This is a genomic window from Haemophilus sp. HMSC71H05, assembly GCF_001838635.1.
In the GTDB taxonomy this organism is placed as follows: Bacteria; Pseudomonadota; Gammaproteobacteria; order Enterobacterales; family Pasteurellaceae; genus Haemophilus_D; species Haemophilus_D parainfluenzae_R.
On record NZ_KV838023.1, the window covers coordinates 1 to 115,343 of the forward strand.

99 protein-coding genes, 1 tRNA gene and 2 riboswitches (1 of these 102 running past the window's edge) are annotated in these 115,343 nt (G+C 39.5%); of the genes, 59 read left to right on the forward strand and 41 right to left on the reverse strand.

Going from position 1 to position 115,343, the window contains the following annotated elements; translation table 11 throughout:
* Positions 1 to 93: 93 nt before the first annotated feature.
* The 4 genes from HMPREF3279_RS00705 to mfd all read left to right on the forward strand — a co-directional run bounded on the left by HMPREF3279_RS00705 (position 94) and on the right by mfd (position 7,440).
* Positions 94 to 1,860 (forward strand): ATP-binding protein, encoded by a 1,767-nt coding sequence (locus tag HMPREF3279_RS00705; protein WP_070867750.1) that lies wholly within the window; start codon positions 94 to 96, stop codon positions 1,858 to 1,860.
* Positions 1,861 to 1,863: 3 nt separating this feature from the next.
* A complete protein-coding gene (locus HMPREF3279_RS00710; protein ID WP_070867751.1) occupies positions 1,864 to 3,708 on the forward strand; it encodes a tRNA(Met) cytidine acetyltransferase TmcA in 1,845 nt (614 codons plus the stop codon).
* On the forward strand, positions 3,705 to 3,878 hold the full coding sequence (locus HMPREF3279_RS10115) for a DUF5363 family protein (protein WP_014065161.1): 174 nt from the start codon (positions 3,705 to 3,707) through the stop codon (positions 3,876 to 3,878). Before HMPREF3279_RS00710 ends, HMPREF3279_RS10115 begins: the two co-directional genes overlap by 4 nt.
* Positions 3,879 to 3,996: 118 nt before the next feature.
* Positions 3,997 to 7,440 carry a transcription-repair coupling factor gene (mfd, locus tag HMPREF3279_RS00715; protein WP_070867826.1) on the forward strand — a complete coding sequence of 1,148 codons (3,444 nt, stop codon included), beginning with the start codon at positions 3,997 to 3,999 and terminating at the stop codon, positions 7,438 to 7,440.
* Positions 7,441 to 7,483: 43 nt separating this feature from the next.
* Here the strand turns inward: mfd and gltS are convergent, their stop codons facing one another.
* From gltS to queC, 5 genes are all read right to left on the reverse strand, one after another.
* The gene (gene gltS, locus HMPREF3279_RS00720; RefSeq protein ID WP_065244011.1) at positions 7,484 to 8,698 is read right to left on the reverse strand and encodes a sodium/glutamate symporter; all 1,215 of its coding nucleotides are present in this window, start codon (positions 8,696 to 8,698) and stop codon (positions 7,484 to 7,486) included.
* A gap of 36 nt (positions 8,699 to 8,734) precedes the next feature.
* Positions 8,735 to 10,990 carry a DNA topoisomerase IV subunit A gene (gene parC / locus HMPREF3279_RS00725; protein WP_070867752.1) on the reverse strand — a complete coding sequence of 752 codons (2,256 nt, stop codon included), beginning with the start codon at positions 10,988 to 10,990 and terminating at the stop codon, positions 8,735 to 8,737.
* A gap of 11 nt (positions 10,991 to 11,001) precedes the next feature.
* Complete coding sequence (nirK, locus tag HMPREF3279_RS00730) at positions 11,002 to 12,195, reverse strand: copper-containing nitrite reductase (RefSeq protein ID WP_070867753.1); 1,194 nt, start codon at positions 12,193 to 12,195, stop codon at positions 11,002 to 11,004.
* A 16-nt stretch (positions 12,196 to 12,211) separates the two neighbouring features.
* The gene (parE, locus tag HMPREF3279_RS00735; RefSeq protein ID WP_049365783.1) at positions 12,212 to 14,110 is read right to left on the reverse strand and encodes a DNA topoisomerase IV subunit B; all 1,899 of its coding nucleotides are present in this window, start codon (positions 14,108 to 14,110) and stop codon (positions 12,212 to 12,214) included.
* A gap of 195 nt (positions 14,111 to 14,305) precedes the next feature.
* Entirely contained in the window at positions 14,306 to 14,983 is a 678-nt protein-coding gene (gene queC, locus HMPREF3279_RS00740; RefSeq protein ID WP_070867754.1) for a 7-cyano-7-deazaguanine synthase QueC, read from the reverse strand.
* A gap of 1 nt (position 14,984) precedes the next feature.
* A riboswitch (PreQ1 riboswitch) is annotated at positions 14,985 to 15,029 on the reverse strand.
* A 124-nt stretch (positions 15,030 to 15,153) separates the two neighbouring features.
* On the opposite strand from queC, the gene HMPREF3279_RS00745 reads away from it, so the two are divergent.
* The gene (locus HMPREF3279_RS00745) at positions 15,154 to 15,297 is read left to right on the forward strand and encodes a hypothetical protein (protein WP_070590871.1); all 144 of its coding nucleotides are present in this window, start codon (positions 15,154 to 15,156) and stop codon (positions 15,295 to 15,297) included.
* A 44-nt stretch (positions 15,298 to 15,341) separates the two neighbouring features.
* On the opposite strand, the gene ribA is transcribed toward HMPREF3279_RS00745, so the two are convergent.
* Positions 15,342 to 15,989 (reverse strand): GTP cyclohydrolase II, encoded by a 648-nt coding sequence (gene ribA / locus HMPREF3279_RS00750; RefSeq protein ID WP_049365785.1) that lies wholly within the window; start codon positions 15,987 to 15,989, stop codon positions 15,342 to 15,344.
* Positions 15,990 to 16,056: 67 nt separating this feature from the next.
* Between ribA and HMPREF3279_RS00755 the strand changes: the two genes are divergently transcribed.
* From HMPREF3279_RS00755 to HMPREF3279_RS00765, 3 genes are all read left to right on the forward strand, one after another.
* Positions 16,057 to 16,782 (forward strand): phosphatase PAP2 family protein, encoded by a 726-nt coding sequence (locus HMPREF3279_RS00755; RefSeq protein WP_049365786.1) that lies wholly within the window; start codon positions 16,057 to 16,059, stop codon positions 16,780 to 16,782.
* A gap of 143 nt (positions 16,783 to 16,925) precedes the next feature.
* Positions 16,926 to 17,843, forward strand: a complete 918-nt coding sequence (gene nagK, locus HMPREF3279_RS00760; protein ID WP_070867755.1) for an N-acetylglucosamine kinase — start codon at positions 16,926 to 16,928, stop codon at positions 17,841 to 17,843.
* 136 nt (positions 17,844 to 17,979) lie between these two features.
* Positions 17,980 to 19,419, forward strand: coding sequence for an alanine/glycine:cation symporter family protein (locus tag HMPREF3279_RS00765; protein ID WP_070867756.1), 1,440 nt, complete (start codon positions 17,980 to 17,982; stop codon positions 19,417 to 19,419).
* 75 nt (positions 19,420 to 19,494) lie between these two features.
* Here HMPREF3279_RS00765 and HMPREF3279_RS00770 read toward each other — a convergent pair whose 3' ends face one another.
* The 3 genes from HMPREF3279_RS00770 to HMPREF3279_RS00780 are packed head-to-tail and all read right to left on the reverse strand — an operon-like array spanning position 19,495 to position 22,024.
* On the reverse strand, positions 19,495 to 20,685 hold the full coding sequence (locus HMPREF3279_RS00770) for a Bcr/CflA family multidrug efflux MFS transporter (protein ID WP_070867757.1): 1,191 nt from the start codon (positions 20,683 to 20,685) through the stop codon (positions 19,495 to 19,497).
* Between the two features lies 1 nt (position 20,686).
* A complete protein-coding gene (gene rsuA / locus HMPREF3279_RS00775; RefSeq protein WP_070867758.1) occupies positions 20,687 to 21,385 on the reverse strand; it encodes a 16S rRNA pseudouridine(516) synthase RsuA in 699 nt (232 codons plus the stop codon).
* Between the two features lie 9 nt (positions 21,386 to 21,394).
* Positions 21,395 to 22,024: a DUF1919 domain-containing protein gene (locus tag HMPREF3279_RS00780; RefSeq protein ID WP_049383987.1), complete on the reverse strand. Its 630-nt coding sequence runs from the start codon at positions 22,022 to 22,024 to the stop codon at positions 21,395 to 21,397.
* Positions 22,025 to 22,225: 201 nt separating this feature from the next.
* Between HMPREF3279_RS00780 and HMPREF3279_RS00785 the strand changes: the two genes are divergently transcribed.
* Together HMPREF3279_RS00785 and HMPREF3279_RS00790 are read left to right on the forward strand one after the other, a co-directional pair.
* On the forward strand, positions 22,226 to 23,500 hold the full coding sequence (locus tag HMPREF3279_RS00785; protein ID WP_049383988.1) for a malic enzyme-like NAD(P)-binding protein: 1,275 nt from the start codon (positions 22,226 to 22,228) through the stop codon (positions 23,498 to 23,500).
* 146 nt (positions 23,501 to 23,646) lie between these two features.
* Complete coding sequence (locus HMPREF3279_RS00790; RefSeq protein WP_070867759.1) at positions 23,647 to 25,572, forward strand: LTA synthase family protein; 1,926 nt, start codon at positions 23,647 to 23,649, stop codon at positions 25,570 to 25,572.
* A 69-nt stretch (positions 25,573 to 25,641) separates the two neighbouring features.
* Here HMPREF3279_RS00790 and ytfE read toward each other — a convergent pair whose 3' ends face one another.
* Positions 25,642 to 26,316 (reverse strand): iron-sulfur cluster repair protein YtfE, encoded by a 675-nt coding sequence (gene ytfE / locus HMPREF3279_RS00795; RefSeq protein WP_070867760.1) that lies wholly within the window; start codon positions 26,314 to 26,316, stop codon positions 25,642 to 25,644.
* A gap of 214 nt (positions 26,317 to 26,530) precedes the next feature.
* On the opposite strand from ytfE, the gene HMPREF3279_RS00800 reads away from it, so the two are divergent.
* Positions 26,531 to 27,382, forward strand: coding sequence for an endonuclease/exonuclease/phosphatase family protein (locus HMPREF3279_RS00800; protein ID WP_070867761.1), 852 nt, complete (start codon positions 26,531 to 26,533; stop codon positions 27,380 to 27,382).
* A 59-nt stretch (positions 27,383 to 27,441) separates the two neighbouring features.
* Here HMPREF3279_RS00800 and HMPREF3279_RS00805 read toward each other — a convergent pair whose 3' ends face one another.
* Positions 27,442 to 28,917 carry a leucyl aminopeptidase gene (locus tag HMPREF3279_RS00805; RefSeq protein WP_049367724.1) on the reverse strand — a complete coding sequence of 492 codons (1,476 nt, stop codon included), beginning with the start codon at positions 28,915 to 28,917 and terminating at the stop codon, positions 27,442 to 27,444.
* Between the two features lie 105 nt (positions 28,918 to 29,022).
* On the opposite strand from HMPREF3279_RS00805, the gene lptF reads away from it, so the two are divergent.
* Together lptF and lptG are read left to right on the forward strand one after the other, a co-directional pair.
* Positions 29,023 to 30,114 carry an LPS export ABC transporter permease LptF gene (gene lptF / locus HMPREF3279_RS00810; protein ID WP_049367725.1) on the forward strand — a complete coding sequence of 364 codons (1,092 nt, stop codon included), beginning with the start codon at positions 29,023 to 29,025 and terminating at the stop codon, positions 30,112 to 30,114.
* An 11-nt stretch (positions 30,115 to 30,125) separates the two neighbouring features.
* The gene (gene lptG / locus HMPREF3279_RS00815; RefSeq protein WP_180365017.1) at positions 30,126 to 31,199 is read left to right on the forward strand and encodes an LPS export ABC transporter permease LptG; all 1,074 of its coding nucleotides are present in this window, start codon (positions 30,126 to 30,128) and stop codon (positions 31,197 to 31,199) included.
* 90 nt (positions 31,200 to 31,289) lie between these two features.
* Here lptG and fbp read toward each other — a convergent pair whose 3' ends face one another.
* Positions 31,290 to 32,294, reverse strand: a complete 1,005-nt coding sequence (gene fbp, locus HMPREF3279_RS00820; RefSeq protein WP_049367726.1) for a class 1 fructose-bisphosphatase — start codon at positions 32,292 to 32,294, stop codon at positions 31,290 to 31,292.
* A 198-nt stretch (positions 32,295 to 32,492) separates the two neighbouring features.
* Here fbp and HMPREF3279_RS00825 point away from each other — a divergent pair, with 198 nt between their 5' ends.
* The 5 genes from HMPREF3279_RS00825 (at position 32,493) to HMPREF3279_RS00845 (ending at position 38,993) form a co-directional block, all read left to right on the forward strand.
* Positions 32,493 to 33,857, forward strand: coding sequence for a patatin-like phospholipase family protein (locus HMPREF3279_RS00825; RefSeq protein WP_049368856.1), 1,365 nt, complete (start codon positions 32,493 to 32,495; stop codon positions 33,855 to 33,857).
* Positions 33,858 to 34,103: 246 nt separating this feature from the next.
* Positions 34,104 to 34,496: an Hg(II)-responsive transcriptional regulator gene (gene merR, locus HMPREF3279_RS00830; RefSeq protein WP_001863748.1), complete on the forward strand. Its 393-nt coding sequence runs from the start codon at positions 34,104 to 34,106 to the stop codon at positions 34,494 to 34,496.
* A 28-nt stretch (positions 34,497 to 34,524) separates the two neighbouring features.
* Entirely contained in the window at positions 34,525 to 36,165 is a 1,641-nt protein-coding gene (merA, locus tag HMPREF3279_RS00835) for a mercury(II) reductase (protein WP_001031935.1), read from the forward strand.
* A gap of 159 nt (positions 36,166 to 36,324) precedes the next feature.
* Complete coding sequence (locus HMPREF3279_RS00840) at positions 36,325 to 37,647, forward strand: ISL3 family transposase (protein ID WP_070867762.1); 1,323 nt, start codon at positions 36,325 to 36,327, stop codon at positions 37,645 to 37,647.
* 200 nt (positions 37,648 to 37,847) lie between these two features.
* A complete protein-coding gene (locus HMPREF3279_RS00845; RefSeq protein WP_070867763.1) occupies positions 37,848 to 38,993 on the forward strand; it encodes a 5-methyltetrahydropteroyltriglutamate--homocysteine S-methyltransferase in 1,146 nt (381 codons plus the stop codon).
* Positions 38,994 to 39,129: 136 nt separating this feature from the next.
* Here HMPREF3279_RS00845 and lysS read toward each other — a convergent pair whose 3' ends face one another.
* From lysS to HMPREF3279_RS00880, 7 genes are all read right to left on the reverse strand, one after another.
* Positions 39,130 to 40,638, reverse strand: a complete 1,509-nt coding sequence (lysS, locus tag HMPREF3279_RS00850; protein WP_049370475.1) for a lysine--tRNA ligase — start codon at positions 40,636 to 40,638, stop codon at positions 39,130 to 39,132.
* Positions 40,639 to 40,921: 283 nt separating this feature from the next.
* Positions 40,922 to 42,052: a class Ia ribonucleoside-diphosphate reductase subunit beta gene (gene nrdB / locus HMPREF3279_RS00855; RefSeq protein WP_005637108.1), complete on the reverse strand. Its 1,131-nt coding sequence runs from the start codon at positions 42,050 to 42,052 to the stop codon at positions 40,922 to 40,924.
* A 95-nt stretch (positions 42,053 to 42,147) separates the two neighbouring features.
* Positions 42,148 to 44,418 carry a class 1a ribonucleoside-diphosphate reductase subunit alpha gene (nrdA, locus tag HMPREF3279_RS00860; protein ID WP_049368852.1) on the reverse strand — a complete coding sequence of 757 codons (2,271 nt, stop codon included), beginning with the start codon at positions 44,416 to 44,418 and terminating at the stop codon, positions 42,148 to 42,150.
* A gap of 274 nt (positions 44,419 to 44,692) precedes the next feature.
* Positions 44,693 to 45,274, reverse strand: coding sequence for a division/outer membrane stress-associated lipid-binding lipoprotein (gene dolP / locus HMPREF3279_RS00865; protein ID WP_070583150.1), 582 nt, complete (start codon positions 45,272 to 45,274; stop codon positions 44,693 to 44,695).
* Between the two features lie 85 nt (positions 45,275 to 45,359).
* Positions 45,360 to 45,944, reverse strand: a complete 585-nt coding sequence (locus HMPREF3279_RS00870; RefSeq protein ID WP_070867764.1) for a D-sedoheptulose-7-phosphate isomerase — start codon at positions 45,942 to 45,944, stop codon at positions 45,360 to 45,362.
* A 12-nt stretch (positions 45,945 to 45,956) separates the two neighbouring features.
* Entirely contained in the window at positions 45,957 to 46,316 is a 360-nt protein-coding gene (locus HMPREF3279_RS00875; RefSeq protein WP_070867765.1) for a YraN family protein, read from the reverse strand.
* Positions 46,317 to 46,319: 3 nt separating this feature from the next.
* Positions 46,320 to 48,041, reverse strand: coding sequence for a penicillin-binding protein activator (locus tag HMPREF3279_RS00880; RefSeq protein WP_070867766.1), 1,722 nt, complete (start codon positions 48,039 to 48,041; stop codon positions 46,320 to 46,322).
* Between the two features lie 69 nt (positions 48,042 to 48,110).
* Between HMPREF3279_RS00880 and rsmI the strand changes: the two genes are divergently transcribed.
* From rsmI to HMPREF3279_RS10205, 6 genes are all read left to right on the forward strand, one after another.
* Complete coding sequence (gene rsmI, locus HMPREF3279_RS00885; RefSeq protein WP_070867767.1) at positions 48,111 to 48,959, forward strand: 16S rRNA (cytidine(1402)-2'-O)-methyltransferase; 849 nt, start codon at positions 48,111 to 48,113, stop codon at positions 48,957 to 48,959.
* A 66-nt stretch (positions 48,960 to 49,025) separates the two neighbouring features.
* On the forward strand, positions 49,026 to 50,474 hold the full coding sequence (tldD, locus tag HMPREF3279_RS00890) for a metalloprotease TldD (protein WP_070867768.1): 1,449 nt from the start codon (positions 49,026 to 49,028) through the stop codon (positions 50,472 to 50,474).
* 307 nt (positions 50,475 to 50,781) lie between these two features.
* On the forward strand, positions 50,782 to 52,323 hold the full coding sequence (gene pntA, locus HMPREF3279_RS00895) for a Re/Si-specific NAD(P)(+) transhydrogenase subunit alpha (RefSeq protein ID WP_070867769.1): 1,542 nt from the start codon (positions 50,782 to 50,784) through the stop codon (positions 52,321 to 52,323).
* Positions 52,324 to 52,333: 10 nt separating this feature from the next.
* Positions 52,334 to 53,713 (forward strand): Re/Si-specific NAD(P)(+) transhydrogenase subunit beta, encoded by a 1,380-nt coding sequence (pntB, locus tag HMPREF3279_RS00900; RefSeq protein ID WP_014065528.1) that lies wholly within the window; start codon positions 52,334 to 52,336, stop codon positions 53,711 to 53,713.
* A 148-nt stretch (positions 53,714 to 53,861) separates the two neighbouring features.
* Positions 53,862 to 54,221 carry a hypothetical protein gene (locus tag HMPREF3279_RS00905; protein ID WP_070867770.1) on the forward strand — a complete coding sequence of 120 codons (360 nt, stop codon included), beginning with the start codon at positions 53,862 to 53,864 and terminating at the stop codon, positions 54,219 to 54,221.
* Positions 54,222 to 54,385: 164 nt separating this feature from the next.
* Entirely contained in the window at positions 54,386 to 54,745 is a 360-nt protein-coding gene (locus tag HMPREF3279_RS10205; RefSeq protein WP_070867771.1) for a hypothetical protein, read from the forward strand.
* An 89-nt stretch (positions 54,746 to 54,834) separates the two neighbouring features.
* Here the strand turns inward: HMPREF3279_RS10205 and yedF are convergent, their stop codons facing one another.
* From yedF to moeA, 4 genes are all read right to left on the reverse strand, one after another.
* Entirely contained in the window at positions 54,835 to 55,104 is a 270-nt protein-coding gene (gene yedF / locus HMPREF3279_RS00915) for a sulfurtransferase-like selenium metabolism protein YedF (RefSeq protein WP_005696304.1), read from the reverse strand.
* A gap of 41 nt (positions 55,105 to 55,145) precedes the next feature.
* Positions 55,146 to 56,369, reverse strand: coding sequence for a selenium metabolism membrane protein YedE/FdhT (gene yedE, locus HMPREF3279_RS00920; RefSeq protein ID WP_070867772.1), 1,224 nt, complete (start codon positions 56,367 to 56,369; stop codon positions 55,146 to 55,148).
* 224 nt (positions 56,370 to 56,593) lie between these two features.
* The gene (gene moeB / locus HMPREF3279_RS00925) at positions 56,594 to 57,316 is read right to left on the reverse strand and encodes a molybdopterin-synthase adenylyltransferase MoeB (RefSeq protein WP_070867773.1); all 723 of its coding nucleotides are present in this window, start codon (positions 57,314 to 57,316) and stop codon (positions 56,594 to 56,596) included.
* Entirely contained in the window at positions 57,316 to 58,533 is a 1,218-nt protein-coding gene (gene moeA, locus HMPREF3279_RS00930) for a molybdopterin molybdotransferase MoeA (RefSeq protein WP_070867774.1), read from the reverse strand. Before moeA ends, moeB begins: the two co-directional genes overlap by 1 nt.
* 155 nt (positions 58,534 to 58,688) lie before the next feature.
* Here moeA and folE point away from each other — a divergent pair, with 155 nt between their 5' ends.
* Positions 58,689 to 59,345 carry a GTP cyclohydrolase I FolE gene (gene folE / locus HMPREF3279_RS00935; RefSeq protein ID WP_070867775.1) on the forward strand — a complete coding sequence of 219 codons (657 nt, stop codon included), beginning with the start codon at positions 58,689 to 58,691 and terminating at the stop codon, positions 59,343 to 59,345.
* 111 nt (positions 59,346 to 59,456) lie between these two features.
* Positions 59,457 to 60,632, forward strand: a complete 1,176-nt coding sequence (locus HMPREF3279_RS00940; protein ID WP_070867776.1) for a multidrug effflux MFS transporter — start codon at positions 59,457 to 59,459, stop codon at positions 60,630 to 60,632.
* Positions 60,633 to 60,714: 82 nt separating this feature from the next.
* Here HMPREF3279_RS00940 and aroA read toward each other — a convergent pair whose 3' ends face one another.
* From aroA to HMPREF3279_RS00955, 3 genes are all read right to left on the reverse strand, one after another.
* Positions 60,715 to 62,013 carry a 3-phosphoshikimate 1-carboxyvinyltransferase gene (aroA, locus tag HMPREF3279_RS00945; RefSeq protein WP_070867777.1) on the reverse strand — a complete coding sequence of 433 codons (1,299 nt, stop codon included), beginning with the start codon at positions 62,011 to 62,013 and terminating at the stop codon, positions 60,715 to 60,717.
* Positions 62,013 to 62,849, reverse strand: coding sequence for a formyltetrahydrofolate deformylase (gene purU / locus HMPREF3279_RS00950; RefSeq protein WP_049365819.1), 837 nt, complete (start codon positions 62,847 to 62,849; stop codon positions 62,013 to 62,015). Before purU ends, aroA begins: the two co-directional genes overlap by 1 nt.
* Positions 62,850 to 62,919: 70 nt before the next feature.
* Positions 62,920 to 63,324: an H-NS family histone-like protein gene (locus HMPREF3279_RS00955; RefSeq protein ID WP_070867778.1), complete on the reverse strand. Its 405-nt coding sequence runs from the start codon at positions 63,322 to 63,324 to the stop codon at positions 62,920 to 62,922.
* A gap of 301 nt (positions 63,325 to 63,625) precedes the next feature.
* A riboswitch (Lysine riboswitch) is annotated at positions 63,626 to 63,803 on the forward strand.
* A 60-nt stretch (positions 63,804 to 63,863) separates the two neighbouring features.
* Here HMPREF3279_RS00955 and HMPREF3279_RS00960 point away from each other — a divergent pair.
* A complete protein-coding gene (locus HMPREF3279_RS00960) occupies positions 63,864 to 65,384 on the forward strand; it encodes a Na+/H+ antiporter NhaC family protein (protein ID WP_049368836.1) in 1,521 nt (506 codons plus the stop codon).
* 65 nt (positions 65,385 to 65,449) lie between these two features.
* Here the strand turns inward: HMPREF3279_RS00960 and cls are convergent, their stop codons facing one another.
* Positions 65,450 to 66,910, reverse strand: coding sequence for a cardiolipin synthase (gene cls, locus HMPREF3279_RS00965; protein ID WP_070867779.1), 1,461 nt, complete (start codon positions 66,908 to 66,910; stop codon positions 65,450 to 65,452).
* An 18-nt stretch (positions 66,911 to 66,928) separates the two neighbouring features.
* Here cls and HMPREF3279_RS00970 point away from each other — a divergent pair, with 18 nt between their 5' ends.
* Positions 66,929 to 67,606 (forward strand): TIGR01621 family pseudouridine synthase, encoded by a 678-nt coding sequence (locus tag HMPREF3279_RS00970; protein ID WP_070867780.1) that lies wholly within the window; start codon positions 66,929 to 66,931, stop codon positions 67,604 to 67,606.
* A gap of 10 nt (positions 67,607 to 67,616) precedes the next feature.
* Here HMPREF3279_RS00970 and HMPREF3279_RS00975 read toward each other — a convergent pair whose 3' ends face one another.
* Complete coding sequence (locus HMPREF3279_RS00975; RefSeq protein WP_070867781.1) at positions 67,617 to 68,927, reverse strand: cation:proton antiporter; 1,311 nt, start codon at positions 68,925 to 68,927, stop codon at positions 67,617 to 67,619.
* A 232-nt stretch (positions 68,928 to 69,159) separates the two neighbouring features.
* Here HMPREF3279_RS00975 and xthA point away from each other — a divergent pair, with 232 nt between their 5' ends.
* Positions 69,160 to 69,963 (forward strand): exodeoxyribonuclease III, encoded by an 804-nt coding sequence (gene xthA, locus HMPREF3279_RS00980; protein WP_070867782.1) that lies wholly within the window; start codon positions 69,160 to 69,162, stop codon positions 69,961 to 69,963.
* A 9-nt stretch (positions 69,964 to 69,972) separates the two neighbouring features.
* Positions 69,973 to 70,746 (forward strand): TIGR01619 family protein, encoded by a 774-nt coding sequence (locus tag HMPREF3279_RS00985; RefSeq protein ID WP_049365825.1) that lies wholly within the window; start codon positions 69,973 to 69,975, stop codon positions 70,744 to 70,746.
* Positions 70,747 to 70,878: 132 nt separating this feature from the next.
* On the opposite strand, the gene HMPREF3279_RS00990 is transcribed toward HMPREF3279_RS00985, so the two are convergent.
* A tRNA-Asn gene (locus HMPREF3279_RS00990) sits at positions 70,879 to 70,954 on the reverse strand.
* 400 nt (positions 70,955 to 71,354) lie between these two features.
* On the opposite strand from HMPREF3279_RS00990, the gene uvrB reads away from it, so the two are divergent.
* Positions 71,355 to 73,391 carry an excinuclease ABC subunit UvrB gene (gene uvrB / locus HMPREF3279_RS00995; protein ID WP_070867783.1) on the forward strand — a complete coding sequence of 679 codons (2,037 nt, stop codon included), beginning with the start codon at positions 71,355 to 71,357 and terminating at the stop codon, positions 73,389 to 73,391.
* 37 nt (positions 73,392 to 73,428) lie between these two features.
* On the opposite strand, the gene HMPREF3279_RS01000 is transcribed toward uvrB, so the two are convergent.
* Positions 73,429 to 74,820, reverse strand: coding sequence for a DegQ family serine endoprotease (locus HMPREF3279_RS01000; protein ID WP_070867784.1), 1,392 nt, complete (start codon positions 74,818 to 74,820; stop codon positions 73,429 to 73,431).
* A 414-nt stretch (positions 74,821 to 75,234) separates the two neighbouring features.
* On the opposite strand from HMPREF3279_RS01000, the gene aroG reads away from it, so the two are divergent.
* Complete coding sequence (gene aroG, locus HMPREF3279_RS01005; protein WP_070867785.1) at positions 75,235 to 76,326, forward strand: 3-deoxy-7-phosphoheptulonate synthase AroG; 1,092 nt, start codon at positions 75,235 to 75,237, stop codon at positions 76,324 to 76,326.
* Positions 76,327 to 76,447: 121 nt separating this feature from the next.
* Positions 76,448 to 77,365 carry a LysO family transporter gene (locus HMPREF3279_RS10075; RefSeq protein ID WP_180365019.1) on the forward strand — a complete coding sequence of 306 codons (918 nt, stop codon included), beginning with the start codon at positions 76,448 to 76,450 and terminating at the stop codon, positions 77,363 to 77,365.
* A gap of 78 nt (positions 77,366 to 77,443) precedes the next feature.
* Here the strand turns inward: HMPREF3279_RS10075 and hypF are convergent, their stop codons facing one another.
* Both hypF and hybG read right to left on the reverse strand, forming a co-directional pair.
* Entirely contained in the window at positions 77,444 to 79,711 is a 2,268-nt protein-coding gene (gene hypF / locus HMPREF3279_RS01015; protein ID WP_070867786.1) for a carbamoyltransferase HypF, read from the reverse strand.
* A 13-nt stretch (positions 79,712 to 79,724) separates the two neighbouring features.
* On the reverse strand, positions 79,725 to 80,000 hold the full coding sequence (hybG, locus tag HMPREF3279_RS01020; RefSeq protein WP_005696275.1) for a hydrogenase maturation factor HybG: 276 nt from the start codon (positions 79,998 to 80,000) through the stop codon (positions 79,725 to 79,727).
* A gap of 344 nt (positions 80,001 to 80,344) precedes the next feature.
* Between hybG and HMPREF3279_RS01025 the strand changes: the two genes are divergently transcribed.
* From HMPREF3279_RS01025 to fdhF, 12 genes are all read left to right on the forward strand, one after another.
* Positions 80,345 to 80,944 carry a 4Fe-4S dicluster domain-containing protein gene (locus tag HMPREF3279_RS01025; RefSeq protein ID WP_049357467.1) on the forward strand — a complete coding sequence of 200 codons (600 nt, stop codon included), beginning with the start codon at positions 80,345 to 80,347 and terminating at the stop codon, positions 80,942 to 80,944.
* 37 nt (positions 80,945 to 80,981) lie between these two features.
* On the forward strand, positions 80,982 to 83,003 hold the full coding sequence (gene hyfB / locus HMPREF3279_RS01030; protein WP_070867787.1) for a hydrogenase 4 subunit B: 2,022 nt from the start codon (positions 80,982 to 80,984) through the stop codon (positions 83,001 to 83,003).
* Positions 83,004 to 83,013: 10 nt separating this feature from the next.
* The gene (locus HMPREF3279_RS01035; RefSeq protein ID WP_070867788.1) at positions 83,014 to 83,976 is read left to right on the forward strand and encodes a respiratory chain complex I subunit 1 family protein; all 963 of its coding nucleotides are present in this window, start codon (positions 83,014 to 83,016) and stop codon (positions 83,974 to 83,976) included.
* Between the two features lie 11 nt (positions 83,977 to 83,987).
* The gene (locus HMPREF3279_RS01040) at positions 83,988 to 85,433 is read left to right on the forward strand and encodes a hydrogenase 4 subunit D (RefSeq protein ID WP_070867789.1); all 1,446 of its coding nucleotides are present in this window, start codon (positions 83,988 to 83,990) and stop codon (positions 85,431 to 85,433) included.
* Between the two features lie 15 nt (positions 85,434 to 85,448).
* Positions 85,449 to 86,087 carry a hydrogenase 4 membrane subunit gene (gene hyfE / locus HMPREF3279_RS01045; RefSeq protein WP_005697594.1) on the forward strand — a complete coding sequence of 213 codons (639 nt, stop codon included), beginning with the start codon at positions 85,449 to 85,451 and terminating at the stop codon, positions 86,085 to 86,087.
* A 4-nt stretch (positions 86,088 to 86,091) separates the two neighbouring features.
* The gene (locus tag HMPREF3279_RS01050; RefSeq protein ID WP_070867790.1) at positions 86,092 to 87,630 is read left to right on the forward strand and encodes a hydrogenase 4 subunit F; all 1,539 of its coding nucleotides are present in this window, start codon (positions 86,092 to 86,094) and stop codon (positions 87,628 to 87,630) included.
* 19 nt (positions 87,631 to 87,649) lie between these two features.
* On the forward strand, positions 87,650 to 89,380 hold the full coding sequence (locus HMPREF3279_RS01055) for a hydrogenase large subunit (RefSeq protein WP_049365604.1): 1,731 nt from the start codon (positions 87,650 to 87,652) through the stop codon (positions 89,378 to 89,380).
* A gap of 15 nt (positions 89,381 to 89,395) precedes the next feature.
* On the forward strand, positions 89,396 to 90,043 hold the full coding sequence (locus tag HMPREF3279_RS01060) for a formate hydrogenlyase complex iron-sulfur subunit (protein ID WP_070867791.1): 648 nt from the start codon (positions 89,396 to 89,398) through the stop codon (positions 90,041 to 90,043).
* Positions 90,040 to 90,816: an NADH-quinone oxidoreductase subunit B family protein gene (locus HMPREF3279_RS01065; protein WP_070590791.1), complete on the forward strand. Its 777-nt coding sequence runs from the start codon at positions 90,040 to 90,042 to the stop codon at positions 90,814 to 90,816. The genes HMPREF3279_RS01060 and HMPREF3279_RS01065 overlap by 4 nt, the downstream gene beginning before the upstream one ends.
* A gap of 44 nt (positions 90,817 to 90,860) precedes the next feature.
* Positions 90,861 to 91,268 carry a formate hydrogenlyase maturation HycH family protein gene (locus HMPREF3279_RS01070; RefSeq protein WP_070867792.1) on the forward strand — a complete coding sequence of 136 codons (408 nt, stop codon included), beginning with the start codon at positions 90,861 to 90,863 and terminating at the stop codon, positions 91,266 to 91,268.
* Positions 91,258 to 91,716 carry a hydrogenase maturation peptidase HycI gene (gene hycI, locus HMPREF3279_RS01075; protein ID WP_005696264.1) on the forward strand — a complete coding sequence of 153 codons (459 nt, stop codon included), beginning with the start codon at positions 91,258 to 91,260 and terminating at the stop codon, positions 91,714 to 91,716. The genes HMPREF3279_RS01070 and hycI overlap by 11 nt, the downstream gene beginning before the upstream one ends.
* A 182-nt stretch (positions 91,717 to 91,898) precedes the next feature.
* The gene (gene fdhF / locus HMPREF3279_RS01085; RefSeq protein WP_083327142.1) at positions 91,899 to 94,052 is read left to right on the forward strand and encodes a formate dehydrogenase subunit alpha; all 2,154 of its coding nucleotides are present in this window, start codon (positions 91,899 to 91,901) and stop codon (positions 94,050 to 94,052) included.
* Between the two features lie 83 nt (positions 94,053 to 94,135).
* On the opposite strand, the gene HMPREF3279_RS01090 is transcribed toward fdhF, so the two are convergent.
* From HMPREF3279_RS01090 to HMPREF3279_RS01110, 5 genes are read right to left on the reverse strand one after another with little or no spacing between them, the layout of a single operon-like run.
* Positions 94,136 to 94,777, reverse strand: coding sequence for an energy-coupling factor ABC transporter ATP-binding protein (locus tag HMPREF3279_RS01090; protein ID WP_070867794.1), 642 nt, complete (start codon positions 94,775 to 94,777; stop codon positions 94,136 to 94,138).
* Entirely contained in the window at positions 94,777 to 95,421 is a 645-nt protein-coding gene (locus HMPREF3279_RS01095; protein ID WP_070867795.1) for an energy-coupling factor transporter transmembrane component T family protein, read from the reverse strand. Before HMPREF3279_RS01095 ends, HMPREF3279_RS01090 begins: the two co-directional genes overlap by 1 nt.
* Positions 95,418 to 96,029, reverse strand: a complete 612-nt coding sequence (gene cbiM, locus HMPREF3279_RS01100; protein WP_049385149.1) for a cobalt transporter CbiM — start codon at positions 96,027 to 96,029, stop codon at positions 95,418 to 95,420. Before cbiM ends, HMPREF3279_RS01095 begins: the two co-directional genes overlap by 4 nt.
* Position 96,030: 1 nt before the next feature.
* Positions 96,031 to 96,534: a hypothetical protein gene (locus HMPREF3279_RS01105; protein ID WP_070867796.1), complete on the reverse strand. Its 504-nt coding sequence runs from the start codon at positions 96,532 to 96,534 to the stop codon at positions 96,031 to 96,033.
* The gene (locus tag HMPREF3279_RS01110; RefSeq protein ID WP_070867797.1) at positions 96,534 to 97,217 is read right to left on the reverse strand and encodes a DUF4198 domain-containing protein; all 684 of its coding nucleotides are present in this window, start codon (positions 97,215 to 97,217) and stop codon (positions 96,534 to 96,536) included. The genes HMPREF3279_RS01105 and HMPREF3279_RS01110 overlap by 1 nt, the downstream gene beginning before the upstream one ends.
* A gap of 85 nt (positions 97,218 to 97,302) precedes the next feature.
* Between HMPREF3279_RS01110 and HMPREF3279_RS01115 the strand changes: the two genes are divergently transcribed.
* From HMPREF3279_RS01115 to hypE, 5 genes are all read left to right on the forward strand, one after another.
* Positions 97,303 to 97,716, forward strand: a complete 414-nt coding sequence (locus HMPREF3279_RS01115; protein ID WP_070867798.1) for a MerR family transcriptional regulator — start codon at positions 97,303 to 97,305, stop codon at positions 97,714 to 97,716.
* A gap of 136 nt (positions 97,717 to 97,852) precedes the next feature.
* The gene (gene hypA, locus HMPREF3279_RS01120; protein ID WP_070867799.1) at positions 97,853 to 98,194 is read left to right on the forward strand and encodes a hydrogenase maturation nickel metallochaperone HypA; all 342 of its coding nucleotides are present in this window, start codon (positions 97,853 to 97,855) and stop codon (positions 98,192 to 98,194) included.
* Between the two features lie 186 nt (positions 98,195 to 98,380).
* Positions 98,381 to 99,187, forward strand: coding sequence for a hydrogenase nickel incorporation protein HypB (gene hypB / locus HMPREF3279_RS01125; protein ID WP_049367968.1), 807 nt, complete (start codon positions 98,381 to 98,383; stop codon positions 99,185 to 99,187).
* A gap of 9 nt (positions 99,188 to 99,196) precedes the next feature.
* Entirely contained in the window at positions 99,197 to 100,309 is a 1,113-nt protein-coding gene (gene hypD / locus HMPREF3279_RS01130; protein WP_070867800.1) for a hydrogenase formation protein HypD, read from the forward strand.
* Positions 100,310 to 100,313: 4 nt separating this feature from the next.
* Positions 100,314 to 101,327 carry a hydrogenase expression/formation protein HypE gene (gene hypE / locus HMPREF3279_RS01135; RefSeq protein ID WP_070867801.1) on the forward strand — a complete coding sequence of 338 codons (1,014 nt, stop codon included), beginning with the start codon at positions 100,314 to 100,316 and terminating at the stop codon, positions 101,325 to 101,327.
* Positions 101,328 to 101,394: 67 nt separating this feature from the next.
* Here the strand turns inward: hypE and HMPREF3279_RS01140 are convergent, their stop codons facing one another.
* Entirely contained in the window at positions 101,395 to 101,718 is a 324-nt protein-coding gene (locus tag HMPREF3279_RS01140) for an HI1450 family dsDNA-mimic protein (RefSeq protein WP_049357433.1), read from the reverse strand.
* 96 nt (positions 101,719 to 101,814) lie between these two features.
* Positions 101,815 to 102,675 (reverse strand): ABC transporter six-transmembrane domain-containing protein, encoded by an 861-nt coding sequence (locus HMPREF3279_RS01145; RefSeq protein WP_070867802.1) that lies wholly within the window; start codon positions 102,673 to 102,675, stop codon positions 101,815 to 101,817.
* Positions 102,676 to 102,811: 136 nt separating this feature from the next.
* Between HMPREF3279_RS01145 and HMPREF3279_RS01150 the strand changes: the two genes are divergently transcribed.
* On the forward strand, positions 102,812 to 103,243 hold the full coding sequence (locus tag HMPREF3279_RS01150) for a MarR family winged helix-turn-helix transcriptional regulator (protein WP_070867803.1): 432 nt from the start codon (positions 102,812 to 102,814) through the stop codon (positions 103,241 to 103,243).
* 56 nt (positions 103,244 to 103,299) lie between these two features.
* Here HMPREF3279_RS01150 and ppc read toward each other — a convergent pair whose 3' ends face one another.
* Together ppc and purR are read right to left on the reverse strand one after the other, a co-directional pair.
* A complete protein-coding gene (gene ppc, locus HMPREF3279_RS01155; RefSeq protein WP_070867804.1) occupies positions 103,300 to 105,939 on the reverse strand; it encodes a phosphoenolpyruvate carboxylase in 2,640 nt (879 codons plus the stop codon).
* 173 nt (positions 105,940 to 106,112) lie between these two features.
* Entirely contained in the window at positions 106,113 to 107,123 is a 1,011-nt protein-coding gene (gene purR / locus HMPREF3279_RS01160; protein WP_070867805.1) for an HTH-type transcriptional repressor PurR, read from the reverse strand.
* Positions 107,124 to 107,527: 404 nt separating this feature from the next.
* On the opposite strand from purR, the gene HMPREF3279_RS01165 reads away from it, so the two are divergent.
* The 8 genes from HMPREF3279_RS01165 to HMPREF3279_RS01200 all read left to right on the forward strand — a co-directional run.
* Positions 107,528 to 108,298: a glycosyltransferase family 25 protein gene (locus HMPREF3279_RS01165; RefSeq protein WP_070867806.1), complete on the forward strand. Its 771-nt coding sequence runs from the start codon at positions 107,528 to 107,530 to the stop codon at positions 108,296 to 108,298.
* Positions 108,299 to 108,305: 7 nt separating this feature from the next.
* Entirely contained in the window at positions 108,306 to 109,505 is a 1,200-nt protein-coding gene (locus tag HMPREF3279_RS01170; RefSeq protein ID WP_049373291.1) for a hypothetical protein, read from the forward strand.
* Positions 109,498 to 110,379, forward strand: a complete 882-nt coding sequence (locus HMPREF3279_RS01175) for a glycosyltransferase family 2 protein (RefSeq protein WP_049385159.1) — start codon at positions 109,498 to 109,500, stop codon at positions 110,377 to 110,379. The genes HMPREF3279_RS01170 and HMPREF3279_RS01175 overlap by 8 nt, the downstream gene beginning before the upstream one ends.
* 22 nt (positions 110,380 to 110,401) lie before the next feature.
* Positions 110,402 to 111,205 carry a glycosyltransferase family 2 protein gene (locus HMPREF3279_RS01180; RefSeq protein WP_070867807.1) on the forward strand — a complete coding sequence of 268 codons (804 nt, stop codon included), beginning with the start codon at positions 110,402 to 110,404 and terminating at the stop codon, positions 111,203 to 111,205.
* A 33-nt stretch (positions 111,206 to 111,238) separates the two neighbouring features.
* A complete protein-coding gene (locus HMPREF3279_RS01185) occupies positions 111,239 to 112,357 on the forward strand; it encodes a lytic murein transglycosylase (RefSeq protein WP_070867808.1) in 1,119 nt (372 codons plus the stop codon).
* 79 nt (positions 112,358 to 112,436) lie between these two features.
* On the forward strand, positions 112,437 to 113,576 hold the full coding sequence (locus tag HMPREF3279_RS01190; RefSeq protein ID WP_070867809.1) for a cytochrome-c peroxidase: 1,140 nt from the start codon (positions 112,437 to 112,439) through the stop codon (positions 113,574 to 113,576).
* Positions 113,577 to 113,674: 98 nt separating this feature from the next.
* Positions 113,675 to 114,790: an ABC transporter substrate-binding protein gene (locus tag HMPREF3279_RS01195; RefSeq protein ID WP_049369299.1), complete on the forward strand. Its 1,116-nt coding sequence runs from the start codon at positions 113,675 to 113,677 to the stop codon at positions 114,788 to 114,790.
* 15 nt (positions 114,791 to 114,805) lie between these two features.
* Positions 114,806 to 115,343, forward strand: partial view of a FecCD family ABC transporter permease gene (locus tag HMPREF3279_RS01200; RefSeq protein WP_070867810.1) — the 5' portion only. Its footprint extends 512 nt past the window's final position; 538 of the gene's 1,050 nt are visible here — the first part of the coding sequence; the start codon lies at positions 114,806 to 114,808; the stop codon falls past the right edge of the window.

The window sequence follows — 115,343 nt, forward strand, 5'->3', positions numbered from 1 at the left end:
GAACCCCGAGCTGAATGGCTTGGGGTTTTTGTTTATGGATTTTTATTAAAAATTATATAGAATGATCTCAATTTTTATTTCTCAATATAAACCATGAAAAACTTTAGATATTTTGCGCAACGTTATGTTGATTGGGTTATTCGATTAGGTCGAGTTCGTTTCTCTTTACTTGGTATCGCTATTCTTGCGATTTTAGCTATCTGTATACAAATCTTATTAAGTACGCTTCTTAGTGATGGTATTCACTGGAGTGACATTGCTCGCTCAATCACTTTTGGTTTATTTACTGCGCCTTTTGTTATTTATTTCTTTACGCTACTTGTTGAACGACTAGAACGTTCCCGTTTAGAGCTCTCTAAAACGCTTGCTCGATTAGAAAAAAATAGTCGTGATAAAAGTACCTTACTGGCAACAATTAGCCATGAGTTACGTACACCTTTAAATGGGATCATTGGCCTTAGTCGAATTCTATTGGATGATAAATTAACAGAACAACAACAAAATTACCTCAATACAATTAATCTAAGTGCGGTCAGTTTAGGTCATATTTTTAGTGATATTATTGATTTAGATAAGATCGACTCTAAACGTATTGAATTAAATATTCAGCCTTGCGATTTCCATTCACTACTTAATGATTTCTATAATTTTGGCACCTTGATGGCTGAACAAAAGGGGCTAAAATTTTCTTTAAAACTGGATGATAATTTACCTAATTGGCTTTACCTCGATCGTGCTCGCCTTAGTCAAATTCTTTGGAATTTAATTAGTAATGCCGTCAAATTCACTGACAAAGGTGAAGTTATTCTAAGGGTGCAGAAAATGCAAGATAATCAGTATCAATTTAGTGTTACTGATACGGGGGCAGGTATTGCACCTTGCGAATTAGATAAGATTTTTACCATGTACTATCAGGTTAAAGATAATATTCATCGTTCTGCGGGAAGTGGCATCGGTCTTGCAATTTCTAAGAATTTAGCTCAATTAATGCAAGGGGATTTAACAGTTGAAAGTGAATTGAACAAAGGTTCAACCTTTTACTTAACGATCATTGCAGAAAAAGCTCAGGCTCATGATGGTAATGCTGAAAAAGCCATGCAGCATCTGTCTATTTTATTAGTAGAAGACGTTGAATTGAATGTTGTTGTGGCCAAAAGTATTCTTGAAAAGCAAGGGCATTATGTTGATGTAGCGATGAATGGTGAACAGGCTATCCAATTATTTGAGAAAAATACTTATGATATTGTTTTTCTTGATATTAAGTTACCAGATATGTCAGGCTTTGATATTGCATACTATTTACGTAAAAACTATGAAGAAGGGATTTATGATTTTCTTCCACCTTTAATTGCTTTTACGGCAAACGTTATGCACAGCGAAGAGGAATATCAAAATCAGGGTATGGATGGCGTGTTGCGTAAGCCTCTTTCTCTAACGGAATTACGTCAGTGTTTTAAAACATTCTTAGGAGATGATATCGAGACTACCTCTGATGAAGAAGAGCTCCCTCAAGTTCAAGAAGGTATTAATATTTCACTTATTGAGTTAATTGGAAAATCACAAGCTAAAGCTAATGTGGAGTTATTCAAACAGTGGATGCCAATTTATTTAGATGAATTAGAAACGGCGTATGAAGATTATCTTGCAAACGCAGATATGCAACAAATGGTGTCAGATGTGGCACATAAAATAAAAGGTGCTGCAGCATCAGTGGGGCTTGTTAATGTTCAGAATATCGCCAAATTGGCTCAAGACACGTCATTACCCAATTGGACATCTGATATTGCTTTATGGATAGAACAACTCAGTAATGAATGGTCTCAAAATGTAGCTGAATTAGAAGCATATTTAGAAAAATAATTCATGACACGTCATTTTCAAATTTTGATCAGTGAGAATATGCCGTCTAATTTGCCGGCAAATACCTTGATCATTAATGAGTTTTCTAAAATTCAAAATCTTCTTGGGCAAGAGTTTGAGACGATCTTGTTTGATGCACGAAAAGGTATCCATTTAGAGGCGCTCGCTATTGCGGTCGGTACATTGAAAATGAATGGTGCCTTAATTGTCTTGCTATCAAATTGGGAGAAACTTCATTCCCAAATAGACGAAGATAGTCTTCGTTGGTCAGGTTCGCTTGAGGCAATTACGACGCCAAGATTTATTGCATATTTTAAGAATTGTATTCATAAATATGGTTTTCCCGTCCTTTATCATCAAAATGATTTAAAGTTTGGCCGCACTTTTCACCAGTTATTTGTAAATCACAATGTGACCTTAGATCAGCAGAAAATTATTGAACAAATTTTACAAAAAGAATCAGATCTCTACTTTCTTACGGCTAAACGAGGAAGAGGGAAATCAGCCCTCGCAGGCTTATTAGCGAATCAACTGGATACTAAAATTTACCTTACAGCTCCAAATAAAAGTGCGGTCAATATTTTGGCTGAATTTTCACAAAAAGAGATTATCTTTATTGCACCAGATGCGCTTTTCCTTGTTTTGCAAAATGATCCTTCTTTTTCTGAAAATGCTTGGCTTTTTGTTGATGAGGCAGCAATGTTGCCGATTGCTCAACTTACTGCTTTTTCCCTCCATTTTAAGCATATTTTATTTACGACAACTATTCATAGTTATGAGGGAACAGGACGAGGCTTTGAGCTTAAATTTAAGCAAAAAATTAACCGCACTTTTTCTGATTTTGAGCTTATTGAACCGCTACGTTGGTCTAAAGATGATGTTTTAGAGACATTTATTGATGAGCTTTTATTATTGAATGTAGAGGATGACTTTAAACAAACACCATACGATAAAAGCAAAATATGCCAAATTACTGAGCGCTCACAAGAGAAAATACTTTCTTCATTGTCTAAATTCTATGGCTTGATGACATTAGCCCATTATCGTACATCACCATTAGATCTCCGGCGATTATTTGATGCCAATTCACAGTGTTTTTTTACCGCTGAAAGTGAGCGAAATTTACTAGGTGCAGTTTGGGCATTAAAAGAAGGCAGGATTGAAGATTCATCGCTTATAGAAGCCATTCAGCTAGGTACTAGACGTCCTAAAGGCAATCTCGTCCCGCAAGCACTTTGTTTTCATTCTCAGCTACAAAAGGCTTGTACATTACATTCTTTACGCATTTCGAGAATTGCTATTCAGCCTATGTGGCAGCAGCATGGTATTGGTACAAAGCTTATTGAATACATCACGCAAAATGCCAATGTGGATTATTTATCAGTGAGTTTCGGTTATACAAAAGAACTGGCTCAATTTTGGCTGGAATGTGGTTTTTCTCTTGTTCATTTAGGCGAGCATTTAGAGGCGAGTAGTGGTTGTTATTCAGCTATTGCTCTAAGAGGGCTTTCTGCACAAGGGATTGAATTAGAAAGAGAAGCAAAGCAATCTTTTCAACGGAATATGCCTTTGTCTTTCCATCCACTTGCTCAGGAATTTAATACTACATCAGTAGATTGGGAATTGCTTGATGAAGATTGGTTAAGCCTAAAAAACTTCGCTTATTTTCACCGCACTTTAGCTTCCGCTTTGCCGGCAATTCGTCGATTTTTAATGAATTTAGATGAAAAAGATTGCCCTTTAATGAGAGATTATTTCATCACAAAACAGATACCCTATAATAAAAAAAATGGGTTAAAATTATTACGTTCGGAAATTACACAAAAATTAAAAAAGGAGGCAAGATGAGCGAACAAGAAAAAAAAGGTTGGTTCCGTAAAGCGGTAGATGAGTACAATAAATTTTGCAGTGAACTAGGTTTAGATAAAGGCAGTTGTCGAGGTTGTATGCCACGCATTGAATTTGATGATGATGGTAAGGTAAAAAAAGAGAAACCACTAGAACCACTCAAAAAATAAAAGAAAACAGGGTTAACTAAACCCTGTTTTTTTATACAGACAAATATTGAAAAGTAGAGTGAATTTGCTAAACTAATCAGCTATTCACGCAAAAATGAGATAAAAATTGACCGCACTTATGAAAACAACCTATTTTAATGTTGATATTCCAACTCAGCCAAATGACCATAAAATTCTTGGCAACGTATTAACAGGTGTTGATGCGCTTGCTGTCAGTGAAATTGCAGAACAATACGATGGATTGACTGTGGTTGTGACACCGGATACCAAAAGTGCGGTTCGTTTATCACAAGTTTTACCGGATTTAACTTCTCAGCCCGTTCAGTTTTTTCCTGATTGGGAAACGTTGCCCTATGATTCTTTTTCTCCTCATCAAGAAATTATTTCTTCTCGTTTAAGTGCACTATTTCATTTGCAAAATACTAAAAAAGGTATCTTTGTTTTACCGATTAGCACATTAATGCAACGTGTTTGCCCGCCGAAATATCTACAGCACAATGTCCTTCTGATTAAAAAAGGTGACCGTCTTGTCATTGAAAAATTGCGATTACAATTAGAGTCAGCAGGATATCGTTCCGTAGAGCAAGTACTAGAACATGGTGAATATGCTGTGCGCGGATCACTTTTAGATCTTTTCCCAATGGGAAGTGCGGTTCCATTTCGCTTAGATTTTTTTGATGATGAAATTGATTCGATTCGTACTTTTGATGTCGATACGCAGCGAACGTTAGATGAAATTCAATCTATTAATTTATTACCTGCACACGAATTTCCAACTGATGAGAAAGGTATTGAGTTTTTCCGCACACAATTTAGAGAAACTTTTGGCGAAATTCGTCGCGATCCAGAACATATTTATCAGCAAATCAGTAAAGGTACACTAATCTCAGGAATTGAATATTGGCAGCCGTTATTCTTTGATGAAATGGCAACATTGTTCGATTACTTACCCGAAAAAACGTTGTTTGTGGATATGGAAACAAATCAAGCACAAGGAGAACGTTTTTATCTTGATGCTAAACAGCGTTATGAGCATCGCAAAGTTGATCCAATGCGCCCTCTTTTGCCGCCAGAACGTTTGTGGCTAAGCATTGATGCGGTAAATTATGCATTAAAAAATTATCCTAAAATTAATTTTAAAGCAGAAAAAGTGCGCTCATCTGTCCGTCAGAAAAATTTAGCGGTGTCTGCATTACCAGCCGTGACCATTCAATCACAGCAAAAAGAACCATTATCGCAACTTCGTCAGTTTATTGAGAATTTTAAAGGAAATGTTTTATTTTCAGTTGAAACCGAAGGACGACGCGAAACTTTACTGGATTTACTTTCACCATTAAAAATTAAGCCTAAACAGATTAAAACCTTATCTGAAGCCAATCAAGACAAGTTTAATCTGTGGGTAAGTCGTCTTGAGCAAGGTTTTATTCTTGATGAGGCTAAACTCGCCGTTATTACTGAACATGAAATTTTAGGCGAGCGAGTACAGCAACGTCAGCGTGATAAGCGTAAAGCGGTGAATCCAGATACCTTAGTGCGTAATCTAGCTGAGTTAAAAATTGGGCAGCCTGTTGTACATTTAGATCATGGTGTTGGACGTTATGGTGGCTTAGTAACACTCGATACTGGGGGCTTAAAAGCAGAATATTTGCTGATTAATTATGCGAATGAATCCAAACTTTATGTGCCTGTTGGTTCTCTTCATTTAATTAGTCGCTATGTAGGTGGCTCAGATGAAACCGCACCATTACATAAATTAGGTAATGAATCGTGGGCGAAAACGCGTCAAAAAGCCGCAGAAAAAATTCGTGATGTGGCCGCTGAATTACTTGATGTATATGCCCAACGAGAAGTGAAAAAAGGCTTTGAATTTAAATATGATCGTGAGGAATTCCAACAATTCGCTGCAACTTTCTCTTTTGAGGAAACGCACGATCAAGCTATGGCGATTAATGCCGTCATTTCGGATATGTGCCAACCCAAGGCGATGGATCGTTTGGTTTGTGGTGATGTGGGCTTTGGGAAGACTGAAGTGGCGATGCGCGCCGCATTTTTGGCGGTCATGAACCATAAACAAGTCGCCGTATTGGTTCCAACAACTTTGTTAGCTCAACAGCATTACGAGAATTTTAAAGATCGTTTTGCTAATCTTCCGATTAATGTGGAAGTGCTTTCTCGCTTTAAAACAGTCAAAGAACAAAAACAAATCTTAGAAAATTTAGCTGAAGGAAAAGTCGATATTCTGATTGGAACCCATAAATTGATTCAATCTGATGTGAAGTTTTCTGATCTTGGCTTACTCATCATTGATGAAGAACATCGCTTTGGAGTGGGACAAAAAGAGAAAATTAAACAACTTCGAGCGAATATTGATATTTTAACGCTTACTGCAACACCAATTCCTCGTACTTTGAATATGGCGATGAATGGTATTCGTGATCTTTCTATTATTGCGACGCCACCGGCTCGCCGAGTGAGTATCAAAACATTTGTTCGCCAGAAAGATGATTTAATTATTCGTGAAGCCATCCTGCGTGAGATTTTACGTGGTGGACAAGTTTATTATTTGCATAATGATGTGGCAAGTATTGAAAATACGGCCGAAAAACTGACCGCACTTGTACCGGAAGCTCGTGTCGTGATTGGTCATGGTCAAATGCGAGAGCGTGAGCTTGAACGCGTGATGAGTGATTTTTATCATCAACGTTATAACGTATTAGTTTGTTCCACCATCATTGAAACAGGAATTGACGTACCAACGGCAAATACGATTATTATTGAACGTGCAGATAATTTTGGTTTAGCTCAGCTTCACCAGTTGCGTGGTCGAGTAGGGCGTTCCCATCATCAAGCTTATGCGTATTTGCTTACACCTCCGCCGAAATTAATGACGAAAGATGCGAAACGTCGTTTAGAGGCATTAGAAAGTTTAGATAACTTAGGTGCAGGTTTCATCCTTGCGACGCACGATTTAGAAATTCGCGGTGCAGGTGAATTATTAGGGAATGAACAAAGTGGGCAAATTGAGAGCATCGGTTTTTCACTTTATATGGAATTGCTTGATGCAGCAGTTAAAGCCTTAAAAGAGGGCAGAGAACCTTCATTAGAAGAGATTACACATCAACAAGCTGAAATTGAGTTACGTGTTCCAGCTTTATTGCCAGATGACTATCTTGGTGATGTGAATATGCGTTTATCGTTCTATAAACGCATTGCTGCAGCAGAAAGTAAGCAAGAGTTAGATGAATTAAAAGTTGAATTAATCGATCGCTTTGGCCTATTACCTGAAGCAACTAAAAATCTTTTACAAATTGCAGAGATGCGTTTAATGGTGAAACCATTAAAAGTACTGAAAATCGATGCTGGGGCTCAAGGGGGCTTTATTGAATTCTCACCTTCAGCAAAAGTTGATCCAGAAAAATTCATCAAATTAATTCAACAAAATCCAATTGTTTATCGCTTTGATGGTCCACTAAAATTTAAGTTTGTAAAAGCACTTCCAGAAAACAAAGCGCGGCTAGAATTTGTAATGGATTTAGTGAAGACGCTACTGAGTAGAGAGTAAATAAAAAGGCTGACAAAATGTCAGCCTTTTTTTCTACGTTTGATTAGTGAAGCGCTTCAACAACGCTTAAGAACATTTTTAAGATACCGGCGTTTAATAAGTCGATAAAGAATGCCCCTACCATTGGTACGATTAAGAACGCTTTGTGAGATGGTCCGAAACGACTGGTAATCGCTTGCATGTTAGCTACGGCTGTTGGTGTTGCACCGAGACCGAAACCACAGTGACCCGCACTTAATACAATAGCATCATAATCTTTACCCATCATACGGTATGTGACGTAGATAGCGAAGAAAGCCATGAAGACAACTTGAACTGCTAAGATAACTAATACATCTGTTGCAAGACCTGCTAATTCCCAAAGTTTGAGAGACATCAAAGCAATCGCTAAGAAGATAGATAAACCTACGCTACCTAATACGTCAATCGCTGAATCAGCCACTTGGAATTTGAATAAGTGGGTTAAGCTGTTACGAATGATTACACCTGTAAATAAACACCATACGAATGTTGGTAATTGAATGTGTGTACCTTTTGTTAAGCCATCTAAGTATTGACCGATGAGTAAACATAAAGAAAGCATTGCGATGGTTTCAATGATTGAGCGCGCATTAATTTTACGTTTGTAAGTTGGGTGCTCAAATGCTTCTTGTACGTCATCTACTTCATCATTCTCCGGGTTTTCACCTTGTTTTTGATGATTTAATAAATAACGAGATACTGGACCACCTAAGATACCACCAAAGACTAAACCGAATGTGGCACATGCCATGGCGATTTCTGTTGCAGCCGGTAGATTAAATTCTTTAGTGAAAGTTTCTGCCCATGCCGCACCTGTACCATGACCACCGGTTAGGGTAACTGAACCGGCCAGTAGACCATAAGCAGGATCAATACCTAATAATTGAGTACCTAAAATACCGATGACATTTTGGCAAACAATGAGTATTCCCGCTGCCAATAGGAAGATAACTAATGGTTTTCCGCCTTTAATTAAGCGAGCAAAGTTTGCACTTAAACCGATAGAGGAGAAGAATACCAACATCATCGATGTTTGTAAGCTTTTCTCAAAAGTGAATGAAGTGCCATTTACTTTATATAAAACCGTTAATGCAATAGCCACAATAAAGCCGCCAACGACAGGCTCTGGGATATTGAATGTTTGTAAAACCCGAATGCGTTTTACTAGAAAAAAACCGAGTAATAATACAAAACTTGCTAAAGCAAGTGTTTGATAGGTATCAAAAACAATATTCACGAAATATCCTCCTATTTAGTTTGGTTTCGAGAATTCTTATGAGTTGTGTTCAGGTTCAACCACCACAATGTCAACATTACTATGTAATCCTCGTGGTAACTGGGAGCCTTTTCTGCCGCGTTCCGCACGGAATTTTTGCAGATCTTCCGGTTTTAATGTGATTTTTCGTTTACCGGAATGGAACTCAAGGCTGGCTTGCTCTGAAATTAAGAACAATTTCACCAATAATTCTGACCGCGCTTTTGCATTCGCTGCTGGAATACTGATGATTTTGTTGCCTTTCCCTTTTGATAATGCCGGTAAATCCCGTACCGGAAAAATCAGCATTCGACCCGCTGAAGTGAGGGACACAAGAAGTGAGGCCGACTCGGAAAGTGTCTCAGGTTTCAAGACTTTCGCATTTTCTGGCAAAGAAATCAAGGCTTTTCCCGCTTTATTACGTGCAATTAAATCTTCAAATTTGCAAATAAAACCGTATCCTGCATCTGATGCCATCAATAATTCTTGTTTTTCAGGTTCCATAATAACCTTTTCAATCGTCGCACCTGCCGGTAATGTAAGTTTACCGGTGAGTGGTTCACCTTGGGAACGCGCAGAAGGCAAGCTTAATGGATCTAAAGCATAGCTACGACCAGTACTATCAATAAAGATTACGGGTTGATTGCTTTTACCACAAGCGTGCGCCAGATATTTATCGCCTGCTTTGTAGCTTAATCCTGCTGGATCAATGTCATGACCCTTCGCACAACGAACCCAGCCCATTTCAGATAAGATGACAGTAACCGGTTCAGCTGGAGTCATTTCACTTTCAGAAATCGCTTTCGCTTCTTCACGTTCAACTAATTGAGACATTCTAGGACTGGCGTATTTTTTCGCGTCTTCTTGAATTTCTTTTTTGATCAAGGTATTTAAGCGACGCTCAGATCCTAAAATTAACTCTAAATTTGCCCGCTCTTCTTCGAGTTTATCTTTTTCAGCTTGTAATTGATGTTCTTCTAATTTGGCTAAATGGCGCAAACGTAAGTTTAAAATGGCTTCAGCCTGTTCATCACTTAAGTTAAAACGAGCCATTAAAACTTGTTTTGGTTCATCTTCAGTACGAATAATCTCAATCACTTCATCAATATTGAGGAAGGCAATCATCAAACCATCTAAAATGTGCAAACGAGCGAGTACTTTATCTAAACGATGCTGTAAACGACGTGTTACGGTAGTACGACGAAATGTCAGCCATTCAGTGAGGATTTGAAGTAAGCCTTTCACGGCTGGTTTATGATCAAGCCCGATCATATTCATATTCACACGATAGCTTTTTTCGAGATCTGTCGTTGCAAATAAATGCGCCATCAAGGCATCCGTGTCAACACGATTTGAACGTGGCACAAGCACGATACGCACAGGATTTTCATAATCCGCTTCATCACGAATATCTTCCACCATTGGCAATTTTTTTGCTGTCATTTGCTCAGCAATTTGCGCAATGATTTTTGATGGTGAAGATTGATGAGGAAGTGCACTAATGATGATTTCACCGTCTTCTTTATGCCATGTTGCCCGCATTTTGATAGAACCACGACCGGTTTCATACATTTTGCGAATATCATCTTTAGGGGAAATAATTTCCGCTTCAGTTGGGAAATCCGGGCCTTGAATGATATTGAGTACATCATCTAATCCTGCTTTTGGATTATCTAATAACAGGACAGCGGCATCTGCCACTTCATTAATATTGTGTGGTGGAATATCGGTTGCCATACCAACGGCAATCCCGGTGGTGCCATTCAACAGAATATGAGGCAAACGTGCAGGCAAATATTGTGGTTCTTCTAAGGTGCCATCAAAGTTTGGTTGGAAATCAACAGTGCCTTGCCCTAATTCAGATAATAGAATTTCAGAGATTTTGGACAAGCGAGATTCTGTATAACGCATTGCCGCGAATGATTTAGGATCATCTGGCGCCCCCCAGTTTCCTTGGCCATCAACCAAAGGATAGCGGTAAGAAAAGGGCTGAGCCATTAATACCATGGCTTCATAACAGGCTGAGTCACCATGCGGATGGAATTTACCTAATACATCACCGACGGTACGTGCGGATTTTTTAAATTTTGCTGCAGCATTTAAACCCAGTTCAGACATCGCATAGACAATGCGACGTTGAACGGGCTTTAAGCCATCTCCAATAAAAGGCAATGCACGATCCATGATGACGTACATTGAATAATTAAGATAAGCCTTTTCTGTAAAGGTGCGAAGTGGCATCTGCTCGATGCCTTCGTAGTTAATATTGCTCATATTCTTCTAATCTATTTTCTTGTTGCACCGGAATTCCCATCGGAATGTTCGTGAGGAGAATGTCCCATATCCATTCCTTTATGACTGTCAATTTCGTAAGGAACAGGTTGCGGTTTTTGTGGATTGGCTTCTTTAAAGGCTTCATCTTTTAATTTGCCGGAATAAATATTCGGATTTTTTTCGCCTTCAACCACAATATGTCCCATTGTACCTTTGTTTACTGCGCGGAAAATGGAATGATCCATAAAGACATAAGTACCCGGCACATCAATTCGAGTTTCTACCATAGTGGCACTGCCAGATGGAATCAAGGTTGTTTGAACATTGTGATTAACAAGTGTGCCGCCTTCTACATATACATTGTCAAATACTGCACCAATTAAGTGGAAAGAAGAACATAAATTAGGCCCTGCATTTCCTACGAATAGACGAATGGTTTCACCGGTTTTCGCTTTTAAGGCATTACCATCCATAGTTGCGCCGACTTTACCGTTAAAGAGCACATATTCAGGGCGCTCATCAATGGCTTTTTGCATACTGAATGGTTGCAAGCCAGGATCGCCAAACTCGCCTTTGGTATAGAATTCACTTTGCATAATGTAAAATTCGCGATCCACTTTTGGTAAACCTTCTTTCGGCTCAACCAAAACTAAACCATACATCCCCTTGGCAAGGTGAATGTCCACAGGTTGACTGCCGCAGTGGTACAAATAAATGCCAGAACGTAACGCTCTAAATTGGAAGGTTGATGTACGTGTTGGTGGGGTTTCACTTGCGATAGCGCCGCCCATTGGCACAGCGGCAGCATGGAAATCGATACTGTGCGGCATCATTGAACTCGCTGAATTGGAAAGTTGGACTTCTACCATATCGCCTTCGCGTACACGAATGAATGGGGCAGGCACGCTACCGTTTAATGTCCAGAATTTAAATTGCACACCATCCATCAAATCCATAATTTGCTCAAGTGCGGTCAGTTTTACCACGACTTTTGCTGGATAGTTACGTTCAATCGGTTTTGGTACATTTGGCGCAAGCGTCAGTTCAGCTTCAATTTCAGGTAATTTTTCAACCGCAGTGGTTGCCGTATTAGAGGGCTTTTCCTCTGCTTTAGCAGAAGGAATCAGGCTTAAACCTGCACCTAATGTAATTGTTGCTAGGCCTAGTGCACTATTCTTAAAAAAATCTCGACGTTGTTCGTTCATGATTAACCTCAAATAATTAAACAGCTAAATCCACTTGATCTCCATTGGTTTGCAACCAATTTTTGCGATCTTCCGCTCGTTTTTTGGCGAGTAACATATCCATTAATTCTAATGTTTCTGCCCCTTGATCTTCACCTAGCTCATAGGTTAATTGAACTAAACGGCGTGTATTAGGATCCATGGTGGTTTCACGTAATTGTGACGGATCCATTTCACCCAAACCTTTGAAGCGTTGTACGTTTAAGGTGCCTTTTTTACCTTTTAAGCGTTCTAAAATCGCTTCTTTTTCGTTTTCATCTAAGGCATAAAAGACTTCTTTACCTAAGTCGATACGATAGAGTGGTGGCATTGCCACATAAACGTGCCCATCTTGAACCAATTTCGGGAAATGACGTAAAAAGAGTGCACAGAGTAGGGTGGCAATATGCAAACCATCAGAGTCCGCATCGGCTAAAATACAGACTTTACCGTAACGAAGTTGAGATAAGTCTTCATTATCAGGATCGATACCAAGCGCCACAGCAATATCATGAATTTCCGTTGAGCCAAGCACTTGATCACTGGCTACTTCCCAAGTATTTAAGATTTTTCCGCGTAAAGGTAGGATCGCTTGATATTCACGATCTCGCGCCTGTTTGGCCGATCCGCCCGCAGAGTCACCTTCTACCAAGAATAATTCGGTTTTTTCTAAATTTTGTGATGCACAATCGGCTAATTTACCCGGTAGAGCAGGACCACTCACTAATTTTTTACGTACAACTTTTTTGGCTGCATTCAGACGACGTTGTGCAGAACTGATCGCCATTTCAGCTAAGCGATCTGCATCCTGTACGTTTTGATTCAACCATAAACTGAAGGCATCTTTTAAAACACCCGCAACAAAGACCGCACTTTGACGGGAAGATAAACGTTCTTTGGTTTGGCCGGCAAATTGAGCATCTTGCATTTTCAGTGAAAGAATATAAGCACAGCGATCCCAAATATCGTCTGCCGTTAATTTCACGCCACGTGGTAATTTATTGCGGAATTCGCAATATTCAGTCATGGCATTGAGCAAACCTTGGCGAAGACCATTTACGTGTGTTCCGCCTTGTACTGTTGGAATCAAGTTTACATAGCTTTCTGCAATAAGCTCACCACCTTCCGGCAACCATAATAATGCCCAGCTTACCGCTTCGGTGGAGCCTTTAAATTCACCGACAAAAGGTTTTTCAGGCAAGGTTTCAAAACCATTCACTGCTTCGGTTAAGTAATCGGATAAACCATCTTGATAACACCATACATCTTCGGTGTTATTCACTTTATCGACAAATTTAATCTCTAAGCCTGAACAAAGCACGGCTTTCGCACGCAATAAGTGGCGTAAACGGCTGACAGAAAAATTCTTGCTATCAAAATATTTTGGGTTTGGTTTGAAGTGGACGGTGGTACCGGTTGTACGTCTGCCACAAGTCCCGATGACTTCTAATTCTTCTACTTTTACGCCATTTTCAAAGGCAATTTTATATACTTCGCCGTTACGTTTAACTTGAATATCAACGCGTTCAGAAAGGGCATTGACGACAGAAATCCCTACCCCGTGTAAACCACCGGCAAATTCATAGTTTTTATTTGAGAACTTACCGCCAGCATGAAGTTTGGTTAAGATTACTTCGACACCTGAAACCCCTTCAGTTGGGTGAATATCCACAGGCATCCCGCGTCCATTATCAATGACTTCAAGCGATTGATCCGCATGTAAAATCACTTCAACTTTGGTGGCAAAACCCGCAAGGGCTTCGTCCACACTGTTATCAATAACTTCTTGTGCAAGATGATTTGGACGAGTCGTGTCCGTGTACATGCCGGGGCGAATTTGCACCGGTTCGAGATCTTTTAGAACCGTAATTTCTTGAGCAGAATAATTTGTAGTCATTTTTAAAATTAGTTACTTATTTATAAAAAATTAGCGTGATTTTATCAAAAAATGACGCGTTTATAAAATCAAAGATGAGAAAAGAGAAGGATACTATATCAAGTAAAAATGCGGTCAAAATTTGATGTGAATTTTGACCGCACTTTGGATTCATTTGAACCTATTAAATCTGTTATGGGTTAAATTATCTCGATACTAAGCTTTTGCTTTTGTGGCTAAATATTCCTGTAAGCCTTTATCTCTCAATTTACAGCTTGGACATTCTCGACATCCTCCCTCAACACCTTCGTAGCAAGTATGAGTGTGCTGACGAATATAATCTAACGCACCTAATTCATCGGCTAATGCCCACGTTTGTGCTTTGGTAAGATACATTAACGGTGTTTTTAAATTGAACGGATAATCCATGGCTAAATTAAGGGTGACATTCATGGATTTGATAAACACATCACGACAATCCGGATAGCCACTGAAATCTGTTTCACATACACCCGTGATAATGTCATTGATACCTTGTCTTTTAGCATAGATCGCGGCATACAATAAGAAGAGTGCGTTGCGGCCATCCACAAAAGTATTCGGTAATTCACCATCTTTTTGCTCAATATCCGCATTGGCATCCATTAAGGCATTATGGGTAATGGATTTGATGACGGATGTATCAATCAACGTTTGTTTCACACCGAGATCCTGAGCGATCCAACAGGCTTTTTCTAATTCGATAGCGTGACGTTGACCGTATTGAAAGGTGACCGTTTCCACATTTTCCACGCCATATTCAGCAATGGCTTGAATTAAACAGGTTGTGGAATCTTGTCCACCTGAGAAGATCACAAGGGCTTTACGATTGTGATTAGGATTTGAAATATTCATAGGATACCTAGTTTTTTTATGTAGGAGGTTTGCGAACTACAAGTTAAAAATGAGGCGGTATTGTAGAAGTCAAAGATAAATTTTGCAAGAAAAGGACTAATTTAAGCAGGAAAATACGGAGAGAATTATGATACAATTTTGGCAACTTAGTTTTAAAAAAGGTAAACACAATGAAAAAATTAATTCTTATTGTTCTTGGTGCATTAGTAATTTCAGCTTGCGCAAATAAAGACGTTTATTTTAATGGTTCGGAAGGATCCCATTCGGGCATGAAATTTGATAAAGACACTCGTCATTGGGGCGTTAATCAATAATTGTTTTGATAAAAGAAAAGCCATACAGTTGTATGGCTTTTTTGTTAAATCACTTCTTCTTGGCAATGTGGGCAAGTCATTAAATGTTCTTCATTATTATGCACAATATAATGGCCCATTTTTTTCGCTTTAGTATCAAGATATTTCGTATTGTAACGGTTTTCACCTACATTTAATGGTACGCGTTCTACAATATTAATGCCCGCTTTTTTCATCGTTTCTACTTTTTGCGGGTTGTTTGTCATCAAGCGAACTTGCTTCACACCTAATAATTCAAACATATCGGCACACACATTAAAGTTACGTTCATCGGCTTTAAAACCTAATGCAAGGTTGGCTTCAATAGTATCCATGCCTTGATCTTGTAATGAATAAGCACGAATTTTATTAATTAGACCAATGCCACGGCCTTCTTCACGATGATAGATCAACACACCTCGACCCGCTTCGCTAATTTGACGTAATGCGGCGGCAAGCTGGAAACCACAATCGCATTTTAAACTGTGTAATGCATCACCCGTTAAGCATTCAGAATGAATGCGGGCGAGCACTGGCTCATCTGGGTTTGAAATATCACCCATCACTAACGCGACATGTTCTTTTTTGGTATCGGGAAATTCAAATCCGACCATTTTAAATATGCCATATTCGGTAGGCAAATTGGCTTGGGCAACCAATTGGATTTTTGACATAACTTATCCTTTTTTCAACTTTATTCTGCTAAAATATGCACTTTATTTTTATTATCAAGAGGCAACAATGTTTAAAAGGCTGTCATTATATACGTTATTCCTTTGTCTTGTACCATTTTTTGTTTGGGGTTTTGCTTATCATTGGCATGGAAACAACCAATTAATGGAATGGGATTATTGGCTTTATCTTTTAACCGAAACTGGTAGCGTACCTTACGCTTTAATTACCTGTGGTGTATTTGCTTTACTTTTCCGTTTTCTTTTTGAAAATCGTAAACAATGGATTATGGGCGTGATTGTAATGGGGCTGTCGGTATTATCCACACAAGTAATTAAAACAGGTTTAAAAACGGTTTTTGCCGAGCCACGTCCTTTTACCGTCTATTTAGCGGAAAAAACAGAAAGTACTACGGATGCCTTTTATCATCAAGATCGTTCAGAACGTGCGAAATTAGTGGATAAATTTTATTCGACCCAAGCCGATACGCCAGCATGGCTAAAAGCCCATTATGAAGATGAAACCGGTTATTCTTTCCCATCTGGTCATTCTATTTTTGCCGCTACTTGGCTTATGTTAGCCGTTGGATTTAGCCAATTATTAGGGAAGCGTTCTTTTAAAGCAGAATTGCTTATTGGTGCGATGACCATTTGGGGCGTATTAATGTTGATTAGCCGCGTACGCCTTGGAATGCATTATCCAATCGATTTATTTGTGGCGATAATTTCGGCGTGGATTGTTCATTTGATTATTTTTGGTTTCTTGCAGAAGAAAGGCTTGTTTAACAATAAATAGCATCAAAGACCGGTTTGAGTGATAAAGCCGGTCTTTTTATTGCTTGTAGAAAATATGATTTTTATCATGGATTTTCATTTTGATTTCAAGGAAAATACAGTCCAGACATTCCAACAATTTTGACCGCTCTTTGAGGAGACAATATGTATTACGGTATTGATATCGGTGGCACAAAGATTGAATTGGCTGCTTTTAATGAAAAATTAGAAAAACTTTATACCGAGCGCGTGCCAACGCCACAAACAGATTATCAAGATTGGTTACAGGCGATCAAAACGCTAGTAGAACGTGCTGATGCCCACTTTGGTGAAAAAGGCACAGTAGGTTTAGGTTTGCCTGGATTTGTTAATTTAACAACTGGGCTTGCTGAAGTGACGAATATTCGTGTTGCAGATAATAAGCCCATTTTAGCCGATCTTGAACGCGTTTTAGATCGTGAAGTGCGGGCAGAAAATGATGCAAATTGTTTTGCTCTCTCTGAAGCCTGTGATGAAGAAAATACCCAATATCCTTCTGTATTAGGGCTTATTTTGGGGACGGGCTTCGGTGGTGGTTTTGTAATTAATGGCAAAATTCACTCAGGACAAGTCGGGATGGCTGGGGAGTTAGGCCACCTTCAATTAAATTATCATGCCTTAAAGCTATTAGGCTGGGATAAAGCGCCAATTTACCAATGTGGTTGTGGCAATCAGGCCTGTTTAGATACGTATATTTCCGGTCGCGGCTTTGAAATGTTGTACCGTGATTTAAAAGGGGAAGAGTTATCAGCCAAAGAGATTATCGATCGCTTTTATGCGAAAGAGGAAAGTGCGGTTGATTTTGTTCGTATTTTTGTTGAATTAGCGGCTATTTCTATCGGCAATATTATCACTGCATTTGATCCGCATATGATTGTGCTCGGTGGTGGTTTATCGAATTTTGATTATCTCTATGAAGCGTTACCAAAAGCATTGCCTGCTCATTTAATGCGTAGTGCAAAAGTGCCTCCAATCAAAAAAGCAAAACATGGTGATTCCGGTGGTGTTCGTGGTGCTGCCGCATTATTTTTAAACTGTGAATAGATTTAATCTAAAAATACAGTGAAAATTTGAATAAATTTTATGTTATAGGATAAGAATCCAGTTTTCCTCTAAGAAAACTGGATTTTTTCTTTTGTCTATTTACAATCAGAATATGGATTTTTTAAGTGAGGTTTTTATGCTGACAGAATTTGGGAACTGGATTGAACAGGGATTAACATGGGTTATCGAACATTTTGATGAGCCATTATGGAATATCACCATTGTTATTTTATTAGGTGTAGGTCTATTTTTTACCATTACTACTGGGTTAGTGCAGTTACGTCTTTTCCCTACAAGTATTCGTGAAATGTGGTTTGGACGTGCAGCAGAGGGAAATTCTTTAACGCCATTCCAAGCGTTTGCAACTGGGCTCGCTAGTCGAGTTGGCGTAGGTAATATCAGTGGTGTGGCGACAGCTATTGCACTTGGTGGTGAGGGTGCGGTGTTCTGGATGTGGGTAACGGCATTTATTGGGATGTCGAGTGCTTTTGCGGAATCGACTTTAGCACAGGTATTCAAAATTCAAGATAAAGATGGTTCTTTCCGTGGTGGCCCCGCTTACTATATTACACAAGGTTTAAAATCACGTTGCTTAGCGGTAGCGTTTGCGGTATCACTTATTTTTACTTTTGGTTTTGCATTTAATTCAGTTCAAGCAAACTCAATCGTAGAAGCAACTAAAAATGCTTGGGATTGGCAAGGTGAATATGTAGGTCTGGTTTTAGTGGTATTAACTGCTGCAATTATTTTCGGTGGTGTAAAACGTATTGCGACCATTTCTAGTAGCGTAGTACCGATGATGGCACTCTTTTATTTAATCATGGCGGTAATTATCTTAGGTATGCATATTGATATGATTCCGACGGTAATCGCCAATATTTATAAAAGTGCTTTTACTTTCCAATCAGCCGCTGGTGGTATGTTTGGTGCTTTAGTCTCCAAAGCCATGATGATGGGGATTAAACGTGGATTATTCTCTAATGAAGCGGGGATGGGCTCTGCCCCAAATGCCGCAGCAGCTGCTCATGTAAAACATCCGGTTAGCCAAGGCTTAGTGCAAATGCTTGGTGTGTTTGTGGATACCATGATCGTTTGTACTTGTACGGCAGTAATTATTCTGCTTTCTGATAACTATGGCAGTGAAACACTGAAAAGTATTTCCTTAACGCAAAACGCATTGCGTTATCATGTTGGGGAGTTTGGCGTACACTTCTTAGCTTTTATTTTATTGCTTTTCGCTTATTCCTCTATTATCGGTAACTATGCTTACGCAGAAAGTAACATTCGCTTTATTAAAAATAAACCGTGGTTTGTATGGACATTCCGTTTATCGGTATTATTCTTCGTTTATTTCGGCTCGGTAAAATCAGGTAATGTTGTGTGGAATTTTGCAGACACTGTGATGGCTGTGATGGCAATTATTAACTTAGTCGCGATTGTTTTACTTTCCCCAATTGTGTGGAAGTTAATGAAAGACTATCAGCGTCAATTAAAAGAAGGAAAAGAGCCCGAATTTAAAATTGACCTCTATCCTGAAATTAAAAAACGAGTATTAGATCATCGAATTTGGAAATAAATTTTGATGGAATATGACAAAGGCGGGGGAGTCCCGCCTTTATTGTTTTAAATTGATCTGAAAATTGGCCGCACTTTATCGTTCATTTCGATAAGTCAGGAAGTAATAAGCAAGGGCTGAAATGACCACGCAAGCTGTCATTGTATAGAGCATTGGTGCAGCGGTTTCCATTTTAAAGCTAGCTACCAAGGAACCCATCACCGCACCTACACCAAAACGTACACTTCCCATTAATGAATTTGCTGTACCCGCCATCGTTGGAAATTTTTCTAGAATAGAGGCTGTGGCATTTGAGGAGATTAATGGATTTTGTCCAACAAAAAAGGCTACGCCAATAGCCATTGGCCAAAAACCGAAATCAAAAAGTGCGGTTAAAAATAGCCAGATTCCTGAAATGAATTGTACAGCAATACCAATACGTAACATGGTTTCAGCACCTAATTTCAATACAAATTTCCCATTGAGATAGGAGGCTGTTGTCATGATGGCAATATTGATCATAAAGAAATAACCGAATTCATCGACTGGAATGCCATAAATACCGATATAGACAATAGACCCTGCAGTGACGAAAGCAAATAAACCGCCAAATCCAAAAGAGGCGGCCGCCATATAACCTAACACTTCTTTTTGTTTTGAAAGCATCATAAAGTTACGAGCAATGATATTTAGGCGTAGTGGAATACGGTTTTCTTGTTTATGGGTTTCAGGAATAATGAAAAAGACGAGTAATGCCGCAAGAAATCCCATCGTACCAATCACATAAAAAATCATGTGCCAGTGGAAATACTTCACAATATATCCGCCAATTATTGGCGCAACAAGCGGTGCGATCATAAAGACAAGCGTGATGGTGGACATGACTCGAGAGAGCTGATCTTTGCTAAATAAATCTCGTAATAAAGCTCCTGAAAGCACAACAGGGGCTGCTCCAAAGAAACCTTGAATGAAACGCAGAACAGTGAAACTGCCAATAGAATGAATGCCCGTTAAAATAATGGCAGTGATAGCACCAATAATAACCCCTAATAAAATAATCGGTTTACGACCAAAGCTATCACCAAAGGGTCCCCAAAATAATTGTCCAGCCGCCATGCCATAAGCAAAGAATGTCAGTGTGTACTGCACTTGCTCGGAGTCGATATTTAAGTCTTCGGCAATATTTAAAAAGGACGGAATATACATATCCACGCCCAAAGGCGGTAGCATCGAGAGGATGCCGAGCGTGGCGATAAAAATAAAGGTAGGTTTAATATTTTGGCTCATATTATTTCACTAAATTGTCGATTTCTTCCTGAGTGAGTGGACGAAATTCGCCTTCTTCTAAGCTTTCATCTAATTCAACGTTACCGATTCTCCAACGATGGAGTGCCACGACTTTATTACCAAGCGCGGCAAACATTCGTTTCACCTGGTGATAGCGTCCTTCAGAGATAGTCAGATTCACGTTGTAATCATCTAACACTTCAAGTTTTGCTGGCTTAGTGGGTTCTTTTTCGCCACGTAATAGAATGCCTTCTTCACAGGCTGAGGTATAATGGTTCTCAACCGGGTCAGCTAAAGTGACTAAATAGGTTTTCTCACATTGATGCTTTGGTGAGGTAATACGATGTGACCATTGGCCATCATCCGTTAATAGCACGAGGCCAGTGGTATCCACATCTAATCGTCCAGCGCTGTGTAACTTGCCTGAAAGAGGCGGTTCAAAGAATTGATAAATAGTTGGATAGTCACCGTCATCATGAGAGCAAACGTAGCCCTGAGGCTTATGCAACATAAAATATTGACCTTCTTCCACCCAAGGCAATAATTCATCTTCAAAATAAATTTCATCTTCTTGGCTTACTTTGGTCGCCCCATTTTTCACAATTTCACCGTTAATTTTGACCGCACTTTGGCGAATGGCCCTGGTGGCTTGTGAACGGGTTAAACCAGTATTCTCGGCAATAAATTTATCTAATCGCATCGTAAACTCTTATTTTTGATTGAACCAGCTGACGTAATCAAACTGATCGTAATATTTTTCGCCATTCCAACCGGAAAAGGTAAATAAATCCCCCACTTCGTTTTCATTTTCAAAGCCTTTAATGTAGAAAGCGGATTTAAACTCGGGATAAGGCTTATGGGTAAAGACCACTTTGTTTGGATAAGGCAAGTTATCGAAGGCTTGCAGGTCTTCATATTTAGCACCTTTTCCACCATCTTTATCTGTCATCATAATAAACAAGTTATCTAGGTCTAAACGCTGTGAGCGAGCTTCCCACTTTTCCCGAGCCTCTTGTTCGGAGTGATAGTGCATAAAGTGTACTTTAAGATCACCTAATAGACCAACGGGATACGGTTTTTCTGTTTGTATAAATTGAAGCGGTTGTGCTTGATAGAATGTAATGTTCTGCAGATAGCGAACAAAATCGCTTGGGTCTAAATAAAGGTTAACAAATGGAGAATTAAAAGGCTGATTAAGGTCGTGCAAAATAAATGCACCAACACAGTTTGCCGAAATCACTGACATACCTTGGTTGGTTAACCGTTGTTGAAAGGTTTTGTTAATCGCTTTCCGTTGTAATTTATTGATGGCACTTCTAAATTTAGAAAACAAACTCATTATTTACATCCTGCATGTTTTTTGCGACATAGTAACGTTTTTGGTTCGAAATGTGAAGAAAAGACAAAAAGTGCGGTCGATTTCACTCATATTTTTGTAATAAATTTGTAAAATTTTTGCGGTATGTCACAAAATTCTCTTAAAAAGAGAGTATAATGGCGCAAATTTTATTTAACCTAAGTGAAAATGGAGTATATTTATATGAGCGAACAATTGCGCCAAGCTGCATTAGATTTTCATGAATTCCCAATTCCAGGAAAAATTGCGGTCACCCCAACCAAATCATTAGAAACTCAACATGATTTAGCCCTTGCGTATACCCCAGGTGTTGCAGAGCCTTGTTTAGAAATTGAAAAAGATCCTTCAGCAGCAAGTCGTTATACTGCGCGTGCTAATTTAGTGGCCGTTATTTCAAATGGTACAGCCGTGTTAGGTCTAGGAAATATTGGTGCGCTTGCATCAAAACCTGTTATGGAAGGGAAAGGTGTATTGTTTAAAAAATTTGCTGGCATCAATGTATTCGATATTGAAATCAATGAACATGATCCAGATAAATTAATCGATATTATTGCTTCGTTAGAACCAACGTTTGGTGGTATTAACCTTGAAGATATCAAAGCACCGGAATGTTTCCACATTGAAAAAGCATTGCGTGAACGTATGGGAATTCCGGTATTCCATGATGACCAACACGGTACAGCTATCATCGTCGGCGCAGCAGCATTAAATGGTTTAGAAATTATTGGTAAAAATATTTCTGATGTACGCTTAGTGGTTAATGGTGCAGGTGCTTCTGCTATTGCTTGTACTAACTTGCTTCGTGCATTAGGTTTCAAAAAAGAAAATATCACCATGTGTGACTCTAAAGGCGTGATTTACAAAGGCCGTGGCGATAACATGGATGAAACCAAACAATTCTACGCGATTGAAGATAATGGTTGGCGCACATTAGCGGATGCTGTTAAGGGAGCTGATGTGTTCTTAGGTTGCTCTAAAGCAGGTGCATTAAAACCTGAAATGGTGAAAACCATGGCAGAAAATCCATTAATCTTGGCATTGGCAAACCCAACACCTGAAATTATGCCAGATGAAGCCAAAGCAGTTCGTCCAGATGCGATTGTTTGTACTGGTCGCTCAGACTTTCCAAATCAAGTAAATAACGTACTTTGTTTCCCATTCTTATTCCGTGGTGCATTAGACGTAGGTGCAACAGCGATTAATGAAGAAATGAAATTAGCGGCTTCTCATGCGATTGCAGGTTTGGCGAAAGAACCGGTGCCGTTAGAAATTATTGCAAGTTATGGTGCGCTATCCTTCGGACCAGATTATGTCATTCCAACTCCGTTTGATCCTCGTTTATTGTTTACTGTCTCTTCTGCAGTAGCGAAAAAAGCGATGGAAACCGGTGTTGCAACGCGTCCAATCACAGATTGGGCCGCTTATGAAAAACAATTAAAAGCGTTAGTTGCAGCGTAATTTTACTTTCTCAAAGTGCGGTCAAAAATGATGATGTTTTTAACCGCACTTTGTGTTTTTTTATCTGTCTATGAAAGGAATGGCACATTAGCGTGCTTTAAATTAATCGAAGGGTAGCGATTCCCTTAGGACTTATGAGTGTCAAAATGAAACAAACACGTTCTCCTTTATATCCAATTTTCCTCTTTGTCATCATTAATCTGATTATTTTCACCTTATCTCGTCTTGGGCTTGCGATTTGGCAGGCAGACCGTGTGTCTGCGGTAGAGGGATGGGGACAACTATTTTTACAAGGCTTGCGCATGGATATCGTGGCTTTGTGCTATTTATTTGGTGTGCCAGCATTATTTACAGTGCTATTTCATCATAGCCGAATTTGGAAAATGATTTTACGCATTTGGCTTACCTTCGGTAGTGTGTTTATCCTATTCATGGAATTGGCTACGCCCGCATTTATCGAAACCTATGATTTCCGTCCAAACCGTCTATTTATCGAATATTTAATTTATCCGAAAGAAGTCTTTTCAATGTTGATGGAAGGGCATTTAACTGCGGTCATTTTTAGCCTTATTTTCACTGTTACGGCTTTCTTCTGTTATTGGAAACTATCTGGTTATGCGGTCAAAAATTTACGCCCAATGAGCTGGAAATTACGCCCTGTTGTAGCATTGCTCGTGATTGCTGTTGCTTTTTTAGGTGCGCGTTCGAGTTTCCAACACCGTGGTGTTAACCCTGCAATGGTCGCCTTTTCTTCCGATGGTTTAGTGAATTCTCTCGTGTTGAACTCTGGCTATTCTGTCCTTTATGCGGCACAGCAATTTAAAGATGAAGGAGCATCTTCTGAAGCCTATGGCAAAATGGATACTGATGAAATGTTGCGTATTGTCAAAGCAAGCCGTGGGCGCCCTGAAAGTGATTATATTTCAGAGAAGATTCCAACCTTAACGAAAAACCAAGCGACTTACCAAGGTAAACCGAAAAATATCGTCATTATTTTGGAAGAAAGTTTTGGGGCGCAATTTATCGGTACATTAGGCGGAAAACCACTTTCACCTGAATTTGATAAATTAGCCAAAGAAGGTTGGTTATTTGAAAATCTTTATGCTACGGGGACGCGTTCTGTACGCGGTATTGAAGCTACAACTGCAGGTTTTACACCAACTCCAGCACGTGCAGTGGTGAAATTGAATAACAGTCAAAGTGGTTTCTTTACTATTGCAGATTTACTTGCCAAACAAGGTTATAACACTTCCTTTATTTATGGCGGAGAAAAGCACTTTGATAACATGGCAAGCTTCTTCTATGGTAATGGTTTCCAAAATATTATCGATCAAAAGGATTATCAAAATCCTAAATTTACTGCGACTTGGGGCGTGAGTGATGAGGATCTATTTGATAAAGCGAACGAAACTTTTACCCAATTACACAATGAAGGCAAACCGTTCTTTAGCCTCGTGTTTAGTTCGAGTAATCACGATCCTTTCGAGTTCCCGGATGGTAAAATTGAGCTTTATGAACAACCAAAAGCCACACGTAATAACAGTGCGAAATATGCAGATTATGCGATTGGTTATTTCTTCAACTTAGCGAAACAATCTAATTATTGGAAAGATACCGTGTTCTTGGTGATTGCCGACCATGATTCCCGTGCAGCGGGGGCAAGCTTGGTACCAATTAAGCATTTCCATATTCCTGCGTTAATTTTAGGTGATCATGTTGAGCCACGCCGAGACAGTCGTTTAGTGAGTCAAATTGATATGCCGACAACCTTACTTTCTATTGCGGGCGTAAGCGGTAATTATCCAATGATTGGTTTTGATTTAACGCAAGATGTGAATCCAGATCGTGCCTTTATGCAGTTTGATCAGACCCAAGCTTTAATGAAAGGCAATCATGATGTCGTTATCCAAACACCAAATAGCAAAGCAAAAGGCTATGTTTACGATAAGGAAAAAGACACATTAACCGAAAAAGATGTGCCGGAAGAAATGAAAAAAGAAGCGTTGGCACATGCCTTACTTGGCAGCTATTTGTATAAAAACCGTTTATATAAAGGTAGTGAAGAGAAGTAAAGTGCAGTCAGTTTTAGGCTAATTTTAAAGGGCGAATAATTTCGCCCTTTTTCTTTATATGATTTGTTCTTAGTGATTTTCAGCAATCACACGAGGGAATAAAATATTATTTTCACGATGAATATGCATCATTAAATCATCTGCAAATTCTTGGATGCCACTATAAAGCGCACGCCATGTGTTACAAGCATCTGCTGGAGGCGTCATATTGTTTGTTAATGATTTCAATACGTCTAAATGTTCGCCATGTTCTGCGTGTTCCATTTCCATCATACGAATCGGCATTTGTGCCATCATATAATTGCCTGCTTTGATCATCGGGAAAAGCACGTGCTCTTCTTTCATCATATGGTTGCTTAAATCATCATAGACATTGCGTAATTCAGCTGCAACACCCATTGGACAATCTTCACGATCGCCATGAACACTTTCTACGCGATCCGCTAATACGATTAATTCTTGAAGTTGTTCACGATGGCGTTGATGGTAGCGAACTAAGATATGATCGATAATTTCAGGATAAGTTGCATTAACCCAATATTCTTCTGGGTTTTCTGTTTTGCTGTTTTGAAGCTCCGTTAAACGCGTTTCGATTTCAGCTAAATTTAACCCTTTTTCTGCGGCAGCGTTGGAAAGTGTATCTGACCCACCACAGCAGAAATCCAAATCGTATTCACGAAGTAGAGAAGTTGAGCCGGGTACGCTGACAGCGATTTCACTTAATTTTTTATCTCCAAAAGACATAATGAATCTCCTTATTGATTAGGTAGAGTTAAAAAGTTGAGTGAAATACTAAGATAATGAAAGAAAAATGCAACGGATTTTTTAGCAAAGTATGATTTAAATCAAAGCTAAAAGTTAAAGTTACCGTGTTGTAGGTAGGTATTGATGCGTATTAAAGTGAAAGTTGCATTGCTTTGATGAGGTGTTATTATTCGAGCATAGAGAGGGGATAATAATGAAGAGAATCTATCGATTTTTGGCTATTGGCTTAGTGTTAGTGGTTTTAGGTGCTGGATATTTTTTTACGAATTTAACGATTTTTGACCGTACATTTATTCAACTAAAAACGTCACAAAAAGTGAGTTATATTCCTTTTGAAAACAAGTTAAATATGCAATGTGACAAGGCTGATTATTCGGTGCCTAAATTAGCCAGTTCTAGTTTTAATTTGATAACTTGGAATGTACATAAAGGGCAAGATAAAGGTTGGCAAGAAGATTTAACTCGACTCTCTAAACAAGCGGATTTTGTGTTATTACAAGAGGCGACGCAGCATCAAAATTTAAGTACATTTTCGACCGCACTTTTTGTGTCCTCTTTTTCTTTTAAAGATCTCTTATCAGGTGTAAAAACATTCGCCAACACGCAACCAGAATGGTATTGCGGTGGTGGCGTAGCTGAACCATTAATACAAATTCCAAAAGTAGCAAGCGTAATGAATTTTCCATTAGAAAAAGGCGATAGTTTGCTACTTATTAATGTGCATTTAATTAATTTTGAATGGGGTATTTCCACTTATCAAACCCAGTTAGAGCAGCTATTTTCCTTTGTTGAAAATCATCAAGGTCCTATCATCATGTCTGGTGATTTTAATGCGTGGAATGAACGTCGTCTGAATTTAGTCAATAATTTGATACAAAAATATGGCTTAGATTCTGTGGTGCTCTCTCAAGATGAGCGGGTTAGATTTTTAGGGTATCCACTGGATTATATTTTTACGCGAGGCGTAAAAGTGGTAAGTGCGGCATCAGAAGTGGTTACTTCATCAGATCATAATCCATTACTGATGGAATTCGAATTGGAATAAAGTGCGGTCAGATTTTTAGAAAAATTTAGGGCTAACGTAATGTTAGCCCTATATATTAATTATTTAGTTTGGTTAATTAAGAATTGTGTTAATAAAGATACTGGACGACCTGTTGCACCTTTATTGGCGCCTTGAAGCCAAGCTGTCCCCGCAATATCTAAATGCGCCCAAGTATATTTTTTCGTAAAGTTAGAGAGGAATGCCCCCGCAGTAATTGCACCGCCCCAACGACCGCCAATATTAGCCAAATCGGCAAATGGGGATTTTAATTGCTCTTGATATTCTTCACTTAATGGTAAACGCCAAGCTTTGTCAGTAGTTTGCTGTGCGGCTTGTAATAACTGTTCGGCTAAGGCATCGTTAGTTGAAACTAAGCCGCTGTTATGTTGACCTAAAGCTACCACGCAAGCGCCTGTTAGGGTCGCAACATCAATCACATATTGCGGTTCAAAACGCTCTACATAAGTTAATGTATCACAAAGCACTAAACGTCCTTCAGCATCAGTATTTAACACTTCTACGGTTAAACCATTCATCGTGGTGAGAATATCACCTGGACGATAAGCATTCCCATCAGGCAAGTTTTCACAACCCGCTAATACACCGATAACATTGAGTGGTAGATTTAATTCAGCAATGGCTTTCATTGTACCGAATACTGAAGCAGCACCGCACATATCGTATTTCATCTCATCCATATCTGCGGCTGGTTTTAAAGAAATACCGCCCGCATCAAAGGTCAATCCTTTGCCCACTAATACGATAGGTTTCGCATTTTTATCAGGTGCATTGTTGAAATGTAAAATAGACATATAAGCCGGATTTTGCGAACCTCGAGATACGGCTAAATACGCATTCATGCCAAGCTTTGTCATGTCTTCTTCATCAATCACATCGAGGGAAAGTGCGGCTGATGTTTCGGCTAAATTTTTAGCTTGTTCAGCTAAATAAGCCGGTGTACAAATATTAGGTGGCATATTCGCGATATTACGCGCAGCTTTTACACCATTTGCAATGGCTTGCGCTTCTGTGATGGCTTGTTGAGCTTGCGAATCATCGGTATTAAAAACGATTTCTTGAAGTGAGATAGCATCCGCTTTTTTACTTTTAAATTCATCGAATTGATAAAGGCCCTGTTCGATGGTTTCAACAGTAAAACGTACATTCCAAAATAGATCGCGATCTTTAATTCCCACATCCGTTAAATTATTCACCGCTTGTTGAATATTTAATTCTTTTAATGTTTGGGTTACGCGTTGGATGATTTGTTTAAATTGGCGTTCAGTCGTTTCGCCTTTTTTACCACAACCTGCGACTAACACGCGTTTAGTCGCAAGATTAGGTAATGAATGAAGCAGAGTAGCTTGCCCAATTTTGCCTGAAAGATCTTGGCTTTGAGCTAATTGGCTGAGGTAACCTTGTGTGATTTGATCGATTTCATTGAAACTTTTTGTCAATTCATTGTTCTCATAAATGCCGATAATAAGGCAATCGGTTGATTGAGAAAGTGCGGTTGAGTTTGCTTGATATTTCATGTTATTTCCTTATGTTGCTAATTTGCTATTTAAATCAGTCAAAATAAGGTATCATACGCCATCTAATTTAGCCAGTTTCCCGTGTTTTTTAGTTAGAAAAAAAGAATGATATTAACCCGATATTTAACAAAGGAAGTCTTTAAAAGCCAGATTGCGATTTTGTTTATTTTGCTTTTAATTTTCTTCAGCCAACAACTTGTTCGCGTACTTGGTTCAGCGGCAAATGGTAAAGTGCCCGCCGATCTTGTGTTCTCTTTACTCGGTTTAGGGATGCCGACAATGGCGCAATTAATGTTGCCATTATGTTTGTTTATCGCCATTTTACTGACTTTCGGTCGTCTCTATGCAGAAAGTGAAATTACGGTAATGCGAGCCTGTGGTGTGGGCCAACGTATTCTTGTTCGCGTGGCGTTAATTCTTTCTTTACTCACAGCGGGATTGGCTGCTTACAATGCTTTATGGCTTTCCCCATGGGCCATTCAAAAACAAGCAGCTATTGTTGAAGATGCTAAAGCGAATCCTACCATGGGCGCATTGACTTCTGGTCAATTCATGTCCACAAGCAACAATAATTTCGTCTTATTCATTGATAAGATTAACGGTAATCAAATCAGTGATGTCTATCTTTTCCAAATGAAAGCCAAAGGTCAAACGAAACCATCAGTAGTTACCGCTGAAAAAGGTGAGTTAAAAGCTTTACCAAATGGCGACCAAGTACTGAATTTACAAAATACTTTGCGTGTAGAAGGTACATCGGTACTTCCTGATTTCCGTATTACGCATTTTGATGATTACCAAGCGTATTTAGGTCATCAAGAGACAAATACAGAAAGTGATGAAGCAGCTGAATTATCTTTTGAGCAATTATTAAAAGATAAAAGTGCAGCAGCAAAAGCAGAGTTGCATTGGCGCATAACCTTAATTTTAGCGGTGCCTTTAATGGCGCTTATCGCCGTACCAATGAGTAAAGTGAATCCTCGCCAAGGCCGTTTTGCGAAGATCTTACCGGCACTATTGCTTTATTTAATTTACTTCTTATTACAAAGCTCATTTAAATCTGCGGGTGGTGCAGGTAAGCTTGATGCAGGTTTATTAATGCCATTGGTAAATATCGCCTTTTTAATTTTAGGAATTGTGCTGAATAGTTGGGATAGTACCGCTATGCATAAATTCCGTCGTGTATTCAGAAAAGGGTAATAACAATGTTGATGAATACTCTTGATCGTTATATCGGTAAAAGCATCTTAGGGGCAATTTTTGCCACGCTATTTACGTTGGTTGGCCTTTCGGCAATTATCAAATTTGTAGAGCAATTCCGTAGCGTAGGGAAAGGTTCTTATGATATTTGGCAAGCGGTGGCTTATACAGGATTAACCATTCCTAAAGATGTGGAAACCTTTTTCCCAATGGCAGCCTTGTTAGGGGCCTTAATTGCGTTAGGTAATTTAGCCAGCCGCAGTGAATTAGTGGTAATGCAATCCGCAGGTTTTTCTCGCTTTAAAATAGGATTAGCCGTCATGAAAACGGCACTTCCACTGGTGCTTTTTACCATGATTATTGGAGAGTGGGGGATTCCTCAAACTGAACAGTTTGCCCGTGATATGCGTACTCGTGCACTTTCTGGTGGCTCAATGCTTTCGGTAAAAAATGGTGTATGGGCAAAAGACGGTAATAATTTCGTGTATGTGCGTCGAATTAAAGATGATGCGAAATTAGAAGATATTTATATTTATACTTTTGATGACCAGCGTAATCTCACTCATTTGAAGCATGCAAATCAAGCGCAATATTCTGCTGAAAATAATCAATGGCAGTTACGCCAAGTCAATAATTCAGCAGTATCAAAAGAGCAAATTACCACGACAAACCGTTTAACAGAAGATTGGGTAACAAGCTTAACGCCAGATAAATTAGGCGCAGTTTCATTACGTCCAACGTCATTATCCATTTCAGGCTTGTATGAATATATTGCGTTCTTAAAACAAACAGGACAGGATTCTCGCCGTTTTGAATTAACCTATTGGCGTAAGATTTTACAGCCCCTTTCTGTAGGTGTAATGATGATGCTTGCGTTATCTTTCATTTTCGGTTCATTGCGTAGTGTCACTGCAGGAGCGAGAATCGTAACGGGGATTTGCTTTGGATTCTTGTTCTATGTCGTCAATGAAATTTTTGGACAAATGAGTGTGGTATTTAATGCGCCAGCTTTTTTAGGCGCATTAATGCCAAGCCTCTTGTTTATGGCGATTATTTGGTGGCTACTTGCAAGAAAACGAGATTAATTAATACAAAAAATGAAAAAGGCGAACATATAAAGTTCGCCTTTTTGTTAGCTAAAAAAGTGCGGTCAAAACTGACCGCACTTTAGGAATTTAATCTTCTTTAAATTCTCTCATCATTTCTTCTGCTTTTTTCACCATTTCTGCAGAACCGACGAAAAGTGGTATACGTTGGTGAAGCGCTGTTGGTTGAATATCTAAAATTCGATTGTAACCATCAGAGGCAATACCCCCCGCTTGTTCTGCTAAGAATGCAATCGGATTGCCTTCATAAAGCAAACGAAGTTTACCATTTGGATAGTTAGTTGCACTTGGGTAAATATAGATACCGCCTTTTAATAAGTTACGATGGAAGTCAGCCACTAATGACCCGATATAGCGTGAAGCATAAGGACGGTTAGTTGCTTTATCTTCCTCTTGGCAGTATTTAATGTATTTTTTTACCCCTTGTGGGAATTTGAGATATTGTCCTTCATTGATGGAATAAATTTTGCCCTCTTTTGGCATTTGCATATTTTCATGAGAAAGACAGAATGTACCGATAGACGGATCATAAGTGAAACCATTCACACCGTGACCAGTGGTATAAACCAACATGGTAGAAGAACCATACACGATGTAACCCGCCGCGACTTGTTTATTACCTGGTTGCATAAAATCTTCTAAGGTAACAGGTGAGCCAATAGGGGATACACGACGGTAAATAGAGAAGATTGTCCCAACCGAAACGTTCACATCAATATTGGATGAGCCATCAAGTGGGTCGGTTAAAATAATATATTTGGCATTACGAGCGCGTTCAGTATCAAAAGCGATAAAGCTTTCTTCTTCCTCAGAAGCAAAACCCGCCACTTCTTCACGTGACATGAGTGCTGCGCTCATTGTGTTATGGGCGAATAAATCCAATTTCATTTGGCTTTCACCTTGCACGTTTTCGACACCAGACTGACCAAGAATATTGGTTAAACCCGCTTTGTTGATATCACGATGAATGATTTTTGCTAGTAAACGAATAGAAGACAAAATACCACTAAGTTCCCCTTTTGCATTTGGGTACTCCGCTTGGCGTTCAACAATAAATTCACTCAATGTTTTCATGTTTATTCCTTTTTTATAATTGTTAAATAAATAATAGACCCTTTTATTATATGTTATTTAGCACTTTTGATTGAGATCAAAATGTAAAGAATGAGATCTTTGTCACATTTTATTTTTGATACAAAGCCTTGACAAAACGTATATATCCTTTAAAAAAGATATAATAGATAAATAACGTCACAGTAAAGGAATACTGTTATGAAATTTACTCATTTTCCTTTCAAATCAAGTTTACTTGCTTGCAGTATTGCTTTGCTTGCTGCGTGCAATTCAATTACTTATCATCCCACTAAAACGATTGAGAAAATAGATCCACAAAAGGGATATCGTTTAGAAAATGCGATGCAGCAGGCATTACAAAAAGAAAATTTGGTGATTATGACTTTTTCAGGTGGTGGTTCTCGCGCGGCATCTTTAGGTTATGGCGTGTTAGAGCAGTTCCAAAATGTCTCAGTGCGTCCAACAGAGAAAGGTAGCACCTTATTGCAAAATATTGATATTGTGTATGGGGTGTCTGGCGGCTCAGTATTAGCAGCCTATTTTGCTTTAGAAGGACAGGACATTATCCCTAAATTTAATAATTCTTTTTTGAAAAAGAATTTCCAGAAAAAAGTCATCAATGAAGTATTTTCGGTGAGTAATGTGCCTCGGCTTACTTCTCCACAGTTTGGTCGTAGCGATTTGTTGCAGGAACAGCTCAATCTTGCTTTATATCGTGGAAAAAAATTTGCAGATCTTGAACAACGTAAAGGACCTTTTGCTGTAATTAATGCCACCGACATGGTCGCTGGACAGGAGGTCTCTTTCACTCAAGATTTCTTTGATTGGCTTTGTGTAGATTTAAATGATGTCGAAATTGCAAGAGCTGTGGCAGCATCCAGTGCTGTTCCATTAATTTTTTCACCCATTACACAAAATAATCATGGTGGTGCTTGCCAAGCCGAGAGTAAAAAAGAATTATTGACACAGATGAAAGTAGGGAATCGTTTGTGGCTAAACAATTTTGAAACCATGAAAAAACGTACGGCTTCTTATCAAAATAATGAGGAAAAACCTTATTTACATTTGGTTGACGGTGGTTTAACGGATAATTTGGGCTTGGCAAGCTTGTTGGATATGTCGAATTTACTCACTGTCAAAAAATTGTATGCAGAGCTGAAAAATTACAATTTACGCAATATTGTCGTGGTAAACGTCAATGCGCAAAGTGAGCTATCGAGCCATATTGATAAGTCTGCTGATGTGCCAGGAATCAAAGAAGTGGTGAACACGGTGATAAATGTACCGATTGATAAAACAACGGAATCTACCGTGAAATATTCACAAAAATTTGCTGATCAATGGAATGCTTACACTAAACATAAAAAAGGTGCAAAAATTAAAGCTTATTTTGTGAATTTAAGTTTGAAAGATTTGCCTGATGGGCAGTTAAAAAATGATGTGCTTAATATCGGAACATCTTTCTATTTACCCCAATCAGATGTGGACAAATTGCGTGAAGCGGCCAAGATTTTATTGGAACAATCGAAAGAATATCATAAGGCACTGAAAGCATTACAATAGCCCAATAATTAAAGTGTGGTTAAAAATTATGGGTCTTCGGAATATATAGTGGAATTACTTTCTTAATAGTTTAAAAACAACTGGTGTTTAAATCGGATTTTCTGGTGGGATGTTAGGATAATCAATAGTATTATATAAAAGTATCAATCACATACGAGTGATACTTTGGGAAAAAAATAAAATAGTCCAATTTACTTGACCGTGTACTATGGTACATGGTTTATAATATTCAGGGGGTGAAATAAGATGATTTATCGCATTAGTGAGTTTGCAGATAAATGTGGAGTTAATAAAGAAACGATCAGATATTACGAGCGAAAAAATTTATTACAAGAACCTCACCGAACGGAAGCTGGTTATCGGATATATTCATATGATGACGTTAAGCGTGTTGGGTTTATTAAACGAATACAGGAACTTGGTTTCTCTTTAAGCGAGATTTATAAATTACTTGGTGTTGTAGATAAAGATGAAGTTCGTTGTCAAGATATGTTCGAATTTGTTTCTAAAAAACAAAAGGAAGTGCAAAAACAAATAGAGGATTTAAAACGAATTGAAACTATGTTAGACGACTTAAAACAACGATGTCCAGATGAAAAGCAATTACATTCGTGTCCAATAATAGAAACATTAACATGAGAGATTAATTAACGAAAGGAGCTTTTTTATGAATAAATTTAAGGTAAACATTTCAGGAATGACTTGTACGGGTTGTGAAAAACACGTGGAATCAGCACTTGAAAAGATAGGTGCTAAAAATATTGAGTCTAGTTATCGTCGTGGTGAAGCAGTATTTGAACTGCCCGATGATATTGAGGTTGAAAGTGCAATAAAGGCGATTGATGAAGCAAATTACCAAGCCGGAGAAATTGAAGAAGTATCATCACTAGAAAACGTGGCGTTAATTAATGAAGACAATTATGACCTTCTTATTATTGGTTCTGGTGCTGCTGCCTTTTCTTCGGCAATTAAAGCTATAGAATACGGTGCAAAAGTTGGAATGATTGAGCGTGGAACGGTTGGGGGAACCTGTGTGAATATTGGCTGTGTTCCGTCAAAAACTCTTCTTAGGGCAGGGGAAATCAATCATTTATCAAAAGACAATCCGTTTATAGGTTTACAAACATCCGCTGGAGAAGTGGATTTAGCTAGTTTAATCACGCAAAAGGATAAATTGGTGAGCGAACTTCGGAATCAAAAATATATGGATTTAATTGATGAATATAATTTTGATTTAATTAAAGGTGAAGCAAAATTCGTTGATGCTAGTACGGTTGAGGTCAATGGGGCAAAGTTATCTGCAAAACGCTTTTTAATTGCAACAGGTGCATCGCCTTCGTTGCCCCAAATTTCAGGACTTGAAAAAATGGACTATTTAACTAGTACAACACTTCTTGAGTTAAAGAAAATACCAAAACGATTAACTGTAATTGGTTCAGGATACATTGGAATGGAGCTTGGACAACTATTTCATCATTTAGGTTCAGAAATAACGCTTATGCAAAGAAGTGAGCGACTTTTAAAGGAGTATGATCCTGAGATTTCAGAGTCAGTTGAAAAAGCGTTAATTGAACAGGGTATAAACCTTGTCAAAGGGGCAACTTTTGAGCGTGTTGAACAAAGTGGAGAGATAAAAAGGGTTTACGTAACAGTAAATGGCAGTAGAGAAGTCATTGAATCAGATCAGTTACTTGTTGCCACTGGAAGAAAACCAAATACGGATTCTTTAAATTTAAGTGCAGCAGGTGTTGAAACTGGAAAAAATAATGAAATCCTGATCAATGATTTTGGTCAAACAAGTAATGAAAAGATTTATGCAGCAGGAGATGTGACTTTAGGACCACAATTTGTATATGTAGCAGCCTATGAAGGTGGAATTATTACTGATAATGCTATTGGTGGATTAAACAAAAAAATAGATTTATCGGTAGTTCCTGCTGTTACGTTTACGAATCCGACGGTTGCAACGGTTGGTTTAACAGAAGAACAAGCAAAAGAAAAAGGGTATGATGTGAAGACATCTGTATTACCTTTAGATGCTGTTCCAAGAGCAATTGTAAACCGTGAAACAACCGGTGTATTTAAACTAGTAGCAGATGCAGAAACACTAAAAGTATTAGGGGTTCATATTGTATCTGAAAATGCAGGAGATGTCATCTATGCAGCATCATTAGCTGTTAAATTTGGCTTAACGATAGAAGATTTAACAGAAACCCTAGCACCATATTTAACAATGGCTGAAGGGCTAAAATTAGTTGCACTTACGTTCGATAAAGATATTTCGAAATTATCTTGTTGTGCAGGCTAAGGGAACTTTTTTACAACTCCCTATTCAAGTGAACCAGCTAATGCTTTAAGAGATTTTCTAAGTGCATTTGTGGTCACAAAAATAATTTAACACTGATGATTTCGACATCAAATCTATAATTGATACCTTAACACCGCAGAGTAATAAAGGATGAATAATATGTCAGACTTATTATCCCTACCAGACATTAAAACAATAGAACCGCCACAAGAAAATGAAACCGATATGATGTTTAAAGTTGAAGCAGTCGGACCACCTGAACGTTGTCCTGAATGTGGTTTTGACAAGTTGTACAAACACAGTTCAAGAAATCAACTAATTATGGATTTGTCCATTCGTTTAAAGCGAGTGGGCTTACAATTGAACCGTAGACGATACAAGTGTCGTGAATGCGGATCTACCTTCTGGGAACGCCTAATATCTGTAGATGAAAAGCGTAGTATGACCAAAAGGCTTTTAAAGTCCATTCAAGAGCAATCCATGTCTAAGACCTTTGTAGAAGTCGCAGAAAGCGTTGGTGTTGACGAGAAAACCATTAGGGACGTTTTTAAGGACTATGTGGCACTCAAAGAACGTGAATACCAGTTTGAAACTCCTAAGTGGCTTGGGATAGACGAGATACATATTATCCGTAGACCTCGGCTTGTATTGACTAATATTGAACGCAGGACTATTTATGACATCAAGCCTAACCGTAACAAGGAAACAGTCATCCAACGTCTTTCAGAAATCAGTGACAGGACTTACATTGAGTACGTCACAATGGATATGTGGAAGCCCTACAAAGACGCAGTGAAGACTATCCTTCCACACGCTAAAGTTGTCGTAGATAAGTTTCATGTAGTTAGAATGGCTAATCAAGCCTTAGATAACGTCAGAAAGTCTTTGAAAGCCCATATGAGCCAAAAAGAAAGACGTACCCTTATGCGTGAAAGGTTTATCCTTCTAAAGCGTAAACACGATCTAAATGAACGTGAATCATTCCTCTTAGATACTTGGTTAGGTAATCTTCCTGCTTTAAAAGAAGCCTATGAACTCAAAGAAGAGTTTTACTGGATATGGGATACTCCTGATCCAGATGAAGGTCATCTTCGTTATAGTCAATGGAGACACCGTTGTATGTCCAGCAACTCTAAAGACGCATATAAAGACCTCGTGAGAGCCGTAGACAACTGGCATGTTGAAATATTCAACTACTTTGATAAAAGGCTCACTAATGCTTATACGGAGTCAATTAACAGCATTATTAGGCAGGTAGAGCGAATGGGTAGAGGTTACTCGTTTGATGCCTTACGAGCCAAAATCCTTTTCAATGAGAAGCTCCATAAAAAGCGTAAGCCACGATTTAATTCAAGTGCTTTCAATAAAGCTATGTTATACGATACTTTCAATTGGTATGAAGTGAATGATCACGACATTACAGACAACTTAGGTGTCGATTTTTCCACACTTATTAAGAATTTGGAGAAGGGTGATTTATAAGCCCTTTTCCACCATAAAATCCGAATACCCAAAATTATCAGGAATATTAACCGCACTTTTCTTTTTAAATTTTATATCAATTCCATTCATATAAAATCACAATAAAATTCACATCCATCTAGACGTCTAAATCTTTAATGAGGACGTTAATTTTGTTACACTCAGTCTATCTTAGAATTAATTAAATATAGGAAAGCAAAATGAGTAAACTTTTTCCCAATGCCACTATTCGTACTTCTGCACCATATCGTTTTGATATTGTTGGCAGTTTTTTACGCCCAGAAACCTTAAAACAGGCTCGTCATCAATGTAGTTGTGGCGATATTTCTTGTGCTGATCTAACGCAAGTTGAAGATGCAGAAATTGCAAAATTGGTTGAGCATCAAAAAAATGTTGGATTACATGCGGTGACTGATGGTGAATTTCGTCGTACTTTTTGGCATTTAGATTTCTTAGCCGCATTAGATGGCGTGAAAGAAGTGGATGCCGAAAAATTTTCAGTACAATTTAAACATGATAATGTACGTCCAAAAACATTAAAAATTGTGGATAAAATTGGTTTTTCAGAGAGCCATCCGTTTGTTGAACATTATCGCTCATTACAAAAAATTGCAGGGGAGACTGAAGTTAAATTAACAATTCCTTCTCCGTCTATGCTCCATTTAATTTGTACCGTACGTGTCACAGATTATCAGCCGATTGAACGTTATAAAGATAACAATCAGTTGTTATTAGATGATATTGTTGATGCTTATATTGATGCAATGAATATCTTCTATAAATTAGGCTGCCGTAACTTACAGTTGGATGATACAAGTTGGGGCGAATTCTGTGCGGAAGATAAACGTAAAACCTATACTGAACGTGGTTTAGATTTAGATCAAATTGCTAAAGATTATGTGTATATGTTAAACAAAATCGTGGCAGCGAAACCGGCTGATTTAGCGATTACAATGCATATTTGCCGTGGTAACTTCCGTTCAACTTGGTTCTCCGCTGGTGGTTATGAGCCTATCGCAGAAACCTTATTTGGTCACTGTAATGTGGATGGCTTCTTCTTGGAGTATGACAGTGATCGTGCGGGTGATTTTAAACCTTTACGCTTTATTAAAAATCAACAAGTGGTATTAGGATTAATTACCTCTAAATCGGGCGAGTTAGAAAACCGTGATGAAATTATTGCTCGTATTAAAGAAGCAGCGCAATATGTGGATATTAATCAACTTTGCTTAAGCCCACAATGTGGTTTTGCTTCAACAGAAGAGGGGAATATCCTTACTGAAGAGCAACAATGGAAGAAACTCGAATTTATCCGTGATATAGTGGAAGAAGTTTGGGGTAAATAATTTCAATTGGAATGAGAAAGAGATAATCGTAGGGGCGGTTATCCCTTTTTTCATAAAAGTGCGGTTAAAAATGACCGCACTTTTACACAATAAAAAAGGAAGTCCGTAGACTTCCTTTTATGTTATTTCAACTTAATTATTTTTGACGCATCGCAGGGAATAGGATCACATCACGGATAGATGGTGCGTTAGCATAAAGCATTGCTAAGCGATCGATACCTAAACCTTCACCTGCTGTTGGTGGTAAACCGTGTTCAAGTGCAACAACGAAGTCATCGTCTTTAAACATCGCTTCATCATCACCTGCTTCTTTTGCAGCAACTTGCGCATCAAAACGTTCGTTTTGGTCTTCAGCGTCGTTTAATTCTGAGAAGCCGTTACCAATTTCACGACCACCGATGAACAATTCAAAACGGTCTGTTACTTCTGGATTTTCATCGTTACGACGTGCAAGCGGAGAAATCTCTGCAGGGTGTGCCATTAAGAAGGTTGGTTGAATTAAGTGATGTTCAGCCACTTCTTCAAAGATCGCATTCACGATAGAGCCTAAGCCCCAAGATTTTTGTACTTCGATACCTAAGCGTTCAGCAGTTGCTTTTGCACGATCGAAATCATAAAGATCTTCTTTTACGATACCTTTATCTGCACCGTATTTAATAGTTGCATCATGTAATGTAATACGTTCAAATGGTTTGCCGAAGTCAAATTCTAAATCACCGTATTTCACAATGGTGGTACCAAGAATATCAATTGCTAATTTACGCAATAATTCTTCGGTATTATCCATTAAATCGTGATAATCAGCATAAGCTTGGTAGTATTCAAGCATGGTAAATTCAGGGTTATGACGAACAGAAACCCCTTCATTACGGAAGTTACGGTTTAATTCAAATACACGTTCAAAGCCACCAACTACTAAACGTTTTAAGTAAAGTTCTGGTGCAATACGAAGATACATATCAACGTCTAATGCATTGTGGTGCGTGATAAATGGACGAGCAGATGCACCGCCTGGAATCACTTGTAGCATTGGAGTTTCAACTTCCATGAAGCCTTTAGAAATAAAGAATTCACGAATACCCGCCACCACTTTTGAACGAATCACAAAAGTACGACGAGATTCTTCATTAGAAATTAAATCTAAGTAACGTTGGCGGTAACGCGCTTCCATGTCGGTTAAACCATGGAATTTGTTTGGTAACGGACGAAGTGCTTTGGTTAAAAGTTGGACTTCAGTGGTTTTGATGGTTAATTCATTGGTTTTGGTTTTGAAAAGTGTACCTTTCACCCCAATGATATCGCCTAAATCCCAGTTACCGACATCTTCAGCATAAACGCCTTCAGGAAGGTTATCACGAGCAACATACAATTGGATTTTGCCACTCATATCTTGCAAGGTAATAAAGGTTGCTTTACCCATTGCACGACGGGTCATAATACGACCTGCAACGGCGACTTCAATGGCTTTTTCTTTTAATACTTCGCCATCTTCGGCTTCGTACTTATCATGTAAATCTTGAGCAAGGGCGTCACGACGGAATTGATTCGGGAACGCATTACCTTTTTTACGTAATGCGGCTAATTTTTCACGGCGAACGAGCATTTCGCCATTGAGATCTAATTCTTTCACTTCTTGTTCTGACATATCCTTTACCTCGCTAGTTTGTAATTAGAATGTGATTTATTGAAAATAAACAGGTTTCTTCTATTCTACCCATAGCATGGTTTTTTGTTAAGCCTTTTTTAATGAAGTCATCTGTTTTATGAGGAAAGTGTTAGCGATAAAGGTAGGAAAGCTAAATTATGCTATTTTTTTAACCAAAACGTTTATCACCATGTCTTGATATTCATGCAAACAAAAGAGCGGTCAATTTTCCAAAGGTTTTAAACTCAGAAAATACTGACCGCTCTTTGCGTAGGATGATTAATTAAAGATCAAAATCACCGAAATCATTGGTATCGACTTTAGAGTCAATTTGACCAACAAGGTAAGAACTCACTTCCACTTCTTGTGGTGCCACTTGTACGTTGTCAGAAACAAGCCATGCATTAATCCATGGAATTGGGTTAGAACGTGCACCAAATGGTAATGGAAGACCAACGGCTTGCATACGGATATTGGTGATATATTCTACGTATTGCACCAAAATATCTTTGTTTAAACCAATCATTGACCCATCTTTGAACAAGTAATCCGCCCATTCTTTTTCTTGTTCCGCTGCCGCTAAGAATAAATCATAGGCTTCTTGTTTACATTCTTCCGCAATTTCTGCCATTTCAGGATCGTCTTGACCTGCAGCCATGATGTTTAAAATGTGTTGTGTACCGGTTAAGTGTAAGGCTTCATCACGTGCGATAAATTTAATGATTTTCGCATTACCTTCCATTAATTGACGCTCTGCAAAAGCAAACGAACAAGCGAAAGATACGTAGAAACGAATTGCTTCAAGTGCGTTAACACTCATCAAGCAAAGGTAAAGTTGTTTTTTAAGATTACGTAATGTCACCACACATTCTTTACCATCTACCGTGTAAGTACCTTCACCGTACAGGCTGTAAAGTTGGCTATCACGGATTAAATCATCGTAATAAGAAGAAATGTCACGCGCACGTTTGATGATTTCTTCGTTGGTCACGATATCATCAAACACGATAGATGGATCGTTCACAATGTTACGAATAATGTGTGTGTAAGAACGAGAGTGGATGGTTTCAGAGAAGGTCCAAGTCTCGATCCAAGTTTCTAATTCAGGAATAGACACTAACGGTAATAATGCGACGTTCGGGCTACGGCCTTGAATCGAATCTAATAAGGTTTGATATTTTAAGTTACTGATGAAAATATGTTTTTCATGTTCAGGTAACGCAGCATAGTCGATACGGTCTTGCGACACATCCACTTCTTCTGGACGCCAGAAGAAAGAAAGTTGTTTTTCAATGAGCTTTTCAAACGTCTCATATTTTTGTTGATCGTAACGCGCAACGTTAACGTTTTGACCAAAGAACATCGGTTCTTTTAATTGGTCATTTTTGTTTTGTGAGAAAGTAGTGTATGCCATGTTATATCCTTACTTATAGCGGGCTTTTACCCACTTAATGATTGATTGCCTAAAAATATCAAAAGGCGGACTTGTAAACAAGCCCACCTAAATGATTAAATCTTACAAGCCCCGCCTGCACAGCCGTCATCTAAATCTTCTTGGCTGTCTTCGGCACCGTCACGGGTGTTTTGATAGTAGAGGGTTTTTAAGCCGTATTTGTAAGCGGTTAAAAGATCTTTTAACAATACTTTCATCGGCACCTTACCGTCTTCAAAACGTTTTGGATCGTAGTTGGTATTTGCAGAGATTGCTTGGTCTACGAATTTTTGCATGATGCCCACTAAGTGTAAGTAGCCATCATTGCTTGGAATATCCCAAAGTAATTCGTAGTTGTCGCTTAAGTTCTCATAATCTGGTACAACTTGTCTTAAGATACCATCTTTTGACGCTTTAATGCTTACATGACCACGTGGTGGTTCGATACCATTTGTTGCGTTAGAAATCTGTGAAGAGGTTTCTGACGGCATTAATGCGGTTAAGGTTGAGTTACGTAAACCGAATTCTTTGATTTCTTGACGTAAAGTTTCCCAATCATAATGCAATGGTTCTTGCGTTAAGCTATCGATATCTTTCTTGTACGTATCGATTGGTAAAATACCTTTCGCGTAATTGGTTTCATTGAAGTATTCGCATGCACCTAATTCTTTCGCTAAGTTCATGGAGGCTTTCAATAGATAGTATTGAATCGCTTCAAACGTACGGTGAGTTAAATCGTTCGCTGAGCCATCTGAATAACGCACGCCATTTTTCGCTAAGTAATACGCATAGTTAATCACACCGATACCAAGTGAACGACGACCTAATGAAGAACGTTTTGCCGCAGGAACAGGGTAGTCTTGGTAATCAAGTAGTGCATCTAATGCACGTACTGCAAGATCTGCCAGGTTATCTAACTCGTCTAAATCATCTAATTTACCCAAGTTGAATGCAGAAAGTGTACAAAGGGCAATTTCACCATTTTCATCATGGAAATGTTGTAATGGTTTAGTTGGCAATGCAATTTCTAAACATAAGTTAGATTGACGCACTGGTGCAACAAGCGGATCAAACGGCGAATGAGTATTACAGTGATCCACGTTTTGGATATAAATACGGCCGGTTGATGCACGTTCTTGCATTAATAAAGAGAATAACTCAACGGCTTTTACAGAACGTTTGCGGATGTTTGGATCCTGTTCGTATTTCACGTAAAGTTCTTCAAATTTATCTTGATCAGCAAAGAAGGCTTCATAAAGTCCAGGTACATCTGAAGGACTGAATAAAGTAATGTCTGCGCCTTTAATTAAGCGTTGATACATTAATTTGTTTAACTGTACACCGTAGTCCATGTGACGAACACGGTTATCTTCCACACCACGGTTATTTTTCAATACTAATAAGCTTTCAACTTCTAAGTGCCAAATCGGGTAGTAAACTGTCGCCGCACCACCACGTACGCCACCTTGTGAACAAGATTTGACGGCACTTTGGAAGTGTTTATAGAATGGAATACAGCCGGTATGGAAGGCTTCACCACCACGAATTGGGCTACCTAATGCACGAATTGCACCTGCATTTACCCCGATACCTGCACGTTGTGAAACGTATTTTACGATTGCTGCAGAGGTAGCGTTGATAGAGTCTAAGCTGTCACCACATTCAATCAATACACAAGAACTGAATTGACGAGTAGGCGTACGAACTCCCGCCATAATAGGCGTTGGTAAAGAAATCTTAAAGGTTGAGGTTGCATCGTAGAAACGACGAATGTAATCTAAACGGGTTTCTTGTGGATATTTTGAGAATAAGCTCGCTGCAACTAATAAATAAAGGAATTGTGCAGATTCATAAATCTCACCGGTTACACGGTTTTGAACTAAGTATTTTCCTTCTAATTGTTTTACTGCGGCATAAGAAAAGGTCATATCACGCCAGTGATCAATAAACCCATCCATTTCATCCCATTCTTCACGAGTATAGTCGGCTAAAAGTGCAGGATCGTATTTGCCCATGCGCACTAATTTTTTTACATGATCGTATAAACGAGGTGGATCAAAATGGCCATACGCTTTTTTACGTAAATGGAAAACGGCAAGGCGTGCAGCAAGATATTGATAATCAGGGGTATCTTTGCTGATTAGGTCTGCAGCTGCTTTAATAATCGTTTCGTGAATATCAGACGTACGAATACCTTCATAAAATTGAATATGAGAACGCAATTCAACTTGAGAAACAGAGACGTTTTCCAAGCCTTCAGCCGCCCAAGTAATCACACGGTGAATTTTGTCTAAATTGATTTGTTCAAGCGTACCATCGCGCTTTGTAACCATTAATCCTTTGTTCATGGGAGATAAACCTACTAGAGAAATGAATTTAATAAAACACAAGATATAGTGTTGTGGAAAATGACGGTGCACAAGATAGAGTGTTTTAAAATTGAATTCAAGCAGTAAATTTTTTACTTACATTATTGACAAAAGATAAGTCATTTAAAATAAATGACTTATCTTTCAAGTGATGTTTTTTTAGGCAGGATCTTTTTTGTAAATCTTTGTAAAGAAAAAAGTGCGGTCAAAAACGAGATGATTTTTGACCGCACTTTAAAGTTTAAAAATTTAATTAATTCAAGTATTTAAATACTTTGACGACTTTTTGAACACCGGTAACTTTACTTGCAATTTCTGCCGCTGAGTCACCTTGTGATTGAGTGACGTTTCCGAGTAAGAATACTTCACCATTTTCGGTGATCACTTTCACATCTGTTGCTTTTACATTATCGCCAACGAAGAGTTTCGATTTAATTTGTGTGGTAATCCAACTGTCTTTGGTAATTTGACCAAAGTTAATTTTATTACCCACACGTAATTCATTATAGACGTCATTCACACCCTCCACGCCTTTTGCAAGACTGGTTGCGGTTTCTTTCACGCCTTCACTTGGCACTTGACCAATTAATAATACACGGCCACTATAAGAAACGGCATGTACACGACCTTCTGATTTAATTTGTGCATCTTTATCTAATGCATTTTCAACTTTTACTTCTAGGGTTTCATCATCGACTTGCGTACCCATTGTGCGAGGATCCGTTGCAACTTTAGCACCGGCAGCCGCGCCACCAAGTACAGCAGCCACACAGCCTTGTAACATAATAGATGCACCAAGTACGAAGGCGAGTTTTTTTAATGGGGTTAATTTCATCATTAATCTCCTTTTTATAAAATGAGTGAGTTAACTAATTAGTCAATTAATCTTAGAAATAGTTTGGTTGGAAAAGCCTTTAATGTCAAGCTTTTGGGAAAAGCGTGCTATCAACAAGCTCACACAGTGCATTAATAACGAATAAATGATTTTCCAAAATGCGCGCTTCTTTCGTCGCCGGAATAGAGATTTCTAAATCTGCTTCAGCTAACACACCTTGAATCGCATCATTGTTTGCACCGGTTAAGGCAATGACCTGAATTTCTTTGTTGACGGCATTAGCAATTGTATTTAGCACCGCTTTTTCTGTACCAAGCGGCGCAAAGGCAATCAATAAATCGCCAGGTTTAGCGATAGCGTTAAATTGATGTTGATAAAGCTGATCGATAGGTTGATCAAAAACCAGTGAAGAACCGACCGCACTTTCAAGGCTAAGATGTACGGATGGCAGGCTAGGGCGCTCAAAATCATAACGATTAAGCAAATTTGACACTAAGAATTGCGCATTCGCGTAAGAGCGAGCGACGCCACAGGCAATCACTTTATGACCACTTAACAAACATTGCATCACCATTTGTGTGGCAGTGGCAATATTTTCTGATAATAGACTCGAAGCAGAGATTTGAATCTGAATACTTTCGCTATAAATATCTTTAACTTTTTGTAACATAATCGGAAAAGGTTAATCGAGAAAATTAGGTATCCATTGGATATCACTGGCGGTCTTTCCAAAGGCGATAAGATCAAAACGACAATCTGCATCTTCAAGGCTTAGGTTACGTTTGGCAAGCCATAAATTTGCGGCATTTAGCCATTTTTGTTGCTTTTGCCAATCCACACTTTCAACAGCGGATCCAAATGCTGAGCTGGATCGTTGACGAACTTCAACAAATACAATGGTTTGCTCGTCTTGCATAATGAGATCTAATTCACCGCATTTGAAATGTTGATTCGCCGCGATGAATGTAAGCCCTTTAGCCTCTAAGAAAAGGCGGGCTTGATGTTCAAAGCCCGCCCCTTGTTGACGTTTTAATGAAAACATGGATTAGTTCGCAACCGCTACCACGTTACCATCTTGTACTTGATACCATGTCATATCGCGATCCACATCACAGTTTGAATCCGCGCTAAGCTGACCGGTTAAACCGCTTAAGGTATAACCCGGTACTTGGCGTAATTCATTAAAGTGATTGATGAGCAACCATGCATCAGAACCCATTGCATATAAACGCATTAATTGGAATTCACCACCGGTTGAGCCAGCCACTTTTTGATATTGTGAAGAATCGCTTTGTTTAAAGAATGGAATATCACTAAATTGAACGCCATTCATTTTCGCATAGTATTCTGGTGTATTACTTGCCGCGTTAGAACGAGAGCTTGCATAGATACGGACATTCGGATTGCTGGTATCTAAATAACCTTTAATTTCAGCCAATTCATCTGGTGAAGAGATGACATAAAGTGCACTTGTATCTTGCGGCGCACCTTGGAAGAAGTAGGTAATATCAGCCGGTAAGTTATAGTAGCGAATATTCGCATCTGTACCCGCTAAACGTTGCCAACGTACATTGAAAGCATTACCAACACGTTGCCCTAAATCATTTTGCGGCATTGCAACGATTGGATTGCGAATACCATCTTTCCACATTTTGTTCGCCGCAGACTCTGCTTCATCTTCTGGAGATAAACCGTAATAACAGACTTGGTTAATTGCTTGAGTATTTGCTGTCGCATTTAATGTGAGCACATCCATGCCTTGTACTGCGCTAGGATTCGCAATGATGGCATCGACGTTTTGTTTAAGTAATGGACCCACTAATGCTTTAATACCCGATGCTTTTGCCTGTGCAATAATGTCATTAATCGGGGTAGTTGATGAGTCAAACACTTGTACTGGAATTGTTGAATCACCTTTTGCATCGTTAAAACCTGATTGGATAGTTGTACCTAAAATTTGGCCATCGCCGCTTAAAGGTAAGACTAAACCAATTTGAGCTAAATTCGTTTGTTGGAAATTCAACAAGCTTTCTAGCTCTTTAGGGAAAAAGGTTGCCGCAACGTGGTTTGGATAAGCGGATTTCCAACTTTGTAACGCTTGGCTTAATTGTACTGGCTGACGGATGTTGTCGTTATAAGCTTTAATCAAGGTGAGCCAACCGCCTAATGCCACGCTACCTTCATCAGAGGCATTATTGATAACAGCAGTATTCGCAGAACGAAGTAACGACCACGTTTTATCAACATTATCTTTACGACGTTGCATGTCTGTTAAGTTTTCATCCATTTTGATACGCGCTTTCACCGCTTCAATCACGTCTTTACGATTTTCAGCTGTTTGAGCAAAGGTTTCGTAATAACGAGATTTTTGTGATGGACTTAATTTAGTCAGATCGAGTGCACGTAATTTACCTTCAGCCACATCATTATTACCTTTTGCTGCGGCAATGCGCGCTTCAATTAACGTACGATCTAATTGTTGTGCTTCGTTTAAGTCAACTAACTCCGTTAATAACTCTTCCGCTTGAGGTACTTTATTTTCAGAAATTAATACACGAGCAGCTAAGAGTTTGTATGTTTGTTGATCTTCTTTATCCTGTGTTTGCCCTAATTTGTTCATATAAAATTCAGAACTTGCATTGGCATCACGTTGTAATGTTTGGGTAAAGCTGCTGCCAAATAAGTTAGAACAACCTGCTAACGCAACAGACAATAAAATCGGCATTAAACGTTTTTTAAAACGACAGCCTTGTAATAGAATAGACATATTCGCTCCATAATGAATAAATCAATAATGGGCGATCTTACTTATCTCACAATGTAAAAGCAAACAAAAATGAATGATTTAACCGGAATTTTATATATTGTCGCCACGCCAATCGGGAATTTACAAGATATTACACAACGTGCTTTAGAGACCTTTTCACAAGTGGATTTAATTGCCGCGGAAGACACGCGCCACAGTGGTTTATTGCTCAGTCATTATGGTATCAAAAAACCTTTTTTCGCCTTGCATGATCACAATGAACAAGAAAAAGCTCATGTATTGGTAGAAAAGCTAAAACAAGGCACCAATATTGCATTAATTTCAGATGCGGGAACCCCTTTAATTAGCGATCCCGGTTTTCATTTAGTACGTCAATGTCGTGAGGCTGGCATTAAAGTGGTGCCATTACCAGGTGCTTGTGCAGCGATTACTGCATTATGCGCATCGGGAATCGCCTCAGACCGTTTTTGTTTTGAAGGCTTTTTACCGGCCAAAACCAAGGCGCGTAAAGATAAGTTAGAAATCGTTGCGGAAGAAGACCGCACTTTAATCTTCTATGAATCAACTCACCGCATTTTAGATACTCTTGCCGATATGCAAGATGTATTAGGGGGTGATCGTTATGTTGTACTTGCCCGTGAAATTACGAAAACATGGGAAACTATTGCAGGAGATAAATTAAGTGATCTTCGTCAATGGTTAAGTGAAGATCCGAATCGCACGAAAGGTGAAATGGTGTTAATCGTGGAAGGTAAACCAAAATCAGAAGATAGCGACGAATTTGCACCACAAGCAATTAAAGCACTCACTTTGATAGCCCAAGAACTCCCTTTAAAAAAGGCTGCGGCAATTGTGGCAGAACTTTATGGTTATAAGAAAAATGCGTTATACCAATTGGGGTTGGATAATTTAGACTAATTTTTAAGAAATAGCCCTCTTTAGTAAGAGGGATGAAAACAGAATTTGATTAATTTCGGAGAACAAATGTTAAAACAGGTTTCAGATACCTTACTTGCACCAAGTAATTTATCTCATCAATCATTGCTTAATATTTTTGATGTGATGTCGCATCGTCATATTGATTATGCGGATCTTTATTTTCAATTAAGCCAAGATGAAAGCTGGGTATTAGAAGACAGTATTATTAAAGAAGGTGGCTTCCATATTGATCGTGGTGTTGGTGTACGCGCAGTTTCTGGAGAGAAAACAGGCTTTGCGTATTCCGATCAAATTAACTTAGCGTCATTACAACAATGTGCAGAGGCCGTAAAAGGTATCGCACAAATTAAAGAAGGCAATTTAATTTCGCCTCAAGCATTTAATGCGGTGAATGCGGTTCAGCGTTATGCAGTGATTAATCCGTTAGAAAGTTTAAGTAAAGAGAAAAAGATCGAGTTATTGCACCTCGTAGATCGTACAGCACGAGCTGAAGATCCTCGTGTTACTCGTGTCTCTGCTGCATTAAGTTCAATTTATGAAGAAGTGTTAGTGGTCGCAACGGATGGCACACTGGCCGCAGATATTCGCCCGCTTGTGCGTTTATCCATTTCTGTTCTCGTGGAAGAAGATGGCAAACGTGAGCGTGGTAGCTGTGGCTCAGGTGGGCGTTTGGGCTTAGAGTGGTTCTTTGAAGTGGTAAATGGGGATATTCGTGCCGTTAATTTTGCAAAGGAAGCAGTTCGTCAAGCCCTTGTGAATCTAAGTGCGGTTGCTGCACCGGCAGGATTAATGCCAGTGGTGTTAGGTGCTGGTTGGCCTGGTGTCTTGCTTCATGAAGCTGTGGGACATGGTTTGGAAGGAGATTTCAACCGTAAAGAAAGTTCCTTATTTACGGGTAAAATTGGTGAGTTGGTGACGTCGCCATTATGTACGATTGTGGATGACGGTACATTACAAAATCGCCGAGGTTCTTTAACCATTGATGATGAAGGCGTACCAAGTCAATGTAACGTTTTAATCAAAGACGGGATTTTGCAAGGCTACATGCAAGATAAACTCAATGCACGATTAATGGGCGTGAAACCGACAGGAAATGGTCGTCGTGAATCTTATGCGCATTTGCCAATGCCGCGAATGACGAATACCTATATGTTGGCGGGTCAAAGTAAATTTGATGATTTAATCGCTTCTGTAGAGCGCGGTATTTATGCACCGCACTTTGGTGGTGGGCAAGTGGATATCACCTCAGGTAAATTTGTGTTCTCGACATCTGAAGCTTATCTTATTGAAAAAGGCAAAATTACCAAACCGGTTAAAGGTGCTACATTAATTGGCAGCGGTATCGATGTGATGCAAAAAGTTTCCATGGTCGCGGATGAAACCGACTTAGATCTTGGTATCGGTGTTTGTGGCAAAGATGGCCAAAGCGTGCCGGTCGGTGTTGGTCAGCCAGCCTTGAAAATTGATGAAATCACCGTTGGTGGAACAAATTAAACATAAAGCCCGATAGTCATATCGGGCTTTTTATTATCTTCTTTCTAAGTGCGGTCAGTTTTTCATCTATTTTTGATTAATTAGTTTCTGATGAATCATTATTTCGTTAGGCTAAAAGTTAAACACACTACACATTTCTCTCAATTCTTTTATGATCCCTATCACAATATCTTGTAAAACCAGTTAAAAAAATTCCCCAAATAACCACAATAAGTGATACATTTATCGTTGCATGACTTTTTGTCATTTAAGAGACAGGGACAGGCGTGAGTTTGTCTGAAATTTCATCAACCAGAGGGAAACATTTATGTTAATTGGTGTACCTAGAGAACTGCTTGATAGCGAAAATCGTGTGGCGGCGACGCCAAAAACGGTTCAGCAGATCTTAAAACTGGGCTTTGACGTCATCGTAGAACACGATGCGGGATTCAAAGCAAGTTTTGAAGACCAAGCATTTATCGACGCCGGCGCAAAAATTGGCTCAAGTTCAGAAGTGTGGCATTCGGATATAATTTTTAAAGTGAATCCACCAACGGATGCAGAAATTGATCAAATGAAGGAAGGTGCAACACTTGTGAGCTTCATTTGGCGTGCACAAAATCCGGATTTAATGAAAAAACTCACGTCGAAAAAAATTAATGTATTAGCGATGGATTCTGTGCCACGTATTTCCCGTGCACAAGCGCTTGACGCATTAAGCTCTATGGCGAATATTTCTGGTTATCGTGCGGTGATTGAAGCGGCTCACGAATTTGGTAGTTTCTTCACCGGACAAATTACCGCAGCAGGTAAAGTGCCACCGGCAAAAGTATTAGTGATTGGTGCAGGTGTAGCGGGTCTAGCAGCGATTGGTGCAGCGAATAGTCTTGGTGCGATTGTTCGTGCTTTTGACTCTCGTCCAGAAGTAAAAGAACAAGTACAAAGTATGGGCGCATCTTTCTTGGAAATTGATTTCAAAGAAGAAGGCGGCAGCGGCGATGGTTACGCGAAAGTGATGTCAGAAGAATTTAATCGTCGCGCGATGGAGCTTTATGCGGAACAAGCCAAAGAAGTGGATATTATCATTACCACTGCAGCGATTCCGGGTAAACCAGCACCTCGCTTAATCACAAAAGAAATGGTTGATTCCATGAAACCAGGTTCTGTGGTGGTGGACTTAGCCGCTGCAACAGGTGGTAACTGTGCTTACACTGAAGCAGGTAAAGTCGTCACCACTGAAAACCAAGTAAAAATCATTGGTTACACTGATTTCCCAAGTCGTTTACCAACACAATCTTCCCAACTTTACGGTACAAACTTAGTTAATTTATTAAAACTACTTTGTAAAGAAAAAGACGGCAAGATCAATATCGATTTTGACGATGTGGTATTACGCGGTGTGACTGTGGTACGTGATGGTGAAGAAATTCCACCAGCGCAAATCCAAGTATCAGCACAACCAAAACAAGAAGCGAAAGCGGCACAAAGTGCGGTTAAAAAAGAGGAAGAAAAACCGGCAGATCCTCGCATCAAATACGGTGTGATGGCAGGTGTAGGTGTGTTATTTCTCTGGCTTGCATCTGTGGCACCAGCAGCATTCCTTTCTCACTTCACCGTATTCGTATTGGCTTGTGTAGTCGGTTACTACGTGGTTTGGAACGTCAGCCACGCTTTACACACTCCACTTATGGCGGTAACCAATGCGATTTCAGGTATTATCATTGTGGGTGCATTACTGCAAATTAGACAACCAACAGGCAACTTCTTTATTGATGTATTAGCCTTTGTGGCAATCTTGGTGGCAAGCATCAACATCTTTGGTGGTTTCCGTGTAACCCAACGTATGTTGGCGATGTTTAGAAAGGGTTAAGGAGAAGACGATGTCTGAAGGTTTAGTACAAGCAGCCTATATTATCGCTGCATTACTTTTCATTATGAGCTTAGCCGGTCTTTCTAAACATGAAACAGCAAAAGCCGGTTGTTGGTATGGTATTGTCGGTATGACAATTGCCCTTGTTGCAACCATTTTCGGCCCGCAATCAGAAGGCACATTATGGATCATCATTGCGATGATCATCGGTGGCGTGATTGGTGTTCAACGTGCATTAAAAGTTGAAATGACTGAAATGCCTGAACTCGTTGCGATCCTTCATAGTTTTGTAGGTTTAGCAGCAGTGCTCGTAGGCTTTAACAGCTACGGCTTAACACACGAAACTGATCCTGTGCTAATGAATATCCATAACGTTGAAGTATTCTTAGGGATCTTCATTGGTGCGGTAACATTCACGGGTTCTATCGTAGCATTCGGTAAATTAAGCGGCAAAATCAATTCAAAAGCATTAATGTTGCCACATCGCCATAAATTAAATTTAGCGGCATTAGTGGTTTCCGCTTTCTTGATGGTCGCTTTCTTAAACAACCCAGATAATATCTTCCCAGTGTTACTCATGACCGCGATTGCTCTTGCATTCGGCTGGCACTTAGTGGCATCTATCGGTGGTGCGGATATGCCGGTTGTGGTTTCAATGCTTAACTCTTATTCTGGTTGGGCAGCAGCTGCAGCGGGTTTCATGTTAAGCAATGACTTGCTTATCGTTACCGGTGCATTAGTGGGTTCTTCTGGTGCGATTCTTTCTTACATTATGTGTAAAGCGATGAACCGCTCATTTATCAGCGTTATTGCGGGTGGTTTTGGTAATGATGTTCAAGTGTCTTCTGATGAAGAACAAGGTGAACACCGTGAAACAACCGCAGAAGAAGTGGCTGAATTACTCAAAAATGCAAGCTCTGTGATCATCACTCCAGGATATGGTATGGCGGTAGCACAAGCGCAATATCCAGTGGCTGAAATTACGGCGAAATTGCGTGAGCGTGGCATTAACGTGCGTTTCGGTATTCACCCTGTTGCAGGTCGTTTACCGGGTCATATGAACGTACTTTTAGCGGAAGCGAAAGTGCCTTATGACATCGTACTTGAAATGGATGAGATCAATGATGATTTTGCAGATACCGATGTGGTATTGGTTATCGGTGCAAACGACACGGTAAACCCAGCGGCAATGGAAGATCCAAACAGCCCAATCGCCGGTATGCCAGTGTTAGAAGTATGGAAAGCACAAAACGTTATCGTATTCAAACGCTCTATGGCGGTAGGTTACGCAGGCGTTCAAAACCCATTATTCTTCAAAGAAAACACTCAAATGCTCTTTGGTGATGCAAAAGAACGTGTTGATGACATTCTTACTGCATTAAACAAATAAGCAAAAAACTGAAGTAAAACTGACCGCACTTTGAGAGATTAAAGTGCGGTTTTTTATATGTTTTTTAGGGCTTATATGATTAAATAACCGAACTTTAAGAAGTAATACACTAACTTTCTAAAATCAAAATAGGTGAGGGAGCTATAAAATGAGATTTACATTACTACTATTATTATCTCTAACTTTGTTTGGTTGTTCTTTTGGCGGATTTCAGCCTCCGCCACCACATGATCATTGGCGGTTGCATAATGCAGATGCTTTATTCCCTGAATCAGATCCTGATGTTTTAACTAAATATGTTGATAGAAAAGAAAAAGATATGAAGGATTGCGGTATGGATTTTGTTACCGGTGAAAGTGATGATCCAGAGGTGAATCTTTGTTTAGAGAAAAAAGGCTGGTATTTAAAAGGCGGACCAATCTGCGAAGAAAGAACAATGTGGAATAGACCTATATGTATTCAGTGGCGAAAAAAACATAGCAAACCTGATGCTAAGCCTTGGAAGTAAGTATTGGGTATTACAACTTTCGTTTATTTCTCGATTTTTCTTTTCATAAAATATTAAAGTGCGGTTTTCTGTATGTTTTTTTAGGGTTTATATGATTAAATAACCGAACTTTAAGAAGTGATACACTAACTTCCTGAAAACAAAATAGGTGAGGGAGCTATAAAATGAGATTTACATTACTACTATTATTATCTCTAACTTTATTTGGTTGTTCTTTTGGAGGATTTCAACCTCCACCACCACATGATCATTGGCAGCTACATAATGAGAAAGCATTATTTCCGAATTCAGATCCTGATGTTTTAACTAAATATCTTGCTAGAAGAAAAAAAGACATGCTGGATTGTGGTATGGATTTTGTCAGTGGTGAAAGTGATAACGAAGAAGTGAATCTTTGCTTGGAAAGTAAGGGGTGGTATCTAGAAGGTGGGCCAATTTGTGAAGAAAGAACAATGTGGGATAGACCTGTATGTACCCAATGGCGAAAAAAACACAGCAAACCTGATGCTAAGCCTTGGGGGTAAGTATTAGGTATTACAACTTTCGTTTATTTCTCGATATTTCTTTCCATTAAATAAAAAAGTGCGGTCAAAATTGACCGCACTTTTTTACATTAACGTTGAATCAAATAGCGTAATTTGGTGCCATCTTGTTCTACACTTAATAGTGTGTAACCGTGGTTTTTAGTATCAACAGGAATGTTGTTGATAGATTGGGCACAGTCACTTAATAGCTCTAAAATTTCGCCTTTTTGTAACTGTGGCATGGTTTCGAGCATCACGATTGCCGGATACGGGCAAGGTTCACCTAGCGTATCTAACGTGTAATCTGGGGTGATGTCTTTTGGATCTTTATCTAATTTTTGAACAACGGTAAATGCCATAATAATGTCCTCTTTTTTTGAATGAATTCGTTAATATTTAATTAGCAACCACAAGTTTGTGGATTTGCTGCCGCAATTTTTGCTTTGGCTTTTTTCAAGAAGTGGCGTTCCCACCAAACAACAGCGATTAAGCAGAGAATAAGTAAGCCGTAATTCACTAATAAACCGCCAACTGGGCCAAAGGATTTTAATAAGTTAAGTTTTTCGTAATCTAACGCAAGTACAGGCGCAAGATCGTCCCATGCGTAGGCTAAATAGGTTGAACCAACAACATTACCCACGCCTACCCACATAAAGTGAACTTGACCTTCCATTGAGCGGTACATCCAGCCGGTTTCACACCCGCCAGCTAACACAATACCGAAACCAAATAATAAACCACCGATAATTGCATTTGGACCCGCCCACATGATTTTGGCTGGTACGCCTAATTGAATGTAGCTGAATACGCCAAGCGTACCCACGATAATACCGAAGATGATGGCTTTTGCCATATAAGCACGACCCGTTACCCATAAATCACGGAAAGCGGAAGTAAAGCAAATTTGAGCTCGTTCAATTAATAAGCCAAATGCTAAACCACAAAGCATCGCAAAACCCAGTTTGACGGAGTTTGTCATCACATAAAGTGAAGCAATCAGGTAAGCAAAAAAGACGACCATACCAATCCAAAAACGACGATTTGCTTGTTTCGGATCCGTTTCTTGTAATTTTGCCGCGCCTTTTTTCAATTCTAATTTCACGCGGAACATCGGAAGTAAGGTGACTTTTACGCCTGCGTAAGTACCTACAGCAGTGGCAATAGTGAAGAACCAAGCGTGAACCGAAAATTGTGGAATACCGGTGAAGAGAGAAGCGAGGTTACAGCCCATTGCTAAACGTGCACCGAAACCGGCTAATGCACCACCAATGAGGGCTTGAACAATACGACGTTTGTGCGGTTGATTACGCCATTTTACGTTGTTTGCCCAAAGTGCAGCCGAAATACATCCCGCGAACATACCTAAAATCATCACGCCATCAATACGAGTAAAAATCGTGCCTTGCATGCCGATAATTTTATAGTAGCTCCAGTCGGACACATCGACACCTAGCGCTTGCAAAGCATGACCGCCCCAACGGGTAAATTCCCCCGTAACCGCCCAATAAGTGCCAGTTACCCCAAAGTAATAAGCTGAAATAAGCCCCGCAGCAATAACTGCCGCGACAGGATTCCAGTATTTAATCAGATAATTTTGTTTAAATTGTTGCAAAACCTCTTTCATGAGAGAGTTAATCCTTAAAATGATGAAATGATGATTTGCAAGTGTGGTATAAAATGAAGAGATTTTTGAAGTGTCTGCCATTTTCCTATACACAAAACTTGCGATATAAGACAAATGAATTGTCGAACAAGATAATAGCATTTGTTTTTGGGTAATGCACGAGGGAAGAGATAATTATTTGTGAGTAATTAGAGAGAAGGACAGACTTGTGGTCTGTCCAACTATTAGACGGGTAATTTCATTTCTCGGACACGCATAGTTAATCCATCGATTAACAATAAGCGTCCACATAAATTTGAACCGATTTTTAACCTCACTTTGATGGCTTCTAAGGCTTGAATAGAGCCAACAACGCCCACAATTGGCGCTAGTACGCCCGCCTCTACACAACTTAAAACATTTTGCCCAAAAAGTTGGCTAAGTTGGCGATAGGTTGGGGTATTGGGTTCATAAGTAAAGACAGAAACTTGCCCTTCTAAACGAATTGCCGCACCTGAAATTAGCGGGATCTTCGCTTTTGCACAACCACGATCGAGTGCATTACGAATATCCACGTTATCGGTACAATCTAATATCACATCAAAGTGCGGTATGATTTCCGCGAGTTTTTCTTCGGAAAGTTGCGCATTGATGGTTTCAATTTCTACGTGAGGATTAATCTGTTGTAACGCGATTTTAGCCGATTCCACTTTAGGCATATTTAATCGGCTATCAGTATGTAACACCTGACGTTGCAAATTAGAAAGCGATACGGTGTCGAAATCCAATAAGGTTAAATGACCTACGCCAGCAGCAGCAAGATATTGGCTTGCCGCACAGCCTAAACCACCCAGACCGACAGTTAACATTCGGCTGTCTTTCAGCTTTTCTTGTCCGTCAAAATCAACCGCTTTTAAGATGATTTGGCGGTTATAACGCAGTTCTTCTTCGTAGCTTAATTCAGCCATTATTGCCCCAATAGGTGATTAAACGGTTCAATGGTGACGATTTCGCCCGCAGCGACATTGCCGCGATCTTTTTCAAGACGAATAAAACAGTTACTTTTCACAAAAGAACTGAATAAATGCGAGCCTTGGAAACCAACAGGGTGCACTTCAAGTTGACCATTTTCATTAATTTGATAGAAACCACGTTGGAAATCTAAACGTCCTGGTGATTTTTTTAAATTGGTTTGGGCAATCGCTTGGAAGTGCGGTTGTTTTTTCAGATGTTTTTTACCGCTTAATTTGGCAATAGCCGGTTGAACCAATTGATAGAATGTCACTAATGCAGAAACCGGATTGCCAGGTAAACCGCAGAACCAAGCATTTTCTAATTTACCAAATGCAAATGGTTTGCCAGGTTTCATTGCTATTTTCCAGAAATTCACTTGGCCTACTTTTTCTAACACAGTTTTTGTGAAGTCAGCTTCACCCACCGAAACGCCACCGCTTGTGATAACCAGATCTGCCTGAGCTTGAGCTTTCACAAAAGCCGCTTCAAATTCAGCTTGGTTATCCGGCAGAATACCGAAATCAAGTACGTCACAATTTAATTTTTCTAGCATTAATTTCACGGTGAAACGGTTAGTATCGTAAATTTGTCCTGCTTGTAATGGTTGACCGACAGGGACTAATTCATCACCGGTTGAAAGCACGGCCACTTTTAATCGCGGGTAAGCTTTGACTTCAGCAATACCTAATGAAGCAAGTAAAGGTAAAGAAACGGTATTTAACTCATCGCCTTGATGTAATACCACATCACCTTTTTTTACATCTTCACCAATACGGCGAATATTCTGATTGGCTTTAGGCAAGGCCGCAAAGGTAACAGAACCATCTTCATTGACGGTGACCTCTTCTTGCATAACCACCGCATCGGCACCTTCAGGAATCATTGCACCCGTCATAATTCTGACTGCACTTTGTGCTACCCATTCCCCTTGAAATGGATTACCCGCAAAGGATTTTCCCGCAATAGAAAGTGTCATAGATTGCTGTAAATCGGCTAAACGAACTGCGTAGCCATCCATCGCGGAGTTATCAAAAGAAGGCACGTTAATTGGAGAAATTACATCTTCCGCACAGACACGATCCGCGGCTTCAGTTAAAGCCAGTGTTTCAGTTTTTGTTGGGAAGGGAAGTTGGTTGAGCATTTGCGCCAAGGCATCTTCAAGTGGCAACATAATCAATCCTTTGGGTTGAGCGAAATAAAAGTGGATATATTGTAGCCCGAAATACAATATGAAGGAAATTAATAAATTAGGGTGATTTTTCGCATTTTACGAATAATTCATCTTTTGCTAAAATGCCGCATTATTTTTTTATAAATGGAAAGTGAATGAACGCGATTTCACCTGATGCGGAAAATGTCCGCCGAGCCTTGGTAGCCAAAGGCATCGAAACCCCAATGATTGATCCGACTCAATGTAAAGATGAGCGCCGTGAGGCGATTGCTTCGCATATGCGTGAAGTGATGAAATTGATTGGGTTAGATCTACGTGATGATAGCTTAGAAGAAACGCCAAGTCGTTTAGCTAAAATGTTTATTGATGAAATTTTCAGTGGAATGGACTACGCCAATTTCCCGAAAATGACGAAAATCAAAAACCAAATGAAAGTGAGCGAAATGGTGCAGGTGAATGACATCACCTTGACCAGTACTTGTGAACATCATTTTGTGACAATTGATGGCAATGTTGCTGTCGCCTATTATCCAAAAGATTGGGTGATTGGCTTGTCTAAAATCAATCGCATTGTGGCATTTTTTGCGCAACGCCCACAAGTACAAGAGCGTTTAACTGAACAGCTTTTAACGGCATTTCAAACCATTTTAGAAACTGATGATGTGGCAGTTTATGTGAAAGCGACACATTTCTGTGTGAAAGCGCGTGGGGTAAAAGATACCCACAGTTATACTGTAACATCAGCCTATGGCGGGGTCTTTTTAGAAGATCGCGAAACTCGCAAAGAATTTTTATCTTCTATTCAGAAGTAATGAGCAAAAGCACCGAATAATCGGTGCTTTTTTGTTTATTAATTGTACGGATATAGGTTAAAATCTGCCCTTTCATTTTTATTTCGATTTTTATTTTTCTTGAGGATTTTCATGGCGAAAGCAAATTCAAAACTTTTTCTTGTTTTATTACTCGGCGTCCTTTCTGCATTTGGACCATTTGTAGTGGATCTTTATTTACCTTCACTGCCACAACTCGCGAGCTTTTTTGAAACGAATGCCTCAATGACACAGCTTACGCTTACCACAGCCATGATTGGTTTAGCGCTAGGACAGTTACTTCTTGGGCCACTCAGTGATAAATTTGGTCGAAAAAAAACGCTTATTATTTCATTAGTCATTTATATCATCAGTACGGTTTTAATTGTGTTTTTACCAAATATTGAAACGATGATTGTTTTACGTGTGATTCAGGGGCTTTCTTCGGCAGGAAGTGTTGTCATTTCTCGTGCGGTTGCAACAGATCTTTATCGTGGTCGTGAAATGACACGTTTCTTTGGTTTATTAATGACAATTAATGGACTCGCGCCAATTATTTCACCAATCCTTGGTAGTTTATTGTTGGAATACATCAGTTGGAAAGGTGTATTTGTTTTCCTTGCATTGATTGGTGTGATTGTTTTGATTTTCAGCTTCCGTCTAAAAGAAAGCTTAAGTGTCGAAAATCGCTTACAAGGTTCAATATTTTCCACCTTTTTGACTTTTGGTGTGATTATCAAAAATCGCTTATTTATGAGCTATGTAGGAATTCAAAGTTTCTTGCTTGGTTCCATGTTTGCCTATATTGCGGCTTCGCCATTTATTTTCCAAAGCTTCTATGGATTGAGTGCATTTATCTTTAGTTTATGTTTTGGTGCGAATGGCGCGGCGTTAGTTATCGGGGCAAATGTTGGAGGTAAATTACCAAATCGTCAGGCTTTAGCAATTGGCGTATTAGCTTTTGTGGTTGCTGCACTTTATACCATTGCGGTATTGATTATTCAGCCATACTGGTTATTTGTTGAAATCGGTTTCTTTGCGATGTTGTTATTAATGGGTATTACTTTCCCGGCTATTTCTTCTTTAGCTATGGAAAGTGAACGCCAATATGCAGGCAGTGCATCTGCGTTGTTAGGTTTTGCACCTTTCTTTTTAGGTGGTGTAGTATCTCCGTTAGTGGGTATCGGCAATATTTTCTATTCAACATCCTTCGTTATTCTAATCTGTGCCTTACTTGCTTTGAGTATCTATTGGGTGATTCGTCATAAAATTCCAACGTCAGCAGAGTAGTGAAAAGTGCGGTCATTTTTGACGGTGTTTTAAAAAAGAAAAAGGCGAACATCAATTTGTTCGCCTTTTGCTATTTTAGCAATTAGTTTCGGATACTTAATTTCTCAAATTCATCGAAGAATGTTGGGAACGTTTTAGCCGTACACTTCGGATCTAAAATCGTGACGGGTGTATCCGATAATGCAATCAACGCAAAGCACATTGCCATACGATGATCGTTATAGGTCTCAATTTCGGCATGTTTAAATTGAGAAAGGGCAAGCGGTTGAATTCGAATAAAATCTTCACCTTCTTCAACTTCCGCACCGACTTTTCGTAACTCGGCAGCCATAGCTGACAGGCGATCGGTCTCTTTCACTCGCCAGTTATAAATGTTGCGAATAACGGTTTCACCCTTTGCAAATAAGGCGGTTGTGGCAATCGTCATGGCTGCATCAGGAATGTGGTTCATATCCATATCAATGCCATGGAGCTCAGCTTGTTCTGCTTGAATAAAATCTTCACCCCAAGTGATTTTTGCGCCCATTTTTTCTAGCACATCAGCAAATAGGCGGTCGCCTTGAATGGAATGTTTACCAATTCCTGTCACTTTTACGTTGCCTTTAATTGCGGCAGCAGCAAGGAAATAAGAGGCAGATGACGCATCACCTTCTACCATGTATTTGCCCGGTGAGAGATAGGATTGGTTACCTTTCACCTTAAACACTTGATAATGTTGATTTTCAACCGAAACACCAAAATCTTTCATCATCGCGAGGGTGATATCAATATAAGGTTTTGAGACTAAATCACCTATAATATGGATATCTAAATCACCCTCAGCAAGCGGTGCAGCCATTAAAAGTGCGGTCAAAAATTGAGAAGAAATTGAGCCATCAATTTTAACTACACCGCCTTTAATCCCTTGATTACGAATCGCAAGCGGTGGGTAACCGTCATTTTCTAAATAACGAACATTGGCACCCGCTTGAAGAAGTGCATCTACCAAATGTTTAATTGGGCGTTCTTTCATACGAGGCTCACCGGTCAAAATGACTTCGCCTTCAGTGTTACCTTTTAAACAAAGCGCAGCCGTTAAAGGACGCATGGCGGTGCCAGCATTGCCAAGAAAAAGTGATAAGCCATTTTCAACCTGAAATGCACCACCTAAGCCTTCAACTTCGCAGCAAGTTTTGTCTTCAGAAAGTTGGTAATTCACACCTAACGCTTTAAGGGCGTTTAACATATGACGAATGTCATCACTGTCTAACAGATTTGTGACCGTTGTGGTGCCTTTAGCTAATGCCGCTAATAATAATGCACGGTTCGATAAACTTTTCGAACCTGGTAAGTTGATTTCACCTTCAATACGAGAAATCGGCTCTAAGGTGATAGCTTTCATTACAAGACCACCGTTTTATTTTTATACACAAAAATACGATCATGTAAGGCAAGATCAAGCGCACGGCTTAATACTGTTTTTTCCACATCACGCCCTGCACGCATCATGGCATCGGCAGAGTAGGTGTGATCTACGTTAATCACATTTTGCATAATGATCGGACCTTGATCCAATTCGTTATTAATAAAGTGGGCTGTTGCACCAATAATTTTTACGCCGCGCTCATAAGCTTGTTGATAGGGTTTTGCACCAATAAATGCGGGTAAGAATGAGTGGTGAATATTGATGACGCGATTTGGATAACGCGCCACGAATTCTGGATTTAATACACGCATATATTTTGCTAATACAATGTAATCAGGCGCATATTCATCAATTTTTTCAGCAAGTAATTTATCGTGTTCCACACGCGTGAGCCCTTCATGGCTGACACAATGGAATGGAATATCAAAGCGTTCAACTAATTCACGTAAATTATCGTGATTACCAATTACTGCTGCAATTTCTACATCTAATGCACCGTAGTAATTTTTCATTAAAATATCACCTAAGCAGTGTGCTTCTTTAGTCACTAAAATCACGATACGTTTACGTTTTGCGCTGATTAGGCGGCAATTTGTCCCTGCCGGCAAACTATAATTTAAGTCAGCTAACAAGGTTTCTTCATTGAAAATTCCTTCCAATTCGGTACGCATAAAGAAATGCTTTGTTTCGAAATCAACGAACTCATTATTGTGAAGGATATTTAATTGATGTTTGTAACAAATATTGGTGATTTTGGCGATTAAGCCTTTATCATCAGGACAATCGGTTAGTAATATTTTCTTTTCTAACATAATGAATATCTTGCAAGATAAATAAAAAAAGAGAACCCATAAAAATGGGTTCTACATTGTTAATGTGAAATTAGATTTCAAAAGAAGCTAAAGAGGCACCTTTATCTAAGGCCTTTTGAATCACACGAGGTGTACGACCTTGGCCAGTCCATGTTCTCTCTTGACCAGTTTCATCAGTATATTTGTATTTTGCTGGACGAGGTTCACGTTTTTTACGAATTGAAGAAGGCACAATACCAATAATTGCCGTTAATTCTTCTGCCGTGATACCTTCTTGTTTAATTAATTCTTTATATTTTGCAATACGCGCACGACGCTCTTGTTCCGCTTGTTCAATTTCAGCTGCTTGAGCACGTTTTTCTTCAACAGCAGCTTGTAATTTTAAAAGTGAACTTTCAGCTTGTTCTAATGTTAAATCGCGTACAGCGGCGCGTAAACTACGAAGGTTAGTTAAACCTTTTGTTAATTCGTTCATGATGTCCTCTTTTTTATGTGTGTGAATGCTTAATTATTTTAGGGAAAACAATAATAACGAAAATAATATATTTGGTAAATATTAATTCGCCTAAATTAAAGAATTAATTGGTCTGATCTCATCATACTCCATATTATGGAGTGACGTATTTCCTATATTATTGCAATCGTTTGCTCGTAAAACCGTATAACAATAAATTAACAATTCAATAAGTGATTTCAAATTAAAGAACAGATTTTAGGGAAAGTGTAAGATTTTATTGGTAATTTTATCCATTTTAATGTAATCTTTTCTCATCCTATACAACAGTAGAGGTGCGGTCATTATAAGTATTTTCCTGGAGTGGATAGCGTTGAAGGGAAAGGAAAGGAATGATTGCCGAAATCGAATAGGCGTCATCTTATTCGGTTGGTCACGTCTTCGAAAGGAACGTGACTGTCATAGTTTTTGTGTATTAACTATGGAGCGCTACGGTTCGGTCTGGTCATAATTGTGTCTTTTCTTGCCGTTGTCTCCATTAAATTATTAGGTATAACTTAATGGAACTAGTCGATTATTCTTCATCTATTTATTCAATTATACCCGCATTACTTGCGATTATTTTAGCAATTGCAACTCGTCGGGTTTTGGTGTCCCTCAGTGCTGGGATTATTGTCGGTGCGTTAATGTTGGTTGATTTCAATCCATTGAATGCACTTATTTATTTAAAAGATAATGTTGTGGCATTAGTTTATAGTAGCGAAGAAGGCATGAATTCAAATATGAATATCGTGTTTTTCTTAGTTTTACTTGGCGTATTGACCGCACTTTTAACTGTGTCAGGCAGCAACCGTGCGTTTGCTGAATGGGCACAAAATAAAATTAAAGGTCGTCGCGGTGCGAAATTATTAGCGGCATCTTTAGTGTTTGTGACATTTATCGATGATTACTTCCACAGTCTTGCTGTAGGTGCGATTGCACGTCCAGTTACTGATCGTTTCAAAGTTTCTCGTGCAAAATTAGCGTACATTCTTGATTCTACTGCTGCACCAATGTGTGTCATGATGCCAGTATCAAGCTGGGGGGCATACATTATTACTCTCGTGGCTGGTTTATTGGCGACGTATTCTATTACCTCTTATACACCAATGGGCGCATTCGTCGCTATGAGTTCAATGAACTACTATGCGATCTTCTCATTATTAATGGTATTCTTTGTGGCCTATTTCTCATTTGATATTGCGTCAATGGCACGTCATGAAAAATTAGCCATGGAGCGCGATTATAAAGAAGAAGTCATTGAAGGTGTGAAAGGTAAAGTTCGCAACTTAATTTTACCAATTTTAGTCTTAATTACCGTCACTGTTTTTATGATGATTCACACAGGTAGTGAGGCCTTAGCGGCAGATGGAAAACCATTTAGCCTCTTAGGTGCATTTGAAAATACAACGGTAGGTATTTCGCTTGTTGTTGGGGGTTCAAGTGCGGTTGCTATGTCAACATTATTGATTATTCTTGAGCGTCAAGTTTCTTTACAAGAATACGGAAAAGCGTGGATTGCCGGTATTAAATCTATGTTAGGTGCAATTGCAATCCTATTCTTTGCTTGGACAATTAATAAAGTGGTGGGTGATGCACAAACCGGTAAATACTTATCTTCTTTAGTAAGTGGCAGCATTCCAGTTCAATTTTTACCAGTGATTTTATTTATTCTTGGTTCAGCAATGGCATTCTCAACAGGGACAAGCTGGGGGACATTTGGTATTATGTTACCAATTGCTGCGGCAATGGCGACTAACTCAGCACCAGAATTATTACTTCCTTGTTTGTCTGCAGTTATGGCAGGCGCGGTGTGTGGCGACCACTGTTCACCGGTTTCGGATACAACGATTCTGTCGTCAACTGGGGCAAAATGTAACCACATGGATCACGTCACAACCCAATTACCTTATGCAGCAACTGTCGCAACAGCAAGTGCTGTAGGCTACATTGTGGTAGGCTTTACAGAATCAGGTTTAGCTGGATTTGTGACAACAGCGGTTGTTTTAGTGGCTTTAGTGTTTATCGTGAAAAAACGTTAAGCATAAACGTGAAAAAAAGAAAGGGCGTACCATATGGTACGCCCTTTTTGTATTTATTGTGAAAATTAGAGTAATGGACTAAACAAGAAAAATAACCGCTCGATGATTCGATGATAGAAAGGACGATTGATCCATTCTTGCATATCGAGTATGGAGGAATTCGCTAAATAATTCTCATGGAGTGTGGCCACTTCATTGGCAAAATTACGATCTTCTACGGCAATGGTGATTTCAAAGTTAAGCAGAAAACTGCGTAAATCCATATTTACCGTACCAACGAGTGCAAGCTTGTTATCGATTAACACACTTTTTGTATGGAGAAGCCCAGCTTCAAAATGATAAATTTTTACACCAGCTTCGAGTAAATCATCAAAGAATGTTCGACTCGCCCAACGAACCATCAAGGAATCATTGTTCTTAGGTAAAATGAGCGTGATATCAACACCTCGGAATGCGGCAATGCGTAATGCTTCAGCAATATTGTGACTTGGCACAAAGTAAGGTGAAGTGATCACAATACTTTCTCTTGCAGCATAAATGACTGTTGCAAGAGATTGAGCTATTAAATCATCTGGGAATGCGGGACCACTCGCAATAACTTGCACAGAATGGGTGTCATTATCGTCAATTTCCACAAGTGGACAATTTGGCAATAAAAGAGGTAATTCTTCCATGGTTTCAATTTCCCAATCCCAAGCATGTAAGCTGTTTAAAATCGGTGAAACAGGACCGTTGATTCGCACCATCACGTCTATCCAATTGCCTACGTTGCTGTCTTGTTTGAAGAAATTTGGGTCTACCATATTCATACTGCCTGTATAGGCAATTTGATTATCAATGATGATGATTTTACGATGTTGACGTAAATCAATTCGGCTGAAGAACATCCGGAATAAATTTACATGTAGCGCTTCGGTAATTTCAATGCCTTTTGCTCGCATTTCTTTACAAACAGGGCTTTTCAAAAAAGCATTACTGCCAACGGAATCGAGTAAAAGACAAACTTTAACTCCACGTTGCACGGCTTCTTCTAAGGCTTGTTTCACTTCATTAATCATGCCATCATTGCTCCAAATATAGAACACCATATTAATGGAATGATGTGCTTGTTGAATATCACGAATGATACTTCGAATGATGCTTTCTGGCGTGTCGAGAATATGTAATTCATTACCTCGAATGTTCGGAATACCTAAGCGGTGGTGGACTAGTTTAAATAAAGCACGATAACGAGGATCCTGGGAATGTGTAACCAGATCTTTTTGTTCTGACAGTTGCTGAAGCCATTGGGTATATTTAGGTTTTAACAACTGAAAGGCTTTGGCTCGGCGCGTACCGAGTTTAATCTCACCAAAAATTAAATAAGCAATGACGCCAATCAGTGGCACAAGGTAGATAATCATCAGCCATGACAACGTAGCAGAAACCGCTTGTTTTTTGACGAGTAAACGCAAGGTGACAGAAATAACTGCTACCCAAATTAACACGGGAATAATATAAACCAGTATAATATGTTCAAAACTCATTAATTTTTGACCGCACTTATGAAATTAGACATTATTTATCAGACCGATGATTTTATCATTATTTATAAGCCTTGTGGGATAAGTGTGCATAAAGATCAAAGTGAAATTGGTTTAACCACTTTGCTTGCTGAGCAGTTTGGCGTGCCACAAGTCTGGCTTGTGCATCGGTTAGATAAAGTGACATCAGGTTTACTCATCTTTGCATTGAATGCTGAAAGTGCGGCTGAATTTTTCCGACTTTTTTCTGAACATCATATCCAAAAGACTTATCTTGCACTCAGCAATCAAAAGCCCAAAAAGAAGCAAGGATTGATTGTCGGCGATATGCAAAAGGCTCGTAATGGGGCTTGGAAACTTTGCCAATCGAAAGAAAATCCCGCAATTACGCGTTTTGAAAGTGTAAGTTGTGAGCCTAATTTACGATTATTTATCTTAAAGCCACAAACTGGTAAAACCCATCAATTGCGTGTGGCGATGAAAAGCTTAGGGAGTCCGATTTTAGGCGATACGCTTTATGGTAAAAACACTGAAAATATTGACCGCACTTATTTGCATGCTGCAAGATTGCAATTTGAATTTAAAGGTCAGGCATTTGATGTGTTTATCCCTCCTAAAGAAGGAGAGTGGTGGCATCGTGAAGGAGTCATCTCTCAGATTCCAAAAATAGGCTCAGCAAATGCTGAGCCAAAGATATAAACGTGATTGATTATTTCGCTAATCCGATACCCGTATAGCCACGTTCACGCATGGTTGCTTCTTTTGATTTACGAATTAAGGTTTCAATTGTCATGCCTTGAACGAGAATTGAGAATGCCACTACCGCATATGTCATACCTAAAATAAGATCACGAACATCCATTTCTAATCCTTCAATATAAAATTGACCGCTTGGAATAGAAAGTGCCATAGCAAGTGCTAATCCGCCTCGTAATGCGCCCCAAGTGAGTACTTTCATGGTGTAAGGGTTGTATTTACGGTAGCGTTTCATGACTTGGAATGGTAGCCAAACGCTGGCATAGCGACAGATTAAGCACACTGGAATAGCAAGGAAAATTAAGATTAACCCTTGCCAAGACACATGAATCAATAAAATCGCTAAACCGATCAAGATGAAGAGTAAGGAATTGAGAAAGTGATCGATCATTTCCCAAAAGTGATCTAAATAGCGTTGGCTTTGTTGAGAAAAGCCGGTGTATCTTGTCCAATTCCCGATTAAAATCCCGGCGACAACCATCGCTAATGCACCTGAGACATGTAAGAGATTAGCAAGCATAAAGCCCGCAGTGGGTACGATTAAGGTCAAAAGAATTTCTAACGAACCATCATCGGTGGCTGAAATCAGATAATGGGCGAATAGACCTAAAACCAATCCAAATGCAATCCCGCCTAAAGCTTCTTTAAAAAATAAATGGAGAATGCCGCTTGCTGTTGGTTCATGACCGCCAAATGCGACAGCAAAAACCGTGGTGAAAATTACTAAGCCAATACCATCATTAAAAAGTGATTCACCTTCCACTTGCATAGATAAGCGTTTTGGTGCTTTTAAGTTTTTGATAATGGCAAGTACGGCAATCGGGTCATCAGGCGATATGAGTGCACCAAATAAGATGCAGTAAATTAAATCAATATGCCAACCGAAAAGTAAAGCTACGCCATAAAGTAGAAAACCAATAAAAAAGGTGGAAGCAAGCGTTGAGAACAAAGCGAAAGTGGTAATTTCCCATTTTTGATTGTTTAAGACTGGAAGTTTAATGCCCAAGGCGCCGGCAAAGAGTAAAAAACCTAAAATCCCGTTCAATAAGAAATCTTTAAAATTAATTCGTTCGATGACGCGTATTGCAATGTCATCCAAATTAAACCAGCCAAAATATCCCAATAACACTAGGAAAAGCGAGCCCGCCATGGAGGTGGCAGTGATGGCAATGGTATATTGGATATTATCGTTCAGTTTACGTGTGATAAAACTGATAAGAATGGCTATTGTGGTGAGAAAACACAAGTAAGTATAAATATTCATAAAATGATCCGAGTAAAGTAATAAAAGCGCCGCCAGTATAAGCAAGTTAGTTTTATTTATAAAGTGCGTTTTTAGGAAAAATTTTAATGAGAAAAGAGGAGCAAATTCATTTGATTGCAACTGAAGCGTAATCACATTAATAGGCGTAACTTCTTCCATTACAGAGGAAAAGTGCGGTTAAGATTTCAATTATTTTGTATAATAGATCCAATTTTTCACATTAGGAACAAAAATGAAATTTATCTCCTTTAATATTAATGGGTTACGTGCCCGCCCTCATCAACTTGAAGCAATTATTGAAAAATACCAACCGGATGTGATTGGTTTACAAGAAATCAAAGTAGCAGATGAGGATTTTCCTTATACAATTACAGAAAATCTGGGCTATCACGTTTTTCATCACGGGCAAAAAGGTCACTATGGTGTAGCACTGTTAACCAAACAAGAACCAAAAGCAGTGCGTCGTGGTTTTCCAACCGATAATGAAGATGCGCAAAAACGCATTATTATGGCAGATTTAGAAACCCCGTTTGGTTTGTTAACGGTAATTAATGGCTATTTCCCACAAGGGGAAAGCCGTGCTCATGAAACGAAGTTTCCGGCAAAAGAAAAATTTTATGCGGATCTTCAACGTTATTTAGAACAAGATCACGATAAAGCCAATCCGGTTTTAATTATGGGCGATATGAATATCAGTCCAAGCGATTTGGATATTGGTATCGGCGATGAAAACCGCAAACGTTGGTTGCGTACCGGTAAATGTTCATTCTTACCTGAAGAGCGCGAATGGTATCAACGCTTATACGATTATGGATTGGAAGACACGTTCCGCAAATTAAATCCAACAGCCAATGACAAATTCTCGTGGTTTGATTATCGCTCAAAAGGTTTCGATGACAACCGTGGATTACGTATCGATCATATTTTAGTCAATCATCAATTAGCAGAGCGTTGTGTTGATGTTGGCATTGCATTGGATATTCGTGCGATGGAAAAACCGTCCGATCACGCACCAATTTGGGCAGAATTTAAATAGGAAAGCAACATGGATATGGCAAATTGGCAGAATTACCGTTCACAAGTGAATGGCATGCCTGCCGTGTTTACCGCAAATATTGAAGATTTAGATGTTTACCATGGTAAACATCTTAGTAAAGTTGTGCAATTTACCGTGCCTTATCAGGGAGATGAGGATGGTTTGCCGAATGAAGACGAATATGAAAAATTGATTAATCGTCTTTTTAAAATCCTTGCACAATTGACCGCACTTCCAAATGTTTTCTTTGCTGGGCACTTTATTTGCAACCATCAGGCAAAAATGCATTTTTATTGTGAACACGATGCTTTGCTTAAAGAAACGCTTCAGCAGCTTGATTTTGTCTCAGAAATCAATGTGCAGGATGATCCCAATTGGGATACCTATTTCGATTTCTTATTGGCTTCTCCATTGGAAATGAAATTAAATGCGACGGAAGAGATTTTGAGTATGCTGAATAGCAAAGGGCGTAATTTAAGTGATACTTATTTGATTGAGCATACTTTCCATTTTGATGAAGAAGAAAAAATGTTTCCCTTTATGGATGAACTAACGCTTGGAAAAGTGTCTTTTAGTACGCTGAAATATTCAAGCCAAGCCATCCAGACGGAAGAAGATGAGCAGCCTTATTTCATGGTGAAATTGGAGCAAGAGCTTTCATTAGACAGTAATGAGATCTTCGAGTGGGTAGAGCGCTTTGAAAAACTCGCTATGGAGTTTTCAGGCGACTATATTGGCTGGGAATGCGATAACTTAATGGATGATCGTTCATCATTAAATTAGCCTGATAATTCATCAAATAAGCATTGATTAGATAAAAATAAAGCCCATCAACACGATGGGCTTAAATTCTTTTGGCTACAAATTTAGGATTCGTAAAAGGAGACAAACGAAAGCTAAACCAAAAGAGAAATTTGGCTCCTCCTGCGGGACTCGAACCTGCGACATATGGATTAACAGTCCACCGTTCTACCGACTGAACTAAGGAGGAATAAATTTGGTATCACAAAGAATAGGCGCGCATTTTAATGAGCGACCTGTCGCTTGTCAATACTCAAAATGAAAAAAATGACAAAAAAATTTACCGTTTTTGCTATCCACAAAGCCTGTGGATAACTTTGTGGATTGTTTTTGTTTAAAATGGTCAACCACTGGTGCAGACTGGCTTTGTCTCAAATTGTTCATCTATTAGCCATTCGTTGATATTTGTTTAAATATCAATATGTTATATAAAGTCCAGTAAAAAAAATAAAATATTTTTCAATTTTGAAGTGTTTAAGACTTGACACGCCTAAGTGTGTGTAAAACTTGGATTTTTATCGCTCAATTTGGAGTAATAAATGTGCTAAAATAGCCACACTTCTAAAACAGTAAAAAAATTGACCGCACTTATGGCAGAGAAAATTAATACTAAGCCTTTTATTCTTCATTCCGATTTTAAACCTTCCGGTGATCAACCCCAAGCGATCGAAAAATTAGTCGAAAATTTAGAGGATGGTTTGGCGCATCAAACCCTTCTCGGGGTAACGGGATCGGGTAAAACCTTTACCATTGCAAATGTTATTGCGACGTTAAACCGTCCAGCAATGTTGCTTGCCCCAAATAAAACGCTTGCCGCTCAGCTTTATGCAGAAATGAAAGCATTCTTTCCTGAAAACGCGGTGGAATATTTCGTCTCATACTATGATTATTATCAGCCGGAAGCTTATGTACCGAGTAGTGATACCTTTATCGAAAAAGATGCTTCTATTAATGATCAGATTGAACAGATGCGTCTTTCAGCTACGAAGTCATTTTTGGAGCGTCGAGATACTATCGTAGTGGCATCTGTATCTGCGATTTATGGTTTGGGAGACCCTGATAGCTATTTACAAATGATGTTGCATTTACAGCAAGGTGCCATTATCGATCAACGTCAGATTTTAGCGAAGTTAGCGGAATTGCAATATACAAGAAACGATCAAGCCTTTCAGCGTGGTACATTCCGAGTGCGGGGCGAAGTGATTGATATTTTTCCTGCTGAATCAGATGATCGTGCGGTAAGAATTGAATTATTTGATGATGAAATTGAACGCTTAAGTTTATTTGATCCTTTAACGGGTACTAGTTTTGGCGCTGTTCCGCGTTTTACGGTGTATCCAAAAACCCACTACGTGACACCAAGAGAGCGTATTTTAGATGCCATTGAAAAAATCAAAGCGGAGCTTGTGCAACGCCGTGAATATTTCATCAAGGAACATAAATTACTGGAAGAGCAGCGCATAACCCAACGTACGCAATTTGACATTGAGATGATGAATGAGCTTGGCTATTGCTCAGGCATCGAAAACTATTCACGCTATCTTTCTGGCAGAAATGAAGGCGAACCGCCTCCGACATTATTTGATTATATGCCATCTGATGCGATTTTGATTATTGATGAATCACACGTGACTGTGCCGCAAATTGGCGGGATGTATCGTGGTGACCGTTCTCGTAAAGAAACCTTAGTGGAATATGGTTTCCGTTTGCCTTCTGCATTGGATAACCGTCCATTACGCTTTGAAGAGTTTGAACGTTTAGCGCCGCAGACGATTTACGTTTCAGCGACTCCAGGCCCTTATGAGTTGGAAAAATCAGGCACTGAAATTGTCGATCAGGTGGTACGTCCAACGGGCTTACTCGATCCACAAATTGAAATTCGACCTGTGTCGATTCAAGTTGATGATTTACTGTCTGAAGCGCGTCAAAGAGCTGACAAAAATGAGCGTGTTTTAGTGACGACGCTGACGAAGAAAATGGCGGAAGATTTAACGGATTACCTAGATGAACACGGCATTCGTGTGCGTTATCTGCACTCAGATATTGATACTGTTGAGCGTGTAGAGATTATTCGTGATTTACGTTTAGGTGAATTCGATGTGTTGGTTGGTATCAACTTGTTACGTGAGGGCTTGGATATTCCAGAAGTTTCTCTTGTCGCCATTTTAGATGCGGATAAAGAAGGTTTCTTGCGTTCTGAGCGTTCCTTAATTCAAACCATCGGTCGTGCCGCTCGAAACTTGAATGGTAAAGCAATTTTGTATGCTGATAGTATTACTAAATCTATGGAAAAAGCCATTACCGAAACGAATCGCCGTCGTGAAAAACAAATGAAATACAATGAAGAGCACGGCATTGTTCCACAGGCATTGAATAAGAAAGTGGGCGAGTTGTTAGATATTGGTCAAGGTGCAAATCAAAAAGCCAAATCGAAACAGCGTGGAAAAACAGCTGCTGAACCGACCGCACTTTACAATGCGCCTAAATCAGCCAAAGAATTCCAACAACAAATTAAAAAATTGGAACAACAAATGTATAAATTTGCTCAAGATCTCGAATTTGAAAAAGCCGCTGCTGTACGTGATCAACTTCATCAATTGAGAGAGCAGTTTATGATATCTGAATAAAGAAAAAGAGCGGTCAAATTAACCGCTCTTTTTTATTTTATTGCACTAATAAGTAGAAGTTGTTTTTACCACGTAAGATATTGAGTGCAACAGCAGATGGTTTTTCATCTAGCGCTTTGCGTAAGTCTTGCGTGCTTTCAATTGGCTGACGGTTGATGCCGATGATTATATCACCCGATTTTAAACCGCGTTGTGACGCCATTGAATTTGGCTGTACTTTACTAATTTCTACACCTTTAACACCTTTTGCATCGTAGTTGTTTAAGGTTGCACCATCTAGTGCAGGAAGTTCTGTTTTACTTGCCGTTTGAGAGCCATCGTCTGCTTGTAAGGTCACTTTTACGTTATCAGTTTTGCCATCACGTAAATAAGTGAGTTCAATTTCTTTACCCGCACCAGAAGTTGCGATTTTTGCACGCATTTCGGCGAAGCTTGAAATTTTTTGACCATTCATTGCGGTAATCACATCACCCGCTTTTAAGCCGGCTTTTTCTGCAGCAGAATTTGGAATGACTTCACTCACAAATGCACCTTGTTGCGCACTAACATTAAAGGCTTTTGCTAAATCAGCATTTAATTCGCCACCTTTAATACCGAGTAAACCACGGCGAACTTCACCAAATTCTAAGATTTGTTGAACGAGATTATTGGCTTGGTTGCTTGGAATTGCAAAGGCAATCCCTGCATTACCGCCACTTGGAGAAATAATAGCCGTATTAATACCGATTAATTCACCTTGTAAATTCAATAATGCACCACCAGAGTTACCACGGTTTACCGCAGCATCCGTTTGGATATAGTTTTCATAAGCACCGCTATCAGAACCAGTAGAGCGACCAAGTGCTGAAACGATACCAGAGGTTACAGTTTGACCTAAACCAAATGGGTTACCAATAGCAACGGTAAAATCACCGACACGTAATTTATCGGAGTCAGCCATTTTGATCGCGGTGAGATTTGTTGGTTTTTCGAGTTGTACTAAAGCGATATCAGATTGTTCATCTTTTCCAACGAGTTTTGCTTTGAACTCACGTCCGTCTTGCAATTTTACGGTGATTTTATCCGCACCATCTACCACGTGATTGTTAGTTAAAACATAGCCTTTATCTGCATTGATGATCACGCCAGAACCTAAACCTCGGAAGTTGCGTGATGCACCACGATCTCCACCAAATTGTTCGCCAAATTGATCACCAAAGAAAAATTTAAATTCTTCTGGAATATCATCAGGTGATGCTGAGCGGCTGTTTGCTTTTGCTTTGCCTTCAACAGAAAGGGTCACAACTGCTGCTTGTGCTTTTTCTAACATTGGCGCAAGGCTACCTTGTTCGACAATCTCATTGGGAATAGCCGCTTGAGCGGATAAAGAGGTTGCAAACACGCTTAAACCTAATGCTATACCGGTTAATACAAAATTTCTTTTCTTCATAGAGTTCTCCAAGTAAAAATAAATGACTGAATAAGTGTTCAATCAGACAAAAAAATGAGGGGGATGTTCAGTAAAAACAAGGGCATTGAAAAAATATTTTTAAAAAGTGCGGTAGATGTTGAAATTGTTCTTTTTGCCCGCATTTATCTAAACCTCTTTGTTAATTTGAAGGATAAAAGAATCATTCTGTTTAAATAGGGCTGGTACAACCTATTTTTACGTCAAAAACCTTGCCAGCCAAGGCGGAAATATAGTTTAATAACGCCCTGTTTTAGTGCCTAGGTAGTATAAATTTTACGCAATCACATAATAATTGTGTAAGAATTCAAATGAACTAGTTTACTAGTACAAAAAATAGGTGTAGAGTAACGCCATTAGATTTAAGCACAACATTTAAGATTTAGAGAGTGACATATGGCGACGAAGAAAGAAGAAATCGAAGTAAAAGTTGCAAATGATGATACCCGAATTGAAAAAGTCGATCAGGTATTACCTCCAATTGCCTTATTAGAAAAATTTCCAGCAAGTCAAGAAGCGGCAGATTTAGTTCATGAAACCCGTTTGCATGCGCACAATATTATTCATGGGAAAGATGACCGTTTACTTGTAGTAATTGGTCCTTGTTCTATTCATGATCCTAAAGCCGCATTAGATTACGCAAAACGTTTAAAAGTATTACGTGATAAATATAAAGATACACTTGAAGTGGTGATGCGTGTTTACTTTGAAAAGCCGCGTACAACAGTGGGCTGGAAAGGCTTAATTAATGATCCTTATTTAAATGATACATATCGTTTAAATGATGGTTTGCGTATTGCACGTAAATTATTATCAGATATTAACAACTTAGGCGTACCATCAGCGGGTGAGTTCTTAGATATGATCACACCACAATATGTAGCTGATTTCATGAGCTGGGGCGCAATTGGTGCGAGAACAACTGAATCTCAAGTTCACCGTGAATTAGCTTCAGGCTTATCTTGCGCGGTAGGCTTTAAAAATGGCACAAATGGTGGCGTAAAAGTAGCCTTAGATGCAATGGGCGCGGCAGAAGCTTCGCACTACTTCTTATCTGTGACAAAATTTGGTCATTCGGCTATTGTTTCAACAAAAGGAAATGAAGACTGCCACATTATTTTACGTGGTGGGGATAAAGGTCCTAACTATAAAGCAGAAGACGTTGCAAAAGTTTGTGCAGAGATCGAAAAATCAGGTCGTATTCCACATGTAATGGTTGATTTCAGTCATGCAAATAGTAGCAAACAATTCAAAAAACAAATGGACGTTTGTGAAGATGTTTGCCAGCAAATTGCAGGTGGTTCAAAACAGATCTTTGGTGTCATGGTAGAAAGTCATATCGTTGAAGGGCGTCAAGATTTAGTCGATGGTAAAGCGCAGACTTACGGACAAAGTATCACTGATGCTTGTATCGGTTGGGAAGATACAGAAATCGTGTTAAAACAGTTATCTGATGCGGTATTAGCACGTCGTCAAGTAAATGGCTAATCAGTTTAATTTTCAAATGATTAAAAGTGCGGTTGATTTGACCGCACTTTTTTTATGCGCTTTGAAAAAGAGGACGAAAAGGGGTATGCTAGCTCTAATGGAATAAGAAAGGAGAAGTATGATGCAGGATATGATAAATGGCTTATTAATTGTCTTAATACCAATGGTGTTAGGTTATTTATTAAAGGTCAATAATAAATCCTATATTGCAAAAATAAATCATATCGTGATGTTTTTGCTTTACATTATTCTTTTCTTAATGGGCTATTTACTTGGTCAGTTAGATGATTTAGAACATAAACTGCCTATTATTGGCACAACTGCAGTGACGCTATCTGCGATCATTTTGGGATCCAATATGATTGGCTTGATGCTTTATGACCGCTTAAACCCCGCTGAGCCACTTAAATCACAAGGTAAAATTGATTCTCGTTGGCACTCCTTAATTGACTCGCTCAAACTTTCTGGCACAGTGGTGATTGGTACCCTTTGTGGTTTCTTATTCAAATCCCATCTCATGTTGCCCACAGGTATCAATCTGTATGTGTTGATTGTACTGATTTTCTTTGTGGGGATTCAGCTAAGAAATAACGGCATTTCCTTGAAAGAAGCTCTGTTCAATAGACGAGGTTTCCAAACGGGGATGGTGTTTACTTTTACTTCATTACTAGGCGGTATCATTGCTGCTTTCGTTTTGGCTATGCCAATTACGCAAGGATTGGCGTTTGCCTCTGGAATGGGATGGTATTCGTTATCCAGCGTGGTATTAACCAATGCATGGGGACCAGTACAGGGTAGTATTGCCTTTTTTAATGACTTATCCCGTGAAATTGTCAGTTTATTTGTCATCCCATTATTTATGCGTCATTTCCGTTCGACTGCAATTGGGATTACGGGTGCGACAGCAATAGATTGCACCTTGCCAATTATTCAAAAAGCGGGAGGTATTGAAGTCACGCCAATTGCGATTTCATTCGGATTTGTCACGAATATTCTGCCACCGTTACTATTAGTTTTCTTTTCCAGTATTCCGCTATAAAAAGAAATACAAAAAAACAAAAGAGTTAATCGTCACTTTTCGATTAACTCTTTTTCTTATATTTAACATTAAGGATTATCAGTTTCTATGCATGGCAATAACCGCCTGACCTAAACTGAGTCCACCATCACCCATTGGTAGTTTATGCGCACTTAGTACATGGAATTCGCACAAATTTTGTTTTAATAAGCGACGTAGCAGTTGGTTATGCATCACACCGCCAGATAATACGATGGTACTGCATTGGTGTTTTAGTGCTTGGTTTGTCGCGAGTTCAGCAAAACCCTGGGCGAGAGCATTGTGAAAGGCGAAGGCTTTATCTGCAAGAGGCGCCTGGTAATTCAACCAACTTTGCCAGAAATAAGCCAAATCCAGTTTATTGCCGATAAGTGGCATTTTTACTGGAATATTGACCGCACTTTGTGCTTGTGTCGCCAAAGATGAGGTATTTGCTAGTGCTTCTAAATGACAGGCAGCTTCGCCCTCCCAAGAAACAATGGTTGGAGCAATACCGAGAGCATAAGCTACGGCATCAAATAAGCGACCCGCAGATGATATAGAGGGGCAATTGAGTCCGCGCTCAATGGCATTGATTAATATTTGCCAATTCGGTTCATCGCAAGTTTTAGTGAGTATTTCTTGCCATTGTGGCACAAATTGATGCAGGTGAGCCAGCCAGTTGCGCCAAGGTTGTTTAGCTGCAAGATCGCCTCCTGGCAGAGCAACAGCAGGCAGACCACCTAAATATTGACTCTGTTGATAATCAACGAGTAGACATTCACCTCCCCAAAGTTGTCCATTTTCGCCCATGCCGATACCGTCTAGCGCAAGACCAATTACAGGTTCATTGCAATGATGTTCGGCCATCACGCTGACAATATGAGCATGATGATGAAGTACTTCGATGGGGGGGATTTGTTGCTGTTCAGCAAGTTGTTTTCCGATAGAAGATGAAAAATAGCCAGGATGAGCATCCACCGCGATGATGTCTGGTTTAAATTGATAAATATTTTGAAATAATTCAAGATTCTCACTTAATTGTGACCGCACTTGCTCATTTGCAGTATCACCAATATGTTGGCTCAGTACGGCTTTATTGTGACGTAGTAAGCAGAAGGTATTTTTCAGATCAGAACCCAACGCCAACACATTTTTTGTGCTTTGTGTTTCAAGCGGTATTTCATCTGGCACATAGCCACGAGCACGACGCAATGTTTCTAATCCATCGAAGGCAACGCGAACAAGACTATCATCAGCACGTTGTAGAATATCGCGATTGTGACAAAGATAAAAATCCGCTAAATCAGCTAATTGTTCCACCGCATGTTCATTTTTTAGCACTGGAGGTTGCCCACTTGCATTCGCAGAGGTCATCACGAGCGGACGATTAATCGCGCGTAATAACAAATGTTGTAGTGGATTACTTGGAAGCATGACACCGATTTCTTGCAAGTTAGGTGCGATGTTATCAGCAATATTGGGTACTTTATGTTTTGCTAGTAGTACAATCGGTGCTGCACTGCTGGTTAGCAATTCTGTTTCTTGAGAACTCAAATTCTGTAAAAACTGCAGATCTGGCACCATAATGGCTAATGGTTTTGTGGGACGATGTTTCCGTTGACGTAATAAATCAACCGTCTTTTGATTATTCGCATCACAGGCTAGATGGAAACCGCCTAAGCCTTTAACCGCGACGATGTAACCTTGTTGCAATAAAAGTGCGGTCTGTTTTAGCGCGGTTTCATGAGTAGCAAGGGTTTGTTCTCGATCTTGTAACCAGATATGGGGGCCACAGACTGAACAAGCATTAGGTTGAGCATGAAAACGACGATCAGCGGGATCTTTATATTCTTTTTCACATTGTGGACAAAGCGGAAAAACAGACATCGCCGTGTTTTTTCGGTCGTAAGGAATTGCCTTGATGATGGTAAAACGTGGGCCACAATGGGTACAATTGGTAAAGGGGTAGTGATAACGTCGATTGTTGGGATCGAATAAGTCAGCTAAACAATGTGGACAGGTCGCCGCATCGGGAATAATTTGCGTATCCATTTGATTATTTTCGCTTTCCCGGATAGTAAAGCTTGTTACTGTGGCGGAGTCAGGCCAATTTATGGCGCGCTGAGTAATGTCAGTAATTTGCGCTAGCGGTGGGAGTTTATTTTGTAGGTCGGATAAAAATTGCTCAAGTGCATTTGCTGGTGGAGAGACAAAACGAATTAACACGCCTTGTCCATCATTATTGACATCCCCATTTAATCCATATTGATTTGCCAGAAGCCAGACAAAAGGGCGAAATCCCACGCCCTGAACTTTTCCTTTTATGCGTAATTCGATCCCTTGCATAACGCAATCCTGTTTATTTTTGATTGAGACCAAGAAAATCGCCGACTTCGTGTTCCAGCTGGCTCATCGCAATTAAGGCTTCTTGCGTCTGTTTGGCTTCTTCTTCATCAATAATTGTCATGGCAAAACCCACATGTACGAGAACCCATTTGCCAACCAGCGGTTTTGGGTCATCCTGACAAATTAATGAAATATTAACTTCTCTTTTTACTCCGCAGACATCGACTACAGCAAGCTGTAATGCGCTGTCAGCTACTTGAATGATTTGTCCCGGAATACCTAAACACATAATCTGTCCTTAGTTAGAATGTTTATGAGATGAATTGTTTATTGTGTGCCAATAAACATACTGCGAAAAGGAAATTTTATCACGTAACCATTTAAATTTGTATAGCGATATTTCAAATAAGGTGATGTCTATTTGTTGGAAATTTGTTCACATTTTTAACATAAAATTATTATGTTTCACGGTTATTTAACAGCTGCATCACAGCTGTAGAAAAACAATCAAAATCTTTTGATCTTAATCACAAATTTTTGAATTACTTCTTGAGCTTTACTTTTCGACAGGAGTATCCTTACTACTGGAGTGGTTATTGTAGAAACGTTATTTACATACAAGGAGGGGAATGTATGAATCGTTTTGTAATCGGTGATCCGAAGGATTGCATTGGATGCAACACCTGTATGGCCGCTTGTAGCGAAGTGCATAAAGCTTTCGGATTACAATCTTTTCCACGTTTACAAGTCATGCGTAATGATGATGTAACCGTGCCAATTCTCTGTCGTCATTGTGATGATTCACCATGTGCTACCGTGTGTCCTGTACATGCGATTACACATATTGATGACACTATTCAACTTAACGAAAGTCTCTGTATCGGTTGTAAACTTTGTGGTATTGCTTGCCCATTCGGTGCAATTACCCAACATGGTTCTGCACCGATTGACGCACCAACCTATTATGAGGGATTCTCTTTCACTGATGCGGTAAAACGAGATATTCGTACTGCACCAGATAATACGGATTTACACAATATGCTGGCATGGCAACCAGGCGTAAAAGCCATTGCTGTGAAATGCGATCTTTGCTATTTCCGTGAAGATGGTCCGGCTTGTGTACAAACCTGTCCGACCAAAACGTTATTTATTATTAGTGATGAGAGTATCAAACAGGCTAACGAAAGAAAACGTGAAATGGCAATGGTTTCTTCGCCTGCTATTCCAAGATAATTAGTGTGTTTTAACTTGTAATCAATGGAGTGATATTATGAGTTTACCTATCAATTTACTCATCACGACCCTGTTGATTTATGTCGTAGGTGCGTTTATTTCGCTCGCAGTGAGACGAAACGAACAACTTTCAATCAATATATCCGGCGTGACCGGTGTACTTGCTGGAGTGTTAGGTATTGTTGCCTGCATCCCCGTTCTGATCAGCAGCGACACAGTCGTTGATGTTTTCAAAACCCCATTTGAATTTGCCTCGTTCTCCATCCGTATTGACGGATTGGCAGCGTTTATGGTGTGCGTCATTTCTTTATTAGTGATTGTGACTGCACTTTATTCTTTCTCTTATGTAAAAGAATACAAAGGTAAAGGCGCAGGTTCCATGGGCTTCTTTATGAATTTATTTATCGCTTCCATGGTTGCGTTAGTCACCAGCGATAATGCGTTCTACTTCCTTGTATTCTTTGAAATGATGTCATTGGCATCTTATTTCTTAGTTCTTACCGAACAAGATGACAACGCCGTAAATGCAGGCTTGCTTTATTTCTTTATTGCGCATGCCGGTTCGGTATTAATTATGATCGCCTTCTTCATTTTCTACTGCTATGCCGGTAGTTTTGAATTTAGCGCATTCCGTCAAACCACTTTACCGGCACCGCTTGCCTTTACCGCCTTTATTTTGGCATTTCTAGGTTTTGGCGCCAAAGCAGGGATGATTCCATTACACAGCTGGTTACCGAAAGCTCACCCGGCTGCACCATCTCATGCATCAGCGATGATGTCTGGTGTGATGGTGAAAATCGGTATATTCGGGATCATCAAAGTCGGTGTCGATCTTCTCGGTTCCACCAATGTTTGGTATGGTGTTATCGTACTTGGTTTTGGTGCGGTATCCTCCGTACTCGGCGTACTTTATGCCTTGGCAGAACATGACATCAAAAAACTCTTGGCTTATCACACGGTAGAAAATATCGGTATCATTATGATGGGTGTGGGCGTTGGTATGATTGGTATCGCGACACATCATCCAGTGTTGGCAACCGTGGGCTTACTTGGTGGTTTATACCACTTACTTAACCATGCTGTATTCAAAGGCTTGTTATTCTTAGGTGCAGGTTCAGTAATGTATCGCTTGCATACTAAAGACATGGACTTAATGGGCGGCTTAGGCAAACTTATGCCTTACACTGCATTCTGTTTCTTAATCGGTACCATGGCGATTTCGGCATTGCCACCGTTTAACGGTTTTGTCAGTGAATGGTTTACTTATCAATCTTTATTCACCTTAAGCCAAAGTGATGATTTCGTATTAAAACTTGCCGGTCCGATTGCCATCATTATGTTGGCATTGACTGGTGCGTTAGCGGCACTTTGTTTCGTGAAAGTGTACGGTATCAGCTTCGGTGGTGCACCACGTAGTGAAAAAGCAGCCAATGCACGTGAAGTGCCAAAACCAATGGTGATTGCGATGGCTGTGTTAGCGTTATGCTGTGTGTTGTTAGGTGTGGGCGCATCAGTAGTGACCCCAATAATTGCAAAAATTTCGACCGCACTTGCTCATAGCGAACCGCTAATGTTGGCTCAAAATGGAGTAGTGGTTGCACAAGCTGAACCGCATACTGCACTTTCAACACCAATGGTGACTATCATGTTATTGGCATTTTTCTTCTTGCCATTTAGTTTCTATGCGTTCACCAAAAATCAACGTTTATCCGATCGTGCAAAAGGCAATCCATGGGCTTGTGGTTATGCTTATGAACAAGATATGGCTGCCTCTGCAGGTAGTTTCACTCGTCCGTTACGTACGATTTTCAAATCGCTTTATACCTTGCGTGAAGTGTTGGATCCTGCACCTTTAGGTGATAAGGGTATCCAAGCGGTAATTAAAGGCGCAACAAAAGCTGAACCTTTCTGGGAAGAAAAAATGACGATGCCTATCGCTCATTTTATTCCTTGGTTAGGAACAAAAATCCAATGGTTGCAACAAGGTGACTTCCGTGTGTACTGCGTGTACTTCTTGATTGCCTTGGTGGCAATACTACTTTCCATTGCGTTGATGTAGGAGGTTGAAGATGATTACGTTACCTTCAGAAATTGCAACATCTGCCGGAATGTTTGTTTTTGCCATTGTGCAAGCCTTGATTTTGCTTGCCCTTGCACCGTTATTTTCCGGTATTTCACGTATGATCCGTGCTCGTATTCAATCTCGTCGCGGTCCTGGCGTGTTACAAGATTATCGCGATATTGCGAAATTAATGAAACGTCAAAACATTTGGCCTGACAATGCGGGTTGGGTTTCTAAAGCGATGCCTTATGTGCTAATCAGCACCGTGATGGTAGTCGCCATGAGCTTGCCTTTATTTACCCGTGTCGCACCGTTTGGCGCAGGCAGTGATTTAATCACTGTGATTTATTTATTCGCTTTGTTCCGTTTCTTCTTTTCAATTGCGGGTTTGGATTCAAACAGCACATTCTCAAGTTTAGGGGCAAGTCGTGAAGTCACATTAGGTGTCTTGGTAGAGCCAATTCTCATGTTGGCATTCCTTGTCATTGCGTTAATTGCCGGTTCAACCAATTTTGCGGTTATCGGTAATGCACTTTCCGAAAACACTTGGCAATATCCAATTGCGACAGTGATTGCTATCGCTGCAGCCTTCTTCGCCGTGTTTATTGAAATGGGTAAAATTCCATTCGACTTGGCAGAAGCAGAACAAGAGTTACAAGAAGGTCCATTGACTGAATACTCTGGTCCGGCACTTGCCTTATTAAAAATCGGCTTAAGTTTAAAATCTATGGTTGTGGCATCTATCTTTGTGAGCGTGTTGCTTCCTTTCGGTATCCCGACAGAGATGAGCTTAAGTGCGGTCATTTTAGGTAGTATTTTATTCTTCGTGAAATTATTAGTGGTGTTCGTATTGGCTTGTGTCTTTGAAAACACACTTTCTCGTACCCGCTTTATGTTAACAGGACGTTTAACCGTGGTCGGCTTCGGCATTTCTGTGTTGGCGTTTGTATTTTACTTCACTGGGTTGTAAGGAGGACAAATATGGAACGTTTAGCTCTGATTACAATCATTTTACCTTTCGTAGGGGCGTTTATTGTCGGTTTGAACAAAAAACATTTTGCTCAAATTGCCACAGTATTTGCTGCGCTTGCTACGCTGGGAACCTTGTTAGTCGCAGGACAATGGTTTGCCGATGGTCATCAAAGCGTTACTTATGACATCGTCGCTTTTGATAAAACCGCGATCTTTGGTGTCACTCTTGATGCAGTCAGTACACTAATTGCCTTTGCCGTTGTGGCCTTAGGTTTCTTAATCTGCTTATATTCTTGTGGTTACTTAACTGATAAAAACCGTGAACACCCACATAATGGGTTACCACGTTTTTATGCATTCTTGCTCATCTTTATCGGTGCCATGGCGGGCTTGGTGTATTCCTCAACTTTAGCAGGACAATTATTGTTCTTTGAAATTACTGGGGGATGTTCTTGGGCATTAATCAGTTATTACCAAACACCAAAAGCGCAAGCAGCCGCAATGAAAGCCTTGATTATCACCCACGTGGGGGCAATTGGGTTATATATTGCCGCAGCCTATTTATTCAGCCAATCAGGTACTTTCTCTATCACCGCGTTAGAACATTTAGACCCGAGTGCAAAAAACATCGTGTTATTCGGTGTGATGTTTGCTGCGTGGGGTAAATCAGCACAATTACCAATGCAAATTTGGTTGCCGAATGCGATGGAAGCACCAACACCGGTGAGTGCGTATTTGCATGCCGCATCAATGGTTAAAGTTGGGGTGTATATTTTCGCTCGTTCTGTTATGTCTGCTGGTGAGATTCCACATATTGTGGGTGAAGTCGGCATCATCATGGCGATGATTACCTTAATTTACGGCTTCTTAATGTACTTGCCACAAACTGACTTAAAACGTTTATTGGCGTATTCAACTATTACCCAACTGTCTTATATTTTCATTGGGATTTCTCTTGCTGCATTAGGTTCTAAATTGGCCTTTGTTGCAGCGATTAGCTACATCTTCAACCATGCTTTCGCGAAAAGCTTATTCTTCTTGGTTGCGGGTTCATTAAGTTATGCGACAGGAACCCGTTCTATGCCATTACTACAAGGCATTATGCGTACAATGCCAGTGGTAGGGGCTGGATTTGGTGTGGCCGCGTTAGCGATTGCTGGGGTACCACCATTTAACGGATTCTTCAGTAAATATCCATTATTTGCGGCCGGATTTGAATTAGGCCATGAATATGGATGGATTACTTGGTTAATGGTGCTTGCTTTAGTTGAATCTACCGCGACATTCGTATGGTTGTTGTATAAATTCGGACAATGTGTCATCGGTAAACCATCAGAAGCGGTTGCCAATGCACAACCTATACCATTCTCTATGCGTTTCGTGTTAGTTGTATTAATGGTGATGTCCGTGGTGTCCAGTTTTATCGCCGCATATTGGTTAGGTTTGGCTGGTTAGGTTAAGGAGGAATCTATGTTAATGATAAATGGACTTGCGTGTTTACTCATTATTACCTCTCTTTGCGTAATTATGGTTCGAACCGCCAAAAAAGCTGCATTATTTTATAGTTTGCAATCATTGGTATTGGTATTACTGTTTGTTTATCTTGCTAATGAAATGCAAGCCCACGAACTTTACATGTGGTCAATTAGCGCATTTATTACCAAAGTGGTTTTGGTGCCAGCGATTTTAATCTATGCGATGAAAAAAGTTGATGAAAGTCAAACTCCAGCTGGAATAAATGTCGCTTGGTTGATCCCGATCACAGCAGTGATAGTTACATTGTGCTACTTTGTTGTTGTCCCAATCGATTTACCGTTGGTTGCACATCTTAAACCAGCATTATCAGTGTCATTAAGTCACTTCTTATTAGGTTTAGTATGCATTGTTAGCCAACGCAATATCGTAAAACAAGTATTCGGTTATTGTTTGATGGAAAACGGTTCTCATCTCACATTAGCCTTATTGGCAAATAAAGCACCTGAGTTAGTGGAAATCGGAATTGCCACAGATGCTATTTTTGCCGTCATCATAATGGTGGTGTTGGTAAACAAAATTTACCGTACATTCCATTCATTAGATGCAAAACAACTTATGAGTTTGAAGGGGTAACGCTATGTATGAACAATGGATAATCGCGTTATTAATCGCACCTTTAGCAATATCACTTGCCAGTTTCGCTTGTGGCGTGACAAAAGCACGAACTATTTGTACCGCACTTCATGTTACAGGTTTGATTTTGATGTTAGCATTTGCCTTACAAATTATTAATGGCGTGCTAACTCAGGGGGAAATCAGTGCATTAAATAACTGGGTTTACATCGACAGTTTATCTGCTATTTTCTTAGGTCTCATCGCTATTGTCGGAACGTTAGCCGGTATTTATTCTATCGGCTACATCGGTACGGAATATCGCGAAGGGCACCTTGATTTGAAAACATACTGCAATTATTACGGCTTTTTGCATTTGTTTTTCTTCACCATGATTATTTCTGTGATCACCAATAATGTGATTTTGATGTGGGCAGCCATTGAAGCAACTACATTAAGTTCTGCATTCTTGGTCGGCACATACAAACAAAAAACCTCTCTTGAGGCAGCATGGAAATACATCATTATTTGTTCAGTTGGGGTGGCGTTTGGATTGTATGGCACAATTTTAATGTTCTCTAATGGAACAAATCTTTTAGCTGATCCAAGCCAAGCTATTTTTTGGACAGAAATCAATCAACAGGCAGCGGGTTTGAATCCAATGCTCATGTATCTTGCTTTTGCCTTTATTTTGGTTGGGTTTGGTACTAAGTGCGGTCTATTTCCAATGCATACTTGGTTATCAGATGCACACAGTGAGGCGCCAAGTCCAGTGAGTGCGATTCTATCAGCCGTGTTATTGAATTGTGCCATGTTGGTGGTATTGCGTTATTACATCTTAGTTTCTAAAGCAGTTGGTTCTACATACCCGCAAACCTTGTTGTTGGTATTTGGTTTACTCTCTGTATTAGTGGCGGCGTTGTTTATTATCGTCCAATTCGACATCAAACGTTTATTGGCATATTCCAGTATTGAAAACATGGGGTTAATTAGCTTTGCCTTTGGTTTAGGTGGCCCAATCGGTGTATTTGCGGGTTTATTACATACCATCAACCATAGTTTAGCGAAAACCTTGTTATTCTGTGCTTCAGGTAACATATTATTAAAATATAAAACCCGTGATATGAACCAAGTACGTGGTTTATGGCGTGTAGCACCAATGACAGCGGTGTTATTTGCCGGTGGTGCATTAGCACTAGGTGGTATCCCACCATTTAACGTGTTCGTCAGTGAATTCAGTATCGCTGTTGCCGGTATTTACGCAGGTAAAACTTGGTTAATGGTGTTCTGTTTAATTTTGCTCACTATCGTGTTAGCTGGATTGTCTTTAATGGTATTAAAAACCGTATTAGGCAAACAACCGGATAATGTTGAAGTGGGGGATGTGAACAAAGTTTCACTCGTGGCGATGGCAATTTTATTGTTATTCATGTTTATTATGGGTATTCATATTGCCGAACCAATTTTGCAGTTATTAAAAAGTGCGGTCGGAATTGTACTCGGATCTGAACAAGTGTCTTTTGGTGAAATGTTAGTTTTACCTTGGCAAAGTTTAGCGCAATGATCGACAGGAGGATAAATATATGGAATTAACTAAAAATACATCAGTCGATCCAGCCAAAATGATTGGCAAAAATTACATTGAAGCAGTCAATGCAAAATTTCCAAATACCATTTTGGATGAGGAGTGGTCAACACCAAATCAGGTTACCCTTACCATTAAAACCAATATGTTACCTGACGTGGTTGAATACCTTTATTATCAACATGAAGGTTGGTTACCTTTGGTATTTGGGAATGATGAGCGTTCAATTCATGGCAACTATGCAGTGTACTACGTGCTTTCCATGGAAGGGGAAGTGAAAACTTTTATCACCATTAAAGCCTTAGTTGATCCTGTGAGCTTAGAATTTCCGTCAGTGACACCAAAAGTCAAAGCGGCGGTTTGGGGTGAGCGTGAATTATTCGATATGTATGGTTTGAAAGCCGTAGGTTTACCAGACCAACGACGCTTAGTGTTGCCAGATGATTGGCCGGATGATCTTTATCCATTACGTAAAGACTCCATGGATTATCGTTTACGTCCCGATCCGACAACCGCGACAGAAACATACGAATTTATTAACGAAAAAGGCGAAGCACGTATCGTTCCACTTGGCCCGTTACATATCACTTCTGATGAACCTGGACACTTCCGTTTGTTCGTGGATGGGGAAGATATCATTGATGCGGACTATCGTTTGTTCTATGTGCACCGTGGTATGGAAAAATTGGCGGAAACCCGTATGGATTACGACCAAGTTAACTTCCTGGCTGACCGTGTATGTGGAATTTGTGGTTTCACACATAGTGTGGCCTATGCTAATTCCGTCGAAAGTGCTTTGGGAATTCAAATTCCAAAACGCGCTGAATGGATTCGTGCGATTTTATTAGAAGTCGAACGTTTGCACAGTCACTTATTAAACTTAGGTCTATCTAGTCACTTTACCGGCTTTGATACTGGCTTTATGCAATTCTTCCGCGTTCGTGAGAAATCTATGACCTTGGCAGAAGTGCTAACCGGTGCACGTAAAACCTATGGTATTAACCTTATCGGTGGTGTGCGTCGTGATATGTTGAAACATCAACGTGAGCAATGTATCAAACTTATCGGCGAAATGCGTGAAGAACTCAAAACCTTAACCGATATTTTATTGAATACACCGAATATGGAACAACGTACGGTGGGTGTCGGTGTCTTGGCAAAAGATATCGCGCGTGATTTTAGCCCGGTTGGGCCAATGATTCGTGGTTCTGGCTTTGCTCGTGATGTGCGTAAAGTACACCCATTCTCCGGTTATGGTGATATTCCTTTCAATCTCTTCACTGAAGCCAATGGTGACGTGTTATCTCGTGTGAAAGTGCGGATTAATGAAGTGTTTGAATCCATGAATATCATCGATTACATGGTGGACAATTTGCCAAGTGGTGAAATCTTAAAAGAAGGTTTCAATTATACCCCTGGACGTTTTGCTTTAGGGATTACGGAAGCACCACGTGGCGAAGATATTCACTGGTCAATGCTAGGAGATAATCAAAAACTTTTCCGTTGGCGTTGTCGTGCTGCTACTTATGCTAACTGGCCAACTTTACGCTATATGTTGCGTGGCAATACAGTGTCTGATGCGCCACTTATTATTGGTAGCCTTGACCCTTGCTATTCTTGTACCGACCGTGTCACCGTGGTGGATGTGCGTAAACGCAAAGCGAAAACCGTAGATTATAAAGAGATTGAACGCTACGGTATCGAACGTAAAAATTCACCATTGAAATAGTAGGGGAGGCGGAATATGTTTAAATTACTAAAAACGGTATTTAAAGCAGGTGATGTCACCACCAAATATCCGTTCAAACCTTATGAAGTCGATGAGGATTTTAGAGGAAAACCGGAACTCAATTCTGATCAATGTATTGTCTGTGCGGCTTGTACCATTGCTTGTCCAGCTAATGCGTTGACCATGAGAACAGATCCGGTGACAGGCGACCGTACCTGGTCATTATTTCTTGGTCGTTGTATTTTCTGTGGTCGTTGTGAAGAGGTTTGTCCAACTAAAGCCATTCGCTTGTCACAAGATTTTGAACTCTCAGTGACCAATAAACAGGATCTTTTCCAAGAAACAACCTTTGCTACAGTAACTTGTCAGGAATGTGGTAAACCGTTTATTTCTTATAAAGAATTGAACTACACCATTGATTTATTCAAACAAACTTTGGATAAACCTGAATTAGTGAAACAAAAATTGGTGGAGTTGCATACTTGTCCGGTTTGTAAACGTCAGCACAGCTTAGAAAAAACCGCGAATATGGAATCCAACATGCGGATGAAATTAATCGACTTTAAAGAGCCGGTTCGCTTGAATTTCAAAAAAGCGCTCGAGCAACGAGAACAAAGTGCGGTTGATTTACCTAACGTTTTAGCAGGAGGCGAAAGACGATGAACACACAAATTCCAATGCCGGTCAATGGCATATCAACACCGTTTAGTATTGATGAAAATATTGCCAAAATGAAACAAACGTTGCTGAAAGATATTCAACGTTCAGCTTACGTTTATCGTGTGGACTGCGGCGGTTGTAATGGGTGTGAAATCGAAATTTTCAGTACCATTACGCCAACATTCGATGCAGAACGTTTTGGTATTAAAGTGGTAGCCTCACCTCGTCATGCGGACATTTTATTGTTCACCGGTGCAGTTACCCGTGCGATGCGTACGCCAGCAATGCGTGCTTACCAAGCTGCACCGGATCCTAAAATCTGTATTTCTTACGGGGCTTGCGGTTGTGGCGGCGGTATTTTCCACGATCTCTATTGTGTTTGGGGCGGTAGTGATCAAATTGTGCCAATTGATGTGTATATCCCTGGCTGCCCTCCAACCCCTGCAGCGACCATTTATGGATTCGCGGTAGCACTTGGTTTGCTTGATCAAAAGCTTAAAGGTAAACAAGAAAAAGCTGATCCTAACGCAGAAGCTAAATTACGTTTCCCAACTATTCCGTTGGATTTGCGTATTAGTCTTGAACGTGAAGCGCGTCGTCTTGCCGGTTATCGTCAAGGCGGTAACATCGCTAACCAATTTATGGCAATGATGACAGAAAATGACAAAGTGCCATTTGGTGTACGTTTAGGTGAATACCTAGAACGAGAAGCCGATCCGCGTTTAAGCGAAATCGTCAATCGTTTGCATGCGATTAGTATGCCGTTTTCGGGATAATTAATAGTGGGGCAAGTGATTGCCCCTATAAAAATGGGAATGTTATGACAACGAAAGTCTTTTTCTATTTATTAAACGAACGTTTCGTCGAAAACGATGAACAAGTGCCAGAGCAAGCAAAACAGGTGATGTATTACTCTTTGGCGATTGGTCACCATGTTGGCGTAATTGATTGTTTTAAAAAATTACTGGTTTGTGACTACGATGCTTATCAACGTTTTGTAGATAGCTTTCCAGAAGGGGATGCTAAACGTAAATTTGCCGGCTTAATGCGATTTGGTGAAATTGTGATTGATTCCAGCCATGTCAATTTATTGGCGAAAGCAATGGATGAAAATAAAGCCAATTTTACCCCAGAACATCAAGAGTGGATCGAAATTCTGATGGATACGTTAGCATCGATTCAGCGTGAACCTGTGATGTATATTATGGTGAAACGTCGTGACGAATAATGTGATCTTAACCGTTGGCAACAGTATGATGGGGGATGACGGTGCAGGCCCTTATCTCTATCAGCTATTGAGTGAAAATCCATTGCCAAATTGGACCGCACTTGACGGCGGCTCGGCACCAGAAAATGTTGCACATATTGTGCGAGACATGAAACCCGATTTGCTTTTAATTTTTGATGCGGCTGATATGGAATTAGCACCAGGCAAAATCCGAATCATTGAGAAAGAAAGCATTGCGGAAATGTTTTTCATGAGTACGCATAATATGCCGCTCAATTACCTCATTGAACAACTGGAACAGGATATTAAACAAATCGTTTTTGTTGGACTCCAACCCGATCTGGTTTCCTTTGGTTTTCCGATGACAGAAAGCGTAAAAGAGTCTGTGCAATTTATGTATGATTTTTTAAAAGAGGGAAGATCGCTTGAAGAGATTCCTGTTTTGTAAAAAAGTGAGGGTGATTTTCTAAACATACTTTAAAAATATTACGAAAACATGTTTTATATCAATAAATCCATGTTTTTTGTAAGACTATAAACTGATTTTGGGTGTAATATATACCCAGAATTAATTATTCTAATTCTATCTCTAACCTCGTGTTGTACTAAAATAAGGACGTTACTATGGCTATTAAAAAAGTAATTACCGTATGTCCGTATTGTGCCTCAGGTTGTAAAATCCATCTTTTGGTGGAAAACAACAAAATTGTGGGAGCTGAAGGTGCAAACGGCAAGACAAACGAAGGGGAGTTATGCCTAAAAGGATATTATGGCTGGGATTTTGTGCATGACACAAAAATCCTGACTCCTCGCCTAACTCAACCGATGATCCGCTACAAACGTGGCGAACCATTCACACCAGTGAGCTGGGAAGAAGCGATTTCTTACACAGCAAGACGTCTCAGTGAAATCAAAGAAAAGTACGGTAACGAATCGATTATGGTAACGGGCTCTTCCCGTGGACCAGGTAACGAAGTGAACTTCGTTATGCAAAAATTCGCCCGTGCGGTATTAGGAAATAACAACATTGACTGTTGTGCGCGCGTGTGACACGGCCCTTCTGTAACAGGTCTGCTCAAATCGGTCGGTAACGGCGCAATGTCCAACTCAATTGTTGAGATTGAAGATACCAAATGCGTATTCATTTTTGGCTATAATGCCTCCACTTCACACCCTATTGTGGCGCGTCGGATTAACCACGCCAAAGCAAAAGGGGCGAAAGTTATTGTTTGTGACCCTCGTAAAATCGAAACAGCCCGTATTGCGGATATTTATGCGCCGCTTGCTAACGGGTCTAACGTCGCATTCTTGAATGCGATGATGAATGTGATTTTAGAAGAAGGATTACAAGATCAAAAATTTATTGATGAACACACCGAAAACTTCGATGCGTTCTATGAAACCGTGAAAGCTTATACACCGGAATCCACACAACATATCACAGGTATTGAACCTGAAATGTTGCGTGAAATTGCCCGCACTTATGCGAAAGCGGAAACAGCTACTATCTTATGGGGTATGGGCGTTTGCCAATTCCGTCAAGGTGTAGAAACCGTACGTGCATTAGCAAGCTTGGCAATGCTTACCGGTAACTTAGGTAAACCAAATGTTGGGGTGAACCCAGTACGTGGTCAAAACAACGTACAGGGCGCGTGCGATATGGGTGCATTATTCAACACATTACCAGGCTATCAAAGTTTTGCTGACCCAGAAACTAACGCAAAATTTGCGAAAGCTTGGGGCGTGCCATCTATTCCAACCAAACCAGGTGTGCCGTTGAGTGAAGTGCCTGAAGCAATCATGGAAGATAAAATTAAAGCATTCTATATCATGGGTGAGGATACACTACAAACTGAGCCTGATATTAATGCGGTTAAAAAAGCCTTCGAGAAAGTTGAACTTCTCATTGTTCAAGATATCTTCATGACTCAAACAGCCGCAGAAGCAGATATTTTATTACCTGCGACTTCTTGTGCTGAGCATGAAGGTGTGTATAGTGCCGCTGACCGTGGTTTCCAACGTTTCTATAAAGCCGTTGAACCATCTGGCGATGTCAAGGACGACTGGGTGATCATTAGCGAACTAGCTACAGCAATGGGTTACCCAATGCACTATAACAATACCAAAGAAATTTGGGATGAACTTCGTTCACTTTGCCCAATTTACAAAGGGGCAACCTACGAAAAAATGGAAGGCATGGGCTATATCCAATGGCCATGTACTGACGAAGGCCCTGAAGATCAAGGTACAACATACTTGTATAAAGGCCAAATCTTCGACCGTCCGAACGGCAAAGCTGAGTTCTTTGCTTGCGACTGGGAACCACCGATGGAAGATCTCTCTGAAGAATTCCCATTGATACTTTCCACAGTACGTGAAGTGGGTCACTATTCTTGCCGTTCAATGACAGGTAACTGCCGAGCTCTTGCTGCACTTGCGGATGAGCCGGGATTCGTACAAATGAACGATCAAGATGCCAAAGAATTGGGCATTAAAAACAACGACTTGGTTTGGATTGCCTCATCACGCGGTAAAGTTATTTCTCGTGCAGATGTGAGCACTCGTACAAACAAAGGCGCTTGCTATATGACCTATCAGTGGTGGATCGGTAAATGTAACGAATTAACCGCTGAACATTTGAATCCAGGTTCTAGAACGCCGGAATACAAATATAGCGCGGTTCGTATTGATAAAATCGAAGACCAAGCCTGGGCTGAACGCTATGTGGTAACTGAATACGCGAAATTAAAAAATCGCTTAAAAGAAACCGCCCTTGTGGCTTGATTAGCGTCATAAATGAATTACGGGCGAACTTAAATGGTTCGCCCGTTTTTTATTCAATTATTTCTTACGCATGATGAACGCATTTAGCCATCGTTATCCGTAGCTAAAGATAAACAGGAATCCGCAAGTGTTTCACTAAAGCGTAAATCATGTGAGGCAATAAGCATTGGTAACTGTAGTTCACGTAAAAGTGCGGTCAGTTTTGCAATATTTTTTACATCCAACCCATTGGTTGGTTCATCTAACAGCAATACTTTTGGCTGCATCGCCAGAACACCGGCTAGTGCAGTAAAATTCTGTTCACCGCCAGATAAGGTATTTACTGAGCGATCTTTTAACCTAACAATATTCAGACGTTCTAGTTGCTGTAATGCAATTTGATAGGCTTCATTTCTGTTCAAGCCCTGATTAAGAGGACCAAACGCCACATCATCAAGTACGGTTGGACCAAAAAGTTGATCGCCCGCGTGTTGGAAACAGATGCCGACTTTTCCACGTAGTGGTACAAAATCTTTTTCTTGGCGGCAGGTGTTATCGAACCAGCTAATCTCTCCTTGTTGGTATGGGATAAAGCCTAATAGACAGTGTAATAGGGTTGATTTCCCACAACCAATATCACCTTGTAAAAAAAGGCGATGACCTTCAGGGAGTTCAAAAGAAAGGTTATCAATAATCACACGTTGGTCACGCATGATCTGTAATTGTTTGACTTCGAGGACGTTCATCAAGATTTATCCTGTGTTTTTTTCATATCATGCAGCTGAAAGCCACGTGCTTTTAGCGCCATTTCTGTTTTTTCTGCTTTAACGAGTGCATGAATTAATAATAATGCCACACGTTGCGCGGCGATAAATAAGGTTCTGCCGTTAAGTTTTGGCTGGTATCCACGCGCGCGCATTGCCATATCCATTTTTTTATGTACTTCACTGAACACTGAAATATAGCGCACAGTGAGAACAAAGAGGTGAAGTAGTTTTTCAGGCAATGGCAAACGACACAATGCTTGCAATAAAAGGCTCTCGTTCATATCAATTAACAAGAGGCGAGTTAAGCTTAAAATTAAATTGAAACGTAGCGTGATGAGTAGCGCGAGCTGAATGCCCATTGGATTTAATGTTAAGCCTTGTTCGGTGATTTTCCAGCTTAAGGTTAACCAAACGAGTAGAGTAAAGAGATTTAGTTTCAGCCAATATTTGAAATAACCGGCAAGGGATTTTTGATAGCGAATTAGCGTAATAAGTAATCCGCTGAATACGATCAGATTAAGGATAATAAGCGTTGAAATATGTGTCATTGTGCTGACGATAAGTCCACACAAAAACACATAAATTAATCGCAAGTGCGGTTGAAAAATAGCAAGAAAATTCATTTCACCACACTGAGCGCTGTTGGATACATTTTGTTTAACAATAAGACCACCCCGACGCTGACGATACTGTCGATAATAAATACGGGAATATGTGATATTACCAGCAGCATGATCAGATCGCTGTAAGCTTTACCACCATCTAGAGCCAAGACTAAAGAGGCGAGCAAGGCTGAGCCGCCAACGCCGATCACGCCAGCACCAATACCTGCAGTAATTTGAGTTCGACGGGAATTGTCATTTTCAAGTCTTTTTGCAAATAGCCAATGTACAAGAAGGGCAGGTAATGCCATTACGCATAAATTGACACCTAATACAGCAAATCCCCCGAAGGAAAAGAGCAGGGCTTGTAATACCAATGCGATTAAAAAAGCAGGAAAAACTGCCCAGCCGAGAAACAGGCCGGCCATGCCGTTTAAGATGAGATGCACGCTGCCAATGCCAACTGGTACATGAATGGTACCTGCAACAAAAAAAGCAGCGGCAAACAATGCCGTTAGCGGCAATTGTTGCGAATTAAGACGTTTAAGACCAATCATTACGCAGACTAATGCAACAGCTGCACCACCAAGCAATACGGGTGTATGCAACACACCTTCCGATAAATGCATATTATCTTTCCTTAGATTGCGACGCACGTGTCATCTTTGAGGCTCTAATCAATGCCCATAAGCCGAAAATGCCAACAATATAACCGATACCACCAATAATATCGTGTAGGTAAATTTTGTCTTTTAATTTAGAAATATCTTCGCGGACCAACATCAATGCATTGTCATTGTTATTAGTGGCTTGCGCAGATACTCTGTTGGCAACAATTGAAGCTCGATGTCCTTCTTCACCTTCTATCACTACTTTAATGGCGCCTTCGGCAGTGGTATTGATCGGATAGGCAAATTGCCCATCTCGATCTGTTTTGCCTTCCAATAGAGGGGAGTCCTGGCCAGCTTGCAAAATCTCCATATAGGTTTCTGCCGCTGGAGTCATATCGGAATAATAGGCTTTACCAGAGACTGTGCGTCCATCATATTGTGCAAAAACATGCAAACTATGAGCCAATGCTGATGGCGCGCACAGCCAGGTGAAAAGTGCGGTTAAAAATACAACTCTTTTCATTATTTCGCGTCAAAAGTGAGCATATATTCAACACTACGTTTGTTATAGTCAGGATTGCCTTTAACCGGCTCGTCAAATTCTGCCCAGACTTTGTTATAACCAGCTTTAGGGGTGAATTGTGCAATACCTTTTTCATTGGTTAAGTTGAATGGATGATCTTCGCCTAAACCCACTTTGATGCCTTGCACAGGTTTACCTTTGACTAACACGAGAATATCGAGTGGTTGTCCCGCTTTCGGTTCACTTTGTGGGATTAATTCATAATCCATGTTGTGTGATTTATTTGCTTGCGTATCCCAGTGTAAAATCGCTTTGCCGAATTTGATTGGATTAACACTGAGTACAGCTTCAGGTGCTTGCTGTTTGGTTTTTTCGACATATTTACCACTTGGCAATTTTGACCAAACGCCATTATCAAAGCGAATAAATGCGATGGCTGCATCAGGTGCAGCAAAGTGTGCTTCGCCTTCTTTAAAATTTACTGTGGCATTTTGCAATTGGCCTTTAGCATCAAGTAGGCGTACCGCTTTTAATTTGCTTTGAGGATAGGTTTCGGTTTCCTCATGACCAAATTTAACCACATATTGCCCTTTTACATCCTTAACGGGCTCCAACCAAACATTATGTGCATTAGCGAGTGAAGCACCGAATAGTGCAGTGATAAGTAATGCTGTTTTTTTCATGGAAGTTCTCCTTTTCTAACATGTGAACACTGTGATAAAGTATAAAATATGAAGTAACTTCAGAGTCAAGTGTAATTTTAAAAAAATGAAAATTGGTCAGCTAGCCAACATTGTTGGCTGTACAGTGGAAGCTGTACGTTTCTATGAAAAACAAGGATTGATCGAATCCGCCAAGCGGACGAGTGGTAATTTTCGTGTTTATACGGAAGAGCATTTAAAACAACTTTCTTTTATTTGCTATTGCCGCAGTTTGGATATTTCACTAAAAGAAATCAAAATGTTGCTCAATCCTCAATGTGCTACTCAAGAGCAGGAAAGGGAAATTAATGAGCTGCTAGATCGACATATTCGAGAAGTATCAAAACGGATCCATGAATTGGCTCACTTGAGAATTCGCTTAATTCAGCTCAAAGGCAAATGTAGCCAATTTGAACAAAACAATGATTTAATGAATACTTTATTGCAACATAGCGGCATTAATTTTGTGCCGCTAAAATGATTTCTTGTACGAGTACCAGTAAAAATTTTTCAAATAACGTTTAAATATCGAACAACGAAACACAGAAACGCTGAAAATAAACATCAAAAAAGAGTAAAATTGGAACAGACTGCTTTTTTATTTTAAGGAGAAAATCATGCATGAGATGTCTCTCTGTCAGAATATTATGGAAATTATTGATCAACAACAGAAAAAGCATAAGATTCATGAAGTGACAGATATTTGGCTAGAAATTGGGGCACTGTCTTGTGTCGAGCAAAGTGCGGTAGAATTTTGCTTTGAAATTATGCGCAAAGATACCGTTGCTGAAAACTGTCAGTTACATTTTATTCATTTACCTGCGATTGCATGGTGCTGGCAATGTCAAAAGGAAGTTGAGATTGAAGCCTATCAAGATTGCTGTCCACATTGTCACAGTGCATGTTTACAACGTCGAAGTGGTACTGAATTTAGAGTGAAAGAAATTGCCGTAAAATAGCAAGACATCTAAATTGGCAAATTTAACCTTATCTTTTGAATATAAAATACGCTAACTACTTGATAGTATGTATTTATCTCTCTTCAAAGAATATATTTAAGATAGAGAATATGGTATTCTAACGCATGTGAATTACCATGGATTCTAAGTATTTACAGAATAAACGAAACATTATTGAGGTGACTTATGTGTACAACCTGTGGCTGTGGCCATCCAGACCAAGTCAGAATCGGAGAATTACCGCATGTTCATAATGATTCCAATGCGCAACATGCAACAAAACTACCTAATTTTTCTCACTCCGCCTTCCGCATGCCAGACTCTCCACAACAAGATGAAACTCAGCAACGATTACTGAAAGTAGAACAAGATATTCTTGGCGCAAACAATCAATTAGCCGATATGAATCGTCGCTTTTTTGCTAATCAACACATTTTGGCACTTAACCTCGTTTCAAGTCCAGGTTCAGGCAAAACAACCTTATTGACGACCACACTAAACGCATTAAAAAATGACTATCCTTGTTATGTGATCGAGGGCGATCAGCAAACAGAGAACGATGCGGATCGTATTCGTCAAACGGGTGTGCCGGCGATTCAAGTTAATACAGGGAAAGGTTGTCACTTAGATGCACAAATGATCGGCAATGCATTGGTGAAATTGCAGCCACAGGAAAATAGTCTGATGTTTATTGAAAATGTCGGAAACCTAGTCTGCCCATCAGAGTTTGATTTAGGCGAGCACGCCAAAGTAGTGATTTTATCTGTAACAGAAGGCGAAGATAAACCACTCAAATATCCACATATGTTTGCGGCTTCGAAGTTAATGATTTTAAACAAAGTGGATTTACTGCCGTACTTAAATTTCGATGTGGAAAAATGTATTGCTTATGCAAAACAAGTGAATCCAACAATTGAGGTTATCCAGTTGTCTTCTCAAAGTGGAGAAGGGTTACAGCAATGGCTAGACTGGTTAAAAGCGCAAGAAAGATAGGAGCATCAAATGCAGTTTGTTGATGAATTTCGTGATCCTGAACTGGCTAAAAGTCTGTTGCAGCGGTTACAAAAAATAATGGAAAACCAATCGCACTTTACGCCAGAAAATCCGTTATATCTGATGGAGGTCTGTGGCGGACATACTCATACCATTTTTAAATTTGGGCTGGATCGCTTATTACCAAAAAGTATTGAATTTATTCACGGTCCAGGCTGCCCGGTGTGTGTATTACCGATGGGGCGAATTGATGTATGTATTGAGATTGCTCGTCGCCCAGAAGTAATTTTCTGCACTTTCGGTGATGCTATGCGAGTGCGTGGACGTTTAGGTTCATTATTAGAAGCTAAAGCGCAAGGGGCGGATGTTCGAATCGTTTATTCACCGCTCGATGCATTGAATATTGCATCAAATAATCCTGATAAAAAAGTCGTATTCTTTTCACTTGGTTTTGAAACAACCATGCCAAGTGCCGCAATTACCTTGCAACAAGCGAAAAAACAGCAGGTAAAAAACTTTTTTGTGGTATGTCAAAATATCACTATCATCCCAACATTACACAGCTTATTGTCACAAGGACAAGTCAAAATTGACGGCTTTCTTGCACCAGGTCATGTAAGCATGGTGATTGGTTCTGAACCTTATCAGGAATTGTGTGATACCTACCATAAGCCTTTTGTAATCACTGGTTTTGAGCCTTTAGATATCCTACAAGCAATTTTAATGTTGGTGACACAGATTGTTGAAAAACGCTGTGAAGTGGAAAATCAGTATAAACGTATCGTACACCAACATGGCAATGAGTTAGCACAACAGGCAATCAGTGAAGTGTTCCGCTTGAAAGCCAGCAGTGAATGGCGTGGATTAGGCGAAATTGCAGAATCTGGCGTAGAACTGACCGATGATTATCAATGCTTTGATGCAGAAGCGCATTTTGCTTGCCAGCCACATCAAGTTGCCGATGATCCGGATTCTCGTTGTGGAGATGTATTAATCGGCAAATGTAAGCCTGCTGATTGCCCATTATTTGCTAAAAAATGTAATCCTGACAATGCCTATGGTGCATTGATGGTATCTTCCGAAGGAGCATGTGCGGCCTATTATCAATATAGACGGGAATAAAACAATGACTGATTTTATTACAATGGCACACGGAAATGGTGGTGCCACAATGCAAGAGTTGATCCGCGATTATTTTGTCGAGGCATTTGATAACCCGATACTTTCACAAGGCGAAGATCAGGCTCGTATTGCTTTACAAGAATTAAATGCTTTAGGTGGAACATTGTCGTTTTCTACCGATAGTTTTGTGATTGATCCAATTTTTTTTCCAGGTGGCGACATTGGTAAACTCGCTGTATGTGGCACAGCTAACGATGTTGCCGTATGCGGTGCCGTACCAAAATATTTGTCTTGTGGATTTATTTTAGAAGAAGGCTTGCCGCTGGAAACCTTAAAAAAATTGATCCAATCTATGGCAAAAGCCTGTCAGTCAGCCGGTATTCAAGTGGTAACAGGTGATACCAAAGTAGTACAAAAAGGCGCGATAGATAAAGTATTTATCAATACAGCAGGTATTGGTGTGATTCCAAACGGACTCGACTGGGGTGTGCATCGCATTCAGCCAGGTGATCAGATTATTGTGAGTGGTACTTTAGGTGATCATGGTGCAACCATTTTGAATTTACGCGAAAATCTTGGTATTCAAACTGACTTACGCAGTGATTGCGCCGTGCTTGCACCGCTCATTGATTGCATTCGTTCGATTGATGGGGTGAAAGCTGTACGCGATGCGACCCGTGGTGGTGTGAATGCGGTACTTCACGAATTTGCACAGGCACAGAAAGTGGGGATTCAAATTGATGAAACGGTATTACCAATTCGTCAGGAAGTACGTGGTATTTGCGAATTACTCGGTTTAGATGCGTTAAATTTTGCTAATGAAGGTAAATTAGTGATTGTGGCGGATAAAGAAAAAACAGCTGAAATTCTGACTGCACTTCGTAGCCATCCATTAGGTGAAAACGCAGCCGTAATTGGTGAGGTGACCACTGATGGCAAAGTACGTGCAGTTGGTCTTTTCGGTCAAAGTCGTTTATTAGACTTACCACGCAACGAACCTTTACCACGCATTTGTTAAGCAAAAACCGGTTTAATGTTAAATTAAACCGGTTTTAGTTTGTAAATTGATATGTGTGAGAAGAGTGCTATTTTTTCCAAATAACGTGGAATTCACGATCTTCTTCTCGGTGTGAAATTAAGAATTTCGCAAACACATCATCCATTTCATCTTTCTCATTCACTAACCCTACCCAGACTTCAGCAAAAGCGTCAGGATCGATTAATACCCCAATTTCTTGTTCCCAATCGTCTGCTGTTTCGACAAACTCGACCGCACCACGATCTTCAAATTGCAGATTGAATAGCATAATATCTGCTGGATCGAGATTTTCGCCTGCCATCTCTAAGAAAATATCATAAGCAAGATCAATCGCTGCATCTGGATCGAGTTTTTGAATATCAGTTGTCATTGGGTTTTCCTTCATCAAGTCAATTGTGCGTATGATACCGCAAGAAACAGAAAACAAAAAGTGCGGTCAAATTCATCTATATTTTGCTTATAGTAGTTAAACCTCAACTCGTTTTCCTATATCTTTCAAATTAGAAAATTGCTCGAGTAATCGAGGTGCATCATCAAGACTAATCGCAAATGTCCAAAGATAAGTAATTACTGCATAAATATGCCCAGCTTGCACACCTTTAGTTGTGGCTAAATTAACTACAGTGACACCAAATAAAATAGCTGATGCAATGCCAATCCATAAATAACCTGTTGCTTCACGATTAGATAAACGGATACGTAAATAGGCGAGCCAGTCATAATGTTTATTTAAGTAATAATTGCTTTTTTGTTCAATTACGTTGACTTCTTTTTCTAACCGATCGTTAAGCTTTAAATAAAGCAAATCATTTGTTTTTGAGTATTTAGGTAATAAAAGACCAAAAAATACCAATATTAGACAAGCCGTTATGCCTGACCAAAATTCTAGCCACAATAACATTATAGCCGCACCAACGATGGAAAAACTCGACATAATTAATGTTGGTAGATGTTGTTCAAAAAAGTCCACAAATTGACGTGATAATGCTACACGAGCAGTAATTGCTGAGATGTTTAATCCTTTTTCTCGTTGATTAATGATAACCGGCACAGCAAGCTTTGCGTAAATACGAGCAAAGCTACGAGTATCTAGAGCACGGCGAGCTGCACCAATTCCCCAAATGATAAGCACTAAAAGGGAATAGCTAAGTGAAAGCAACACATCACCATTCATTATTGCATTAACAGCAAAGCCCCCAAAAACGGGATAAGTAATAAAGAGAATGTTCTCTAATGTGACCAAGCTGAAAGTAAAGAAAAGACGTTTTTTGTTGTTTTTGGCGATTGATTTAATATTTTCTATCGCATTTGAAGTCATTTTAGTCATAAAAATATAGTCCAATAATTTACTAAATTACATGAATTATAGTCTTAAAATTTACTAAAATAAAGTAAATTTTAAGACTATATTTTTATGCTTGAAATGATAGAATAAGACAAACAGAGAAAGTGGAGGGATAGAAATGAACAATTTTGAGTTGCTTGGTAAGCACATTTCAGAAATTGATGAGGTGCTGGAAACATGGATTGAGCAGAAATTTTCACTTAATTACAACCATTTTGCTGTGCTTTATTGTTTAGCTAGTGCTGAAAATGGGCAATGCACGCAAAAGCAAATTTGTGATGAATGGTATATGCCAAAACAAACCGTGTTTAATATTTGCAAAGAATTTCGAGAAAAAGGCTGGATTGAATTTTATCCGAGTTCAACAGATAAACGTGAAAGGATTATGCAATTAACAAATGCAGGTAAATTGCAAGCAGAACCGGTTTATAGCGCGACGACAGAAATGTTTGAGAACGCATTTAATATATTTGGAAAGCAGAAATCTTCTCAACTTTTTGCATTAATGTCTGAATTTTCCCAAATCTGTCGAGATGTAATGAATAAATAAAAAGTGCGGTAAAATTCATCGTTGTTTTTGACCGCACTTATTTTTAGTTGCCGTAACTAGCCCGTATTTCGCATACCTGCGGCAATACCTGTGATGGTAATCATCAGGGCTTGTTCTACATCAGGGCTTGGGTTTTCAGGCGATTCACGGAAACGACGGAGTAGTTCCACTTGAAGTAGATTGAGCGGATCCGTATAAACATTACGTAATGCAATAGAATCCGCGATCCACGGTAAGTCCGCCATTAATTCATCTTTGTGAGAAAGCGAAAGCACAGTTTTAATATCTGCATTGAGTTGATTACGCAGATTTTCACCTAAGTACCAAAGCTCTTTTTTCACCAAGTTATGATCATATTGCTCAGAAAGCCAAGTATCGGTTTTACTGAACACCATTTCTAACATGCCCACGCGAGTAGAGAAGAATGGCCAAGCTTTACACATTTCTTCAATAATATGACCTTTGCCTTCATCTACAATTTTTTGAATTGCCGCCCCCGCACCAAGCCATGCTGGTAGCATTAAGCGGTTTTGCATCCAAGCAAAAATCCATGGAATGGCGCGTAAGCTTTCCACGCCACCATTTGGATTACGTTTTGCAGGGCGAGAGCCAAGTGGTAGTTTAGACAGTTCTTGTTCCGGTGTAGCACTGCGGAAATAAGGCACGAAGTCTTTATCCCCACGAACAACACTACGGTAAATGTCACATGAAGTAGCGGAAAGCTCATCCATGACGGTACGCCATTCAGCTTTAGGTTCAGGCGGTGGGAGTAAGTTTGCTTCTAAAATCGCACTCGCGTAAAGATCAAAGGTTTCAACCGCCACTTCGGGTAAACCAAGTTTAAAGCGGATCATTTCCCCTTGTTCAGTCACACGTAAACCATTTTTAAGTGAGCGCGGTGGCTGAGAAAGTAATGCCGCATGTGCAGGTGCACCACCTCGACCGATTGTACCACCACGACCATGGAATAAAGTGAGCTCAATACCTAGTTCTTCGGTTAAGTTGACTAATGCTTCTTGAGCACGATATTGTGCCCATGAAGCTGCCATCATTCCCGCATCTTTAGCTGAGTCAGAATAACCAATCATCACCATTTGATGATTGTTAATCACGCCACGATACCAACCAATATTAAACAATTGACGCATGACCCTTTCAGAAGCATCTAAGTCATCTAAGGTTTCAAAGAGTGGCACGACAGGGATATGATAAGGCACGCCTGCTTCTTTTAATAATAAATGCACAGCAAGTACATCAGAGGCACTCCTCGCCATTGAAATAATATAGCAAGCAATCACGCCTTGTTTTTGTTGAGCAATGACTTTGCAAGTATCTAAAATTTCTTGGGTTTCAGCAGAGGGTTCCCAATGGGTTGGAATTAATGGGCGACGAGAATTCAATTCACGCACCAAGAAAGATTGTTTCTCAGCTTCGCTCCATTGTGCATAATCGCCGATGCCAAGATAACGGGTAATTTCAGCAATGGCATCGGTATGGCGGGTACTTTCTTGACGGATATCCATTTGTGAAAGGGTAACCCCAAAACAGCGAATGCGGTGCAAAATATCCAGTAAGGAACCATTAGCGATAATTCGCATACCGCATGCCATCAACGATTGATAGCAGTCATAGAGCGGTTCCCAAAGTTGATTATCTTCCATGATGATATCTGCTTGGCTTACGCGTGGCGGGCGATTTGCCAGGCAATCATCAAAGTAATCAAGAGTCGAAATAAGTTTTGCACGAAGCGCTTTGACTACAAAACGATAAGGCTCTAAATGCTCACCATATTTTGCGGTAAATTCTGGTGTGCATTTCACCATGGATAATTCATCGGCAAGGGATTTAATGTCATTTAAGAATAAATCTGCCGCTTTCCAACGAGCAAAATAGAGTACTTGTTGCGTAATTTTTGAAGTAACAAATGGATTGCCATCACGGTCACCGCCCATCCAAGAAGAAATTCTGACAGGACGTAAGCCTACTGGTAAATCGTACCCCAAAAATTCGCGAGCGTGTTCATTTAATTGACGTAAGAATTCCGGCACCCCTTGCCATAGGCTGTTTTCAATCATGGCGTAGCCCCATTTTGCTTCATCGAATGGCGTAGGGCGAACGGTACGGATTTCATTGGTATGCCATGCTTCAGCAATTAAACGAAGTAGCAAGCGTTCAATAATGCCTCGTTCTTTAGGCGTTAAATCATCATGCTCTAATTTGCTTAAGCATTTATTGATCTCAACGTGTTTGTGGATTAACGAACGTCGTGTGGTTTCGGTTGGGTGTGCGGTTAATACTAGCTCAATGAGCAAGTTTTCAACGGTCTTGTAAACTTCCTCTTTTGAAACATTTAATGCTTTTAAGCGTTGAAATAAAGCGCTTAATGAACGATTAGAAGATTGCAAATCTTTATGTTGGCGAGAAACGGTTTGATATTGTTCAGCGATATTCGTTAAATTAAGAAAATGGCTGAATGCTCGTGCAACAGGAATAATATTTTCATTTGAAATGGTGGAAAGGGTATCCAACAATGTTTTACGTGCTTGGCTATCGCCAGCTCGAGATTGTTTTGACAATTGGCGAACATTTTCAATTAAAGTGAGAATGTCTTCGCCTTGTGCATCATTAATGGTTTCTCCAAGAAAACGCCCTAACATATTAATATTATGGCGGAGAGTGCGATACTCATCAGTCATATGAACTCCGATAAAGAAAAAAATAAAACTAGGGGAGATATAACCAAAAATATGTATCGGGATCAAATGCTATGCGTCAAAAACTTGCATTAAATCAAAAAAGGCTAAAATAAGTAAAAAAATGACCGCACTTTTTTAGATAAAATTCAAAGTGCGGTCGAAAAGTTTAATGTTTATTTAAGGTTGCGAACTGATTTTCGAATGACGAGTTCAGGATGGATCGCAATGCGGTGTTTTTCGTGATTGTCGTTATCTTTATTGGCAATACGCTCAAATAAAAGATTAACCGCTTGTGCACCTAAACGAGACTTCGATTGGTGAATCGTTGTGAGTGGTGGTGCATAGAAACGCGATGAGTGAATATTATCATAGCCGATAATCGAGATATCATCAGGCACACGTAAGCCTTTTTCCGTAATCGCAGAAATTGCACCTAATGCCATCACATCATTACAACAGAATACGGCAGTAGGTAGGCTGTCTTGTGTAAGAATTTTATTCATACACTCGTAACCGTCCTCAGGTTCGAAGAAACCTTCCATAATCCAATTTTCATGGATTGGTAGATTGGCTTCATTCATGGCTTTTACAAAGCCCTCGTAACGGGTTCTTGCCGTCGTTTTATCTAATTCACCCGCAATAAGACCGATCTCTTTATGACCACAATCAATTAAATGCTTAGTAGCAAGGTAACCGCCCGTAAAGCTGTTATCTTCAATGATATCGGTATCTGTATTTGGACCCCAATCCATTACCACCATCGGCACAGACGAGAAACTAGAAAGCACATCAAGTGAATGTTGTGTGTATTCAGAACACATGACCAATAAACCATCTACGCGTTTTTTGGCAAGCATTTCGACGTGGTTTTTAATTTTTTCAGGATCATTTTGTGTATTACACAAAAAAAGTGAATAGCCTTGACGATAACAGTGATCTTCAACGGCATGAATGATTTCAGCAAAATAAGGGGATTCACTGGTGGTAACAATCATCCCTATGGATTTTGTCGTGTTGACTTTCAAACTCCGAGCAACAGCACTTGGTGAGTATTTCAAGCTTTTAATGGCTTGCATCACCGCCTCTTCGGTTTCTTTTGCTACAAAACGGGTTTTATTAATTACGTGTGAAACAGTGGTGGTGGAAACACCAGCCATTTTTGCGACATCTTTAATTGTTGCCATAATTTTGCCTCTAGAGAATTTCTCCTATTATAAAGACTGTCACCAAATAGGTTAAGTAAATTATAAAAAATTTTTGAAAAAACGTGCTTTATTGTTAGAATGGGTTATCTTTAACTAAACAAGTGGGAAATTAAAATGAGTGATTTTGGTTACGCAATGTTAGCTGTAGTGCTTTCTTTAAGTGTTGTAGTCGGTTTAGCGACTGCAATTTTCTAATTGAAAGAAATAACATATTAATCCATTTAAAATAGACCGCGCTTTAAGCATTTAAAGTGCGGTTATTTTTTTGAGGCTTTTTAAAGTTGTGCTAAAAGCCATGCCATTGGACTATTTCTTTAGTATAATTTGCAACTATTCCCGTTTGTTGTAATCAAAATACTGCAAAAACCAAATTTGAGATAATTATGAATAAATATTTGATTTCACTAGATAAAGATGTTCAACGTCGTGAGCTGTTTTTTGCTCAACCGGATACAGCAGATTTCGTTGTATTTTCAGCGATTAATACCATGCAAAAAGAGTGGGATGAATTGGCAGAAGTATTCAATCCAACGAAGTTTGAACAGCATTATGGACGCAACGTCACAAAAGGCGAAATTGGTTGTACATTAAGTCATTTAGCGGTTTATCGTCAGATTGTAGAAGATCAAAATGTGACGGAAAATGACTATGCGTTAGTCTGTGAAGATGATGCGTTATTCAATTCAAATTTATCGCCAAAAACGATCGCACTTTTAACCGAAAAATGTGATGCGGATATTGTATTAATCGGGCAGTCAAAAATTGCGGAATTTGATGATGTGGAATTAGAAATTAATTATCCAACCACTTTTTCATTTTTACGCCAAACTATTGGTGATGTCACCGTGGCTTATCCATATAAAAGTTATTTTGCAGGTACGGTGGCATACTTAATCAAAAAATCAGTGGCACGTGCATTTTTGAAACAACTCGAACAAGAAAAACCGTTTTGGCTTGCTGATGATTTCTTATTATTTGAAACTCAATTCCAGATTAATAACAATGTGGTTCGTCCACTTATGGCCATTGAAAATCCACAATTAGTGAGTAATTTGGAAGCGATTCGTGGTTCAAAATCTAATAATTTAGTGAAGAAATTAATTAAATATCCACTCAAAAAAATCTTAGCAGTGAAAAAGAATTTAGGAAAATAACGTAAAAATGACCGCACTTTTTAATCTTTTTTATCTTTACGATCCTTGGCTGTTTCATGTCGTACGAATGTCATTCGTCGCTGGTTTAGCGGCATTGGCTGTATTGGCTTATCAGTATCTTAAAAAGCAGAAACCACAAGGTATTACCGTGCCAGTGGATAGTTTAGCCGTTATCATTGGGCTGATTGCATTTAGTGTGATTCCGCTTTTAGTTAACGGTACGCGAGATTTTTCTGTCATCACCATGTATGTGAAAGAGCTGATTTTATTTATCTTCGGCGTGGGACTTTATAATGCCTTCTATGCCAATGTAAATGGTCAACTGAAGGTGGTGCGTGATTTACAATTTGGTGTGGTGGTGCAGTTTGTTGTGGGCGTGATTGGCTTACTCGGTGCATCATTTATGATTGATTTCTTGCTTTCAACCAATGCGGTGTTGCCCGCACGTTTTTATGGTTCAGAACAGGAATATCGACTATATAACATCACTGCAACGGCCTTTTTCCAATTGAGTTTATTCTATTTGATGCTGTTGCATTTCTTACTGGCTTACAACGCTAAACATAATACGCTTCCAAGTATTTTAGTGTTTTTTATGCTATGTATTGGCTTGATTTCAGGACGTACATTCCTTCTGTTATCGGTTGTGAGCATTTTAGTGTATTTCAAATGGCGTTATGTGCCATCACTCATTGCATTTGCTGTTTTGGTATTATTACTGGCCTATTTCTTACCTGAAAATCCTTATGTAGCACATGCTTTAGAGCCCGTGATTAATTTATTACATGGTGCAGGATTTGTCAGTTCGTCAACGGATACATTGATGAAAAACCATCTCTTTATGCCAACACTTAAGCAGTTCATTTATGGCGATGGTATGTATATGACAGGTGAGTTAGAAGTTGGTCGTTATTATGGACATACAGACTCTGGTTTCTTACGCCAAATTCTTTATGGTGGTGTGTCTTATGCTTTAGTGTGTTTTGCCGTGACATTCTATTTTGTACGCAAAGTCGCCTTAAACTGGTTTGATGGTAGCTGGAAATTTATCCTTTCTGCCTTTGTGATTTTAGCGTTCTGTAATATCAAAGCGGACACCTTTGCTTTCCCAGGTATTATGTTTGTCATGCTGATGTTCTTATCGCTTTTTGGCACTCACGGTAAACAACTTATTTTATTTAAACAAAAGGAGCCGAAAGATGTTTAGTATCATCGTGCCTTCTTATAATCGGAAAGAAGAAATTCCTGCCTTATTGGAAAGTTTAACCAAGCAAACCACCTATAATTTTGATGTGGTGATTGTGGATGATTGCTCGAAAGAACCCGTTGAAGTGACACAATCGTATCCATTTGCAGTTAAAGTTATTCGTAACGAAACCAATCAAGGCGCGGCAGAAAGCCGTAATATCGGGGCAAGAAATGCCGATAATGAATGGTTGTTATTTCTTGATGACGATGATCGTTTTGCAAATGATAAATGTCAGAAATTAGCCGATGTAATTGCTGAGCATACTGATGTTAACTTTGTTTACCATCCAGCTAAATGTGAAATGGTGAATGAAGGTTTTAGCTATGTGACTAACCCCATTGAGCCACAAGAGATTAGCGTAGAGCGAATTTTACTGGCGAATAAAATTGGTGGGATGCCAATGATTGGGGTGAAAAAAGATCTGTTTTTAAAAATCGGCGGATTATCAACCGCACTTCGTTCATTGGAAGATTATGATTTCTTGCTGAAGCTTGTACAAGATCCAACGTTTAAAGCGTACAAAGTGGCAGAACCATTAACTTATTGTACCTTCCATACCAAGCGTTCTAGCGTATCAACGGATACCACTAATACGCAAAAAGCGATTGATTATATCCGTGAACATTATGTGAAAACGGCAGAGCAAGAAAAGAATTTTGCCATCAACGCAGAATATATGTTGGCTTACCCACATATTATGAATTTATCCCGTAAAGCCGCTTTTTACTATTTTGAGATTTTTAAATTAACGAAAAGTATTAAGCAGCTAGTGATTGCCTTCGTGGTTCTAATTTCACCTAAATTGGCAATTAATTTGAAACGGTTTATGTAGATAACTTATTAGATAGAGAAGTATGAAATTTTCAGTTTTAATGTCCTTATATATTAAGGAAAACCCACAATATTTAAGAGAATGTTTTGAAAGTTTAGTGGCTCAAACGCATCCAGCCGATGAGATTGTGTTGGTGTTTGATGGTGCTGTTACACCTGAATTGGAAGCGGTGGTTTCTGAATTTGAAACCAAATTACCCTTAAACTTAGTGAAATTGCCAAAAAATTTAGGTTTAGGTAAAGCACTTAATGAAGGATTGAAACATTGTTCACACGATTGGGTCTTCCGTATGGATACCGATGATATTTGTGTGCCAGAACGTTTTGCGAAACAAGTGGCGTTTATTGAGCAGCACCCGGATACGATTATTTTCGGTGGGCAGATTGCTGAGTTTGGCGAAAATATTCAAGACATCGTGGCATATCGTAACGTGCCGACTGAAGCACAAGATATCGTTAAATTTATCCAAAAACGTTGTCCGTTCAATCACATGACGGTGGCATATCAAAAAAGTGCGGTTATTAATTGTGGTGGATATGAGGATTTACAGGAAGATTATTACCTGTGGATTAAGCTCGTGGCGCAAGGTCAAAAAGTGGCAAACTTGCCAGATATTTTAGTTTATGCCCGCGTGGGTAATGGCATGGTAGGGCGTCGTCGTGGTTTAAACCAAGCGAAAGCAGAATGGCGTTTATTTAAATTGAAACATCGCTTAGGTATTCAAGGCTTATTTTCAGGCCTATTCACCTTTGCCTTGCGTTCAGGTTCTCGCTTATTACCAACCTCATTATTGAAAGCTGTTTATAACAAATTTTTACGCAAATAATGCGATATTTTGATCATAAAACAAGGAAAAGAAATGAATTTAATCTCAACGTTAAAAATGACGGCATTATCGACCGCACTTTTATTGGCGGGTTGTTCAAGTAATACGACAACAACGACAACGTCATCCACCAAAAGTATTCCGTCAGTAAGTAGTAATGCTGTTTATAGCAAACCAAGAACTTTAGATAACTTTAATGATTATGTACAGTTCTTAAAAGGCAAAGCGGCTGCTGAAGGGGTATCGTTGTCAGTATTGAATGCACAAAATAATATTCAATATATGCAAAAGGCTGTAGATTTGGACCGTGCTCAAGCGGGTAGAAGTCAGCGTAATGCGGATCAACCACAGTTACCGAATCCAAACGGTACAACCAATTATCTGAATAAAGTATTAACCCAAAACAAAGTCGATATTGCCGAAGAGCGTTATTGGGAAGTCCAAGCGCCATTACAACAAGCAAGCCAACGCTATGGTGTTCAACAAGAATATATCCTTGCTTTATGGGGTATGGAAAGTAGCTTTGGCTATTATCAAGGTAGCTATGATGTGCTTTCAGCTTTAGCCACCTTAGCTTTTGATGGCAGACGTGAAGCCTTATTTAGCAAAGAATTTGTGAATGCGATGAAGATGTTAGAACGTGATCATATTCAACGCAACAGAATGTTAGGCTCTTGGGCGGGCGCAATGGGACAAACCCAATTTATGCCAAGCGCATTCTTAAATTATGCCGCAGATGGTAATAATGATGGCGTGAAGGATATTTGGACAAACCAATTTGATGTGTTTGCTTCAATTGCAAATTATCTCCATACAGTGGGTTGGGATAACAAATTGCCTTGGGGCGTTGAAGTCACATTAAATCAACCATTAGATTTATCGCTTTCAGGTATTGAGAAGAACAAAGCTCGTTCACTCAGCGACTGGCAGTCTAAAGGCGTCACTTTAGCGAGCTTTAGCCAACAAGAACAAGATAAACTTGCTGCGCTTTCTCAAGCTGATCTTTGGCTCGTTCGCCCTGATAAAGAAGTTGGTCGCGCATTCTTGGTTTCCAATAACTACCGCACGATTTTAGATTGGAACAAATCAAATTACTTCGGCGTGAGCATCGGTATGTTTGCTGATCGCATTAAGATGGCCACCGGCTTGTAGAAAATTATTTTCCTTTTATAATCCAACAAAGCTTTGTTGGATTATTTTTTATCTATAATTTGAATATTTGGAGAACACGATGCAAAAAAAATGGCTTTCTATTTTATTGTTTGCACCTTTGATGCAGAGTAGCTATGCATTGGCTGATCAAGTTACGAAAAAAGAATTGGATTATAAAGCACTCGGTGAAGTGTTGTTTTTTGATAAATCGATTTCTTTTAATAAAACACAAAGCTGTTCAACTTGTCACAACCCGGATACAGCCTTTGTGGATCAACGTAAGAACTCTGCAAATCAAATGGTTTCAGAAGGGGATAATCCTCATCTTCATGGTAATCGCAATGCTAATACTGCGCTTTATGCGATGTTCTCACCGGATTTTCATTTTGATAAAAAAATTCAAGATTATGTAGGCGGACAGTTCTGGGATGGTCGTGCGAAAGATTTAGCCGAGCAAGCAGGTGGACCACCAGTAAATCCAGTAGAAATGGGCATGCCAGATAAGAAAGCCATTGTTGAGAGATTAAAAGCAGATCCGACCTATTACAAACCAATTACGGATCTTTATGGCGAAGGCATTTGGGCGGATACCGACAAGATTTATGCCATCATGGAAAAAGCCATTGGCGAGTTCGAAAAACAGGAATTATTTGCGCCATTCTCTTCAAAATATGATCGTGCTTTAAAAGGTGAAGCAGAATTGACCGCACTTGAGGCAGAAGGTAAGGCATTATTTTTCGATAAAACACGCACAAATTGTAGTAACTGCCATCAATCAAGTGAAGCGAATTCAGCAAAAGAAACCTTTACGAATTACCGCTATTTCAACATCGGTGTGCCAAGTAACCAAGAATTAATTAAGAACAACAAATTAGCTGCCGATTTTGTGGATAATGGGCTATTGGATAATCCGATGGTGAAAGGCGATAAAAAGCAAAAAGGCAAATTTAAAGTGCCAACTTTGCGTAACATCAGTGTCACTGCACCTTATATGCATAACGGCGTTTTCCGTGATTTAAAAACTGTTTTGTTATTTAAAGACAGTTTTAATAATCCTAATCGTAAAATCAATCCTGAAACAGGAAAAGCGTGGGAGAAAGCCGAATATGCTCAAACCATCAATCCTGATGTTTTAAAAGCAAAACCGTTTACAGATGAAGAGATTAACGCATTAGAAGCATTCTTAAAAACATTAACTGACGAAGCTTACGAAGAATAATTAATCGCCTGAGTTGAATTTAGCAATCGTTTTCGGTATTATTCGCATCGATAATTATTATCATTTACTTTCTTAATTTTACTCAGGAGATTTTTCTTATGAAAAAACGTTTTTCAACTTTAGCGATTGCTACTATTCTTGGTTTAAGTGCAGGTTTTGCCAATGCTGACCCCGTGAAAGTAAAAGATATACTTGATCGTGAAGTCACTGTTGATTTACCGGCAAAACGCGTGGTACTTGGTTTCTATTATCAAGATTATATGGCAGTTGGTGGTGACAAAGCGTTAGATAACGTTGTCGGTTTTTCTAAGAAAGTATGGTCTTCTTGGGCACCAGCAAGCTGGGAGTTATTCAGCAAAGCGGTGCCAAAATTGAATCAATTAGATGATGTGGGTGAAGTGGAAGAAGGCACATTCTCTGTGGAAAAAGTGCTTTCATTAAAACCTGATCTTTTAGTCTTAGCTGATTGGCAGTACGAAATGTTAGGTTCTGATTTAGATGCCATTAATGAAGCGGGCATTCCAATTGTGGTATTAGATTACAATGCTCAAACCTTAGATAAGCACATTAAATCTACTGAAATTATTGGCGAATTAACAGGTCAGAAAGATCGCGCAGCAAAAATTGCGAAAGAATACAAAGACATTGTTGAACATATCCAGACTACGGTTAAAAATGCAAAATTAGCAAAACAACCAAAAGTGTATGTAGAGTTTGGTCGTGGTGGCCCAGCTGAACAAGGTATGACTTTCTTCTCTAGCATGTGGGGCTCTATGATTAGCCTTGTTGGTGCAGAAAACGTGGCGCCTGCAGAAATTGGCAAATGGGGTACGTTGGCTGCAGAGAAAGTGTTAGCCGCGAAACCGGATGCAATTATTATTACAGGCCGTGAAACTGAATTGAAGAAAAATCAAGACGGTATGGTAATGGGCTTTGGTATTGAAAAAGCAGAAGCAGAACGTCGTTTAAACGCATTCAAACATCGTGCGGGTTGGGCTGAATTACCGGCAGTGAAAAACAACCGTGTTTACGCAGCCTATCATGCGAACTCTCGTACGTTATCTGACAGTGCTTCAGTTCAGTTTGTGGCTAAAGCCGCTTATCCTGATCTATTTAAAGATTTAGATCCGCAACAAACTTACTTAAACTTCTATAAAAACTACTTACCGGTTACCCCGGAAGGTACGATTTATCTTTTCCCTGAAACTAAATAAGGGAAACGTTAATTAATGAAAAACAATTCTGTTGTAGCAGATATTGTGGCTAACCAGCGTAAGCTTGAACGCAAACGCTGGTTTGTTATTTTATCTTTTCTTGCTATTGGCGTGGTCAGTCTTATCCTTGATGTGATGACAGGCCCTGCAATGCTATCGGTATCGGAAGTTGTGAATGCGTTATTCGGTATCGGTGAAGTCGATAAAATGACAGACAATATTGTGTATAATTTACGTTTACCCATGGCATTGATGGCGCTTGTAGTGGGGGCAACATTGGCTGTTGGCGGGGCAGAGATCCAAACCTTATTAAATAACCCGATGGCGAGTCCTTATACTTTAGGATTGGCTGCTGCGGCTGGTTTTGGTGCTTCTATTGTGATTGCTTTCGGAAGTTTTGGTTTACCGGTACAAGTTGCCGTGCCAATTGGCGCGTTTGTCATGACTATGCTTGCCTCGGGGATTCTTTTCTTGTTTGCGTCTAAACGTCGTTTTAGCTCCGAAATGCTCGTGTTGGTGGGGATTGCATTACTCTTTATTTTCCAATCTTTGC

Coding starts and splice junctions, on each gene's coding strand:
- HMPREF3279_RS00785 (WP_049383988.1), top strand. CDS start 22,226: ATGAGCGAACAATTGCGCCAAGCTGCATTAGATTTTCATGAATTCCCA.
- nrdB (WP_005637108.1), bottom strand. CDS start 42,052: ATGGCATACACTACTTTCTCACAAAACAAAAATGACCAATTAAAAGAA.
- mfd (WP_070867826.1), top strand. CDS start 3,997: ATGAAAACAACCTATTTTAATGTTGATATTCCAACTCAGCCAAATGAC.
- HMPREF3279_RS01065 (WP_070590791.1), top strand. CDS start 90,040: ATGAACACACAAATTCCAATGCCGGTCAATGGCATATCAACACCGTTT.
- parC (WP_070867752.1), bottom strand. CDS start 10,990: ATGAGCAATATTAACTACGAAGGCATCGAGCAGATGCCACTTCGCACC.
- ppc (WP_070867804.1), bottom strand. CDS start 105,939: ATGACTGATGAGTATCGCACTCTCCGCCATAATATTAATATGTTAGGG.
- hyfE (WP_005697594.1), top strand. CDS start 85,449: ATGTTAATGATAAATGGACTTGCGTGTTTACTCATTATTACCTCTCTT.
- HMPREF3279_RS01070 (WP_070867792.1), top strand. CDS start 90,861: ATGACAACGAAAGTCTTTTTCTATTTATTAAACGAACGTTTCGTCGAA.
- HMPREF3279_RS10115 (WP_014065161.1), top strand. CDS start 3,705: ATGAGCGAACAAGAAAAAAAAGGTTGGTTCCGTAAAGCGGTAGATGAG.
- HMPREF3279_RS01035 (WP_070867788.1), top strand. CDS start 83,014: ATGATTACGTTACCTTCAGAAATTGCAACATCTGCCGGAATGTTTGTT.
- HMPREF3279_RS01000 (WP_070867784.1), bottom strand. CDS start 74,820: ATGAAGAAAAGAAATTTTGTATTAACCGGTATAGCATTAGGTTTAAGC.
- HMPREF3279_RS00985 (WP_049365825.1), top strand. CDS start 69,973: ATGGATATGGCAAATTGGCAGAATTACCGTTCACAAGTGAATGGCATG.
- parE (WP_049365783.1), bottom strand. CDS start 14,110: ATGACTACAAATTATTCTGCTCAAGAAATTACGGTTCTAAAAGATCTC.
- HMPREF3279_RS00790 (WP_070867759.1), top strand. CDS start 23,647: ATGAAACAAACACGTTCTCCTTTATATCCAATTTTCCTCTTTGTCATC.
- HMPREF3279_RS10205 (WP_070867771.1), top strand. CDS start 54,386: ATGAGATTTACATTACTACTATTATTATCTCTAACTTTATTTGGTTGT.
- HMPREF3279_RS01025 (WP_049357467.1), top strand. CDS start 80,345: ATGAATCGTTTTGTAATCGGTGATCCGAAGGATTGCATTGGATGCAAC.
- HMPREF3279_RS01090 (WP_070867794.1), bottom strand. CDS start 94,777: ATGAACGTCCTCGAAGTCAAACAATTACAGATCATGCGTGACCAACGT.
- HMPREF3279_RS01140 (WP_049357433.1), bottom strand. CDS start 101,718: ATGACAACTGATATTCAAAAACTCGATCCAGATGCAGCGATTGATCTT.
- HMPREF3279_RS00770 (WP_070867757.1), bottom strand. CDS start 20,685: ATGAGCCAAAATATTAAACCTACCTTTATTTTTATCGCCACGCTCGGC.
- HMPREF3279_RS01190 (WP_070867809.1), top strand. CDS start 112,437: ATGCAAAAAAAATGGCTTTCTATTTTATTGTTTGCACCTTTGATGCAG.
- HMPREF3279_RS00870 (WP_070867764.1), bottom strand. CDS start 45,944: ATGTTACAAAAAGTTAAAGATATTTATAGCGAAAGTATTCAGATTCAA.
- HMPREF3279_RS01115 (WP_070867798.1), top strand. CDS start 97,303: ATGAAAATTGGTCAGCTAGCCAACATTGTTGGCTGTACAGTGGAAGCT.
- HMPREF3279_RS00960 (WP_049368836.1), top strand. CDS start 63,864: ATGGAACTAGTCGATTATTCTTCATCTATTTATTCAATTATACCCGCA.
- hypA (WP_070867799.1), top strand. CDS start 97,853: ATGCATGAGATGTCTCTCTGTCAGAATATTATGGAAATTATTGATCAA.
- HMPREF3279_RS00880 (WP_070867766.1), bottom strand. CDS start 48,041: ATGTCTATTCTATTACAAGGCTGTCGTTTTAAAAAACGTTTAATGCCG.
- HMPREF3279_RS01170 (WP_049373291.1), top strand. CDS start 108,306: ATGACCGCACTTTTTAATCTTTTTTATCTTTACGATCCTTGGCTGTTT.
- HMPREF3279_RS00955 (WP_070867778.1), bottom strand. CDS start 63,324: ATGAACGAATTAACAAAAGGTTTAACTAACCTTCGTAGTTTACGCGCC.
- lptG (WP_180365017.1), top strand. CDS start 30,126: ATGAATACTCTTGATCGTTATATCGGTAAAAGCATCTTAGGGGCAATT.
- HMPREF3279_RS00970 (WP_070867780.1), top strand. CDS start 66,929: ATGAAATTAGACATTATTTATCAGACCGATGATTTTATCATTATTTAT.
- HMPREF3279_RS00905 (WP_070867770.1), top strand. CDS start 53,862: ATGAGATTTACATTACTACTATTATTATCTCTAACTTTGTTTGGTTGT.
- HMPREF3279_RS01040 (WP_070867789.1), top strand. CDS start 83,988: ATGGAACGTTTAGCTCTGATTACAATCATTTTACCTTTCGTAGGGGCG.
- HMPREF3279_RS10075 (WP_180365019.1), top strand. CDS start 76,448: ATGCAGGATATGATAAATGGCTTATTAATTGTCTTAATACCAATGGTG.
- purR (WP_070867805.1), bottom strand. CDS start 107,123: ATGGCAACAATTAAAGATGTCGCAAAAATGGCTGGTGTTTCCACCACC.
- HMPREF3279_RS00745 (WP_070590871.1), top strand. CDS start 15,154: ATGAAAAAATTAATTCTTATTGTTCTTGGTGCATTAGTAATTTCAGCT.
- cbiM (WP_049385149.1), bottom strand. CDS start 96,029: ATGCATTTATCGGAAGGTGTGTTGCATACACCCGTATTGCTTGGTGGT.
- moeA (WP_070867774.1), bottom strand. CDS start 58,533: ATGTTGCCACTTGAAGATGCCTTGGCGCAAATGCTCAACCAACTTCCC.
- HMPREF3279_RS01095 (WP_070867795.1), bottom strand. CDS start 95,421: ATGAATTTTCTTGCTATTTTTCAACCGCACTTGCGATTAATTTATGTG.
- merA (WP_001031935.1), top strand. CDS start 34,525: ATGAATAAATTTAAGGTAAACATTTCAGGAATGACTTGTACGGGTTGT.
- hybG (WP_005696275.1), bottom strand. CDS start 80,000: ATGTGTTTAGGTATTCCGGGACAAATCATTCAAGTAGCTGACAGCGCA.
- HMPREF3279_RS00705 (WP_070867750.1), top strand. CDS start 94: ATGAAAAACTTTAGATATTTTGCGCAACGTTATGTTGATTGGGTTATT.
- aroG (WP_070867785.1), top strand. CDS start 75,235: ATGGCGACGAAGAAAGAAGAAATCGAAGTAAAAGTTGCAAATGATGAT.
- hypE (WP_070867801.1), top strand. CDS start 100,314: ATGACTGATTTTATTACAATGGCACACGGAAATGGTGGTGCCACAATG.
- rsuA (WP_070867758.1), bottom strand. CDS start 21,385: ATGCGATTAGATAAATTTATTGCCGAGAATACTGGTTTAACCCGTTCA.
- HMPREF3279_RS01055 (WP_049365604.1), top strand. CDS start 87,650: ATGGAATTAACTAAAAATACATCAGTCGATCCAGCCAAAATGATTGGC.
- cls (WP_070867779.1), bottom strand. CDS start 66,910: ATGAGTTTTGAACATATTATACTGGTTTATATTATTCCCGTGTTAATT.
- HMPREF3279_RS01105 (WP_070867796.1), bottom strand. CDS start 96,534: ATGAAAAGAGTTGTATTTTTAACCGCACTTTTCACCTGGCTGTGCGCG.
- HMPREF3279_RS00755 (WP_049365786.1), top strand. CDS start 16,057: ATGTTTAAAAGGCTGTCATTATATACGTTATTCCTTTGTCTTGTACCA.
- HMPREF3279_RS00975 (WP_070867781.1), bottom strand. CDS start 68,927: ATGAATATTTATACTTACTTGTGTTTTCTCACCACAATAGCCATTCTT.
- HMPREF3279_RS01050 (WP_070867790.1), top strand. CDS start 86,092: ATGTATGAACAATGGATAATCGCGTTATTAATCGCACCTTTAGCAATA.
- xthA (WP_070867782.1), top strand. CDS start 69,160: ATGAAATTTATCTCCTTTAATATTAATGGGTTACGTGCCCGCCCTCAT.
- HMPREF3279_RS01185 (WP_070867808.1), top strand. CDS start 111,239: ATGAATTTAATCTCAACGTTAAAAATGACGGCATTATCGACCGCACTT.
- HMPREF3279_RS01110 (WP_070867797.1), bottom strand. CDS start 97,217: ATGAAAAAAACAGCATTACTTATCACTGCACTATTCGGTGCTTCACTC.
- rsmI (WP_070867767.1), top strand. CDS start 48,111: ATGAATGATTTAACCGGAATTTTATATATTGTCGCCACGCCAATCGGG.
- HMPREF3279_RS00800 (WP_070867761.1), top strand. CDS start 26,531: ATGAAGAGAATCTATCGATTTTTGGCTATTGGCTTAGTGTTAGTGGTT.
- pntA (WP_070867769.1), top strand. CDS start 50,782: ATGTTAATTGGTGTACCTAGAGAACTGCTTGATAGCGAAAATCGTGTG.
- yedE (WP_070867772.1), bottom strand. CDS start 56,369: ATGAAAGAGGTTTTGCAACAATTTAAACAAAATTATCTGATTAAATAC.
- HMPREF3279_RS00710 (WP_070867751.1), top strand. CDS start 1,864: ATGACACGTCATTTTCAAATTTTGATCAGTGAGAATATGCCGTCTAAT.
- nrdA (WP_049368852.1), bottom strand. CDS start 44,418: ATGAACAAAGGATTAATGGTTACAAAGCGCGATGGTACGCTTGAACAA.
- moeB (WP_070867773.1), bottom strand. CDS start 57,316: ATGGCTGAATTAAGCTACGAAGAAGAACTGCGTTATAACCGCCAAATC.
- queC (WP_070867754.1), bottom strand. CDS start 14,983: ATGAATATTTCAAATCCTAATCACAATCGTAAAGCCCTTGTGATCTTC.
- HMPREF3279_RS01060 (WP_070867791.1), top strand. CDS start 89,396: ATGTTTAAATTACTAAAAACGGTATTTAAAGCAGGTGATGTCACCACC.
- HMPREF3279_RS00840 (WP_070867762.1), top strand. CDS start 36,325: ATGTCAGACTTATTATCCCTACCAGACATTAAAACAATAGAACCGCCA.
- folE (WP_070867775.1), top strand. CDS start 58,689: ATGAACGCGATTTCACCTGATGCGGAAAATGTCCGCCGAGCCTTGGTA.
- HMPREF3279_RS01165 (WP_070867806.1), top strand. CDS start 107,528: ATGAATAAATATTTGATTTCACTAGATAAAGATGTTCAACGTCGTGAG.
- ytfE (WP_070867760.1), bottom strand. CDS start 26,316: ATGTCTTTTGGAGATAAAAAATTAAGTGAAATCGCTGTCAGCGTACCC.
- HMPREF3279_RS00780 (WP_049383987.1), bottom strand. CDS start 22,024: ATGAGTTTGTTTTCTAAATTTAGAAGTGCCATCAATAAATTACAACGG.
- hyfB (WP_070867787.1), top strand. CDS start 80,982: ATGAGTTTACCTATCAATTTACTCATCACGACCCTGTTGATTTATGTC.
- lptF (WP_049367725.1), top strand. CDS start 29,023: ATGATATTAACCCGATATTTAACAAAGGAAGTCTTTAAAAGCCAGATT.
- HMPREF3279_RS01195 (WP_049369299.1), top strand. CDS start 113,675: ATGAAAAAACGTTTTTCAACTTTAGCGATTGCTACTATTCTTGGTTTA.
- nirK (WP_070867753.1), bottom strand. CDS start 12,195: ATGAACGAACAACGTCGAGATTTTTTTAAGAATAGTGCACTAGGCCTA.
- lysS (WP_049370475.1), bottom strand. CDS start 40,638: ATGTCAGAACAAGAAGTGAAAGAATTAGATCTCAATGGCGAAATGCTC.
- HMPREF3279_RS01180 (WP_070867807.1), top strand. CDS start 110,402: ATGAAATTTTCAGTTTTAATGTCCTTATATATTAAGGAAAACCCACAA.
- tldD (WP_070867768.1), top strand. CDS start 49,026: ATGTTAAAACAGGTTTCAGATACCTTACTTGCACCAAGTAATTTATCT.
- dolP (WP_070583150.1), bottom strand. CDS start 45,274: ATGAAATTAACCCCATTAAAAAAACTCGCCTTCGTACTTGGTGCATCT.
- HMPREF3279_RS00825 (WP_049368856.1), top strand. CDS start 32,493: ATGAAATTTACTCATTTTCCTTTCAAATCAAGTTTACTTGCTTGCAGT.
- ribA (WP_049365785.1), bottom strand. CDS start 15,989: ATGTCAAAAATCCAATTGGTTGCCCAAGCCAATTTGCCTACCGAATAT.
- HMPREF3279_RS00845 (WP_070867763.1), top strand. CDS start 37,848: ATGAGTAAACTTTTTCCCAATGCCACTATTCGTACTTCTGCACCATAT.
- fbp (WP_049367726.1), bottom strand. CDS start 32,294: ATGAAAACATTGAGTGAATTTATTGTTGAACGCCAAGCGGAGTACCCA.
- merR (WP_001863748.1), top strand. CDS start 34,104: ATGATTTATCGCATTAGTGAGTTTGCAGATAAATGTGGAGTTAATAAA.
- HMPREF3279_RS00875 (WP_070867765.1), bottom strand. CDS start 46,316: ATGTTTTCATTAAAACGTCAACAAGGGGCGGGCTTTGAACATCAAGCC.
- HMPREF3279_RS01145 (WP_070867802.1), bottom strand. CDS start 102,675: ATGACTAAAATGACTTCAAATGCGATAGAAAATATTAAATCAATCGCC.
- purU (WP_049365819.1), bottom strand. CDS start 62,849: ATGTTAGAAAAGAAAATATTACTAACCGATTGTCCTGATGATAAAGGC.
- pntB (WP_014065528.1), top strand. CDS start 52,334: ATGTCTGAAGGTTTAGTACAAGCAGCCTATATTATCGCTGCATTACTT.
- hypB (WP_049367968.1), top strand. CDS start 98,381: ATGTGTACAACCTGTGGCTGTGGCCATCCAGACCAAGTCAGAATCGGA.
- hypD (WP_070867800.1), top strand. CDS start 99,197: ATGCAGTTTGTTGATGAATTTCGTGATCCTGAACTGGCTAAAAGTCTG.
- aroA (WP_070867777.1), bottom strand. CDS start 62,013: ATGAAAGCTATCACCTTAGAGCCGATTTCTCGTATTGAAGGTGAAATC.
- hypF (WP_070867786.1), bottom strand. CDS start 79,711: ATGCAAGGGATCGAATTACGCATAAAAGGAAAAGTTCAGGGCGTGGGA.
- yedF (WP_005696304.1), bottom strand. CDS start 55,104: ATGGCATTTACCGTTGTTCAAAAATTAGATAAAGATCCAAAAGACATC.
- uvrB (WP_070867783.1), top strand. CDS start 71,355: ATGGCAGAGAAAATTAATACTAAGCCTTTTATTCTTCATTCCGATTTT.
- HMPREF3279_RS00765 (WP_070867756.1), top strand. CDS start 17,980: ATGCTGACAGAATTTGGGAACTGGATTGAACAGGGATTAACATGGGTT.
- nagK (WP_070867755.1), top strand. CDS start 16,926: ATGTATTACGGTATTGATATCGGTGGCACAAAGATTGAATTGGCTGCT.
- HMPREF3279_RS01175 (WP_049385159.1), top strand. CDS start 109,498: ATGTTTAGTATCATCGTGCCTTCTTATAATCGGAAAGAAGAAATTCCT.
- HMPREF3279_RS00805 (WP_049367724.1), bottom strand. CDS start 28,917: ATGAAATATCAAGCAAACTCAACCGCACTTTCTCAATCAACCGATTGC.
- HMPREF3279_RS01150 (WP_070867803.1), top strand. CDS start 102,812: ATGAACAATTTTGAGTTGCTTGGTAAGCACATTTCAGAAATTGATGAG.
- HMPREF3279_RS00940 (WP_070867776.1), top strand. CDS start 59,457: ATGGCGAAAGCAAATTCAAAACTTTTTCTTGTTTTATTACTCGGCGTC.